This window comes from Acidovorax sp. sic0104, assembly GCF_019219095.1.
GTDB lineage: Bacteria > Pseudomonadota > Gammaproteobacteria > Burkholderiales > Burkholderiaceae_C > Acidovorax.
Genome location: NZ_JAHUWH010000012.1, coordinates 1 through 112,051 on the forward strand (window position 1 = coordinate 1; position 112,051 = coordinate 112,051).

The following is a 112,051-nucleotide window of genomic DNA, read 5'->3' on the forward strand; positions in this document are numbered from 1 at the left end:
TGCGGTCGCGGTTGTAGACGATGACGCCGAATTTGACGCTGTTGCAGACCTGGGCGACGTGCTCGATGAGGCCCTCCTGGCCGGCTTCGGTCAGGTAGTGGGGCAAGAGCAGGATGCCGTGGGCGCCCAGGCGCTCGGCTTCCTGGGCATGGGCGATGGCGGTGCGGGTGGGGCCGCCGGCGCCGGCGATGATGGGCACCTTGCCACGGCAGGTGTCCACGGCGGTCTTGACGACCTGGCTGTACTCGGGGCCGCAGAGGGAGAAGTACTCGCCGGTGCCGCCGGCGGCGAACAGGGCGCTGGCGCCGTAGGGGGCGAGCCATTCGAGGCGCTCGATGTAGGTCTTGGGGCGGAATTCACCCTGCTCGTCGAAGTCCGTGATGGGGAACGACAGCAGGCCGGAGCCCATGATGGATTTGAGTTCTTGCGGGTTCATGTGAGTCCGATGGGGAAAAAATCTTGAAAGTGCACAAAACGCAGTGAAGGCGGCGGCTCGCGCTGCAGATGTCATACAACATAGTGCTTCAGCCCACCATCGCCTTGGCCACTACCTCTGAACTGCTCCTGCAAGCAGCGTGATGCCAGAATGTTAACGTTAACAATTCTGGACGGCATTGTGGTTAATACCTACTCATAGCATGAGTATCTCGCTGAGTCTGCGGGCTTCAACGACTCCCGCCGTGGCTGGGCATACGCGCCCCTCCTCAAGCTGTCAAAGCCTGATGCGAGCCGCCCCCTGAAGTGACGCCTGTCTCGGCATCAAAAAACTGGTGGCCGCCATGACACTGTCCGCTGCCTTGGCCCGCAGTCGCTTCAGCACGCCAACGCAGATATTGTTCCCTGCATACACCCCATCACTTACCACAGCCCCAATCGCTCATGCCGGGCAGAGCCTTCGAATAAAGATTCCTCCACTGCATTCGCAAGAAGGCCACGTGGCAAGCCTATGAAAGAGCGGGCACAACTGCAACACGCTGCAGCCATCGTTCGCAGAGTGCAACCCACTCGCGGACGGCAGGGTTTCCTGGGGCAAGGCCCAATCCATGCTCGCCGTTCGGAAACACGTGCAACTCGACATCAACTGCTTTTCGCGCCAATGCCTCGGTGTATCGCAAGGCATGTGCAGCATGCACGGATGCATCATCAGCAGTCGTCCAGATAAAGGTCGAAGCAGTATGCCCGCTTGCATTGGCGTCCACTGAGACCGCGCGCCGCACGTCCAACGGAGCATCTCTCCCGATGAGGTTATCCAGGCTCTCCATGTGAACATCGGATTCAAACGAAATCAACGGATAGCACAGCACCTGAAATGCAGGACGCAGATTCGCCGTAGCCGCCCCATGGACCGGGTCCACGCTAGAGAGCATTGCAGCCAGATGCCCTCCCGCAGAGGATCCCATGACCCCAATGCATTCAGGGTTCACCGGCAACCCGTGCTCTCCAGCAGCGATCCAATTCAAAACCGCCTGGGCCTCGACAAGCGCAGTGGGGTATTTATGCGGCGCTACCGCATAGGCAAAGACAAAAGCATGGAACCCCAGGGAATTGAGCCACTTGGCGTAATCAACGCCCTCATGAGGAGCGTGACGACCATACGCACCGCCGGGTAACACAAGAACAGCAGGGCGCAATTTCGAAGTGTCATCAGCCGCATGAATCTCCACACGCTCCAGCAGATGACTGAGCTGTGATTCTTTGGATATGGTGTCTTGGTACATCAGGAACCCGATACAAAGCGTGAAATTTCTGTAATGGAGGTCTCAGCGGGCTTCATGCGACTGACGATTTCACCCTGCCTCACGATGACGATCTGATCCGCTATCTCCATCGCATGATTGAAATTGTGGGTGATCATGATGACCGCCTGCCCCCTGTCTCGGGCTACGGCAATGCTGTCCAGCACTTTTCCCGCCTGACGCACCGCCAATGCGGAGGTGGGCTCATCCAGCATCAAACACGACGCACCGAAGTGAACTGCGCGTGCAATGGCGACAGATTGGCGCTCCCCACCCGACAGCCGTGCGGCCAGTTCCGTTTCGTCACGAGATATGTTCACGCCAAGCTGGCTGAGCGCCGCGCGAGCTTGTCTACGCGCTTCTGGCATATCCAAGAAAGTCAGCGGGCCAACACGTCGCTTTGGTTCATTGCCAAGTACGATGTTGCGTGCAATCGAAAGCATCGGACAGATCGCCAGATCCTGGAAAACAGTGGCAATACCAAGTTCGCGAGCAATTCGCGGACTCCGCATCTCAATGCGGCTGCCCTTAAAGAGGTAGTTCCCCTCACTGATCCTCTCTACACCCGACAGTATTTTTACCAATGTCGATTTTCCGGCACCGTTGTCTCCCAGTATCACCAATACTTTTCCGGCATTTGCCTGTAGATTGATACTCTTTAAGACCTGCGTGGGCCCATACCACTTCGACACGTTTTCAAGCTCCACCACTGGCGCGCTGCTGGAGTCACGCGACATAACGGCGCTCATACGCTCACACTCCGCTCTTCTGCAAGAGCCTTGATTCTTTTTGGCGCCGGCGCCTTTGCGGAGGCCAATCGTTTGATTGACCACGTATTGATCAAGACAGCCACAACCAGAACCACCCCTACTACCACGTTGAACCAGAATCCCGGAACACGAGCCAGAATCAACCCGACTTGCGTGGCCGCAAAAACCAGGGACCCGATGACTGTGCCAACTATGCTTCCATATCCACCCGTCAGCAATGCTCCGCCAATTACAGCAATCGCAAGTGCATTGAGTTCATAACCTTGACCACCTGCCGTGTCCACGGCTTGATATTGGACAGCTTGTATGATCCCTCCCAGTCCAGCGAGTACTGAGGTTGAAACGAAGCAGATGATCGTTGTTCTCTTTACCGGCACTCCCATATTTGCTGCACCTTGTGGATTTTGGCCAATCGCATAGAACCAATTTCCGGTTTGCGTTCGCACCAGCAGTAGGGTGGTGAAAAGTGCCACAGCCGCATACCAGACGATTCCAATGTGAAATCCCCCTGGCAACTCGTAGGCAAAAAGGCGGACGAGTTCTTCTGGGAACTCGGCAGTCTGAGCACCGCCCCCTTGGGTCCCAGCCGTCAACAATCCACGAAAAATCAACGCCGTTCCCAGCGTTACGATAAAAGAATGAAGCCCCGTCGAAGTGACGATCACTCCGTTCACCAACCCCGCGACCGCAGATACACACAGCGGCAAGAGCAATGCCAGCCACCATGGATGCCCCATCTTCACGGAATCAACAACCAGAAATCCTGCAATACCGAAAACAGCCCCCACTGACAGATCAAAGTGACCAACGATCAGTAACAAAGTGACCCCGATAGCGACCATCCCCAATTGAGACATCTGGTCGCTGATACTCACCCATGTCAAATTTGACCAAAAGAGATTCGGAGCCAGAAAACTTATCAAGATGAGAATAAAAACCAGTCCGGCAGCAGGCGCCGCCTCAGGACGCAGGGCCATGGCCCGAAAAGCGCCAAATATACTGAGTGTATTCAGTGGGTTGGTCATATATTTTCTCGCAGGATGCGGTGTAAGCCACCAGTCACGGGTACCATGACTGGCAACTCCGAGGTCAAATTTCAACGAATATTTTTTGCGGACAATGCGAGGATTTGGTCCACATTGTCTTTCGTTACCAGACTCGGACCCGTCAGAAAGTAATTGGCTTGGCTGAGGCCATAGCGCTTGTAGTGGACCAGCGCCAGCACCGACATATAACCGCGCCACCAGGGTTGCTGATCCACCACGGCAACCAGTCGGCCTTGCTTGATAGCGGCAAGCGTATCTGGGTCCAGATCAAACCCGGCCGCCATCACCTTGTCCTGGGCCTTCAGTTCGTTGATTGCCTGCGTGGATCCAACATTCAACAATCCGCCAAGCGTCACGACTGCGCCCGTCTCTGGATGAGCGCGCAAATAGTTGGATACAAGTGTTTTGGCCGCAGATGAACTGCCGTCGTTGTTCGGTGTGAATTGCACATCCATCGTGACATTGACGGCCTTGAGAGCGTCTTTGACACCATTGCAGCGCTGCACCAGTGAGTCGTTGCCGTTTTCCTGGATTACGCAAAGCGCTGCGGACTTCAATCCCTTGCTGAGCAGCAACTTTCCAAGTGCTTGACCGCCAGCATATTCAGCCGCACCAATCCGGTTTACGTAGGGATCGTCGGCCGGACGAATCTCCAGTTGCCCCTTGGGTGGCGAAGGGTTTGCAACAACAACGATACCGGATGCCTTCGCCTGTTTAGCAATGGCAACTTGCCCTGCTTCGATATCCATGATCACAATGCCATCTGGTTTGGATGCAATGATTTGCTGTAGTTTCTGGTTGTAGTTGCCTACAGTGAACTTATCTGGATAGGCCCAATCCAGCTGCACATCCAAATCTTTGGCGGCTTGTGCTGCGCCTGAATACATGATTTTCCAGAACGGGGCATCCGGCCCTGCAAAGGCAGCAAACGATATCTTCAGATCGCCTGCGTTCGCAGGAGCACCCACCACGGACCCGACAATTGCCAAAGCAGCGACAAGCGCGCGGACAGCTCGGAAATCTTTCATCTGAACACCTTTAAGTTGGCGAAGAATTGATTCCGATCGGCCTGACGGAAACGTGCCAAGCCTGATCGGAATTTAATTATTACCAACCTAGTATTAATAGAATCCTGGTGCTTTCCCTATCTGTTTGGCTCATTTTTTGTGCTTAAGCCCTAGCCTTTCGGACATCTGCAACGGATGCAACAGGCACTGATCGATGGCACCTGCCAGCGCACCGAGAGCCACAGCTGCCTCGGTGGGCTCGATTGCAATGATCTTGGTTGACCGAAACGAAAGGTAGTGCGTTACGGCTTCCACCCGCCTCGTGAGCTCCGGAAGCAGGTATTCCTGCAATGTGCTGAGATAGCCGTCCAGCAAAATCATGTCCGGATTCAAAATGCTCATTGTCGAATCAACAGCCGATCCGAGAAAATGACCCGCTTCTCTCAACGATTCGAGCACCCTCGGGTCTCCATTGGCGGCGGCTTCTTTGAGACACGACACGACACCTGCCGGGTCCGAAAAAGCTCTTTCTGCTGCAGCATCTGGACTCGTGGCGAGGCCTGAATCCAAGATGAGCGATTCAAGACCGATTCTGGTTTCGAGACATCCCGTGCGACCACAGCGACAGATGCGACCACCACGTTCAACCGGGATATGGCCAAACTCAGCGGCACCACCGTGTGAACCACGGAAAACATTGCGTCCAAAAAGGATGCCCCCCCCCACTCCGCGGACTGCTGCCAGATAGGCTGCGGACGAGTTTCCCATGGACAAGGCGGGGTTTCGCGCAGCCAAAAGCCCCGAAAAATTCATGTTGTTGTCCACGCCGATCACGGGCAGTGGGCGCCCCAAGGCGTGCAATGCGGACGCAACCAATCCACATATCGGCACATCGCGCCAACCGATGGGAAAAGCCCACCCCACCGTGCCTGCGTCCCTCGCAACCGACCCAGGCACGGCAATCTCGATCGCAGCCAGAACCTTGGATGGATCCACCTTGGATGCGGCCTCAGTGATCACCGACAAAACTGTCGCGATCATTTCACTGGTGCGTTGATATCTGAAGTCCGCCGTGTGAACGCTCGTGTAGTAGGGTGCCCCATCGAGGGTACTCATCCGGATGGAGACCTCATCGACGTCGACGCTGACACCCGCGCAAACCATGTGCGACCCATCCAGGCTCACCAGCTTGACGGGGCGCCCTACAACATGCGTGGGATCCGAGACCGTTTCCCGTATGTAGCCCAGCTGAAGAAGCTCCGTGAGCTGGACTGTGAGGGACGATTTCGCCAGGCCACATCCTTGTGCGATATCGGACCGGGGACTGGGGCCGTGTTCACGCAGGTAAGCCAGAATGACCGAGAGATTGTGCTCACGCAAATCAAGCACATCGCCACCACGGCCACTGGTAGTACGAAGGCCACTTCCCAGCCAAGTCAAGCTGTTGCTTTGATATTCCTGGTTCATTCTTCCTCTTGAGGATGTCCTGAATAACTCGGATTCGCGGTTGCCACAAGGCCGATGTTTTCAGGTGACGCGATGCATACCGCTTTGTCGGCGGCTGCGCTCAGCAGTGCGGCGCTGCCGGCATCGATTGTGCCGCCTTCACGCCTTCATGCTTGCTGGACTGCTCACAGACAAACACGCATGCGCGCCCTCGCTGCCAATGGCCAACCATTCCAGGTGATCGTCCAGAAAATGGCGACCCACGCAGGCCCTGCTCGCGCTCCCGAGCAATAGGTGGAGTATCCGCCGCTCCAGTCGCTAGACTCGAAGGCATGGACGCTGAATCCACCTCCCCTGCCCCCACGGCCCGCGACCGCCCTGCCGTCACACTGCGCGAAGTGGCCGAGCGGGCGCGCGTGTCCATGATCACCGTCTCGCGTGCCATCAACGCTCCGCACCAGGTGTCGGAAGCGACGCGGGCGCGCGTACAGGAAGCCGTCTCCAGCATGGGCTACGTGCCCAATCTCGTCGCGGGGGGGCTGCGGTCGGCCCGCAGCCACGTGGTCACCGCTCTGGTGCCTACACTCACCGGCCCGCTGTTCGGCGAGATGGTGCAGGCACTCACCGACGGGCTGGAGCTGCGAGGCTTTCAGGTCATGGTGGGCCAGGTGGGCTACGCGCACTCGCGCGAGGACGAATTGCTGCGCGCCATCGTCGGCCGCCGGCCGGACGGCATCGTGATCACAGGCGTCATGCACTCCCCAGAGGGGCGCCGGATGCTCACGGCGTCGGGCATTCCCATCGTGGAGACCTGGGACTTCACCGACACCCCCATCGACATGCTGGTGGGCCTGCGGCATGAAGAACTGGGAGCAGCCGTGTGCGAGCACCTGGTCGCCCAGGGGCGGCGGCACCTCGCGCTGCTCAGTGGGGGAGACGAACGCGCCGCCCGCCGCGCGCGCGGCTTCCAGGCCGCGGCGGCACGCCTGGGCCTGCGCGAGCCCGCAGTGCGGCTGGGCAAGTCGCCCACCACGCACGCAGACGGCCGCGATGGCCTGGGCGCGCTGCTGGCTGACGCATCGGACATCGACGCAGTGTTCTGCAGTTCCGACATGCTGGCGCTGGGCGTGCTGACCGAGGCGCGCGTGCGCGGCATTGCCGTGCCCGGCCGGTTGGCCGTAGTGGGCTTTGGCGATATCGATTTCGCCCAGACGGTGAGCCCCAGCCTGACCACCGTACGCATCGACGGCACGCGCATGGGACAGACGGCAGCCCAGCTGATTGCCGACCGCGCCAATGGCAAGGCCGTCACCAATCCTGTGGTGGACATCGGCTTTTCCATCGTCGAACGCGAAAGCGCCTGATACCCCTTGCTTTTTTCGAAAGCAGGAACTGTTCACGCTGAGTCTGTCCAAGCGCTGCGCGAGGCTTTGATTGGCTCAGCCCGAACGGTACCGGGTATTGAATATCCGCATGAAAGCACGTGAAGCAACTCGCCGTGCCGCTCCCGGCGCACGGTAGAGTGCGGCGCCTCAGGCCTTGTAGATCAACGCTGCGGCCCGCGCCTCCATCGCCAGCCCCTGGCCCACGGGCCCCAGGCGCTCTGCGGTCTTGGCCTTGACATTGACCTGGCCGGGCTCCACTTCAAGCGCGCTGGCAATGCATTCGCGCATGCCCGGTATGTGCGCAGCCAGGCGCGGGGCCTGGGCCACTACGGTGCTGTCCACATTGCCAATCGTGTAGCCCGCAGCGCGCACACGGCGCGCGGCTTCCGCCAGAAGCACCGCCGAGTCGGCGCCGCGGAACTGTGCGTCGGTGTCCGGGAAATGGGTGCCGATGTCGCCCAGCCCCGCCGCCCCCAGAATGGCGTCGGTGATCGCGTGCAGCAGCACATCAGCGTCCGAATGGCCCAGCAGCCCCATGGTGTGCGGGATGGTCACACCGCCGATCACCAGGGGGCGGCCCGGCACCAGCGCGTGCACGTCCCACCCTTCTCCAATCCTGAAATTCATCTTTACCCTTTGTCCGAGCAGTTCACGGTTCATGGACCCATCTGCGGCCCACGCCGCTGAATGAACGGGCTCTCGCTTCAAAAAATCGTCTTGCGCCCCGTCTCAATCACTCCGTGGCCGCGCTCCCCGCCAAAGCGCGCCAGCGTGGTGCCGTGGCCGCGCTGGGCCAGCACGGCCTCGGCCAGCGCAAAGTCGTCGGGGTAGGTCACCTTGAAGTTCTGCGCACCTCCGGGGACCAGGCGCGGATGCAGGCCCATGGCCTCCATGGCGCTGGCCTCATCGGTCACGTTGGTGCCCACCTTGGCCAGGGCATCGAGCAGCGGGCCGATGCGAAACATCTGCGGAGTCTGCGCCAGCCATTTGTTGCTGCGGTCCACCGTGGAAGCCACGCGCACGCCGCCAGGGCCGTCGATGGAGGTCTTGAGCGTGTCCGCCAGCTGGTGCGCCAGCAGTCCGCCCACGCTGTCGTGTGCGCAGACATCGATGAGCCGGTCGATCTGCTCGGCCGTGACCAGGCAGCGCGCGGCATCGTGCACCAGCACCCAGTCATCCTTCTGCGCACCGCGCTCCTGCAGCGCCTTGAGCCCGCCCTGCACCGTGGCCGCACGCGTGGGGCCGCCGCAGCCGACCACAAAAAACGACGGATGCACATGGGCGTCCAGAAAGTGGTCGCCAGGCGCCACGGCCACCAGCGTGCCGGCCAGGCGGCCGACGCCCGCAAACGCAGCCAGGGTGTGCATCACCATGGGGTGGCCCGCCACCAGGTGGTACTGCTTGGGCAGGGGCGGTGGTGGGGGCTCGCCCGCAGCCCCTGCCAGCGCACCAAAGGCAGAGACCGTGGAGCCCCCGGATGCTGTAGATGGTGCGATGGCTGGTGCGGAAGGTGGTGCGGCCACCGCACGCGAGCCCGTGCCCGCGCAGGGCACCAGCGCCCACAAGCGCCCCGGCACCGCGGCAGGTGCGTGTGGCGTGGCGAGCGAGGGTTGCAGCAGCGGGTCTATGGTCATGAGGGTGCCATTTTAGGAGGGCTGGGCCGGCGCGGCGCCAGACACCGGCACGGTGGCGCGACACGCCCTAGAATGCCCCGTTGCCCCCGAACCAGCCCACGTGCGCGCCGCACGGGCGGGATGCGGCGGGCCCACCGACGCCCCCTACCGTCCCGCATGGAACTGCCCAAACTCTCCCCCGGAAAACGCTTCACCCTGCCCCGCCCCGTGGGCAGCGCCGATTCGCTGCTGCTGGCACGCCTGGCCGAACGTGACAAAGCCGCCGGCCGCACCACCGCCATCGTCACGGCCGACGCCACCGACGCGCAGCGCCTCATCGAGGAAATGGCCTTTTTTGCGCCCACGCTGCGTTGCGCGCTGTTCCCCGACTGGGAGACGCTGCCGTATGACACCTTCTCGCCGCACCAGGACCTGATCAGCGAGCGCCTGGCCACGCTGTGGCGCATCAGCCAGAAGGACAAGGACACCGGCGCCGATGTGGTGCTGGTGCCCGCCACCACGGCGTTGTACCGCCTGGCGCCGCCATCCTTCCTGGCGGGCTACACCTTCCACTTCAAGGTCAAGCAAAAGCTCGACGAGGCGAAGTTCAAGGCCCAGCTCACGCTGGCCGGCTACAGCCATGTATCCCAGGTGGTGAGCCCGGGCGAGTACGCGGTGCGCGGCGGGCTGATCGACCTGTTCCCCATGGGTTCGCTGGTGCCCTTCCGGGTGGATCTGTTCGACGACGAGATCGACAGCATCCGCACCTTCGACCCCGACAGCCAGCGCAGCCTGTACCCCGTGCCCGAGGTGCGCCTCTTGCCCGGCCGCGAGTTCCCCATGGACGACGAGGCGCGGGCCAAATTCCGCAGCCGCTGGCGCGAGATGCTGGAGGGCGACCCGACCAAGAGCCGCATCTACAAGGACATGGGCGCGGGCGTGGCCACGGCGGGCATCGAGTACTACCTGCCGCTGTTCTTCGACGACACGGCCACGGTGTTCGACTACCTGGGCGGCGAGGCCACGGTGGTGCTGCACGGCGACCTGGAGCCCGCCTTCCAGCGCTTCTGGCAGGACACGAAAGACCGCTTCCGCCTGGTGCAGGGCGACCCCGAACGCCCCGCGCTGCCACCAGAAGCGCTGTTCCTGTCGGCCGACCAGTTCTACACCCGCTCCAAGGAGCATGCCCAGCTGTCCATCCGCCCCGGCGTGGAGGATGTGGATGACAACCCCCACTTCCAGAAGCTGGGCGACCTGTCGGTGGTGCGCGGCGCCGAAGATCCGCTGGCGCGCCTGCACGCCCACATCCGCAACACCCAGCACCGCGTGCTGCTGCTGGCCGAAAGCGATGGCCGGCGCGAGAGCCTGCTCGACTTTCTGCGCGCCAGCGGCGTGAACCCGCCCGCCTTCGACTCGCTGGCCGAGTTCCAGGGCACGGCCGACGAAAAGGTGGGCATCGCCACCGCCGGCCTCACCGTGGGCTTCAGCTGGATCGAGGACGGCATCGACTTCGTCACCGAGACCGAGCTGTTTGCCGCCGGCCCCACCACGCGCCGGCGCAAGAAGCAGGAGCAGGTGAGCGATGTCGAGGCGCTGATCAAGGACCTTGCCGAGCTCAACGTGGGCGACCCCGTGGTGCACAGCGCCCACGGCATCGGCCGCTACCGTGGCCTCATCAACATGGACGTGGGCAACAAGAACCCCGACGGCACGCCCGCCATGCAGGAGTTCCTGCACCTGGAATACGCCGACAAGGCCGTGCTGTATGTGCCCGTGAGCCAGTTGCAGCTGATTAGCCGCTACACCGGTGTGAGCGCCGACGAGGCGCCGCTGCACAAGCTCGGCAGCGGCCAGTGGGAAAAGGCCAAGCGCAAGGCCGCCGAGCAGGTGCGCGACAGCGCGGCGGAGCTGCTCAACATCTACGCCCGGCGCGCCGCGCGCGAAGGCCATGCCTTCCGCTACAGCCCGCAGGACTACGAGACCTTTGCCAACGACTTCGGCTTTGACGAAACAGCCGACCAGAACGCCGCCATCCACGCCGTCATCCAGGACATGATCAGCCCCCGCCCCATGGACCGCCTGGTCTGTGGTGACGTGGGCTTCGGCAAGACCGAGGTCGCCTTGCGCGCGGCCTTCGTGGCCGTCACGGGCGGCAAGCAGGTGGCCTTCCTCGCGCCCACCACGCTGCTGGCCGAGCAGCACTACCAGACGCTGGTGGACCGTTTCAGCAAGTGGCCTGTGAAGGTGGCCGAGGTCTCGCGCTTTCGCTCGGGCAAGGAGATCACCTCGGCCATCAAGGGCATCGGCGACGGCACGGTGGACATCGTGGTGGGCACGCACAAGCTGCTCTCCGAATCCACCAAGTTCCACAACCTGGGCCTCTTGATCATCGACGAGGAGCACCGCTTCGGCGTGCGCCACAAGGAGCAGATGAAGGCCCTGCGCGCCGAGGTGGACGTGCTCACCCTCACCGCAACCCCCATCCCGCGCACGCTGGGCATGGCGCTCGAAGGGCTGCGCGACCTCAGCGTCATTGCCACCGCACCGCAGCGGCGCCTGGCAATCAAGACCTTCGTGCGCAACGAAGGCACGGGCGTGATCCGCGAGGCGGTGCTGCGCGAATTGAAGCGCGGCGGGCAGATCTACTTCCTGCACAACGAGGTGGAGACCATCGAGAACCGCCGCCAGAAGCTCGAAGAGATACTGCCCGAGGCCCGCATCGCCGTGGCGCACGGCCAGATGCCCGAGCGCGAACTGGAGCGCGTGATGCGGGACTTCGTGGCCCAGCGCTACAACATCCTCCTGTGCTCGACCATCATCGAGACCGGCATCGACGTGCCCACGGCCAACACCATCATCATGAGCCGCGCCGACAAGTTCGGCCTGGCGCAGCTGCACCAGCTGCGCGGGCGCGTGGGCCGCAGCCACCACCAGGCGTATGCCTACCTCATGGTGCCCGACACCGAGGGCCTGACCAAACAGGCCGCGCAGCGCCTGGACGCCATCCAGCAGATGGAGGAACTGGGCAGCGGCTTCTACCTGGCCATGCACGACCTGGAGATCCGCGGTGCCGGCGAGGTGCTGGGCGAGAACCAGAGCGGCAACATGCTGGAGGTGGGCTTTCAGCTGTACAACGAGATGCTGAACGAGGCCGTCAAATCGCTCAAGGCCGGCAAGGAGCCGGACCTGCTGAGCCCGCTGAGCGTCACCACCGACATCAACCTGCACGCCCCCGCCCTGCTGCCCGACGACTACTGCGGCGACGTGCACCTGCGCCTGTCGTTCTACAAGAAGCTGGCCACGGCCAAAACCCCCGACCAGATCGACGGCCTGCTTGAAGAGATCGTGGACCGCTTCGGCAAACTGCCGCCGCAGGCCCAGACCCTCATCGACGTGCACCGCCTGCGCGTGCTGAGCCAGCCCTACGGCGTGGTGAAGGTCGATGCCGCCCCCGGCGTCATCCACATCACCTTCAAGCCCCAGCCGCCCATCGACCCGATGCGCATCATCGAGCTGATCCAGAAGAACAAACACATCAAGCTCGCGGGCAACGAGAAGCTGCGCATCGAGCGCGAGCTCAAGGACCCCAAGGACCGCGCGCAGATGGTGCGCGATGTGCTGCGCTCGCTGGGGCAGCCGGTGGTGGCGTAGCGGCTCCGGGCGTTCCGGCATGCATCAAATCAGCTTGCAACGCTTATCCAACATGCGCCGTAAGCTATTAAAAATATAGCAATCTCCATGGAAGCCGTCCTGGCCCTGATCGCTCTTGCCGCCGCGCTGGCCGCACGCCCCTGGCGGCTGCTGGCCAGCCGCAAGCCGCTGGCACAGGAGCGGCACGGAGCCGCCGCCGCACTGTGGACGCCCCTGCTGGCCACCCTCGTCCTGCTGCCGTGGGCCTGGGCCCTGCCCACCCTGCACCGCATGCCGCTGCAACTGCAGTGGTCGGGCGCGTGCCTGGTGCTGCTCATGCTGGGCTGGCCGCTGGCAGTGCCCACGTTGCTGGCGGTGGGCGCCATTGCGGCGCTGGTCTCGCCTGGGCTGGGCTGGCAGGAGGCGCTGGGCATTGCCGTGTGGCAGGGCGTGGTGCCGTCCACGCTCGCGCTGCTGCTGGGCGTGGTGCTGCGCCGCCTGGCCAGCTTTCAGGCGCTGGCCGGCGTGCGCGCATTCGTGTACGTGCTGGGCCGGGGTTTTCTGGGCACTGCGCTGTGCCTGTTCCTGGCGGGCACGCTGTCGCAGTGCAGCGGCCACACGCTGCCGGGCGTAGGCGAGCAGCTTTCGCTGGTGGCTCGATGGCTGATGGCCTGGGGTGACGCGGTGGTCACCGGCATGCTGTGCGCGGTGTTCGTGGCGTTCAAGCCCGAATGGCTTGCCACTTGGTCGGATGAACTCTACCTGCACCAGGAAACGAGCTGAAGCGTCTTGCCAACGGACGCAAGCGCTATGAAAAGAGAAGCACTCAAGGGCTGAAAGACGCCGCATCCCGGCCCGCGAAGCGCGTGTGGTGCAGGAATTGCTTGAGCCCCGGGGCACGCGGCATACCGCTACCCGGCCACGCGTGCTGCCTGCCGCTACTGGCCCGTCCGTCCACCTTTGGGAGCTGTTCCATGCAATTTTGGCGTCTCATACCGGCCCTTGCCGGCACCTTTCTTGCGCTGTGTTCTGCCGCCTCTGCCTGGGCGCAGGGCAGCTACCCCGACCGTCCCGTCAAGGTCATCGTGGCCCTGCCCGCCGGGGGCAGCGCCGACATGATCGCCCGCGTGGTCACGCAAAAGATGGCGGCCGAGCTGGGGCAGCCGTTCGTGGTGGACAACAAGGCCGGCGCATCGGGCCAGATCGGCACGCCGCTGGTCTCGCGCGCTGCGCCGGATGGCTACACGCTCATGGTCTCGCCGGCATCGTTCCTGACCACGAACAAGAGCATCTTCAAGACCCTGCCCTACGACCCCGAGGCCGACTTCGTGCCCGTCACCAAGTTCGTGAACCAGCCCATGGTGCTGGTGGTCAAGGACAAGCAGAAGTTTCCCACCGTGGCCTCCGTGATCGCGGCCGCCAAGGCCGCACCGGGCAAGCTCACCTACGCCTCGTCGGGCGATGGCAGCCCCCAGCACCTGGCCGGCCTGATGTTCACCACCCGCACCCGGACCGACCTGCTGCACGTGCCCTACAAGGGCGGGGCCCCGGCCATCAACGACGCCCTGGCTGGCACGGTGGACATGCTGTTTGCCGTGCTGCCCGAGGCGCTGCCGCACATCCAGTCGGGCAAGCTGCACGCCTTGGGGCTGATGGCCGCACAGCGCACGGGCACACTGCCCCAGACACCCACGATGGTCGAAGCCGGCGCTCCCGAAATGAACCTCTCGGCCTGGGTGGGCCTGCTGGCACCCGCCAAGACGCCCCAACCCGTCATCGACAAGTTGCAGCGCGCCGCACACGCCGCCCTGGCCGATGCCGACATCCGGAGCAAGCTGGCTGCCAGCGGCATGGAGGTGGCGCCCGGCAGCAGCCAGCAGCTCAAGGATGCGATCACACAGGAGATCAGGATCCATGCAGACCTGGTGAAAGCTGCGGGGCTGGTGCCGCAGTAGGGCAAGCGGGGCGCACTCCCCGCACCGCGCGCGCATTCACTTTTTCCTCTTCGCCTTGTCGCTCGAGGTGGAGCGCTGCGCTCGAAGTTTCGGAATCGTTTCCTGGGCTTCCTTCCTCACTATGGCCCAGGCCGCCGAGTGAGGGCTGCCGCCCCGTCAACCCAGCGCCAGGCTGCCCGCATCCAGGGCCGGAGGGCGCAACAGGTCTTCGTCGATACCCATCACCCGGCTGGCACGCTCCACGGCCTGCCACAGAGGCGCGGGCATTTGAAGGATCTCCTCGGGGGAGGCCGAGCGAGCGATCCAAGCGCTGATCTCTCCATGCTGCTCGGGGGTCAGCAGATCCAGGTTCAGCATTTCGTCAATGGTCTTCATCGGGTTCCGTCTGTGGGTAGTGGCCAGCCCGCAAGGGCCGCAGCCAAGGCTACCCGACAAACATGCCGCCTGGAGCGACTATTTCAACAGCCCCGCCGAAGCAGTGAGCTCCACACCAGGGCACCGAACACACGGTGTCCATGCGCTCGCCCAGCGTTGCGCAAGCACCGCGTGCCCCGTCTCCTGGGGGCTTGGGCGTGGGCGATACCATTGCGGGTTTGCGGCCACGCCCAGAACCTCCTTTTTTGCAAGCCATGACCCATCCCACCGAATTCGCCCCCGGCCTCGTCGTTCAGGGCATCGAGCCGCCGCTGTCCCTGTCGGCGTACAAGCTCATCGCCTTCGACATGGACTCCACCCTCATCAACATCGAGTGTGTGGACGAGATCGCAGACGCCGCAGGCCGCAAGGCCGAAGTGGCCGCCATCACCGAGGCGGCGATGCAGGGCGTCATCACCGACTACAAGGAAAGCCTGCGCCAACGCGTGGCCCTGCTCAAGGGCGTGACGGTGCAGCACATGGAGCAGGTGTTCACCGAACGCCTGCGCTTCAACCCCGGCGCCAAGGAACTCATCACCGCCGCCAAGGCTGCGGGCCTGACCACGCTGCTGGTCTCCGGCGGCTTCACCTTCTTTGCCGACCGCGTGAAGGCGGGCCTTGGCATCGACTTCGCCCGCTCCAACATGCTGGAGGTGGACGGCGGCCTGCTCACCGGCCGCATGGTGGACCAGCCCTGGGGCGACATCTGCGACGGCGCCGAGAAGCGCCGCACCCTGCTGGAGGTGGCCTCGCTCATGGGCATTGCGCCTTCGCAGGCCATTGCGGTGGGCGACGGCGCCAACGACCTGCCCATGATGGGCGTGGCCGGGCTGTCGGTGGCCTACCACGCCAAGCCCGCCGTGCGCGCGCAGGCCAAGGTGGCCATCAACCAGGGCGGGCTCGACCGCCTGCTGGAAGTGCTGAAGTAACGCAGCCTCCCCGGGGTATCCATACCCCGGATTGCTACATTAAACATAGCAAATGACGCTTGCCACATAAGCGCTGCAGGCATTTTCATCTAAGAAAACGCGCCACCAACCTGGCGCGGATCTTCAAGACCGTCTCCCGCCGCATCCGGACACTGTGCGCACCACATGCCACAGGAGCGCCGGATGCATATCACCATCAATCAACAGCCCCACGCCGTCCCCCCCGGCTGGGAAGACGAGCCGCTTCTGTGGCTGCTGCGCGAGCCCCTGGGCCTGGTGGGCACCCGCTTTGGCTGCGGCGTGGGCCAGTGCGGCGCCTGCACCGTGCTCGTGGACGGCACCGCTCAGCGCGCCTGCCTGCTCACCGCCCGGGCGCTGCCGGCCGGCGCGGCCGTCACCACGGTGGAGGGGCTGGCTGCTGCCGATGGCACCCTGCATCCGGTGCAGCAAGCCTGGCTGGATAGGCGCGTTCCGCAGTGCGGCTACTGCCAGAGTGGCCAGATGATGGGCACGGTGGCCCTGCTGCGCGCCACGCCCCGCCCCACCGACGCGCAGATCGATGCCGCCATGGCGGGCCACCTGTGCCGCTGCGGCACGCAGCACCGCGTGCGCGCCGCCATCCATCAGGCGGCGGGCAAGGTGGCGCCATGATGCGGCGGCGCCGGTTTCTTGCCGCCGCGGGCGCAGGGGTGCTCACGGTCACGCTCGCCGGGTGCTCGCTGGTGCCGGTGATCCCCAAGCGCCCCACCTCTACCGCCGACGATGCGCTGGGCTGGATAAGGCACGAGGACGGCCGCTACACCCTGTGGCTGCCCAGCACCGAGATGGGCCAGCAGGTCAGTGCAGCACTGCAGGGCCTGGCCGCCGCCGAGCTGGGCGTGCCGCCCGCCGACGTGCACCTGCGCCTGCCCGCCACCAGCGACATCGCCCGCGTGCGTGCCACGGTCGGCAGCGCCAGCGTGCAGGACTTTGCCCTGCCCCTGGCACGCGCATGCGCGACGCTGCGCGAAGCCCTGGCCCATGGGCAGGCCAGCGGCACGCTCGCCGCGCGCGACATTCCGGCCAGCGCACTGCGCAGCCTGCAGCCGCGCACCGGCCCACCGCAGCCACCCGCCCCCGGCCAACTGCAGGCCATCGTCACGGGCCAGCCCCTGTTCGCGAGCGACACCCGCCTGCCAGGGCCGCCGGGCATGCTCTATGGCCGCGTGCTGCGCGCCCCGGTATCGGCCGAGCTGCCATCGCGCCCTGCCGCCTTCGACGAGGCCGCAGCGCGTGCGGACCCAGCCTGCGTGATGGTGGTGCAGAGCGCGCTGCTGCAGCAGATGAACAGCCTGGGCCTGGGTATCGTCGCGCGAACGCCCGCAGCGCTTGACCGCATCGAGGCGGCGCTGGCCGTGCAGTGGCAGGTGGACGGAGCCTTCGAGCAAGCCCACGTCGACGAGCGCATCGACATCGACCGGCATCTGCAGCGTGGGGGCTTGCAGCACACCTTGCGCAAGGACAGCATCGCGGATGATGGAACCGCAGGCGCACCCTGGACACTGGACCTGCGCATGGACATCCCGCTGGCCGCCCACGCCCCCATCGAGCCGCGCAGTGCCACCGCCCGTTGGACCGCCACGGACAGCGCCGGCCCCACCCTGCAGGTGTGGGCGGGCACGCAGGACATGTTCTACATCCGCGACGTGCTCGCCCGCCAGTTCGGCCTGGATGCGGAACGCATCACCGTACAGGCCTGCCGCGTGGGCGGGGGGTTCGGCGGGCGCACGCTGTGCACCGTGGAGCTGGAGGCCGCCGTGCTCGCGCAGGCGGCAGGCGCCCCGGTCAAGGTGCAGTGGAGCCGCGCGCAGGAATTTGCCCAGGGCTTCCAGCGCCCGCCCTCCAGCCACCGCATCCGCGCCCGTGTGCAGGACGGCCGCGTGACCCACTGGTGGCACGCCTTTGCGAGCAGCCACATCCTGTTCACGCCTGCGGCCATGCCGGTGTGGATGCAGAACCTGGCCGACCTGGTGGGCGACAGCGGCGTGGCGCGCGGCGCGCAATTGCCCTACGACGTGCCCCGCCAGCGCATCGAGTTCACCGCCAGCCGGCTGCCCGTGCACACCGGCCCCTGGCGCGGCCTGGGCGCGGGCCCCAACACCCTGGCGGTGGAAAGCGCCATGGACGAATGCGCGCGCCTGGCGGGCGCCGACCCGCTGGCCTGGCGCCTGCGCCACTGCACCGACACGCGGCTGGCCAGTGTGCTCACCCAGGTCGCCCACCAGTCGCGCTGGAGCGACCGGCCCCGCAGCGACGACACCACCCTGCGCGGGCGCGGCATCGCAGGCGGCATCTACAAAGGCGTGAGCTATGCCGCCGCGGTGGCCGACGTTGAGGTCCACCGCGCCACTGGCCGGGTGCGCGTGACGGCCCTGTGGTGCGCCCACGACTGCGGGCTGGTATTGCAGCCCGACGGCGTGCGCGCGCAGACCGAAGGCAACCTCGTGTGGTGCCTTGGCATGGTGCTGCACGAGCAGGTGCCGGTGGCACGCTCGGGCGTGGCCGCCGCCACATTCGCCGACTACCCACTGCCGCGCATGGGGGACGTGCCGCCGCTGCACGTGCACCTGGTGGAAAGCCGCGAGGCCCCGACCGGCGCGGGCGAAACCGCCATGGTCGCCGGTGCCGGAGCGCTGGCCAACGCGCTGCGCGATGCCACCGGCACGCGCTTCACCCGCCTGCCTGTGCGCAGTGCGGACATACAGGCCGCGCTGTCCGCTCCACCCGTGACGCGCTGACCACAAGGACTGGGACACAATCCGCCCGATGCAAGACTTTGCCAGCGCCGCCATGGTCCGCCTGCTGGTGCGCGCCCTGCACCCGCACGGCCTGGCGCCGCCTCCCGGGCTTGACGCCTGGCGCGACGGCCCGCAGGGCAGCCACGTGCCCCTGGCCTGCAAACGCGCCGTGGTGCAGGCCATCCTGCAGCACGGGGGGCCGGCCATGCTGTTGCGGCTGGCCGGGCGGGTGGACCTGCTGCAGGGCGACCCTGTTCACCGGGCATTGATCGGCGCGGCGGACATGCCCGCGCTGCTGGCCCGCTGGCAACGGTTGGAGCGGTATGTGCATTCTCGCCACCAGGTCAGCGTGCTGGACCTGGGGCCGCGCCACATGGCGCTGCGCCACCACGCACGTGCCGGTATTCCCGAGCCGCCCCAGCCCACCGAAAGCCTGGCCGTTCTGGGCGTGTTGCTGGGCACCGGGCGCATATTGGGGGTGCAAGGCCTGAGCGTCGAGTGGACCGGCGCCGGCACCCTGCGATGGCAGGCCGACACACCCGCAGGGTTCGACGCGGATTCCGCGCTGACCGCATCGCTGGCGCAGCCCATGGCCAATGGCAGCGCCGGGAATTGGACGCTGCGCTGGCACGCCACCCGCCAAAGCCCGAGCCTTGCCATGCCGCACCGCCCTGGGTTCCAACAAGCCACCTCCGGCCTGTGCGACGCCCTGCCCTGGCCCGCCCTGGCGCACCAGCTTGCCCGCCATGTGCTGCATGACCCGGCGGCCCCGCACACCGTGGACGCGCTGGCACGGCACGCGGGGCTGGCGCGCCGCAGCCTGCAGCGGGCCTTGTCAGGCAGTGGCCTGAGCTGCCGCAGCATCGTGACCGAAGCCCGCGCCCGCGCGGCCGCGCAGTGGCTGCTGCAGGGCCACCACGGCCTGGCCGAGATCGGGTTTGCCTGCGGCTTTGCGGACCAGCCGCACTTCACGCGGGAGTTCGCGCGCCATGTGGGGCTGACCCCGGCGCGCTACCGGCAGGCCTTCACCGGCGCAGCGTGATCGACCGCCAACGCTTCAATTTTCATAGCAACAGATCAATACAGGCAAGCGACCGCAAGGATTTTCATTCGAGGTACGGCAGCGGCAGCCCTGCCACCAGCTGCGCCGCACGCCGCGCCGTGCCGGCGCGCGGCGCGGCCACGGTGGACACCGACCCCGCGCCCGTGGCGGGCGCCTGGCCCACCATCAGGTCCGCCAGGGTCACCCGGTCCAGCTCTGCCAGATAGGCCTGCATGGCGCGCCCGAGCACGCCTTTCAAGCGGCAGTGGCTGCTCAGGCGGCAGCGGTTGGTCTCGGGGTCGAAGCACTCCACCAGGTTGAAATCCGTCTCGGTGGCGCGCACCACGGCGCCGATGTTGATCTCGGACGCCGGGCGCATCAGCCGCATGCCGCCGCCGCGCCCGCGCGTGGTCTCCAGCAGGCCCTGGGCGCTGAGCTGCTGCACGATCTTCATCAAGTGGCTGCGTGATATGCCATAGCCCTCGGCCACCTCGACGATGGTCACCGGCTGCTCGCGCCCCTCGGTGGCAGCGCAGTACATCAGCACGCGCAGCGTGTAGTCGGTCCATTGGGTCAGGCGCATGGAATTTGCCCCAGGTCAATCAAAAGATACATAGCGGCTGAATTTTATTGGATAAAATATTCACAACAAATGAATCTTTAAAAAGGACCACCATGAACGCCCGTGCAGACCATCTGGACATCGCCCCCACCGCCACGTTCGTGCCAAGCGCAGACCAGCAGATCGGCCAGATCGCCGTGCAGTTGCCGGGCGCCACGGCCGTATTCCGTCGGCTCAAGCTTGATTTCTGCTGCGGCGGCCAGGTGCCGCTGGCACAGGCTGCAGCCGACAGGGGCCTCGATGTGTCGGCCGTGCTGGCCGAGCTGGCAGCCCTGCAGCGCAGCGACGCCGCACCCGAAGCCACCTCGCCCAGCGCGCTGATCGACCACATCCTGGCGCGCTACCACGAGGTGCACCGCGCCCAGCTGCCCGAGCTGATCCGCATGGCCCGCCGCGTGGAGGCCGTACACCGCGACAGCCCCGACGTGCCCGCCGGCCTGGCCGACCTGCTGGAAGACATGCATGAGGAGCTGCTCTCGCACATGCGCAAGGAAGAGCAGGTCCTGTTCCCCCTGATGAAGGCCGGCGGCAACCCCTTCGTGGCGCAGCCCATCAGCATGATGCGCGCCGAGCACGTGGACCACGGCGCAGCGCTCGACAAGCTCAATGCGATCACCCATGACGCCACCCCGCCGCTGGGCGCCTGCAACACCTGGCGCGCGCTCTACGCCGGCATCGCACAGCTGAACGACGACCTGATCAGCCACATCCATCTGGAGAACAATGTGCTGTTCCCGGCCTTCGAAGGCGGAGCTGCCGCGTCGCAGGGTTGCGGCTCATCAGGCTGTGCGTGCAGCTGACAGGGCACACTGCCGCCATGCCGCGCACACCATCTACCCCTGCTGCGCCCACCGCCGTGCCCAGCCCCGACAGCATCACGCGGCTGGTGCACGGCTTCTATGCCGACGTGCGCGCCGACCCGCTGCTCGGGCCGGTGTTCGAGAAGGCCCTGCACGGCCACTGGGACGCCCACCTGCAGCGGCTGGTGGACTTCTGGAGCACGGTGGCACTGGGCACGCGCAGCTTCAAGGGAGACGTGTTCGGCAAGCACATGGTGCTGGAAGGCGTCACCCCGGCGCACTTCGCGGCCTGGGTGCGCCTGTGGCAACAGCACACCAGCGCGCTTTTCACGCCCGAAGCCGCCCTGCAGCTGCAGTTGGCGGCACACGGGATTGCGCGCAACCTGTTCAGAGGCTACTTCGGCGAAGCGCCGCCTTTCGAGACCGCCCCGGACGACGGCGGCCACGGACACCTTCGCGGCTGAGAGCGCCTACTTGTCCTTCTTCGAGCCCGGCGTGAAGAACAGCGCCACGCCCACGGCAATCAGCGCCACGGGCCACCACACGCGCAGCAATTCGCGCAGGCTGATGCTGATGAGCCCCAGGTTGGTCAGCAGAAAAAACACGCCCAGCACGACCAGAACGATCGCAGCGATATTGCCCTTCATGTGCATTCCCTCGGAGTTGTTGGTGTGGTCCGAGCGATTATGGCGGCGGCCCGGGCGTTGCGGCTACCGACCGGGGCGCACTGTTGCTGCGGCGCGCAACGGCGTGAGCAGGTCGGACAGGCCGTTGTGGTCGATCTCATGCATCAGCGCCAGCAACTGACCCAGCTCGCCCTTGGGAAAGCCCTCGCGTGCAAACCAGTTCAGGTAGTTGCCCGGCAGGTCGGCCAGGAGCGTGCCCTTGTGTTTGCCATAGGGCATCGGCATGCTGACCAGGCGCTGCAGCCTGTCGGGGTCGATGGCGTGCTGCATCAGCCGCCCGCCCGCTTGACCTTGTGGCCCAGCTTCTGCAGCGCGGCCATCACGCGCTCCACGTGATCGCCCTGCACTTCGATGACGCCATCCTTCACCGTGCCGCCGCTGCCGCAGGCAGCCTTGAGCTGTTTGCCTAGCTGATCGAGCGCGGCCGCGTCCACCAGCACACCCTTGACCAGCGTCACGGCCTTGCCGCCGCGGCCCTTGGTCTCGCGCGAAACGCGCACGATACCGTCGCCAGCGGGCAGCGGCTTGTTCTGCTGGCAGGTGCACTGCGCCACGGGCTGGCGGCAGCCGGGGCACATGCGGCCCGCGTCGGTGGAATAGACCAGCCCGCCCAGGTCGGCAAAGGACTTCATCGCTTGTGCTCCACTTCGTTTTGCAGCATGTGGAAGTCCAGCAGGCGCGTGGCCAGCAGCGTTTCGGTGAGAAAGCACACCAGTGCCAGCAAGAACGACGCCACCCCCGCCAGGAACCCCGCCACCGCCAGCCGGTTGGACTGGAAGTTGGTCGTCTCGCCCAGGAACAGCAGGATGATGGTGATACCGATGAGGAAGGCGCAGAAGGTCAGCAGCCCGATGCAGCCGTTGGCCAGCCGCCCGCGCAGCCGCAGGTCGGCCAGCTCCTTGTAGGCGCGGGCCAGGAACTCGGGCTCCGTGTTGGCGCGTGCGCGGTCTTCCACCACGCGGGCGCGGTCGATGATGCGCGCCAGGCGGCCGGCCACGGCGCCGATCATGCCGGACACGGCCGTGAGCAGGAACACGGGGGCTACCGCGAGCTGGATGCCGTGGGTGATGTTGGACGGATCGAGGGTCAGGGCCATGGAAGCAATCGGGAAGAACGCGAGGAAGCAGGCGCCCGATTATCGGTGCGCGGCGCACCCCTGGCCACCCGTGAGGCGGCGCGGCAACGCGACTGCGGCGACAATGGGGCCTTCCCGTCACCCACGCAGCGCCAGCGGCCCCGCCGCCCGTGCGTCTGCCCTGCGCGTTCCCGCCCATGCCCTTTGCTTCCCTCGGCCTGTCCCCGGCCCTCGTCCACGCAGCCCACCAGCTCGGGTTCTCCGTGCCCACGCCCATCCAGGCCGCCGCCATCCCGGCCGTCCTGCAGGGCTCAGACGTGCTGGGCGCCGCACAGACGGGCTCGGGCAAGACGGCCGCATTTGCGCTGCCGCTGCTGCAGCAACTCCAGCTGAGCGCCACGGGCGGCCCCCGCCGCGTGCGCGCCCTGGTGCTGGTGCCCACGCGCGAGCTGGCCGCACAGGTGGGCGAGGTGCTGCGCAGCCTGGCCCAGCACCTGCAGCAGCCGCTGAAGGTGGCCATCGTGTTTGGTGGCGTGTCCATCAACCCCCAGATGATCGGCCTGCGCGGCGGCGCCGACATCGTGGTGGCCACGCCCGGGCGCCTGCTGGACCTGGTGGAGCACAACGCGCTGCGACTGTCCGCCGTGGCGCACCTGGTGCTGGACGAAGCCGACCGCCTGCTGGACCTGGGATTTGCCGACGAGCTGCAGCGCGTGCTGGCGCTGCTGCCCGCGCAGCGCCAGAACCTGTTCTTTTCCGCGACCTTCCCGGACGCCGTCCAGGCGCTGGCCGACGGGTTGTTGAAGTCGCCCGTGCGGGTGGAGGTGCCCCACACCCCGGGCAGTGAGCCCGCCATCGAGCAGCGCGCCATCGCGGTGGATGCCAGCCGGCGCACGCAACTGCTGCGCCACCTGGTCAAGCAGCACGAATGGTCCCGGGTGTTGGTATTCGTGGCCACGCAGTACGCCGCTGAACATGTGGCCGAAAAGCTCTACAAGGCCGGCATCTACGCCTCGCCCTTCCACGGCGGGCTGAGCCAGGGCGCCCGCAACCAGGTGCTGCAGGAGTTCAAGGACGAGCGGTGGCAAGTGGTCGTGACCACCGATCTGGCCGCACGCGGCATCGACATCGCGCAGCTGCCCGCCGTGGTCAACTATGACCTGCCGCGCTCAGCGGTGGACTACGTGCACCGCATCGGCCGCACGGGCCGCGCGGGGGAAAGCGGTGTTGCGGTGAGCTTCGTGACGGCGGATGCCGAGGCGCACTTCCGCCTGATCGAGAAGCGCCAGCACCTGAGCCTGCCGCGCGAGCATATCGCAGGCTTCGAGCCCAGCGAGGCCGCCCAGGGCCCCGTACCGGACGTGCAATCACCGGCTGGCACCGGCGGCATCAAGGGCAAGCGCCCGAGCAAGAAAGACAAACTGCGTGCAGCTGCCGCTGCATCCACGGGCTCGCCGGGCGCAGGCCCCGATACCGGCAAAGCTTGAAAAAGTGCCCCGGGCAGACAGGGGCACCCGGGTAGGGGTTCAGGCCTCGTCGCCCACGTCGCCGTCGTCGCCATCCTCGGGTCCGGCACCCGCAGGCCGCGCCTTGCGCTGGGCGGGCCTGGCCAGGATTTCCACATAGAACTGCGGGCCACCCTCGGCAGCGACTTCGTTGATGCGCTCGGTCAGCGCTGAAAGGTGCACCACTTCGGCGGTTTCCTGGGTGCGGCCGAAGCGGCAGTCGAAGTCCCAGTAGTCGGCGCCTTGGGGCAGATCACGGCGGCGTTCGCGCTTGATGTACTTGCGGATTTCGTGCTTGACGGCGTCCAGGATGCGGTCGGGGTTCTTGCCTTCGGCGTGGAGGGGGAAAGTTTTTCTCATGGGTGATGGTAGCGCCCCTGACACAAATCCATTTCCAGGCAAAAACCCCGGTGCCACAATGGCGCATTACGTTTGGTGACTGCCACATCCATGCCCCACGACATCGACCTGCTGCAAGCACTGCCGGCGGCGGTACTGGTCACCCAGAACGGCGTCGTCCGCTTCGCGAATGCAGCAGGGGCGCAACTGCTGGGGTTTACGGAGCCGGACAGCCTGCGGGGGCAGATGCTGGCCCACTTCGTGCACCCGCTGGACCAGCGGCGCTCTCACCGCCGCGTACAAGAGGTTGCCGGTGCGGAACAGGCCGGGCGGCCCAACAAGGCGTCGGAGTTCAGGGTGCGCACGCTGCAGGGTCACCTGCGCATGGTGCTGGTCAGCAGTGTCGCTATCGACTGGCACGGCGGGCCCGCAGTGCTGATGACTGGCATGGACATGACGCACCAGAGCGAGATAGAGGCCGAGCTGCGCGAGAGCGAGCAGAACTTCCGTCGACTGTTCGAGACCATGCAGGACGTTTACTACCGCACCAACGCCCAGGGCGTGGTGCAGCAGGTAGGCCCTGGTGTGCGGCGCGTGCTGGGCTACGAGCCGCACGAGATCGAAGGCCGCACTGCCGAGTCCTACTATCCGCACAGCTCCGACCGCGACGCGTTCAAGGCCGCAATCCTCGCGCATGGCGAAGTGTCGGACTTCCCCGGGCAGATGGTGCGCCGCGACGGGCAGGTGATCGACATCTCCATCAGCAGCCACGCGCTGTACGACCCTGCGGGCAACTTCGCGGGCGTGGAGGGGATCTACCGCGACGTCACACAGCGCAAGAACCTGGAGCGCGAACTGCAGCGCCTGGCCACCACCGACATGCTCACCGGCATGGCCAACCGCCGCGCATTCCTTGAATGCGCCGAGTCGGTGTACGCGCACTCCCTGGGCAACGGAGAGCCGCTCACCCTGCTGATGCTGGACCTGGACCACTTCAAGTCCATCAACGACCGCTTCGGCCACCTGGAGGGCGACCGCGCGCTGGTGGAGTTCGCCCAGGCCGTCAAGAGCCAGCTGCGCGCGAGCGACGTCGTCGGACGCCTGGGTGGAGAGGAATTCGGCGTGCTGCTGCCGCTCACGGCCATCGAAGAAGGGCTGGAGGTGGCGGCGCGCATCCTCGCCAGCATCTGTGCGCTGCGGCTGACCGACGATACCGGCCAGGCCTACGGCATCACCGCCAGCATGGGTCTCGGAGCCTTCCGGCACACCGACCGCAGCCTGCGCGATGCACTGGACCGTGCGGACCAGGCGCTGTACCTGGCCAAGCACCGGGGCCGCAATCAGGTCGCCTCACTGGAGCCCACCGGGCCGCAGCCGCAAACGCCCACTGGTTGACCGCCCCCCGCCTGCGGCAGACCCCGATGCAGGCGACCAAGCCGACGACCCACATCAGACCCGCAGGCGCTCCTGCTGCAGGTTCCACAGGCAGGCCGCGATGCGCAGCAGCATCTCCATCACGTGCTCGGCGCCGCCGTGCGACAGCTCCAGGTCGTCGATGATCATGGCCAGTTGCGCGATGGCGTCTTCGGGCGTGGCGGCGCCGCCCGTGTGTGCGATCTCTGCAATGGCGATGAGTACGTCCGTCCGGTTCATGGGGATGGGCGCGGGGGGGTCGGCGCGGGTGTTCACCGGGGCGCCATGGACAGCCGGGGCTGCGCTACGGCGTCCGTGCTGGCCAGGCGCAGCGGCTCGTCGCCGGCCGCGCCGGCCTGCGGGCCCAGCTGAAACTGGCGGATCACGTCCAGCAGGCGCCGCGCCTGGTTTTTCATTCCGGCGGAAGCCGACGAGCTATCGTCCACCAGTGCCGCATTCTGCTGCGTGGCCACATCGAGCTGGCGCACGGCCTCGCCGATCTGCGCGATGCCCCGCGCCTGCTCCTGGCCCGCGCCCTGGATCTCGCTGATCAGCTCCACCACCTGGTCCACATGGCGCACGGTGTTGGCTACGCGCTCGCCCGCCTGGCCGACCAGCGCGGAGCCGCGCTCCACACCCCGCACGCTGGCGGTGATGAGGCCGCGGATTTCACGCGCCGCAGTGCTGCTGCGCTGCGACAGGCCCCGCACCTCGCCGGCCACCACCGCAAAGCCGCGCCCCTGCTCGCCCGCGCGGGCCGCCTCCACAGCGGCGTTGAGCGCCAGCAGATTGGTCTGGAAGGCGATGTCGTCGATGACCTTGATGATGTCGGTGATCTTGCGCGACTGGGCGTTGATCTCCTGCATGGTGGCGATGACGTCCTGCATCACGCTGCCGCCTTCGTTGGCGACCTTGCTGGCCTCCTGGGCCAGCCGCGTGGCGCGGCCGGCGTTGTCGGTGTTGTGCTGCACGGTGGCGGTCAATTGCTCCATCGATGCGGCCGTCTCCTGCAGGCTCGATGCCTGCACCTCGGTTCGGCGGGCCAGGTCCTCGGCACCGCCTGCGATCTGCACCGCATCCCGGGCCACGGTCTCGGTGCTGTCGCGCACCTCGCTGATCACGCGCACCAGCTGGCCGTTCATCTCGCGCAGGGCGCCCAGCAGCTCGGCCGTCTCGTCGGTGCCCTGCACTTCGATGCGCGCGCTCAGATCCCCGCCGGCCACCGTGCGCGCCACGGCCACGGCCTGCTGCAGCGGCCGCGAGATGGACCGGGTGATAACCACCGCCATCGCGGCGCCCGCCAGCAACGCCAGCGCGGTGGCGGCCAGCATCCACACATGGATGGTCTCGCTCATGGCGCGTGCGGCGCCGAATTCCTCGGCCGCCACGCGCACCTGCAGTTCCACCAGCCGCTGCACGGCGTCCTGAACCTTGGCTGCGTGGGGTCGGATCTGGTTGATGTAAAGCTCGGAGCCATCGTCGTATTTGCCGCCCACCAGCGCGGCGGCGGCGGGGATCAGCCCCTGGTCGAGATAGGTGGCATTGGCCTGGGCGAACACACGGGCCAGCGCGTCTTCTTCTGCGCCGAGCGGCTGTGCGGTGTAGGTCTTCCACAGGGTACGGATGCGCTCCAGGTTGGCCGTGAGCGCCGCGTGGGTGGCCTGGTTGGCGGTGCCAGGGTCCATGAGCATGTCCATCACCAGCATGCGGTTGCGCTGCGTGAGGTGGCTGATCTCCGCCAGCACGCCCAGCGGCACCGTGCGGTCGCCATACAGCGCCGCGCTGCGCTCGGTCAAGCGCTTGGCGCCGCTGATGCCGCCTGCGGCCAATGCCGATAGCAAGAGCAAAAGCACCGCGAACGCCAAGGCCAGGCGGGTGCCGATTTTCATGGTCTGCAGCATGTGAACTTTCTGATCGACCCGGCGGGCCGGCAGCCTTGGGATGCGGCTACCCGTGCGACATATCCGCCGGTGCGCAGATACTATTTGTTTCAAATGACAAAATCATGACTTGGCATATATTCACACGCCATTTAATCCATTGAAAATAATTTCAATATCTTTATTTTGATTATCTGCAACCCGCAAAAGCCACCGCACCCGCGCATCCAGGTCGCTTCGGATCCGGCACAGGCCGCAGCTCAACGGCCAACGCCTGGCCAGCACCGCACGCCCCGATAATTCGAACACAGCGAAAATACCGGGCACCATGGAAATCGAATTCAAGTTCTGCATTCCCCCAGCACAACTGGCCGCAGTCACCGCCGCCGTTCGCCGCGGCCGGCACACGCCCATTCGCATGGAGGCGCGCTATTTCGACACGCCCGATGCCGCCCTGTCGTCGCGCGGCATCGCGCTGCGCCTGCGGCGTGAGGGCGACCGCTGGGTTCAGACCGTGAAGGCGCTGGGCGACGGCCCGCTGGACCGCCACGAGCACAACGTGGAGCGCGGCCCGGCCAGCCCGGCTGGCGCACCCGCACTGCAGCCCGGACTGCATGCGGGATCGCCGGCCGGAGACATCCTGGTGCGCGCGCTGCAGGGCGCGGCCGGCCCCCTGGCAGAAACCTACGGCACCGAGATGGACCGCATCACCCGCGACATCCGCTTTGCCGGGGGCATGGCCGAGCTGGCGCTCGACACCGGCCGCGTGGTGGCCCGCCGGGGCACCCCGCAGCAGCAGGAGGCCCGCATCTGCGAACTGGAGTTGGAACTCAAAAGCGGCCCCGTGGCCGGCCTGGCCCGGCTCGCCGACACCTGGGCGCAGCAGCACGGCCTGGTGCTGAGCACCATATCCAAGGCCGAGCGCGGAGAACGGCTGCTGGCCCCCCAGTGGGTGCGCCCGGCGGTGTCGGCACGCCCGCTGCGCGCGGGCAGCGCAGCGCCGTTGTTGCTGGATGCGGCCCACCTGCAGCGCGCCGTGCTGTCCCACTGCCTGGTGCAGATCCTGGGCAATGCCAGCGAAATCGTCGAAACCACGCTGCCCACCACCGACCTGGCCGAGCACGTCCACCAGCTGCGCATCGGCATCCGCCGCCTGCGCACCGCGCTGCGCGAGTTGGACGCCCTGGCCCCCGGGCGCTTTGCCCCGCACTGGGAGCCCGCGCTGCGGGACGTTTTTCAGCGCCTGGGCAGCCTGCGCGACCGCGAGCAGATCCTGCGCGCCATCAACGCCGAACTGCGCGATGCGGGCGCACCGGCATCGCTGCTGATGCCGCTGGGTGATACGCCAGAGCATGCCGCGGCCGACATCGTGCGCACACCGGCGTTCCAGTCCGCGCTGGTCGATCTCATGGGCTTCACGGCCGACAAGGCGGAGCCCACCGACGGCGCACAGGCCCTGCCCCCGAAGGACGTGCGCCGCACGCTCCAGAAGAAGCTGCAGTCGCTGCGCACCCAGGTGCTCGACGACGGGCGCCGCATCGACACGCTGGCCGCACCCGCGCAGCACCGCCTGCGCAAACGCCTCAAGCGCCTGCGCTACCTGGCGGAGTTTCTGGTGCCCGCCTTCGATGGCGACGAGGGCGATGCCTTTTTGCAGAGTCTGCGCCCCGCTCTGGCCGCGCTGGGCCGGCTGCACGACGAACGCGTGGCCAGCGACCTGTACACCGAGATCGCCACCCGGGACGCCCGCGCCTGGTTCGGCGTGGGCTGGCTGGCGGCCCGGCGCCAGCGCACCACCACGGTCAGCCGCAAGGCCCTGGCGCGCATTGGCGAGGTCCCGCGCCTGCGCAAGGCCAAGGTACCGAAGGCCTCCAAGGCAGCGAACGCAGCAAAGGCGGCAAAAGCGCACAGAGCCTGACCGGACCACCGGGCACCGGGCACAATGCCCCGCATGACGGCCTCCACCCCACCCCGGCGCGCAGGCGCGCGCGGGCAGACCCAGACCCCTGCCCCCTCTCCAGCCGCCACCGCCCCCCACGGCCGCTCACACCACCGTGCCATCCCCGGCAAGGAGCAGATCGCGCTGCTCGACGTCTTCGAGCGGCTGGGCACGGACCGCATCACGCTGGTGCGCACGACCGAGCAGGCCGACCGGGCGCGCGAGGCGCTGTGCGCCGCCACGGCCTGGGGCTTCGACACCGAATCCAAGCCCACCTTCGTGCAGGGGGAAGCGTCGGACGGCCCGCACATCGTGCAACTGGCCACGCTGGACCACGCCTGGGTCTTTCAGCTGCAGGACGCAGGTTGCCGCGCGCGTGTGGCCGATCTGCTGGCGCTGCACGGCGTGACCAAGGCAGGTTTTGGCCTGGGCGACGACACCAAGCGCATCAAGGCCAAGCTGGGCGTGGAGCCCGCCGATGTGCTGGAGCTCAACACCATGTTTCGCCAGCGCGGCTACCGCAAGGACATGGGGGTGAAAGCCGCCGTGGCAGTGCTGTTCCACCGGCGCTTCCTCAAGTCCAAGAAAGCCGCGACCTCCAATTGGGCCAATGAGCGCCTGACGGAGGCGCAGGTGCTCTACGCGGCCAACGACGCCTGGGCCGCGCTGCGCGTGTTCCACGCACTCCAGGGGTCTGAAGCCCCCATAGCAGACGGAGAGGACAAGCGTTCGCTATAAAAATGAGAGCCACTCGCGCTTAACCAGCAAGAGACCGAGCCACTTTTAACCTTAAAACTGCGGCCTGACGCTTGCCGGATGCACCCGCGGGCCGCAACCCAGGCCCGCTTACAGCCGCGCAGCCAGCCGCGCCGCCTGGTCGATGGCGCGCTTGGCATCCAGCTCCCCTGCCTCCAGCGCGCCGCCGATCAGGTGTGGCTTGCGGCCCTGGGCCTGCAGCGCCTGCGCCAGGCCGGCCAGGGGCACCTGGCCCGCGCACAGCACCACGGTGTCGCAGGCGATCCAGGTGGGGTCCTCGCGCTTCTCGCCGTACGACACCAGCAGGCCCTCGTCGGCAATGCGCTCGTAGTTCACGCCACCCACCATCTGCACGTCCTTCATCTTGAGCACCGTGCGGTGGATCCATCCCGTGGTCTTGCCCAGGCCGCCACCGAGCTTGCCCTTCTTGCGCTGCAGCAGCGTCACTTGGCGCGCCGGCGGCATGGCGTGCGGCCCGGCGGGTGCCAGGCCGCCGCGCGCCTGGGCGGGGTCCGTGATGCCCCATTCGGCCTGCCACGCGCTCACGTCAAGCGTGGTGGACGGGTGCTCGCCGTGGGTCAGGAACTCGGCCACGTCAAAGCCGATGCCGCCCGCGCCGATGATGGCCACGCGCTCGCCCACGGGCTTGCGGTGGCGCAGCACGTCGATGTAGCTCAGCACCTTGGGGTGGTCCTGCCCGGGGATCTGCGGGTCGCGCGGCAGCACGCCCGTGGCCACCACCACTTCGTCGAAGCCCGCCAGGTCCGCCGCCTCCACCGCGCGGTTCAGGTGCAGTTGCACGCCGGTGTCCTCCACCCGCGTGGCCAGGTAGCGCAGCATCTCGTGGAACTCCTCCTTGCCAGGAATCACCTTGGCCATGTTGAGCTGGCCGCCGATGGCCGGCGCCGCGTCGAACAGGTGCACCTCGTGCCCGCGCTCGGCCGCCACCGTGGCCGCCGTCAGGCCAGCAGGCCCCGCGCCCACCACGGCAATGCGCTTGCGGGCCGACGGTGTGGCGATGGGGCGGTAGACGAGTTCGGTCTCGTGGCAGGCGCGCGGGTTGACCAGGCAGCTGCTGGTCTTGTTCTGGAACACATGGTCCAGGCAGGCCTGGTTGCAGGCGATGCAGGTGTTGATACGGTCGGCCCGGCCCTCGGCAGCCTTGTTCACGAAGGCGGCGTCGGCCAGCAGGGGCCGTGCCATCGACACCATGTCGGCGCAGCCATCGGCCAGCACGGCTTCGGCCACCTCGGGCGTGTTGATGCGGTTGGAGGTGACCAGTGGCGTGGCAATGCCTGCCGCCGCGAACTCGGCCTTCATCTTCTGCGTGACCCAGGCAAACGCCGCGCGCGGCACGCTGGTGGCGATGGTGGGCACCCGCGCCTCGTGCCAGCCGATGCCGGTGTTGACGATGTTCGCACCGCCCGTGGCGACGGCCTTGCCCAGCGTGACGATCTCGTCCCAGCTGCTGCCGCCCGGGACCAGGTCGATCATCGACAGGCGGTAGATGATGATGAAGTCCGGCCCCACCGCCTCACGCATGCGGGCCAAAATTTCCACCGGCAGGCGCATGCGGTGGCTGTAGTCACCGCCCCAGGCGTCCTGCCGCTGGTTCGTGGTCTGCGACAGGAACTGGTTGATGAAGTAGCCCTCCGAGCCCATCACCTCCACGCCGTCGTACCCCGCCTCGCGCGCCTTGACGGCGCAGTTGACGAACGCGCGGATCTGGCGCTCCACCCCGCGTGCCGACAGCGCAAACGGCGTGAACGGCGATATGGGCGACTGCAGGCGCGAGGGCGCCACGGCCAGCGGGTGGTAGGCGTAGCGGCCCGTGTGCAGGATCTGCAGCGCGATCTTGCCGCCCGCTGCATGTACCGCATCCGTCACGACCCGGTGACGCCGGGCCGCGCCCGAGGTGGCCAGCGTGCCAGCGAACGGCTTGGCCCAGCCGGCGATGTTGGGTGCAAAACCGCCGGTCACGATCAGGCCCACACCGCCCTCGGCCCGCTCGCGGAAGTACGCCGCCATGCGCGACAGGTCGCGCCCGTCTTCGAGCCCCGTGTGCATGGAGCCCATCAGCACGCGGTTCTTGAGCATGGTGAAGCCAAGATCAAGCGGCGCGAGCAGGTGCGGGTACAAGGCCGCGCCGGGCATGGCTGCAGAAGAGGCTGTGGGTGCTGTGAAAGAGGAATGCATGGAGGCCATCGTGGACTAGAAATGTTTTCTAGAACTTTATTCTAGAATCGAGTGCCATGGCAAGCCGCACTTCCCCCACCCCGCCCACCGAAGCCACTGCAGACCGCCGCCAGGACATCCTGAGCGCCGCCCTCGCCTGCGCGGCCGAAGGCGGTGTGGACGCCGTCACCATCGACGGCGTGCGGGCCCGGTGCGGCGCCAGCGTGGGCAGCATTTATCACCACTTCGGCAACCGCGACGGCATCGTGGCGGCGCTGTTCTTCGACATCTTTCACGATCAGTCACGCAGCGTGCAGGCGCAGCTCGATGCCTCGAGCGGCGTGGAAGCCGGTGTGCGCGCCCTGGTCACCGGCTATCTCGACTGGGTCGTGGCGCAGCCCGAGCGGGCGCGCTTCTTGTTCCAGGCCCGGGGCGCCGTGGCGGCCGGCCCACGCTCGCCCGACCTGGCCGAGGTGGCCCGCCGCCGCAACCAGGCCCTGGTGGCCTGGTTCGAGCCGCAGCGCCGTGCGGGCGCGGTGATGGACCTGCCTTGCGAGCTGATGCCCTCGCTGGTGATGGGGCCGGTGCAAAGCTACTGCCGCGCCTGGCTGTCCGACCGCGCCGGCACGGGCACGCTGCCATCGCCCGAGACGTACCGCAGCGAGCTGGCAGCGGCAGCGTGGCGCGCGGTCAGGGTGTAAGGCGCAACGCCTCCGATTTCGCCATCCGATACCCAAAGACCGTTCACGCTGAGCTTGTCGAAGCGCCGCGCAAGGCTTCGACAGGCTCAGCCCGAACGGTGGTGGGTGGTGTCACGCGCCCTGTAAGCGTCGTCGATCAAATCGGTCATTGGCTGACAACTCGTGCTGCCACAGAGCCCAGCGACCGGTCAGTAATGCGGCGGCAGTTCGTCGCGCAGGTTGCGCGGCGCCGCCGTGCCGCCGCCTTCGGGCACCTGCCGGCGCAGCTGGATGACTTCCTGCGCCAGCCGGTCGATCAGCTCCTGCTGGCGGTAGATGGTCATGTTGAGCTGGTCCAGCAGGTCCTCGGTGAAGCTGGCCTTGATCTCCAGACTCTCCAGCCGCTCGATGATGCGCCGCTGCTCAGGACTGGGCTCAGAGGTAGATTCCATAGGTTTCCAATACAACCGTGAACTCATTGGTGGGCACCGCCCTGCCAGCAACCGCCGCGCAAGGGCCGCCCCGCCGCGCTGGCGGTGTCCCCCTTCCCGGATTGCAAAGCAATTCGAGAGAAGGGGGAAGGCGCGAAGCGACTCAGGGGGTTGTCACCGCTTGCCCCAGGCGCGCCACGCCTTCGCGGATCTTTGCCACGTCGGCCGTCGCGAACGACAGGCGCAGTGTGGCGTGGTCGGGGTTGGCGCAGAAGAACGGCGTGCCGGGCACGAAGGCCACGCCCTTTTCGATGGCGCGCTTGGCCAGCACATTGCCGTCGGCCACCTTGCCGCCCGCGCCGGTCAGGCGCGCCCACACGAACAGGCCGCCCTGGGGCTGCACGAACTCGATGGCGTCGCCCAGGTCCTTGCGCAGCGCATCGCCCATGGCCTGGGCACGCTCGGCGTACACCTTGCGCACGTTGGCCAGGGTGGCGGGCATGCGGCCGGCCTTGAGGTACTGCGCGGCCGTGGCCTGTGCGAAGGTGCTGGTGTGCGCATCGCTGAACTGCTTGCACATGGTGGCCTTGGCCAGCAGCTCGGCCGGAGCGATCATCCAGCCCACGCGCAGGCCGGGCGAGAGCACCTTGCTCAGGCTGCCGCAATGCACCAGCAGCTCGCGACTGCCGGGCACGCTGGCCGACAGGTTGAGCAAGCTGGGGGGTGGCGCATCGCCAAAATACAGGTCTCCGTAGGGGTCGTCCTCGACGATCAGGGTGTTGTGCTTCACCGCCATTTCCAGCACGGCCTTGCGGCGCTCGGCGCTCAGCATGGCGCCGCTGGGGTTGCCGAAGGTGGGGATCAGGTACACGAACTTGGGCTTGTGCTCGGCGATCAGCTTTTCCAGCTCGTCGGTCTTCACGCCGTTGGCGTCGATGGGTGCGCTGATGAGTTCGGCGCCGTACAGGCGAAAGCACTGGATGGTGGCCAGGAAGGTCGGGCCTTCCACGATGACCTTGTCGCCGGGGCTGATGAGCGTCTTGCCCAGCAGGTCCAGCGCCTGCTGGCTGCCGGTGGTGACGATGAGGTTGTCGGCGGCGACCGCCGTGGCGCCCTTGGATGCCATGAAGGCGGCCAGCTGCTCGCGCAGCGGGTTGTAGCCCTCGGTCGCGCCGTATTGCAGTGCGGCGCCGGGTTCTTCGGCCAGCGCGGCGTTGCTGGCAGCACGGATGCCATCCACATCGAACATCGCGCTGTCCGGGAAGCCGCCCGCAAAGCTGATGATGCCGGGCTTGCCCAGCAGCTTGAAAAGCTCGCGGATGGCGGAGGTTTCTACATTGTTCAGGCGGTCGGCGAATTGCATGGCGTCAACAAGGTGGGTGGCGAAGAATCTGCCATTGTCGCCAATTGCCGAGCAGGTTTCCTGCGACGGGCAAGGTGTTTACGATGCAAGGCGCCGCGTTGTCGGCCACCACCCGCCTGAAAGACCTGCCCCATGCCCCTCGAAATCCGCCAATTGCCCCGCATGCGCCTGGCCTACATGCGCCAGACCGGCCCCTACGGCCCGTCGCTCACGCACCTGTGGGACCGCTTTGGCCGGTGGTGCCAGGCCCATGGCCTGGCCGAGCCGCGCCCCAAGTACTACGGGATCAGCCTGGACAACCCCGCCTGCACCCCGCCCGAGCAGTGCCGCTACGACGCCTGCGTGCAGGTCGGCGTGGGCTTGCGCACGGGCACCGAGGCGATGGTGCAGGACTTTGCGGGCGGCGACTACGCCTGCCTGCAGTTCGTGGGCACCGGGCCGGAGATCGGCGCGGCCTGGGCGGGCATGATGGCCCCGGGGCAGATCCCCGCGGGCTGGGAAGTGGCCGCGCGGCCGGCGGTCGAGGTGTATGACGAGCACTTCGCCGTCAACCCCGCCACGGGCGCGTTTGCCTGCTGGCTGTGCCTGGCGGTGCAGCGCAAGGCCTGAGCAAGCCCCCCCCGCGCCCCAGCGCGCCGCCTTCTTGTTCAATCGACGCGGATATCCGCCCGCGCCGCCACGGCGCGCATCAGCGGCAGCTCGCGCTCGATGCGGGCGCGCAGCGCGTCGCCGTTGCCCCAGGCGGGGGTCATGCCGATGTCCACCAGCTTCTTCTTGAACTCGGCGGACGCCATGGTGTCGGCCAGGGCCTTCTCCAGCTTCTTGTGCACCGGTGCAGGCAGCCCGGAGGGGGCGACGAACGCGAACCACGAGCCCATGTCGAAGCCCGGGTAGCCGCTCTCGGCCACCGTGGGCACGTTGGGCAGCAACGCCAGGCGCTGCGGGCTCAGCACGGCGATGGGCTTGATCTTGCCGGCCTTGATGAGCGGGGTGGATGCCACCACCGTGTCCACCGCCAGCTGCACCTGCCCGCCCATCAGCGCAGTCAGGTTGGGCGAGCTGCCGTTGAAGGGCACGTGCAGCATCGGAAAGCCTGCGGTGGCCTTGAGCATCTCGGCGCCGAAGTGCACCGACGAGCCCGTGCCGTAGGACCCGTACGAGAACTTGTCCGGCGCGGCCTTGGCCTGCGCCACGATGTCCTTGAGCGTGCTGCCCTGCACATCGTTATGGGCCACCAGCAGCAGCCCCATGTCGGCCACCATGCCAATGGGCGTGAAGCTGCGCACCGGGTCGTACGGCAGGTTGGTGCGGATGGCGGGGTTCATGGTGAGCGTGGTGTTGGCGCCCAGCAGCAGGGTGTAGCCGTCGGCCGGTGCCTTGGCCACCAGCGACGCGGCCACCACCGTGCCCGCGCCCGGCCTGTTTTCGACCACCATCGGCTGGCCCAGCCGCTCGCCCATCGCCGTGGCCAGCAGGCGCCCCAGGATGTCCGTGGCACCGCCGGGGGCGAACGGGACGACCAGCTTCACGGGCCGGTCGGGATAGGTCTGCTGCGCCCACGACACGGCGGGCGCTGCCAGCACGAATGCGCTGGCCAGGAGACACGATACGAAGCGGGAGCGCGGCAGGGACATGGGGGGTTCTCCGGTCAAAAAATGCGTGAAGGGCGGGATGGCGAAACGATGGGGAAAAACAGCGCGCATCAACCCAGCAACGGGCTCGGCACCCGGGCATGGTCGCTGGCCTGGTCGTATGCATGGCCGATCTGCAGCACGGCCGCATCGGCCTGCGCCGGGCCGATGATCTGCAGCCCCGCCGGCAAGCCGCCGGGCCCGAAGCCCGCAGGCGCAGCCAGTGCGGGCAGGCCGGCCATGGTGGCGGGCACGACGGTTTCCATCCAGCGGTGGTAGGTGTCCATGGTGCGGCCACCCACCGCATGCGGCCAGTCCAGGTCGGCATCGAACGGAAAAACCTGCGCAGCCGGCAGCACCAGAAAGTCGAACTGCTCGAACAGGCCGCGCAGCACCTGGTACCAGGCACTGCGAACGCGGGCCGCGTCGTACACCTGCAGGGCCGACAGGCGCACGCCGCGCTCGATCTCCCACACCGCCTCGGCCTTGAGCAGTGCGTGCGTGTCCGGGTTGCGGTACAGGGCCGCATTGGCCCCCGCCACGCTGAAGCTGCGCAGGTCGATCCAGGCGCTCCACAGCTGTGCCATGTCGAACGCAGGCACCACGGATTCCACCGCGCAGCCCACCGTGCGAAAGTGCGCGAGCGCCTGCTCGCAGGTGGCCAGCACGCCGGGCTCGGTGGGCAGGTGCCCGCCCAGGTCGCCCAGCCAGCCGATGCGCGCACCGCGAAAGTCGCGCTCCAGCGGCTGCCCCAGCAAGGCAATGTCCTCGTGCCGGCGCGTGAGCGGCAGCCGCGCATCGAAGCCCGCCTGCACCGACAGCAGCAGCGCCAGGTCCGGGATGTTGCGCGCCATGGGGCCGGCCACGCTGAACTGCTGGAAGAACACCTCTTCGGTCGGGCCGTGCGGCACCAGGCCGAACGAGGTGCGCAGCCCGTACACGTTGTTGAACGCCGCCGGCGTGCGCAGCGACCCCATCATGTCCGAGCCGTCGGCCACCGGCAGCATGTGCAGGGCCACGGCCACCGCCGCCCCGCCGCTGCTGCCGCCCGCCGACACGGCCGGGTCGAACGCATTGCGCGTGGTGCCGTACACGGGGTTGTAGGTGTGCCCGCCCAGCCCGAACTCGGGCGAGTTGCTGCGGCCGATGAACAGCGCGCCGCCCGCGCGCATGCGCTCGAACACCACGGCGTCGGTGGTGGACACCTGCCCCGCGAAGATGGGTGAACCGCGCGTGGTGACCATGCCGGCGGCGGGCATGATGTCCTTGGGCGCCTGCGGAAAGCCGTGCAACGGCCCCAGGCTCTGGCCACGCGCCAGTTGCGCATCGCGCTCCGAGGCCTGGGCGCGCAGCACGTCCCGGTCTGCCAGGGACACGAGCGCATTGACCACGGGGTTCAGGCGGTCGACCTGTGCCAGGTAGGCGTCGAGCACCTCGGCGCACGACACGTCGCGGGCGTGGATGGCGCGCGACAGGCTGGTGGCCGTGTGACCGACGATGCCGCCCGGTGCGCTGCAGCTCTGGGCAGGCTGCGCGGGTGTGGTCGATGTGGCGGAGCTGGAGGATTGTGTCATTTGCAAGTCAGCATAAGCAGCCCCTTGCGTTTCGACAATCGACGATTTCTGAGGTTATCGTTGCGTTTTACGCAACCCACACCCCAAGGCGGCCCCATGCTTTCGACCCGGCTTCAGGACACGGCACTGCGCTACTTTCTGGAGGTCGTGCGCAGCGGCTCGGTCAGCGAGGCCGCCACGCGCCTGAACGTGTCGCCCTCGGCCGTGAGCCGGCAGGTGGCCGCGCTCGAAGACCTGCTCTCCGTGCCGCTGTTCGAGCGGCGCCCGCGCGGCATGGCGCCCAGCGCCGCTGGCGAGCTGCTGGCGGCCTACGCCCGGCGCGGCGCGCTGGAGGCGGACCGCGTGGTCTCGGACATAGCTGCGCTGCAGGGTCTGCACACCGGGCTGGTGCGCGTGTGCAGTTCCGCCGGTTTTGCCATCGAATTCCTGCCCCGGGTGATGGCGCAGTTCCGCACGCAGTACCCCGGCATCCAGTTCCACCTGCGGGTGGTCAGCCCCGCGGCCGTGACCACCGCCGTGCTCAACGGCGATGCCGACATCGGGCTGACCTACAGCCGCTCGGCCGAGCGCGATATCACCGTGCAGCACCGGCAGGCATCACCCGTCATCGCCATCATGCGCAAGGATCACACGCTCGCGCGTTTCGCGTCGGTCACGCTCGCGCAGATGCATGGCTACCCCATCGCCCTGCCCGAGCGCGACAACACGGTGCGCCAGCTGTTCGACATCGGCTGCAGCCAGCGCGGCCTGGTGTTCGAGCCCGCGCTGGTGTGCAACCACTTCGAGACCCTGATGCACTTCGTGCTGCACGGCGGCGGACTGTCGATCTCGGGCGAGGTCACGGTGCGCGACCGCGTGCTGCGCGGTGAACTGCACGCCGCGCAGATCCGCGAGCCCGGCATGGGAGCGCGCCATACCGAGCTGCAGACCCTGCACGGCCGTACCCTGCCGGCCGCCGTGCGCATGTTCCTGGAATTCCTGCGCGGCCAGCTGCGGGACAATGCGGCGGCACCACCCGTGCCGTCCAGAAAAAAGACATCCCCACCCAAATACAGATGAAGACCTCCGACATCGAGCCCTTCTTCGCCACCCTCAAGGCGGCCAACCCCATGCCCAACACGGAGCTGGAATACACCACCCCGTTCGAGCTGCTGGCCGCCGTGCTGCTGTCTGCCCAGGCCACCGACGTGGGCGTGAACAAGGCCACGCGCAAGCTGTTCCCGGTGGCGGGCACGCCCCAGGCCATACGGGACCTGGGCCTGGAAGGCCTGGAGAGTTACATCAAGACCATCGGCCTGTACAAGAGCAAGGCCCGCCACCTGCTGCAGACCTGCCAGATCCTGGTGGAGCAGCACGGCGGCCAGGTCCCCCGCACCCGCGAAGCCCTGGAGGCCCTGCCCGGCGTGGGCCGCAAGACGGCCAACGTGGTGCTCAACGTGGCGTTCGGCCAGCCCACCATGGCGGTGGACACCCACATCTTCCGCGTGAGCAACCGCACCGGCCTGGCCCCGGGCAAGAACCCGCTGGCCGTGGAGCTGCAGCTGATGAAGCGCGTGCCCGATGCATACGCCGTGGATTCGCACCACTGGCTCATCCTGCACGGCCGCTACGTGTGCCAGGCGCGCAAGCCGCACTGCTGGGAATGCGTGGTGGCACGGTATTGCGATTTCGAGCCGAAGGTGATGGCGCCTTGATCCATCCGGCCTGCCGCTACAGATTCGATAGCTGCTGACGCATACCAGTCAAGCGGTAGAGACCCAAAATGCTTGAAACCCCGGTGCGGAAGCACCGAACATCGTCAAGCCGCTGCAGCCAACGCCCCCATGTCCGCCGAGACCCCGCTCCACACGACATCAAACCCCGCCACCCGACGCTCCGGCGGCACCGGGTGCACCCGCAGCGCCCAGGTCGCCCCCGCTACCACGCTGTCGATCACCGGCACGCCCACCTGCGGCTGCACGGCGGCGGCCATGCCGGCCAGGCCTGCACCGCCCAGGATCACGGCCTGCACACCCATCTGGCGCACCACGTCGCGGCAGGCCTGGGCCAGCAGGGCGCGGGCGGCGTCCGGGTCGGCGGCCAGTTGGGCACCTGTGGGCGCCACGGTGTGGATGCCAGCCAGCCCGTGCGCATGCCCCAGGGCCTGCGCCAGGCGCTGCAGCATGGGGCCCCAGCGCTCGCCACCGGTGACGATGGCAAAGCGGCCGTGGCGTGCGGATTCGATGAAGGACGCTTCGGCCAGGCCGGTCACGGGCACGGGGCTGCTTTCCCGCAGCGCCATCAGGCCCGGGTCGCCAAAGCAGCCGATCAGCACGGCGTCGGGCGGCTGCTGCCTGCCCTGCGGCTGGGCCAGGTCGTGGGCCCAGGCGTCGAGCGCGGCGTGCGCGGCCACCGCGTAGCTGGCCTCGCAAGCGATGTACGGCGCACCGAAACGCGCCGTGGCGGTGCGCACCGCCACGTGCGAGCCCGCAGCGGCCTGCACGTGGTGCTGCAGCAGCGCGCTCACGCTGGCAGAGGTGTTGGGGTTGATGACCAGCAGTTGGCGCACGGTGTAAAAAATGATGTCCGACAAACAGCAGCGCTCAGGCCGCGCGTCCCAGCAGCAGGCCGATGAGGTCGGGCGCATCGCTGGCGGGCGGCGTGAACTCCAGCTGGGACTCGATGCGTTTCAGATGGTCCAGCATCAGCCGCGCCGCCTCGCGCGCGTCGCGCAGGCGGATGGCGTCGATCAGCGCACGGTGCTCGCGGCAGCCGCAGGCCGTGGCCTCCTCGCGCTCGCGGGCGTGGCTCGGGCTGTAGGTCATGAGGATGAGCGAGGTGCGCGAGACCAGTTCGCGCAGGATGCGCCCGAGCGTCTGGTGGCCTGCGGCCTGGGCGATGTGCAGGTGAAAGTCGCCCGACAGGCGGATGGCCCGGCGCATGTCGCCACCGGCGCGCGCAGCCTCCTCGTCGTCGATGCAGGTGCGCAGCGCGGCGATGTCGGCGTCGGTGGCGTTGGCGATGAAAAGCTCCACCAGGCGCGGCTCCAGCAGGCGGCGGACCTCGAACACCTCGAGCGCCTCTTGCGGTGTCGGCTGGGCGATGGACGCGCCCCGGTTGGGTGTGAGCGTGACCACCTGCTCATTGGCCAGCCGCACCAGCAGCGGCCGCACGCGCGTGCGCGACACGCCAAAGGCCGCTGCCAGCTTGTCCTCGACCAGCTTGGTGCCGGGCGGCAGGCGGTGGTCCAGGATGGCCGACACCATGCGGTCGTACATGTCGTTGTCGCTCAACTGGCCCGGGACGTCGGCCATGGGCGACTGAACGGGCGACTGAACGGGCGATTCAGCGGGCGCGGAGGCGGGGGCAGAAGCGGCAGCTTGGGCTGCGCGCCGGGGTTTCTTGGCAGTCGTGGTCATAGATGTGCCGTTTTTACCCCGAACGGCCCTTGCGCCCGCGGCCCAATGCCCACACCAGGGCGAGCGTGATGCCCATGACCACGAACGACACCACCGTGGTCAGGGTGCCGAGCGCGTAGATCGACGGCGTGGTGACGGTGCTGGTCAGGCCCTGCAGCTCCAGCGGCAGCGTGTTCACGTCGCCGATGGCCTGCGAGGTGCGGGCGATCTCGTCCCAGCTGAGCGTGAAGCCGAACATGCCGATGCCCACGACCGAGGGCGCGATCAGCGGCAGCACCACATGGGCAAAGCCCTGCCAGGGCGTGGCGCCCAGGTCGCGCGCGGCCTCTTCGTACGCCGGGTTGAAGCGGTTGAACACCGCGAACATGATCAGCAGGCCGAACGGCAGCGTCCAGGTCAGGTGCGCGCCCAGGGCCGAGGTGAACAGGCCGAGCGACGTTCCGTAGCCCTCCAGAGCACCCTCCATGCCCAGCCATTCGAGCGCGGCCTTGATGCCGTTGTCGATGAGCCGGAACTCCAGCCCGATGCCCAGCGACACGATGATGGACGGCATGATCAGGCTGGCCACCACGATGAAGAACAGCGTATTGCCGCCCGCCAGCCGCTTGCGAAAGGCCAGGCCCGCCAGCACCGACAGCACCACCGTGCACAGCATCACCGCCACACCCAGGCCCAGCGAGCGCCACAGCGCCGCGCCGATGTCCACCACGCCCAGGCCTTCGGCCAGCTTGTGGAACCAGTGCAGCGACACACCGCGCATGGGAAAGGTCAGCCCGCCCTCGGGGCCCTGGAAGCTCAGGATGAAGATGACGAACATGGGCCCGTACATGAACAGCACGAACAGGCTGAACACGATGGCCAGCAGCCAGAAGCTGGCGGGGCGGGATTCGCGGATGCGGTTTGCCATCACAGCTCCTTTCGGATGTCCACGAGGCGCGTGAGGCCCCAGATGATCATGAGCACCACCGCGAGCAGGATCACGGCATTGGCCGCGGCCAGCGGGAACTGCAGGTAGGACGTCTGCACCTGGATGATCTTGCCGATAGAGGCGATCTGCTGGCCGCCCATCACGCCGATGGTCACGAAATCACCCATGACGATGGTGATCACGAAGATGGAACCGATGATGATGCCGGTGCGCGACAGCGGCACGATCACGTTCCACAGCGTCTGCCAGCCGCTGGCCCCGCTGTCGCTGGCGGCCTCGATGAGGCTGCGGTCGATGCGCATCATGCTGTTGAAGATGGGCACGATCATGAACATGGTGTACAGGTGCACGAAGGCCAGCACCACCGAGAAGTCCGAGAACAGCAGCCATTCGACGGGCTGATCGACGAGCCCCGCCCCCACCAGGGTCTGGTTGACCAACCCGTTGCGCCCCAGCAGCGGCACCCACGAGATCATGCGGATCACGTTCGACGTCCAGAACGGAATGGTGCACAGCACGAACAGCAGCGTCTGCATGCCCGACGACCGCACATGAAAGGCCAGGAAATAGGCCACGGTGAAGCCGATCACCAGCGTGATCAGCCACACGAGAAAACTGAACTTGAGCGTGGACCAGTACGTCTTGAGCGTGACGCACAACCCATCGGAAACATCGCTGCAGCCATCGAAGATCGACACGTAATTCTTGAACGTAAAGCCCGGCAGCAATTCGTACTCGTTGAAGTCCCAGAAGCTGACCATCACGATCAGCGCGAGCGGCACCAGGAAGAACAGCACGAACACCAGCGTGAACGGCGCGGCCTGCCACCAGGCGGCAATGCCGCGCCCGGGAGTGGCCGCTGCAGGCATGGTCGGAGTGTGGGTAGTGCTCATGGTGTTTTCAAATCAAATATCCATCGCATCGGGCAACGGTCGTCGAAACTGACGCTGCCAGAGGCCAGTGCCCCCGTGCAAGGGCCGCCCCGCCGCACCGGGGGCGTCCCCCTCCCGAACCGCGCAGCGGTTCGAGAGAGGGGTGAAGGCGCGCAGCGCCTCAGGGGGTGAAACCTCTACGCCGCGACGAATTCATTCCACTTCTGGACCATGTAGTTGTTCTCGTCCATCAGCGCGTTCCAGCAAGCGATGCCGCCCATGCGCGACTCATAGCTGCCGCCGTCGCGCACCGCGCCGGACTTGGCCAGCACGTCGCCGTTGGGGCTCTTGATGTCCTGCGTGGCGGGCTTGCCTTCCATCCAGTAGGCCCACTCGTAGGCTTCCATCTTGGACTTGGCGGTTTCCAGCACGGCGCTGTAGTAGCCCTGGCGGTTCAGGTACGCACCGGCCCAGCCGTCCAGGAACCAGTTGATGAACTCGTACGCGCCATCGAGCTTGCGGCCGCTCAATGTGGCCGGCAGGCCGAAGCCGGCGGCCCAGGCGCGGTAGCCTTCCTTGAGGGGCTGGAAGTTGCAGGCGATGCCCTTGGTGCGCACGGCGGTGACGGCCGGGCTCCACATCGACTGGATCACCACCTCGCCCGATGCCATCAGGTTGACCGACTCGTTGAAGTCCTTCCACAGCGCGCGGAACTGGCCCTGCTTCTTGGCTTCGATCAGGGTCTTGATCGTGAGGTCGATCTCCTTCTTGGTCATGTTGCCCTTGTCGGGGTACTTGTAGATGCCCATGGCCTCGACCACCATGGCGGCGTCCATGATGCCGATCGAAGGAATGTTCAGGATCGCGGTCTTGCCCTTGAACTCGGCGTTGAGCAGCTCGGCCCAGGAGTTGATGGGGCGCTTGATCAGGTCGGGGCGGATGCCCAGCGTGTCGGCGTTGTACACGGTGGGGATGAGCGACATGTACTGCGTGGGCGCGGTTGCAAACTTCTTGGATTTTTCGCCCTCCAGGTAGATCACCTTCTTGGGCGCCGTGCCCTGGTCGCCCACGGCCTTGCCGGCCACCATGCCGGTGGTGAACAGCGTGGTGATCTTGTCGGCGTTCTTGATGCGCTTGGTGTCGATGCCCTTCAAGTTGCCCGTGGGCACGATCTTTTTCAGCGAGAAGTACTCGGTGTCGATCAGGTCGAAGCTGTTGGGCGCGGTCACCGCGCGCTTGGTCACGTCGTCCGTGGTCACGGCCACGTACTGGATCTCGATGCCGGTGTCGGCCTTGAACTTCTCGGCAATGGCCTTGTCCTGGTTCACCGCCGTGCCCAGGTAGCGCAGCACGATCTTTTCCTGCGAGTGGACAGCCGGGAACACGCCGGCGGCCAGGATGCCTGCCGTGCCCTTGAGCAGTGAGCGGCGCTGCATGCCGCCGGTGGTGTCGGAGGACGCAACAGCAGCGGGGGAATCAGCACGAGAATCGTCGGACATGGGAAAGCTCCTTGGTTGGCAAAGTGGAGGGGTTGGAACAGCGGACAACGAAATAAAAAACAACCATCAAGCCGGCACGGCCTGCGCAGTGGCCGCAGCAGCCACATGGGCGGACAACGGAGCAGCACGTGGGGACAGGGGATGGGCCTGCTCAGGCGTCCAATGCAGCTGCACGCCCTGGCCCACCGCATAGGGTTGCGCAGCAAAGGCGGCCTCGGACACCATCACCGAATACGCCGCCGTGGCGTTGGCCGACAGGGCCACGCCCTGCTTCTGCAGGCCCAGCAGCACATAGGTGCCCTGATACTCCACGTCGGTCACAACGGCCTGCATGCGCTGGGCGCCCCAGGGCAGCTCGGCACTGGCGGGGGCGATCTGCAGGTGGTCGGTGCGCACGCCGACCTTGCCACCCTCGGTATCGATCACGTTGTGGCCGCCCATGAAGCGCGCCACGAACTCGCTGGCCGGCCGGTTGTAGACCTCGTGCGGGCTGCCCACCTGCTCGATCACACCGTGATTCATCACCACCATGGTGTCTGCCAGCGCCATGGCCTCTTCCTGCGAGTGGGTCACGTGGATGAAGGTCAGGCCCAGCTCCTTTTGCCAGCGGCGCAACTCGGCGCGCATCTGGATGCGCAGGAAAGGGTCCAGCGCGGAAAGGGGTTCGTCCAGCAGCAGCACGCGCGGCTGGGTGATCAGCGCGCGCGCCAGCGCCACACGCTGCTGCTGCCCACCCGACAGCTCGGCCGGCTTGCGCTCGGCCAGATGGCCCATGGCCACGCGCTCGAGCAGGTCGCGCGCCTTGGCTTGGCGCTCGGCCCGGGCCACGCCCTTCATCTTGAGGCTGAAGGCCACGTTGTCCAGCGCCGAGAGATGGGGAAACAGCGCGAAGCTCTGGAACATCATGGCCGTGCCGCGTGCAGCGGCGGGCAGGTCGGTGATGTTGCGGTTCTCCAGCAGGATGTCCCCGCTGGTCACCGACTCGTGGCCGGCAATCATGCGCAAGGTGGTGCTTTTGCCGCAGCCCGAGGGCCCGAGCAGGCAGCAGTAGCTGCCACTGGCGATGCGCAGGTTGATCGCGTCCACGGCAGGCTTGCCGCTGGCATATCGCTTGGTGAGCGCGACGATTTCAATAGCGGCTGGAGCGTTGGTGGAGGCAGTGACTTGCATGGACTTGCCAATGCAAGCGCCATGCCAGTTTTGTACACAATCTTTATTTCACTTTGAGTACAAAACGCACCAGCATCGTGCGCATACCGCACCAAGTGAATGACGCTACAGCATATGTACCGCGCTTGGTAGGCGATTTAAGCCTTTTATTGGTGCGAAAGCGCTTGCTACGGTGCAACCTGACCAGGGTTCGCCATCACATGGCTATACTGAATCTCAGATACAAATTATTACTTTCACCGCGCAGCACCTTTCCCAGACGGATGACGCAACTCGACCCGCGCTCCATGATCGCCATGGCGGGCTTCATGTCCGCCGTGATGGCCATCGTGCTGCTGTTCATGCGGCGGCATTACCCGCCGTCCATCCGTGGCGTCGGCGCGTGGGCTGCTGCCCCGCTGCTGTGGCTGGCATCCACCGTGCTTTTCAGCGTGCGCGGCTTTGTCCCCGACTGGCTGAGCCTGGTGCTTGCCAACGAACTGCTGGTACTGGGCTCTGTGACCTACTACATGGGCACGCGCAGCTTCATGGGGGCCGCGCCCACCTGGCGGCGCTGGGCCTGGGTCATGGCAGCCAGCACGGGTGTCTTCATCTTGCTCACCTACGGGTTTGCGCACTACGCGTTGCGGGTGGCCTTCTTCTCGGTCCTCATGGGCGTGGTGTATGCCGTCCAGCTGCGCTTCATGATGCGGCACGGCGAGCAGACCTTTCCAGTGCGGCTGGTGCAGGTAGTGCTCGGCCTTCACATGGGCGTGCTGGCCATGCGCCTTGTCTCCATCGCCACCGGGTATGCGGGGGCCGACCTGATGGAGCCGTCGGTGTTCCAGACGTTCTACATCGGAGCCTATGTGCTGACGGTACTCATGCTGTCCATCGGCGCGGTGCTCATGGCCACCGACCGCCTACGCACGGAGCTGGAACACCTGGCCACTCATGACTCGCTGACCGGCACGCTCAACCGCCGCGCCCTGCTGCAACGCTGCGAGGACGAACTGGAGCGCGCCCGCCGCTACGGAGAGGGGCCGTCCATGATGATGCTGGACCTGGACAACTTCAAGGCAGTGAACGACTCGCGAGGACACCAGCACGGCGACGCGGTGCTGGTGCACTTCGCGCAGTGCACGAAGCAGGTGCTGCGCCGCGCCGATCGCCTGGGCCGCTACGGAGGTGAAGAATTCATGGTGTTGCTGCCGGGCGCCGATGCCGCGGCGGCAGCAGCAGTGGCAGGGCGCGTCCACGCGGCCCTGACCGCCGGCCACCCCCTGGACTGCCAGGTCAGCATTGGCGTGACCAGCTGGCACGGCCCCAGCGAGACGCTGGACGCCATGCTCTCGCGCGCTGACGCAGCGCTGTACCGGGCCAAGGAACAGGGCCGCAACCGCACCGTGGCGTCCTGACCCGGCCGGCCGGTCCTGCTCGCGCAGCGTTCAGGCCGTCTGCGTGGCCACCCCGGCCGACTCGAAGCTCGCCATCTCGCCCAGCACCACACAGGCCGACTGCAGCAGCGGCCAGGCCAGCGCTGCGCCCGAGCCTTCGCCCAGGCGCAGGCCCAGGTCCAGCAGCGGCTCGGCCTGCATCTGCGCCAGCATGAGGCTGTGGCCCCGTTCGCCCGAGCGGTGGGCGAACACGCAGCGCTGCAGCACATGCGGCTGCAGGCGGCTGGCCACCAGCACAGCGGCACTGGTGATGAAACCGTCCACCACGATCACGCGGCGCTCGGCAGCAGCCTGCAGCACCGCGCCGACCAGCGTGGCCACCTCGAAGCCCCCCAGGGCCGCCAGTGCATCGAGCGGGCTGGTGGCATCCGCGTTCGCATCCAGCGCCTGCTGCAGCACGGCGCGCTTGCGCCCGATGCCGGCGGCGTCGAGCCCCGTGCCCGCACCCGTCACCTCGGCCAGCGGCAGGCCGGCCAGGCGAGCGAGCAGCAGCGACGCCACCGATGTGTTGCCGATGCCCATCTCGCCCAGCAGCAGCGCATTGCCGGGCAGACCGCGCACAACCTCCGCGCCGTGGGCCAGGGCCTCGCCGCACTGCGCTGCGGTCATCGCAGGCCCGACCGACGCATCCTGCGTGCCCAGAGCCACCTTGCGCAGCAGCAACTGCGGCTGGCCCGGCGCGGCATCACGCGCCGCGATGGGCTTGGCCACGCCGCAGTCCACCACCGTGAGGCCCAGGCCGTGCTGGCGCGCCAGCACGCTCACGGCGGCGCCACCGACCAGGAAGTTCTCGACCATCTGCCAGGTCACATCGCTCGGAAACGCCGACACGCCCCTTGCGGCCAGCCCGTGGTCGCCCGCGCACACCAGCATCTGCGGCGCATGCAGTGCAGGCGTCTCGGTGCCCTGGATGACGCCCAGGCGCAGCGCCAGGCGCTCCAGCGCGCCCAATGAACCGAGCGGCTTGGTCTTGTAATCGATCACGTGCTGCAGGCGGGCGGCCAACGCGGCATCATGCAAATCATCAACGGACGGTAGAACGAAAGGTGCAGTCATGGTGGTAGTGAACACAAAGAATGACGCTGTGCACGCTGCGGCACAGCAGGGTTACGCGAAAGAGGCCCAGGCCTACGCGCGCGGCCGGCCGGACTACCCGGCGGCGCTGTCGGACTGGCTGGCGCACACCCTGGGCCTGGGCCCGGGGCGGCAGGTGGCCGATGTGGGTGCGGGCACGGGCAAGTTCACCGCGCTGCTGGCGACCACCGGGGCCGATGTGGTGGGCGTGGAGCCGGTGGACGCGATGCGCGCCAAGATCGACGCACTGCAGTTGCCCACGGTGCGCACGCTGGCAGGCACGGCGCAGGCCATCCCCCTGCCCGATGCCACGCTCGACGCGGTGGTCTGCGCGCAGTCGTTCCACTGGTTCGCGGGCACCGACGCGCTGGACGAGTTCCACCGCGTGCTGCGTCCCGGCGGCAAGCTCGGCCTGGTGTGGAATGTGCGCGATGAATCCGTGGACTGGGTGGCCGAGCTGACCACCATCATCACGCCCTTCGAAGGCGATGCCCCGCGGTTCTACAAGGGCGACTGGAAGCAACCGTTCCCTCACCCCGGCTTCAGCGCCCTGGCCGAGACGCGACTGCAGCACGAACACGTGGGCCCGCCAGAGCAGGTCATCATCGACCGCTTCATGTGGGTGAGCTTCATCGCCGCGCTGCCCGATGCCGAGCGCCAGCAGGTGCGTGCGCAGATCGAAGAACTCATCGCCCGCCGTCCCGCGCTGCGCGGGCAAGACACCGTGCGCTTCCCGTACACCACGCTCGCGTACCACTGCGAGCGGCTCTGAGGTGGCGCGCACCGTCATGCCGCAGCAGGCGTAGTGCCGGGCGCCGGGTGCGCGATCAACGCCGCCAGCACACCGGGCGCAAAGCAGGCCTCGGCGGACTGTGCCAGGCCGTCGAACACACTGTCGAGGGTGGGGGCGCGCGTGCCGAACAGCGCGTGCAGCACCGCCGTGTCTTCGAACATCCCGTGCAGGTACACCCCCAGCACATTGCCCGCCGCATTGGTCCAGGCCAGGCCCGGCATCACCTCGCGCGCCACATCGCCCCTGGCGGCCATGGCCGGGTGCTGCGCGGTCTGCCCGTGGTGGATCTCGTAGCCTGACACATCCACCCCTGACAAGGCGCTCCATGGCCCCGCCAGCGTGCCCCAGCGCGTTCGCGTGAGCCGCACCGTCTTGTCGCGCGCAAACGCGGTCACCAGCGGCAGCAGGCCCAGGCCCGGCGCGTTGCCGTCGATGCCGTCGGTGTCGATCAGCGCTTCCCCCAGCATCTGCAGGCCGCCGCACACGCCCAGCACCCGCCCGCCGCGCGCGGCATGCGTGGCGATGGCCCCGTCGAGCCCCTGTGCACGCAGCCAGGCCAGGTCCGACGCGGTGGCCTTGGAGCCGGGCAGCACCACCCAGTCCGCAGCGCCCAGCGCCGCCAGGTCGGCCGGGCTGCGCACCCACTGCAGGCGCACGCCGGGCACGTTCTTCAAAGGCTGGAACTCATCCAGGTTGCTGATGCGCGGGTAGGCGATGACGGCCACCGTGGTGTACACCGCGCCGGCAGCGGTGCTGCGGCCGGCGAGCGGCGACGGGCCGCCCCTAGCCGCGAGGGCCCCCTCGGGGGGCAGCGAGGACACGCCAGTGCCGAGCGTGGGGGTCATATCAAATACACCATCCTCTTCGGGCAAGCCGTGGTGCCATTGCAACGGGATGGTGGCCACCGTGGGCACGCCGGTCAGCTCCTGCAGCATCTGCGGCGCAGGGGCCAGCAAGGCAGCGTCGCCCCGGAACTTGTTGAGCACAAAGCCGTGGATGAGCGCCCGCTCGTCTTCGGGCAACAGCGCCCAGGTGCCGTACAGGTGCGCAAACGCGCCGCCCCGGTCGATGTCGGTCACCAGCAGGCAGCGCGCATCGCTGTGACGGGCCACGCGCATGTTCACGATGTCGCTGGCGTGCAGGTTGATCTCCGCGGGCGAGCCCGCGCCTTCGATCACCACCACGTCGTTCTCGGCGCGCAGGGCGTCCAGCGCGGCGGCAATCTGCGGCCACACCCGCTCGCTGCGGCCGCGCCAGGGCAGCGCGGTCAGCTCGGCGCTCACCTGCCCCATCAGCACCACCTGGCTCTTGGTGTCGGCCTCGGGCTTGAGCAGCAGCGGGTTCATGCGCACCTCGGGCACGGCGCGGGCAGCCAGCGCCTGGAAGTACTGCGCGCTGCCGATCTCGCCCCAGGCGCCGAAGCCGCCCGCGTCAGCGCCCATGCCGCCAGGGCCGGGCACCACGCGCGCGTTGTTGCTCATGTTCTGCGCCTTGAATGGCGCCACCTTCAGGCCCTGGTTGCTGTACCAGCGGCACAGGGCGGTGGTGAGCCAGCTTTTGCCGGCGCCGCTGGTGGTGCCCAGCACCATCACGCAGCGGGCCAGTGGAGGATGTGTCGAAGACTCGGTCATGAAAGATGGGGACGGCAGGCCGCGGTCAGCGCAGGGTCAGCGCGGTGGCAAAGGCCGCACCATGCGGTCCATGATGTGGTCGAGCGCCGCTGCCGCATCGGTGCAGCGGCCGGTGTGCACCGGTGAGGTCTGGATGATCGCGCTGCGCCGCGCCGTCAGCCAGTGAAAGCGCGAGCGGAAGGGCAGCTGCGCAATCGGCCCGCAACCTGCCTCGCCCGCGCAGATGGAGACGATGGCCGACAGGTGGCGGCGCACGGTGTCGATGTCCACCTGCGGATCCATGGCCAGCAGGCGCGCCTCATCGAGCGCGATCGCCGCCTGCAGGAAGCCGCTGCGATGGCACGACAGGATCACGCCGGCGTTGATGAATTCTTCGCGCTCCACACGCGGCACCACGCGCACGACGGCGTAGTCGTACACATCCATCTCAGCGCTGCGCATCGAAGGCTCCCTTCAACGCGTCCACCCAGGCGGCACGGCCTTCCAGGCGCGCGCAGAAATGGTCCACATAGGCCTGGCGGTGGCTCGCCGGTGCCGACAGCGGACCCTCGGTGTGCTCGGCCCCGGCGATGGCCAGGAACTCATCGGGCACATCGGCCAGGATATGGGTGAGCACATCGCGCGTGAGCAGCGCAGCCAGTTCGCCATCGACCTGCGCTATGGCGGTGGCGCGGTGCAGCAGCACGTGGTCGGCGATGGGTGCGAACGGTTTGGCAGGCTGGGCCACCGCGCCGTTCCAGGCATGGTGGAATGTGAGCGACGCGCCATGGTCTATGAGCCAGGGCTTGCGGTGCCACATCAGCAGGTTGGTGTTGCGCGCGGTACGGTCCACATTGCCCACAAGCGCGTCGAACCACACCAGGCGCGAGGCGAAGTCGTCGGTCACCTCGTCCACGGCCGGGTCGAAGTTGAGCGCGCCCGATAGGTAGTCCAGCCCCACGTTCAGCCCCCCGCTGGCGCGCACCAGGTCCTGGATCTCCGGGTCGGGCTCGGTCTGCGCGAGCGCCGGGTCCAGGTCGGCCAGCACGATCTCGGGCACAGGCAGTTGCAGCGCGCGCGCGATGCCGCCCGCGATGATCTCGGCCAGCAGGGCGCGCACGCCCTGCCCTGCCCCGCGGAACTTGAGCACGTACAGGCCCAGGTCGTCGCCTTCGACGACGGCGGGCATGGAGCCGCCTTCACGCAGCGGCGTGACATAGCGGGTGACGGTGATGGTTCGCACGAAGTGGCGCTCCTCAGGGGTTGGATGGATCGGGCATGGTAGCGGCGGCGCGCTGCACATCGTGGACGGCGCGGGCCAGCGCCTGCTGCGCAGCGGGCGCGAGCACCCCCAGCCGCACGTGGCCGGGCAGGCCGAAAGAGTTGCAGTCGCGCAGCTTGATGCCCTGAGCGCGCAATTCATGCAGGACACGCTCCGACTGCTCCGCGTGGGCGAAAGGCCACTGGGCCACGACATAGTTGGCCAGGCTGCCGGGCACCACGCGCCATCCGAGGGCTGTGCACAGCGCCTGCTGGGCAGACTTCCACTCACGCAGCGTGTCCAGGCTGTGCTGCAGCCACTGCTGCACGGCGGGCTGCGCCCAGGCGGTGAGCATGGCCACGCCATGCGCGCCCACGGGCCACGACGGCGCCATGCCCTGCAGCGCGGCGATGCGCCTGGGGGTCTCGTGCGCCGGGGCTATCGCGTAAGCGGCGCGCACGCCGGTCAGGCCCAGCGCCTTGTTGGGCGTCCACAGCTGCCAGGCCGACGGGGGCGCGTGGGTGGGGTGGCCGTCCAGGCGCAGCGGCGCGTAGGCGCAGTCCAGCACCTGCAGGGCGCCGGCCCCGCAGCCCTGTGCGTGCCACAGGGCCAGCGCCGGGTCCACCTGGCCCAGCGGGCTCGACGGTTCGCACGCCCAGTGCAGGCCTGCAGCGGGCCGCAAGCCGCCAGGTGCGGCACGCAGCACCTGCAGGCCCCAGGCCTGCGCTGCGTGTGCGTAGTCGCCGTAGCTGTGCGCCGGCACGGCCACGCAGGTGGCGCCGTGGCGCGCTGCCCAGGCCGTGGCACGGTGAATGAATTCGCTCGCGCTGCCGGCCAGCACGATGCGGCCCGGGTCCACGGCATGCAGGCCGGCCAGTTGGGCCCGCAGCGCCGTGTAAGCAGGGTCGGGATAGCGGCTGGCATCGGCCGCCTGCACGCTGCGCAGCGCCTGCGGGCACGGGCCGCAAGCATTGCTGTTGGTCGAAAAATCGTGCAGCGGGACGCCCCCAGCGTCCGGCCCGCCGTGCAGCGGCAAGGCAGAGACACCAGTGTCGATCTCCATGGGCGTGACCGCGTTCATGGCTTGGCTCCGCCCATCAACGCCATGGCTGCCAACGCCACCAGCACCTGCAGGGCCACCACCACCGGCAGCAGCATCAGCACGACCCTGTCACCCTGGCGTGCGGCGCGGCGCGTGTCCAGCGGGCCAGGCGAGCGCGCCGCACCGTTGAGCGCATAGACGCCCGGCTTGGCCAGACGCACGTTCAGCGACAGCGCCATCGCGGCCATGGGCCAGCCGCTGTTGGGCGACGGCGTCTTGCGCGCCTGCCGCGCCAGCGTGCGCAGCGGCAGACCGCCCGCGCCCACCGCCAGCAGCAGCGCGGCGATGCGCGCAGGCAGCCACGACAGCACATCGTCCGCCCGCGCCGCCCATTTGCCCGCCCACTGCCAGTAACGCCCGCCGCGCATGCCCGGGTAGCCCCACATGGCGTCCGCCGTGTTCGCCAACCGGTACAGCGCGGCGCCCGGCAGGCCCAGCAGCGCGAACCAGAACAGCGGCGCCACCACCGAATCGTTGAGGTTTTCGGCCAGCGACTCGATGGCCGACTCGCGCACCTCCTCGGACGTCAACGCGCTCACATCGCGGCTCACCAGCCTCGACAGGCGCTCGCGCCCTGCGGGCAGCGACTGGCCCAGCGCGACCTCCACCGCCAGCACTTCGTCGCGCAGCATGCGCCAGGCCAGCAGAGGCTTGAGCAGCAACGCCAGCAGCGCCGCAGCCACGAGCGGGTACACCGTCAACGCAACCTGCTGCAAGACGCCCGACACTACAAAAACAATAGCTGCCAGCGCGCACCAGACAATCGCTGCAAGCCAAAAAGATCTCCAATCCCGGGCCACCGGCGCCAACGGAGCCACCCGCTCGCCGCCCCGCTGCAGCGCCCGGCCCATCCAGACCACGGGGTGCCACGCGGCAGGCGGCTCACCCAGCCGCCAGTCCACCGCCAGCGCGAGCGCAGGCACGCCAAGGAACACGGGCAGCAGCTCCCAGTGAGCGGCGGGAAGAAGAATGGTGGTCAGGGCGTCCATCGATGCGTCGAAAGGGGTGCCTCAGGATACCGAGGGCGGCAGGCGCACCACGATGCCGCTGCGCAGGCGCTCGGGGCGTTCGTTGCGGTTGAGCATGCCGTCGCTGGCGCAAGCGTGCATCGCGCCGCAGGCGAGCACATGGCGCGCCGTTTCATCGTCGGGCGTGAGGTCGCCAAACACGAAGGTGTACTTTCCCTGCGCCTGGAAGGCCACCGAGCAGGCACGCGAACAACTGCTCAGGCACGCCACGCCGCGCACACGCACCCGGGCCCAGGCTCCCGCATCGTCTTGGAGCTGCGCCGTCTGCACGGCCTCAAACAGCAGCGCGCCGTCGGCGGGAAGGTCGCGGGATGCACCGGCCGGACGGCAGGTGGTGCACACGATCACGTCGGTGGGGTGGGAAGGCGGCGGGAAGGCAATAGCGTCGGACATCGCGATGTGTGAAGAAGGCTCTAGAAAGACAGGGATTCGGGCGTGCGGTGCTCGGCCTGCCACCGGGCGGCCCAGGCAGCGCAGCGGCCCACGGGTCGCAGCGGGTCGTCGAAATCCACGACCACCACGTGCGTGGCCGCGGCGGGTGCGGTGGGCTGCTCCAACGTGCGACCGTCGGTCAGCAGCCACAGACAAGAAGGTGCAGCCGTGCCGCGCCGTTGGCGCGCGGTGCGCAGAAGGCGATCGGCCTCGGCCAGGCCGGCTGCAAGCGGCGTGCCCCCACCGCCGCCCAGCGGACGCACACGCGCCGCGCCGGCCGTGCGCGCGGGACCCGGGGGCAGCAGCAGTTGCACGCCCTGGCCGCCGAAGCCCAGCAGCGCCACCAGGTCTCCCGCGCGCGCGGCTTGTTCGATGACGCGCGCGGCGTAGCCCTTGGCCCTTGCCAGGCGCCCGCCCTGGCGCATCGACCCCGAGGTATCTAGCGCGATGACGTGCAGGCAAGGCTGCACAGCGCTGGCCGGCTGGCGGCGCAGGTGCTCGGGCTGCAGGCGTGCCGGGCCCTTGGCCAGCAGCGTGGGCAGCCAGACGATGCCGGCACCCTGCGCGCCGGCGGGCCGGGCCACGGCTTGCGGCGTGCGCAGCCAGGCATTGCGGGGAGCTTGCCACCGCCAGCCTGCGCTTGCCTTGGGAGTCTTCAGCGAGCGCGGGCCGGGGTGGCTCAGGCTTTTTTTGGTGGCCATGCTCCGGTGCTGCGCACGCGCGCCATGGGCTGGGGTTCGGGCGGCAAGGCGCCCCAGTCGCCCTCCGGGGCATCCTGGGGCGCTGCGCCTGCGCTCTGCCGGTCGGCGGACGATGGCGATGAAGGTGGCGAGAAAGACGGCGGTGGCGGCGCAGGCCTTGAAGGCGGCGCCGCGCTGGCCGGGTGGTCGCTGCGCCGGTGCGCCAGCGCCAGCTCGGCCACTGCATCCACATGCGACACCTGCACGCTGCCATGCTGCTGCAGCGCGGCCAGCGCGCGCGCGGCGCGCAGCATCACCAGGTCGGCGCGGATACCGTCCACCCCGGCGGCCAGGGCCAGTTGAGCGGCATGGTGCACCACGGAATCCGGCCACTCCAGCCCCGCCAGCGCTGCACGCGCACGGACCACCGACGCTGCGACCTCGGCCTGCGCAGCGGCATGGCGCGCAGCTACGGCGGCCGGGTCGACCTCGAAGGCCAGGCGGGCCCGCACGATGGCCTGCCGCACAGCGGCATCCGCCGGGTTGTGCAGCGCCACCGACAGGCCGAAGCGGTCCAGCAGCTGCGGGCGCAACTCGCCCTCCTCCGGGTTCATGGTGCCCACCAGCACGAAGCGCGCGGCATGCTGGTGCGACACGCCGTCGCGCTCCACCGTGTTCACGCCGCTGGCAGCCACGTCGAGCAGCGAATCCACCAGCGCATCGGGCAGCAGGTTGACCTCGTCCACATACAGCACGCCGCCGTGCGCACGCGCCACCAGGCCGGGCGCCAGGCGCACTTGTCCGTCGCGCAGCACGTCTTCGATGTTCAGCGTGCCCACCAGTTGCTCCAGGCTGGCAGCCAGAGGCAGGGTGACGAAGGGCGAGTCGGGCAGCAGCGCAGCCAGCGCACGTGCGGACGTTGACTTGGCCGTTCCGCGTGGGCCGCTGATGAGCACGCCGCCCATGCCAGGGTCGATGGCGGCCAGCAACAGCGCGCGCTGCAGGGCTTCGTGGCCGATCAGTGCGGTGAAAGGGAATGTGGTGCCAGGCACGGGGGCCAAGGAAATCGTGGTCATTGCAAGGGACCCTCTCCGTAGGTTTCGAGCCGGTGTTCAAGGGCCAGCAGGTGCTGCTCGATGCGCTCGCGGTGCTCGCCGGGCTCGGTCCACAGGCCGCGCTGCATGGCCTCGAGCAGGCGCTCACCCACGCTGCGCAGAGCCAGCGGGTTGTGCTGTTGCAGAAAATCGCGTGTGTCGTCGTCGTGCAGGTAGGCATCGGCGAGCAGCGCGTACTGGTGGTCGGCCACCACGCCGGCGGTCGCGTCGAAGGCAAACAGGTAGTCCACCGTGGCCGCGATCTCGAAGGCGCCCTTGTAGCCATGGCGCTTCACGCCGGCTATCCACTTGGGGTTGACGGCACGGGCGCGCACCACGCGGGCGACTTCTTCGCTCAGCGTACGGATGCGCGGCGCGCCGGGCGTGCTGAAGTCGCCGTGGTACAGCGCGGCCGGCGCGCCGGCCAGGTGCTGCACGGCCGCAGCCATGCCGCCCTGGAACTGGTAGTAGTCGTCCGAGTCGAGGATGTCGTGCTCGCGGTTGTCCTGGTTGTGCAGGACGGCGTCGACCGCCGCCAGGCGCTGCTCGAAGGCGGCGCGCGCGGCCTCGCCGTGGCCGCCCTGCCCGTAGGCGAAGGCGCCCGCGCGCAGGTAGGCCTGGGCCAGGTCGTCCGACGTGCTCCAGCGGCCGGAGGCCATCACCTCCTGCAGGCCCGCACCGTAGCCGCCGGGGCGGGGGCCGAACACACGCCATGTGGCGCGGCGCTCAGCGTCCTCGGCGGCCATGCCGCTGGCTTCACTCTCGGCCGCCTCGCGCCGCACGCGCACGCGGATCGGGTTCACGTCGTCGGGCTCATCGTCTGGCGAAATGGCGGCCACGGCACGCACGGCCGTGTCGAACAGGTCGATCACGCCGGGGAAGGCATCGCGAAAGAACCCCGACACGCGCAGCGTCACGTCGATGCGCGGGCGGTTGCGCATCGCCATGGGCAGCACTTCGATGTCCACCACGCGGCTGCTGCCGGGCGCCCATCGGGGGCGCACACCCAGGAGCGCAAAGGCCTGCCCGATGTCCTCGCCGCCCGTGCGCATGGTGCTGGTGCCCCAGACCGACAGGCCCACTGCGGTGGGAAAGCTGCCATGGTCCTGCAGATGCCGCTCCACCACGCGGTCGGCCGCCAGCGCGCCCATGCCATAGGCCGTGGGCGTGGGCACGGCGCGCGTGTCCACCGAGTAGAAGTTGCGCCCCGTGGGCAGCACGTCGGGCCGGCCGCGCGAAGGCGCGCCGCTGGGGCCGGGCGGCACGAACCTGCCCGCCAGGCCGCGCAGCAATTGGCCCATCTCGTTGGGGCCGCAGGCATCGAGCCGAGGGGCCAGCACCGTGCGCATGCGCGCCAGCACCTGGGCGCTGTGCGGCCGCTGCGTGGCGTCCATGGGCAGGCCCACGATGTGCCCGGCCTCGTCCACCGCCAGGTGTTTCTGCACGCACTGCGCCGCCAGCTTCTCCAGGCGCTCCCGCGTGTGGCCCACGTGGCGCCAGGGCTCGTCGCCCAGGGCCTGCAGCGCGGCAGGGCGCGGGCCTGTCCACGGTGCGGCCCACTCGGGGTTCAGCGGGTCGAAATCACCCAGTTCCAGATCACGGGCCAACGACACCAGCAGGCTGCCCAGCCCTGGGGCCGCGCCGCCCGGAAAGCGCGCCAGCGCCACCAGCGTGTCGGTCCGCTGGCGGTCCCGCGGCGAGCGGCCCAGGATGTGCAGGCCGTCGCGGATCTGCGACTCCTTGATTTCGCACAGGTAGGCGTCGAGCCGGCCGAGCAGCGCCTCGCGCTGTACATCGTCGGCCGGCGGGGCAAAGCCCAGTTCCTGGTGCAGGCCGTTCTTCAGCACCTGGTCGAGGATGCTCTGGCGCAGCAGCTTGGCGCGGCGCGGGTCGAGCGGCAGCGCCTCGTAGTACTCGTCCATGGACCGCTCGAGCTGCTGCAGCGGGCCGTAGGTCTCGGCGCGCGTGAGCGCGGGCATCAGGTGGTCGATGATGACGGCCTGCGTGCGGCGCTTGGCCTGGCTGCCCTCGCCCGGGTCGTTGACGATGAACGGGTACAGGTGCGGCAGCGGGCCCAGGATGGCATCGGGCCAGCACGCGGCGCCCAGCGCCACGCTCTTGCCCGGCAGCCATTCGAGGTTGCCGTGCTTGCCCACGTGGACCACCGCGTCCACCGCGAACGCGCGGCGCAGCCAGAAGTAGAAGGCCAGGTAGCCGTGCGTGGGCACCAGATCGGCATCGTGGTACGTGGCCACCAGGTCCAGGTCGCGCCCCCGCGCGGGCTGGATGCCCACGAAGACGTTGCCCAGGCGCACGCCCGGCACCATGAAGCGGCCGCTGCGCACGATGGGATCGGCGCCGGGCGGGCCCCACAGGGCATTGACCGCGTCCTGGCTGGCCTGCGGCAGCGCGCCGAAGTCGGACAGGTAGTCGGCCATGGCCAGGCTCTGGCCCGCGGGGCGGTCTGCGTTGGCGTCGAGGTTGTTGGTCACGCCCGCCACCAGCTGCGCGATCAGCGCATCGCCGCCCTCGGGCAGATCGCCCGTGGTGTAGCCCGCGTCGCGCAGCGCCTGCAAAATCAGCACGGTGGAGGCCGGTGTATCCAGGCCCACGCCGTTGGCCAGGCGTGCATCGTCGTTGGGGTAGTTGGCCAGGATGAGCGCCACGCGCTTGTCCACCTGCGGCTTGCTGCGCAGCACGCACCAGCGGCGCGCCAGTTCGGCCACGAAGGCGATGCGTTCGGGCTCGGGCTGGTAGCGCACCACATCGACCTCGGTGCGCTCGCAGCGCCACGCCAGGCCCTTGAAGCTGATCGCGCGCGCGCCGATGCGCCCGTCCACCTCGGGCAGCACCACCTGCATGGCCAGGTCGCGCGGCGCCAGGCCATGCGGGTCGTCCTGCCACTGCTCCAGCGAGCAGCCGGCGGTGATGACTTGCAGCACCGGCGCATCGCCGGCCAGGGCGACCGCCTGCGCACCGTCGTCGTCACTGCCGTCGATGGAGGCCACGGCAAAGCTCGTGGCGTTGAGCACGATGCCCACGCCCTGCGCGGCGGCCATGGCCTGCAGCGCGGCCAGGCTCTCCGGGTTCTTGAGCGAGTCCACGCCCACGGCCAGGGTGTTGAGACCCGCGTCTGCCAGTGCCGCGTGCACGGCATCGAACACCGCCGTGTTGCCCGACTGAATGTGCGCGCGGTAGAACACCAGCATCGCCACCGGCGCGTCGGGAATCCACGGCGCCGCGGCGGCCGGGGTGTAGGCCATCACCGGCGGCAGCGGCCGGGGTGGCGGCGGGCGCGGGCCGATGCCGAAGGCCGCATGGCCGATGAGCGCAAAGAACGCCAGCGCGTTGTCGCGCCCACCCTCGCGCAGGCAGCGCCAAAGCTGGTGGCAGTCCTCGGGGCTTGCGGTGCTGCGCATCAGAAGCTGCGGGTCTTCGATGTTGTCGCCCGAGAACAGGGCCAGCCACTGGCGGTGCTTGCCGGCCAGCGACATCGCTTGCTCCACCACATAGGCCCAGTCGCTGGGGCTGCCCAGGTGGTCGATGACGATCACGCGCGCATGGCGCAGCACGTCGTCGACATACATGTCGGTGGACGCGGGCTGGCGCAGCCACATCAGGTTGGCCAGGCGCACGCTGGGAAAGCCCGCGCACAGGCTGGCCGCTGCGTCGGACAGCAACGACAGCGTGGTGTCGGCCGCGCTCAGGATGACGATGTCGCCGGGCGTCTGCTCCACGCGCACCAGGCCCTGGCCCCCGTCCTCGACGTAGCCACCCGGGCGTGTGGAAAGCAGATGCATGGGTGTCGCCTCAGACGGTGGTGGCAGCAGGTTCGGCCAGTGCCGATTGCAGTTCGGCCTGCAGGGCCGCAGCGTCCAGGTGGTCGCCGATCACGACCAGTCGCGTAGCGCGCGCATCGCCTGCGCGCCAGGCGCGGTCGAAGTGGCTGTCGAAGCGCTGGCCCACGCCCTGCACCACCAGGCGCATGGCCGCACCCGGCAGGGCCACGAAGCCCTTGATGCGGTAGATCTCGTGGCGCTGCACCAGGGCGACGAGGGCCTCCACCAGACGGGCGCGGTCGGTCACGTCGAGCGTGACGTGCACCGATTCAAACTCGTCGTGGTCGTGGTCTTCTTCCTCATCGTGGTGGGTCTTGCGGTCATCGATCACGTCTTCCACCGCATGGCCCAGGCCCAGCAGCACGCTGGGGTCGATGCGGCCGTGCTGGGCGTGCACGAACTTCACGCCCGGCAAGGTCTCGCCGCGCACGATGGCTTCCACACGGGCCAGGGCGTCGGCGTCCAGCCCGTCGGTCTTGTGCAGCACCACCAGGTCGGCGGTGGCAAGCTGGTCTTCGAACAGCTCGTGCAGGGGCGATTCGTGGTCCAGGTTCTCGTCGGCGCGGCGCTGGGCATCCACGGCCACAGGGTCGTCAGCGAATTGGCCGGCGGCCACGGCGGGCGCATCCACCACGGTGATCACCGAGTCCACGGTGAACACGTTGCGCAGCGCGGGCCACTGGAAGGCCTGCACCAGCGGCTTGGGCAACGCCAGGCCCGAGGTCTCGATCACCAGGTGGTCGATCTGGTCGCGGCGTGCGGCCAGTTGCTCCATCACGGGAGCGAATTCTTCCTGCACGGTGCAGCACAGGCAGCCGTTGGCCAGCTCGAACAGCTGGCCATTTTCTTCGCCGTTCTCATCGCAGCCGATGCCGCAGCTGCGCAACAGCTCGCCATCGATGCCCAGCTCGCCGAACTCGTTGACGATGACGGCGATGCGCTTGCCCTGCGCGTGGGTCAGCAGATGCCGCAGCAGCGTGGTCTTGCCGCTGCCCAGGAAGCCGGTGACGATGGTGGCGGGAATCTTGTTCAATTGCATGGAAGGGTTCTCCAGTCAGAAAAATCGATAGGGAAGGAACTGCGGTTCAGCGCAGTACCTGGGGCAGGCCCATGAGGCAATCGACCAGCATGTGCGCCGCCTCGCCCAGGCGCGGGCCGGGGCGCGACAGCAGGTCCATGCGGTCGGCGTCGAGCTGGCAGACCTGGTGCTGGCGCAGCGCCTTCATGCCGGACCAGCCGGGCCGCTCGGCCAGGTTGATGAGCGAAGCGGCCGGACCGATGACGAGATCGGGCGCCCCGCGCACCACCATCTCGGCATTGACGCGCGGGAACAGCCCCATGTCACCCGGCACGATGTTCACCAGGCCCAGGCGCGCGACGGTCTCGCCAATGAAGCTTGACGCGCTGGCGGCTGTGGGGCCCACGCCCACTTCGACATACACGCTGCGCCCGCGCAGGTGAGCGGGCATGCGGCGCGCTGCGGCCTCGAGCTCGCGCTCGATGCGTGCCACCAGCTCGGCCGCGCGCGCGGATTCGCCCAGCGACTGCCCCACGCTCTGCAGCATGCGCTTGAGGTCGGCATGCGTGCGCGCATCGAACACCTGCACCGGCACGCCCAGCGCCGCAAGGCGCTCGCCCGCACGGCTGCGCGGGCCCAGCAGCACCATGTCGGGCCGAAGGGCCACGATGCGCTCGATCTGAGCGTCCTGCAGGCCGCCCACCTTGGGCAGCCTGGCCACGGTGCCGGGCCAGCTCGAATAGCGGTCGGTGCCCACCAGCTCGGCGCAATGGCCCAAAGCGCAGACGGCCTCGGTCAGCGAGGGGGACAGGGTGACGATGCGGTGCTGCTGTGCCTGCGCGACGGGCGCCGCCAGGCCGCCCAGCAGTCCGAGCATGGCCAGCGCCGGCAGCGTGGGGCGCAGGCGGGTGCGTGCTGCCAGGGGCATTGCCACGGAGGGATTCACCGTCAGTCCTCGATGCCGCGCTGCGCAGGCACGCCGGCCTTGAAGTGGTGCTTGATGAGGGTCATCTCGGTGACGGTGTCGGCCAGCTCGATGAGCTCGGCCGGCGCGTTGCGGCCGGTGAGCACCACATGCACGTGCGGCGGGCGTTCACGCAGGCAGGTGAGGATGGATTCGAGCGGGATCCAGCCGTAGCGCAAGGGGTACATGATCTCGTCGAGCACGACCATGAAGTGCGCGCCCGCGCGAATGGTCGCCTCGGCTTTGGCCCAGCCGTCCAGCGCGAGTTGCGCCGAGTGGTCGAGGTCGCGGCTCTTCCAGCTGAAACCGTCGCCCAGGCCTTCGATGGGGATGCCGAGTTGCTCGAACAGGCGGTGCTCGCCGAAGCGGGCGGTGGGGACCTTCATGAACTGGTAGACCTTGATGGTCTTGCCACGGCCGTGGGCGCGCAGGGCGAGGCCGAAGGCGGCTGTGCTTTTGCCTTTGCCGGTGCCGGTGTGGACCAGGATCAGGCCTCGGCGTTCGCCTTGGGGTTTGGGGGTGTCGCGGAGGATGGGAGGGGATTCGATTTGCATGGGGTCTCGTTATTGACCTGGGGCCATGGTTACTTCGGTTGCGGCTTTAAGGGCGGAGGCCGGGGTGTGCGCCCGGCGGCGCAGTAACTTTCTCTTGCTTCGCCAAGAGAAAGTCACCAAAGAGAAGGCGACCCCCAGTCTGCGTCCCCCGTTCGCCCTGTCGGGCGAACGGGGGCAACCTGCGATGCTCGGGCCGGGGGTGGCGTCGCAGAACTCGCTGCGCGGGGCCGTTGGCCCCGCTCCGCTCAAACATCTGCGACGAGCTAGATCACGAAGCGTGTGTGTCCTGCGGCACACACGCCCACCCCCGGCCCTGCGCTTCTCGGCGCAGCCAGCAGGGGGTGAATACCACCCGGCTGCTGCCTGGGCAGCTGCGCCGGGGGTCGGGGACGCGCTGCGCGCTGCCCACAGGGTGGGTGCGGTCGCACTGCCCGAGCCGAAGGGCTGCGGGTTGACCAATGCTCCGTAGATCCATGCTTGGTCTCGAAATGACTCCCCGCCGCCACTCCCCACCAGGCCGAAGCGCAGCGAGGCAACCCGGGCCGAGCGGAGCCATGGCCCGTGTGGAGCCCGCTCCCCACCCCTGCTGGCTGCGCCGAGAAGCGCAGGGCGTGGGGTGGGTGCGTGTGCCGCAGGACACACGCACTTCGTGATCTGACTCGTCGCAGTTGTTTGAGCGTAGTTTGGCCTGCGGCCAAACGCAGCGAGTTCTGCGACGCCACCCCACGACCGAGCATCGCAGGTTGCCCCCTTCGCCCAACGGGCGATGGGGGTCGCAGACTGGGGGTCGCTTTTTCTTTGCCTTCTTTCTTTTGGCGACGCAAAAGAAAGAAGGTGCGCCGCCGGGCGCACATCCCGGCCTCCGCACTTGAAACAACAACCGAAGCAACAACGAGTCACGATCACAAATCAAACAGCCTGATGCAACCGACGCTCAACGAACGCAGAGCCCTCGAAACGACGCAAAGCCTTGGCCCCCGCCAACACACCCAGATCCACCAGCGGCTCCAACAACACCACCATCATGTAAGCAGCACCAAACGTCGCAATGCTCTCCAGATTCGCCGACCCAACCCCCGCACCATAAATAGCCCAAAAAGCCACCCAGGCCACGATCCCGCCCTGGTAAGCCACCGACAACTTGAACGTCTGCGCATACGTCATGTCCACATACGCCATGCTCTCCGGCACGATGCGCTTGGCGATTGCAGCCGTGGCAAACAACGGCACCAGCAACGTCGTCACATTCATCCCGAACTGCGGCAAATCCTGCTGCGCAAAAAACACGCTCTGGATCAACAACCCCGCAGCCAGCCCGATACACGCAGGCGCAGCCCCAAACAGCAACAACAAGGTCGTGCCCAGAATCAAATGCACCTCCGACACCCCCACCGGGTGGTGCGGCAGCAGCTCGAAGAACGCAAACACCAGCGCCGTGGTAAACACCGAGCGCAACAGCAAAGCCACCACCCCCTCCTGCTTCACCATGTCGACCGCCAGCTTGGCCGCATACAGCAGCGCCGTGGCACCCGTCGCGTAGCTCAGGAAGATCTTGGTGGTGTCCACCAGCCCAGGTTCGATGTGCATGTCAAGACTCCTTGGTTGAAACAAAAACAAAACAAAAGCCAAACAGAAAAAATCATCAGCGCGGCAACGCCACCCACTGCCCCAGCAGCGCGTGCACCGCGATGCGGTCGTCAAACACGGCCTCCAGCGCGCGGTGCGTGGCGGCCTCATCACAGCCGCCCTGGTGCGTGACGCGGCCCTTGGCCATCACCACCATCTCATCGGCCTGCAGCGCCAGCGACACCTCGTGCAGCACGCTGACCACTGTGGCGCCGTCGGCCACCAGGGCGCGCACCGTGTGCAGCCAGTCCGTCTGGTGCGGCGGGTCCAGGTTGGCCAGGGGTTCGTCCATCAGCAGCACCTGCGCCCGCACCGCCAGCGCACGCGCCAGCAGCACGCGCTGGCGCTCGCCGCCCGACAGCTGCGACAGCGGGCGGTCACGCCAGTCCCAGGCCTGCGTGGTGCGCAGCGCTTGCTCCACGGCGGCGTGGTCGGCGGGCGACGGCGGGGCCAGCCAGGGCTGGTGCGGCAGGCGGCCCAGCATGGCCACGTCGTAGCTGGTGAGGTCATCGGCCGAGCCTTCGTTCTGGCCCAGCCAGGACAGCGTTCGCGCCCGCTCGCGCGCCGGCACCTGGGTGAGCGGGCGGCCGAGCAAAGCCACTTTGCCATCGACCTGGTGGCGTGGCAGCAGCCCGGCAAGCACCTTGAGCAGCGTGGACTTGCCCGCTCCGTTGGGGCCGACGATGCTGGTCCAGCGACCCTGGGGCAGATGCAGGTCGATGCCGTGCAGTACGTCCACCCCGCCGACACGCGCGATGACGTGGTGGGCACTCAGTGCAATGGCCTTCACAGCGCCCCCCCACGCGCGGTGCGCCGGTGCATCAGCCACAGCAGGTAGGTACCGCCCAGTGCGGCGGTGAGCACGCCCACGGGGAGCTCCTGCGGTGCCAGCATCCAGCGCGCGAGGATGTCGGCGGCCAACAGCAGCACCGCGCCCATGAGGCTGGACAACAGGATGTGCCGCTCATGCGTCACACGCACGATGGAGCGCACCAGGTGCGGCGCGGCCAGGCCGACGAACGCGATCAGCCCGGTCTGCGCCACGGCAGTGCCGGTGGCCAGCGCCATCGCGGCCACCAGGCCGGCGCGCATGGGGCCGAGCGGCAGGCCCAGGCTGGCGGCGGTGGACTCGCCCAAGGTCAGGCCGTCGAGCGCGCGTGCCAGTACCCAGGCCAGCAGTGCGCACAGGGCCCAAGCGGCCAGCATCAAGGCGCAGGCCATCCAGCCGACGAAGGCCGTGCTGCCCAGGATGAAGGCCTGCATGGCCTGCAGGATGTCGGGCGAGGCCAGCTCCACCAGGTCGCGCACGGCGCCCAGCACCACGCCCACGATCACGCCGGCCAGCAGCAGCCGCAGCGTGTGCTGCACGCCCTGGGCCAGCACCAGCGTCAGCACCACGGCCCCGGCCGCGCCCAGGAAGGCCATGCCGGTGATGCCGATGCGCGCGATCCACTGCGCCGCCACCGGCGACACGCCGAACATCGCCATGGCCACCGCACCGCCCAGCGCCGCGCCCGAGGCGCTGCCCAGCAGGTACGGGTCGGCCAGCGGGTTGCGGAACAGGCCCTGCGCCACCGCGCCGGCCAGGCCCAGCAGCGCGCCGGCCAGCCAGGCGCCCAGGGTGCGCGGCAGGCGGATGTCCCACACGATCTGGCGCGCCACGGGGTCGTCGCCCATGTGCACCAGGCTCTCGAGCCCCGTGCTGCCGACGGCGGTGCCCAGCACCAGCAGCAGCGCGCTGGCCAGGCCCAACCACAGCGCGCACCACACGGCGCGGCGGGCGCCTGCGGCAGTGGGCATGGCCGGGTGGGGGGAAGGCGTCATCGGGCCTTCTCCACAAGGCACCGGGCCATGATGCGGGCGGCCTCGGCCATGCGCGGGCCGGGGCGCACGACGACCTCGGCGTCGCCAGGGCCGAACACGCACACGCGGTTTTCGCGCACGGCGCGCATCGTGGACCAGCCGGGGTACGGCACCATGGTCTGCATGCTGCTGTTGCCGATCATCAGCACGTCGGGGTTGGCGCGCACCACGTACTCGGGGTTCAGGCGCGGAAAGGGACCGAGCGATGCGGGCACCACGTTGCGCACGCCCAGGCGCGTGAGCGATTCGCCGATGAAGGACGACTCGCTGGCCGCATACGGTCCGCGGCTCACCTCGAAGTACACCCGCAGGTTGCGCGCCTTGGGCGGCAGCGATTGCGCGGCGGCCTGTACGGCCGCGTCGATGGTGCGCCACTGCCGGTCGGAGCCTTGCGCCCGGGGCACGCCCAGCAGGTCGCTGATGGTGCCCAGCACGCGGCGCACGTCGGCATGTGTCTTGGGTTCGAGCTGCACGACGGTGATGCCCAGCGCCAGCAGCCGGTCGCTGGCGCGGGAGCTGACGGACATGAGCACGACGTCGGGCTTGAGGGCCACGATGGCTTCGATGCTGGGGTCCAGGCCGCCGCCGACCTTGGGCAGCTTGCCGATCACCGCCTCGGGCCAGTTGGAATAGCGGTCCGTGCCCACGATGCGGTGGCACTGGTCCAGCTCGCACACACTTTCGGTCAGCGACGGCAGCAGGCTCACGATGCGCTGGGGCGGCTGCGCCAGCGCGATATCGCGGCCCCGGTCATCCTGGATGCGCACGGGCTGCGCACGCGCCAGGCCCGCCATCAGCAGGCACAGCGCGATGAGGATCGCCACCACCCACAGGATGCGGCGCACGGGGGTCGGCTTCATGCGGCGGGCTCCTTCAAGGTGAGGGGCAGCCCCGCGGCCATCAGCGTGACGCGGGGGCACACCTGCGCCACCTGCTGGTTGAGTGCGCCCAGCGCATCGACAAAAGCTCGCACCTCGCGGCCCAGGGGGATGACGCCCAGGCCGATCTCGTTGCCCACCAGGATGATGGGACCGGGGGAGGCGGCGATTGCTCCTAAAAACATAGCTACTTGCGCTTGCCAGTTGAGCGACAGGGCCTGTTTTTGCTCCAAATTCATGCTCTCGGCGCCCAGGGGCATCGTCCACTGGGTGAGCCACAGCGTGAGGCAGTCCACCACCAGCAGGGTGCGCGCGGTGCTGCGCTGCGCGATGGCGGACGCCACATCGAGCGGCTCTTCCACGGTCACGAGGCCCGGCACGCGCTCGGCGCGGTCGCGCTGGTGGCGCTCGATGCGCTCGCGCATCTCGTCGTCCCAGGCCTGGCCGGTGGCGATCAGCACCGCGCGGTGGTCGGCGGACTGCGCCAGCCAGTCGCGCGCCAGCAGTTCGGCGCGGCGGGACTTGCCGCTTTTTTGGCCCCCCAGGATGAGCTCGGTGGTGATGGCTTTCGAAGGGTGCTGTGCGGACATGGCCGTCATGATGCCTGCGTCCCCAGCAGATGGGCCACGGCCTCGGGACTGGAAGGGAACCAGGCGTGGAAGTAGCTCGCGTGGATGCTGCCGTGGTGGTACAGCGCCTCGCCGGCATCCGCCGCCACGGCCTCGCCGGAGCGGGCCGTGCGCGCCACCACCGGCGCAGTGCTGGCGGCGGTCGAATAGTGAAACGTGTGCCCGCGCAGCGTGTGTTTCCCCGCGACGGTGAGGTGCTGCGGCCCCAGTGCGGCCAGGCGCTTGTGCATGGTGACGTGGCCGGGCAGCAGGCCCCACAGCGGCGCCGTGCTGCCATCGGCCAGCGTGATGGTGTCGAACAGCGCCATCATGCCGCCGCATTCGGCCCACAACGGCTTGCCGGCCGCGACGTGCGCGCGCAGGCTGGCCTGCATGGCGGTGTTGGCGGTGATCTGCGCGGTGTGCAGCTCGGGGTAGCCGCCGGGCAGCCAGACCGCGTCGCAGTCGGGCACTGCGGTATCGTGCAGCGGCGAGAAATGCACCACGCGCGCACCCAGTTGCGCCAGCGCGTGAAGGTTGGCCTCGTAGATGAAGCAGAACGCCGCATCGCGCGCCACGGCCACCGTGCGGCCTTGCAGCAGCGGCGGCGGCACCGCAGGCGGCTGCACGGGAGGCGCAAAGTCCTTCACCCACCGCTGCAGGTCGGATGCCGTCATCTGGCCCAGCGGTGTCTCGGCCAGGGCATCGGCCGCGGCGTCCAGCCGCGCCAGGCTGTCGGGCAGTTCATGCGCCGCGATCAGGCCCAGGTGGCGCTCTGGCAGCAGCGCGCCGGGCTTGCCGGTGCCCGCGGTCGCTGCTGTTGCGCCGGGCTGCACGCGCATCACGGCGCCCAGCCAGTCGGCGTCATCGCGCAGCCCCCTCTGCAGCATGTCCGCATGGCGGGCGCTGCCCACGCGGTTGGCCAGCACGCCCGCCCATCGCAGGCCCGGCCGGTAGTGCTGCAGGCCGAACGCCAGCGCGCCGAAGGTGCCCGCCATGGCCGATGCGTCGATGACGGCCAGCACCGGCAGGCCGAATCGCTGGGCCAGGTCGGCAGCGCTCGGGTCGCCGTCGAACAGGCCCATCACGCCTTCGATCAGGATCAGGTCGGCCTCTTGCGCCGCAGCATGCAGGCGCTGCGCGCAGTCGTCCGCGCCGTTCATCCACAGGTCCAGCTGGTGCACCGGCGCGCCACTGGCCAGGCGGTGCCAGTGGGGGTCCAGAAAGTCGGGCCCGCACTTGAAGACCCGCACCCGCCGGCCCTGGCGCGCATGCAGGCGCGCCAAGGCCGCGGTGACGGTGGTCTTGCCCTGGCCTGATGCAGGGGCGGCGATCAATATCGCCGGACAGCGTGCCGGGGTGACCATTCTTCGGGCTTCTCTCTCTGCTCTCTCTCGTTGATTTTTGGGCTTACTGCGGCGCCCACTTCACCCCGATGTAGCCTGTGCGGCCTGCGGTGGCGTAGGTGCGAGCCAGCTCGTAGTGCTTGTCGCCCAGGTTGTCCACGCGCGCCACCAGCGTGAAGTCGCGGGCGATGCGGGTGCTGGCGTACAGGTTGACCAGCGTATAGCCGCCCAGAACGTAGTTGTTGGCCACGGTGTCGAAGCGGCGGCCCGAGACCTGCACCTCGGCGCCCACGGTCCAGCCCGCGAGCTGCGTGTCGGCACCCAGCGTGCCGTGGCGCTTGGCGCGGCGTGCCAGTTGCTTGCCGGTATCCAGGTCGCGCGGGTTCTGCAGGTCCAGCGAGCCGCGCAGCTGCACACCACCCAGCACGCCTGCCAGACGGTAAGAGCCCGCGAAGGTCACGCCCTTGTACTCGGCACGCGCGGTGTTCGCGTAGCAACCGAAACTCGACAGGCAGGGGCCCGCGCCGCTGAACGAGATCAGGTCCTGCACCCGGTTGCGGTACACGGTGGCAGAGAAGCTGTTGCTGCCCTGCGCCCAGCGCAGGCCCAGCTCGGCGTTGCGGCTGCTCTCGGGCTTGAGCGAGCCCACGCCGTATTCGCTGAAGCGCTGGTAGAGCGTGGGCGCGCGGAATGCCGTGCCCACCGATGTCGTGGCACGCCACTGCGGCGCAAACGCATAGCCATAGGCCAGGCTGCCGGTGCCCTTGCCGCCGAACTCGCTGTCGGAGTCATGCCGCACATTGGCTTGCAGCGTGTGTCCGCCGGCGGTGTAGCCATAGCCGAGCGCAATGGCATCCTGCGAGCGCGACCTGTCGATGGGGGCGTTTTCGAGGTGGTCTTCGCGCCGCTCCAGTGCAGCCGTGACCAGGTGCGGTCCCTGGCGCCACTCGTTCTGGAAAAGGTAGCCGCGCAGGCGCGTCTCGCTCAGGTAGGGGGACGGTCGGGTCTCGTAGCGGTCGCGCGAGTCGGTGACCTGCAGGCGCGTCTTGTATGCAGTGGTCCACTGCGCCTGCCAGGTCAGGCCCAGCGCGTGCAACTGGTGCTGGTTGCGGTCGTCCTTGCCCAGGCCGTTGTCGTAGCCGCTGTCCAGGTCGTTGGCGAGCAGCGTGGCGTCCAGCCGGTGCGCGGCATTGATCTGCAGGCCCAGGCGCGCGTTGGCTGACGTGCTCTCGTAGCCGTCGCGGTCGGGGTTCTGCGTAGGCACCGTGCGGGCGTTGAAGCCCTTGCTTTCCTCGCGGGCGATGCCCAGCGCGTAGTCGATGGTGCCGGTGGCACCACTCACGCCGGCTTCGAGTTTGGTGGTGCTGTGGCTGCCCACGCCGATGCCCACGTACGGCGCCACACCGTTTTCACCGCGCTTGGTGAAGATCTGGATTACGCCGCCCATGGCGTCCGAGCCGTACACGGCGCCCGCCGGGCCGCGCAGCACTTCGATGCGGTCGATCTGCGCCAGGGGAATGGCCTCCCACGCAGCGCCGCCGGTGGACTGCGAGTCGATGCGCACGCCGTCGATGTACACCGCGGTGAAGCGGGATTCCGCACCGCGCAGGAACACCCCCGTGGTCGTGCCCGGCCCGCCGTTGCGCGAGAACTCGATGCCCGGCACGCGCGCCAGGACGTCGGCCAGGCCTGTGGCGCCGCTGGCCTCGATGGTCTCGCGGTCAAGCACCGTCACGTCGGCCACCAGGTCGGACAGCGGCTGGGGCGTGCGGGTGGCGGCCACGACGGTTTCGGTGAGCGAAGGTGCGCGCAGGTTCTGCGCAACCTGCACCGGTTCACCGGCATCGCTGCTCGACACCGGCTGCGCCTGTGCCTGCGCAGCGCAGGCGGCCACGACGGCCATCGCGGCCACGGCCGGCTGCAGGCGCAGCGGCGCCGCAATGCGCGCACGAGGGGTACGGATTTTCATGGGGATCATCGTCAACAAACAAAACCCGAGCCGGCCTCCCCGCCAGCAGATGGGTGATACGGCTGCGCTTTGCCAAAAGGCGTGGGCGCAGCCACCGTGTTGGCCGGTATCCGGGCTGGCGGAACGCCCTCCAACGCCTTCCCACGCGCTTGTTCAAGGCGCACAGTGGCTTGTGATGGAGAGAGAATCTTGGGGATTCGTCCGCTGACCGTTGCGGGGGCAGCGCAGGCTCGGCGTGCCATGCGTGGCACGCCTCCCTGCTTCCCGTTGAACTGCGGCATGTGAACCACACCGCGAGCACCAACCACGGGATTTTACGGCCGATTACAAACCGCCACCCTACAATCGGGGGCTGTATGGCAACACCATCGACCACCGACCAGATCGCCGAGCGTGTAGAGCGGCTGCTGCTGCGCCACGCTGAACTACAGCGCACCAACGCCCTGCTCGCCGATCAGGTGGCAGCCCTCACGCAGGAGCGTGACTCGCTCAAGTCCCGTCTCTCCGCCGCACGGGCCCGCGTCGACGCCCTGCTGGAACGCCTGCCTGCCGCAGCCCCCGCCACGAAAGAATCCGAATGAAGCAAATCGAGGTGCAGATCCTGCAGCAAAGCTACCTGCTGACCTGCCCCGAGGGCCACGAAAGCCGCCTGCTGGACGCCGTGGAGCGCGTGGACACGGCCATGACCCGCATTCGTGACGCCGGCAAGGTGCGCGCCCGCGAGCGCATTGCCGTGCTGGCCGCTCTGAACCTTGCATTTGAAATCGCGGACCGCGAAGCGGCCGACCTTGCAGCGTCCACCACAGCCGTGCGTACCGCGACAGAGCCCCCCCCGAACCGGCCTGCACCGGCCGCGTCGGAATCCTCCCCCCTGCCCGCCGATGACCACCAGCGCCTGCAGTCGCTGGTGCAGCAGCTGGACCACGTGCTGGGCGAGGACGGCAGACTGCTCTGAGCCGCGCGCCAGCCGGGCCGGCTTGGCGGTTCAATGGACGGCCTCGCACATCGCCCTTGCGGCCTTTGCATGGTTCTTTTGGATCCTGCACACGTTCCTGGAACGTGTTCCCGACGCAGCGGCCCGACAGCGCCTACAATGGAAGTGTCTGCGATGCCGCCGGGCTTTATATTTCCTTGAACCAATGCTCAATGAGCTCGGGCTTGGTACATCGTCCGGTGAGCGTGATCATCTCGCGTCAGATGAACCCAACACTTGGCTGCCCTCGCCCACCTGAACCCCCGGTTCAGGATGAGGGTTCGGTGGCAATCGCAGACACCTTCTTCCCCATGCACCTACCTGCGCGCCGCCTCGTTGCAGCGACGCGAGCGTAAGGGCGCAGGCCTTCTTGCGGCGGTTTCGGCCCCCTTTCTCTTTCTGTTTGCCCATGCTCGACCCTCTGCTGATCGTTGAACTCGGTGTCCTGGGCCTGGCAACCGGCTTTCTCGCGGGCCTTCTGGGCATCGGCGGCGGCATGCTGCTGGTGCCTTTCCTCACCTACATCCTGGGCGCCCGGCAGGTATCTCCCGACCTGGCCGTGAAGATGGCCATCGCCACGTCCATGGCGACGATCATGTTCACCTCGATCTCCAGCGTTCGTGCGCACCACAAGCGCGGCGCGGTGCGCTGGGACATCGCGCGCCGGCTGGCGCCCGGCATCGTGCTCGGCGGCTTCATCGCAAGCCTGGGGGTGTTCGCCCTGCTCAAGGGTTCTTTCCTCGCGATCTTCTTCGCGCTGTTCGTGAGCTTCTCGGCCACGCAGATGTTTCTGGACAAGAAGCCCGCCCCCTCGCGCCAGATGCCGGGAGGCGCAGGCCAGGTGGCGGCCGGCGGCGTGATCGGTTTCCTGTCGGGCCTGGTCGGGGCGGGCGGCGGCTTCGTGAGCGTGCCGTTCATGACCTGGTGCAATGTGCCCATCCACAACGCGGTGGCCACCAGCGCGGCGCTGGGCTTCCCGATCGCTCTGGCCAATGTGGTGGGCTATGTGATCGGCGGGCAGAACGTGGCGGGCCTTCCTCCTGCATCGCTGGGCTACATCTGGCTGCCGGCGCTTGCCGTGATCGCCACCTGCAGCGTGCTGACCGCCCCGCTGGGTGCCAAGGCCGCGCACAACCTGCCCGTCAAGCAGCTCAAGCGCGTGTTCGCCACACTGCTGTTCGGGCTGGCCGCGTACATGCTCTGGAAGGGCCTGGCGGCCGCCTGAAGGTCTGCAGGCGCGCCCCCAAGCCACGCTGACCCTCGGGGCCGCCCCCCCTCAGATCTCGATGCCGTTGCGCCGGCCCTGCGCCCTCAGGGGCAGCGGCTTGGCGAGCATGGCGCGAAACTGTTCGGCGGGCAGGCCGGGGGCGCACAAGAACCCCTGGTAGTGATCGCACTGCATCTGCAGCAGCACGGCCTGCTGGGTTTCGGTTTCGACTCCTTCGGCCACCACTTCGATGTGCATGGCACGGCCCATGCTGATGATGGCACTCACGATGGCGCGGTCGCCGTCGTCATCCGGCAGTCCCCGCACGAACGACTGGTCGATCTTGAGCTTGTGGATCGGTAGTTTCTTGAGATAGGCGAGGCTTGAGTATCCCGTGCCGAAATCGTCGATGGCCAAGCCAATGCCCAGTCCCGCGAGCACGCGCAGCCGCTGCTCCATCTCCTGCGCGTCCTGCAGCAGGATGGTTTCGGTGAGCTCCAGCTCCAACAAGGTGGGGGGCAACTGGTGGACGGCCAGCAGCCGCGTGATCCGGTCCACGAAGTCCGGCTGGCGAAACTCCAGCGCCGACACGTTCACCGAGATCATGATGGGTGTCCCGCCATGCATCCACTGGGCAGCCTCGCGCACAGCCTGTTCCATGACCCATGCGCCCAGCGTCACGATATAGCCCGACTCCTCGGCCAGCGGAATGAACTGCCCGGGCGATACCGCGCCAAATTCTGGGTCGGTCCAGCGGATGAGCGCCTCGGCCCCGGTGATGCGCCCAGTGGCCATGTTGACCTGCGGCTGGTAGTGCACTGCCATGCGGTCCTGGCCCAGCGCCTGACGCATCGCGTGTTCCAGCTTCATGCGCGACAGCAGGTTGGCATTCATCTGCGGCTGGTAGAAGCCATAGCTGCCACGACCGCGTTCCTTGACCCGGTACATGGCCGTGTCGGCCTGCTTGATAAGCTCATCAAGCGTGGTGCCGTCCTGCGGGTACAGCGCCATGCCGATGCTGCACTGGATGGAGAAGCCCATGCCGTCGAGCATGAACGGCTTGAGCATGTCGTCCAGGATGCGACGGGCCACGCTCTCGGCCACCACTGCGTCGCCGCCATGCAGGTAAATCACGAACTCGTCGCCACCCAACCGGCACAGCATGTCCGTCTGGCGCAGGCACGCCTGCAGCCGCTCGGCCACCAGCTGCAGCACACGGTCGCCGAAGGGGTGGCCCAGAGAGTCGTTGATGATCTTGAAGCGGTCCAGGTCCAAAAACAGGATGGCAAAGCCCGTGTCGCTCTGCCGCGCGCCCTGGATGGCCGTGTCCACGCGCTGGGACAGCAGCAGGCGGTTGGGCAGGCCCGTGAGGACGTCACTGTAGGCCAGCTCTTCGATACGCCGCTGTGCGGCATGCTGCAGCGTGAGGTCGCGCATGAAGCCGATGCTCTGCAACAGCCGGCCTTCGTCGTCGCGCAGCGCCACCCACGACAGCTGCACCGCGCAGTAGGCTCCGTTGTCCCGTGGCAACCACAGCTCGCCCTCCCAGAAGCCCTCACGTGACCATCCTTCGATCACCTGCTCCATGAAGCCCGCATCGGTTCCGCCGCCGAACAGCGACGCGGCCATGCAGCCCTCGAACGACTTGGCCGATGGCCCCACCAGGCGTTCGCAGCCGGGGTTCATGCGCAGTACGCGGTGCTGGCTGTCGGCAATGAAGATCGCATCCAGGCTGGACTCGAACACGCGCGCAGCAAGGCGCAGGCTGGCCTGAATCTCGCTCTGACGGGTGATGTCGCGGTACGAATACACGCGCCCCACCGGCCGGCCCTGGCTGAATTGCGGCACGGAGCGCAGCTCCAGCACCACGCCACCGTGCAGCGCCAGGATGTCAGTGCTCTCCTGCATCGGCTCGCGTGCAATGGCGGCCAGGCGGTCCCTGTACAGGGCGGGGTCCAGCACCTGCGCTGCCATGTGGGCGTACACCGCATCGTCGTTGCGCTCGAGCAGCAGGTCGCGCGGAATGCCCCACAGCTGGGCCAGGCGCTGGTTGAATGCCCTCACCCGGCCGTCCAGGCCGCACACCAGCATGCCGTCGGCCGCGGAATCCAGCGTGGCGCGCAACTCCGACAGCAGGGTCTCCAGTTCGCGCTCGGTAGCAGCCTGCCGGCTGCGGTCCAGCATCGTGACCATGAAGATGGTGCCTCCGTGCGCGCCGTTGGGCACGCGGGCCACTTGCCGATCGACCGGCACCAGGATGCCATCGGCGCGCAGCACGCTCGTGTGCGAATGGATACCGTCAGCGATCACATGGGCGGGCTCGCCCCAGAAGGCGATGTCCTGCGGAGTACAGGCGAGCGTCAGCACCGAAGCACCCACCATGGACGCTGCCTGCGATCCGGTCAGTCGCTCTGCGGCGGCATTGGCCCGCAGGATCAGCAAAGTGGACTCATCGACCAGCCAGACAGCTTCCTGCAGCCCGTCGAGCCAGCCGTGGGATTGCACGACGGTCACTGGCTCGCCTCTTCGGGGCCAGGGCTCACCGCACGTTCAAAGAAGTAGCAGATGCGCTGCCGAGGCGACAGGTAGTCCAGCGCATCGCGGGGCAGCTGCGCCGGCTTGAGGCTACGGCGGATACCCAGCTCGGGCACGGTCTCCAGGTCAAGGATGGGCGCCTCTTCCTTGGGAATGCGCGAGTCGTACACGATGACCTTGGGCCGCAGTGGCCGCGAGGAATTGACCGACGCCACGATCGCATACCGGTCGTTGACCAGTTGCACGATGGAGCCTGGCGGATAGACCCCCATCATGCGGATGAAGGCGCCCAGCACCACGGAATCGAACTTGGACTTGAGCTGCGCGAAGATGACCGAAAGCGCCTCGTGGGGCGTGAGCGCGTCCACACCATTGGCGGGATTGCACATCCGGTCATATCTGTTGACCAAGGCCAGCACCTGGCTGGTCCGCCCCAGGTCCGGCCCCGACAGGCGCAGCGGGAAACCGCTGCCATCCGCCATTTCATGGTGCCGCGCGACCGCCGTGAGCACGGTGTCCGGCAGGCCCATGCGCATGGCGAATGCCACCGATTCACCCACATGGGTCTCGTAGCGCGAGCGCTCCATCGGGATCATTGAAGGCGTCACCTGCCGCAGGTTGGGCGGCAGCTTGAGCTTGCCCATGTCATGGATCAGCGCGGCGATGCCCAGGTCGTGCAGCTCGACGCTCTTCATCCCCAGAGCGCGGCCCAGCAGCAGGGAGATGACCATCACATTGATGGGATGCAGGGCATTGCGCTCGCCCACCCCTTCGGACAGCAGCCGGATCACCGAATCGCCGTTCTCCAGCAGTTCGGACACGCATCCCGAGACCAGCGCTTCGCCCTTGGTGCGGGCCTGGTCCGGATGTTCGCCCACCACGCGCTCCATGGCCTGGTACTGCCGCGTGGCCTCGCCGAAACGCTGGTCGCATGCCGCCAGCGCGCGGTTTTGCGCCTCCAGCAGTGCGCGCCTGCGCAACGCCTCGGGGTCTGCCCCAGGCGCCTTGCTGCCGGAATCCAGCGCCTTGCCGTCGGGCTTGGCCATCTCGGGCACGCTCCAGGCGGCGGGCACCAGTTCGCGCTGGTCCGGGTCGCTCTTCTTCGGGACGTAGCGCACCTCGGTCAGGCCCAGTTCGCGCAAGGTGGCGATCTGCTCCGTCGACGCGACCCGGAAGCTGCTGACCGGGAAGGGATGGTGCATCCAGCCCACATCGAGCTGGATGTACATGCCGACCCGCAGTTGGCTGATGTCGATGAGGATGGAGGAATTCACTTCGGGTGCGCGAAGAAACATGGGGACTTGAATGCCACCAATGGTTACACAGATTATCGCCCCTGCACCTGGTGATCAACGTGAACCTGCCATACAGAGGCGACAGGGCAACACTTCGTGGGACGCGCCAGCTACCGGGTGTTTACCCTGATGCCAGGGTCCATAGTGCTCCCAAACGCACACGCCGGCCAGACGCGCCCACCGCCAGCCGCCTGCGCCAAGCGCAGGGCCCCGCCGCGCGCGGTGCCGCTAACGACACCAGAGAGAGGGCTTGTAGACAAGGTCCATCCACAGCGCCCAACTGGCTACGGCGCACAGCAGTGCCCCGGCCACGCGCGTGCCCCAATCCGGCCGCAGCCCGTTGAGCCGCGCCTTAACCCGGCCCCAAGCCCAAGGGCCCGCTGCCAGCCAGAGGCCGCTGCCCAGGCCGAACAGCGCCATGGTCAGCGCTCCTTGCAGCGGCCCGCCACTCAGCGCTGCGACCAGCAGGGCCGAGTACAGCAGCCCGCATGGCATCAGTGCCCAGAAGAAACCGGCCCACAGCACGCCAGCGGGCGCGTTGACCAGCGGGCGCACCCGCGCCCAGACGGCACGTCCCGCGCGCTCGACCCACTGCGGCTGGCGCGCCTGAACCATGAGCATCAGGCCCCAGGCCATCACGGCCACGTGCGCGAGTGTCCATGCCGGGCGCAAGGCCATGGTTTGCTGGGTGAACCATGCCAGGCCGTCCATGGCGAATGCCGCCAGGGCACCCGCCAGCGCATAGCCCGCGAGTCGCCCGGCATGAAAAGCCGCAGTGCGCTCGATCACTCCGCCGCGCGCTATCCACCGCACCGGCACGACGGCAGGATCGCCTGTGCGTCCCCCATCCCCCCCCTCGGGGCCTGGCCCCTGCCCCACCAGTGCCCCGCACGGTGCGGAGCACATGGCCAGGCAGTGGGACCCGCCGACGAGTCCCATGAGCAATGCGGTCGAAGCTACCGTGAAAAGCATGATCGGTGAATGCCCGTGAACGCCAGGGTTGCCGGCATGAGCTGCGTACCCGGCTCAGATGATGCGCGAAAACCGCGCTCGGTTGCGATCCGCCTGCAGATAGCGGTCGAACACCATGGCGATGCCGCGCACGAAGAACCAGCCCATCGCGGTGACTTCGATGCCGTCCGCCCGCACCTGTACCAGCCCCTGTCCTGCCATGTCTTCCAGTTGCTCCATTTCCGCAGCGAAGTAGCGGCGAAAGTCGATGAGCCACGCCTGCTCCAGCGGTTCGAACAAAAGTTCGCCCTGGCACATCAGCGCCATGATGACGGCGCGGCGCACCAGGTCGTCACGGGTCAGCGCCAGCCCGCGCACCACCGGCAGGCGGCCCTGGTTCAGGAAGTCGTAGTACTCGTCCAGGGTCTTGGCATTTTGGCTGTAGGTGGCGCCCACGCGCCCGATGGCAGAAACGCCCAGGCCGATCAGATCGCAGTCGGGCTGGGTGCTGTAGCCCTGGAAATTGCGGTGCAGCCGCCCCTGCCGCTTGGCCACGGCCAGCGCGTCGTCAGGCAGCGCGAAGTGGTCCATGCCCACGTACACGTAGCCTGCAGCCATGAAGGCTTCGAGTGAGCGCGACAGCATCGAGACCTTGGCCCCGCCCATGGGCAGCTCCGCCGGCACGATGCGCCGCTGCGGCTTGAAGCGCTCGGGCAGGTGGGCATAGGCATACAGGGCAATACGGTCGGGCCTGAGCTGCACCACCTGGGCCAGCGTGCGGTCGAACGACTCGGGGGTCTGGCGCGGCAGGCCGTAGATGAGATCGACGTTGATCGACTCGAAGCCCAGGGCCCGGGCTGACTCCACCAGCGAGAACACCTGCTCGGCGGGCTGGATGCGGTGCACCGCCTTCTGCACCTCGGGGTCGAAGTCCTGCACCCCGAAACTCAGCCGGTTGAATCCCAGCTCGGCCAGCACGGCCAGGCGCTGGGCATCCACCGTGCGCGGGTCCACCTCGATCGAGTACTCGCCGCCGGGCGCCAGTGTGAAGCTGCGCTTGAGCATGGCCATGAGCTCGCGCAAGCCGTCGTCCGTGAGGAACGTGGGCGAGCCGCCGCCCAGGTGCAGTTGGCTCACCACCTGGCCCGTGCCGCAGTGTGCGGTGTGCAGGTCGATCTCGCGACTCAGGTAACGCAAGTAGACGTCGGCACGGTCATGGTGCTTGGTGATGATTTTGTTGCACGCGCAGTAGTAGCACAGCGACTCGCAGAACGGAATGTGCACATACAGCGACAGCGGCAGCGCCTTGGCGGCCGTGCCCATGCGGCGCTGCTCCAGCGCCAGGATGTAATCCTCGTGGCCGAAGGCTTCCACGAAACGGTCGGCCGTGGGGTAGGAGGTATAGCGGGGCCCTGGCACATCGAAGCGGCGCAGCAGCTCGGGCGAAACAGCGGTCATGGGGAGTATCCTTGCTTAGAACCTGTTCGAAGCCTTTTCCGGGTCGTGCTGCGGCGCAATCAGGATGAGTTGATGCTTCGGGTGCGCCGCATGGGCTCATGCCCTTGCAAGCAACCGAGGCATTCAATCGCCCGATTTCGCCCCAACCCTTCGCGCAAGTGCCTTGCCGGGCGGTCTGCGGCGTTGCGGCGCCTGTGGATAGCCTTGCTATCCATGGCGCACCTCGCCTAACATCCCATCCCGGCAAGGCACTTGCGCGACCCCGAAAAGGCTTTGAACAGGTTCTTACCGTTGACTGTGCCGTAAGCCGCCCCCCACGTCCTTGATCCACGTCAAGTGATTGATCAGGCCGACCAGCGACAATTTGATGCATGTCAGTCGCCGATCCCCGCTCCGAAGGTGATCCCTCGCCATCCATCGGGCAGCACGCCCGGTACCTAACCTGCAAGTGCCTATGAACCCGCTCACCATGAAAGTCGCCTGCTCCAATTGCAATCTGCGGGAGCTGTGCATGCCTGTCGGCCTGAGTGATGACCAACTGCAACGCATCGATGATGTCGTGGCCACGCGCCGCAAGGTCAAGCGCGGCGCCACGCTGTTCCGCAATGGCGAGACCTTCACCTCCCTCTACGCCATCCGCACGGGCTTCTTCAAGACCTGCGTGGCCACCGAGGACGGGCGCGACCAGGTCACGGGGTTCCAGATGGCCGGGGAGATCATCGGCCTGGACGGCATCGTGAACGACCACCACACCTGCGATGCCGTCGCGCTGGAAGATGCCGAAGTCTGCGTGATGCCGTTTGACCGCATCGAGGAGCTCTCGCGCGAGGTCACGGCCTTGCAGCACCACGTGCACAAGATCATGAGCCGCGAGATCGTGCGCGAGCACGGCGTGATGCTGCTTCTGGGCAGCATGCGCGCCGAGGAGCGTTTGGCGGCCTTCCTCTTGAACCTGGTACAGCGCCTGCATGCACGGGGCTTCTCGCAGTCCGAGCTGGTGCTGCGCATGACACGCGAGGAGATCGGCAGCTACCTGGGCCTCAAGCTTGAGACGGTGAGCCGCACATTCTCCAAGTTCGTGGAAGAAGGCATCGTCGAAGTCAAGCAGCGCCATGTGCGCATCCTCGATACCGACGCGCTCAAGCGGATCGTGAACAGCCAGCAAGCCTGCCACTGAGACGTCCCCATCTGCACTTTTGCGCCGGCTTCGAGCCGGCGCTTGCCTTTGGGCCCTTGCATTTCTCCGGGCAAGATCCGCTGCCCATCAGGAGCAGGACGTCTTGCGGCAGTCGTCCGGGCGCTCCCCCTGTGGCACGGGGCAGCGGTTCAGTTCGAACGGCGACATGGCCAGCAGCGTGGTCAGGGCGCTCGAGGCCATGGTGACGGCCCAGAACGCGAAAAACGCCAGCGTGTAGACGCCCTCCCGCGACAGCGCCAAGGGCTGGCCGAACCAGTGCAGGTCGTGCGGATCGACCATCGCGAACACCAGCATCTCCAGCAGACCGGCCATCAGAAAGGCGGGCCAGGCAATCCACATCAGGCGTTGCGTCCACATCGTTGTATCTCCTCGTCGGTGCAGGAGCGCCCAGCTGGACACATCCAGCATGCGCGCCGCGCGGGGTCGGTCTTATCGTGGTTGATCCTGGACAGGAGTGGCTGCATGGTTGCGGCCCTTGACCGCCGGCGCCAGACTCTTCTCGGGGTTGGCCAGTGTCTTGTTGATTTCGATGCCCTGCCGGTAGTAGTCCTCCGCCACCACCGGGTCAGGCCGCGAGATGGCCAGCCACAGCGTGACGAAGCCGGCCACGATCACGATGGCCGGGCCGGCAATGATGAGCCAGACGTGGCCGAACCTCCACCACGGAGCGGCAGCGGGCGCGGCACCGGGGCCTGTGGAAGCGGCGGGGCCCATGGCGGGATTCGATGGCATGTCAACACTCCTTGAAAATCTTGTCGGTCGTCGCACAGGCTCAGCGCGGCACCAGAAAAACGGACTTCTCCGTCACGTGGGCTGCCGCGCCCAGGGCCTGCACATCGAACTGCACCGCATGCGAGCCAGGCGGCGCCGACCCATACGGTATCTGCAGCCGCACCGCCACCCAGCGGGATTCGGCGGGCCCTATGTCCACCTCGGCATCCGAGGCCACTTCGAGCGCGGTCAGCCCGCGGGCGGTGATGCGGTAGCGCTGCAGCCCCTCGGTCGCATTCATGATCTGCAGGCGGTAGATGTTCTCGAGCTTGCCCCCCGCCACGATGCGCGAGAGGGCTGCACGGTCGCGCACCACATCCACTTTCAGTGGCGTGCGCGTGACCAGGCTGGCCAACATGACAAGGCACAGCGCAGCCAGGACGGCGGTGTAGACCAGCACCCTCGGGCGCAGCACCCGGCGCAGCATCTGCGACTGGCTCCAGCGCCCGGCCACGCCGTTCTGCGTGGAATAGCGAATGAGCCCGCGCGGGTATTGCATCTTGTCCATCACGGTGTTGCAGGCGTCCACGCAAAGACCGCAGCCGATGCACTCGTACTGCAGCCCGTTGCGGATGTCGATGCCCACCGGACACACCTGCACGCACAACGAGCAGTCGATGCAGTCGCCCAGCCCCTGGGCCCTGTAGTCGATACCTTTCCTGCGCGGGCCGCGCGGCTCGCCCCGCTCGGGGTCGTAGCTCACGATCAGCGTGTCCTTGTCGAACATCGCGCTTTGAAAGCGCGCATACGGACACATGTACTTGCAGACCTGCTCGCGCATGTAGCCAGCATTGCCATAGGTGGCAAAGCCATAGAACAGCACCCAGAAGATCTGCCAGCTGCCCGTGAACGCCAACAGTTCGCGACCCAGTTCGCGGATGGGCACGAAGTAGCCCACGAAGGTGAAGCCGGTCCACAGCGCCACGGCAATCCACACCAGTTGCTTGAGGGCCTTTTTGCCAACCTTCTCGGCCGTCCAGGGGCCTTTGTCGAGCCGCAGCCGCGCACTGCGGTCGCCTTCGATCTTGTGCTCGATCCACATGAACATCTCGGTGTACACGGTCTGCGGGCATGCGAACCCGCACCACAGCCGCCCTGCCACCGCGGTGAACAGGAACAGCGAAAGCGCCGAGATGATGAGCAGGCCCGTGAGGTAGATGAAGTCCTGCGGATACAGCACAAGCCCGAAGATGTAGAACCTCCGCGCGCCCAGGTCGAACAGCACCATCTGGCGCTGCCCCCATTCGAACCACGGCAGCCCGTAGAAAACGATCTGAGTGAGGAACACCATCGCCCAGCGCCAGCGCGCGAACACGCCGCTGATGGAGCGGGGGTAGATCTTCTTTTGCGCTTCGTACAGCGAGACGATCTCGCCCTGCGACGAGGCATCGGCGGCTATCGGTGCGATGGGGATGACCTTGCGAGCGGGCTCGCTGGGTGGCTTCATGGTGGGGCTCGTAGTGCTGGCTGCTGGGACTGGAGGGTTCTGGCTGGCTGGAGGAAGCTTTCAAGTACCGGGCAGAGCCAACGCTCCGCCCGGTGCCCGGATGGACAACGCTACTTGGCCGCAGCTGCCACCTGCTTGCCCGACAAACTCCAGACGTACGCCGAGAGCACGCCGATCTGCGCTTCGGTCAGCTTGTCCGCCTGGGCGGGCATCTGGTTGGCCTTGCCGTTGTTGATCATGGCGGTGATGGCGGCTTCCCCCCAGCCATGCAGCCAGATGTCATCGGTCAGGTTGGGCGCGCCCAGGGCCTGGTTGCCCTTGCCATCCATGCCGTGGCAGGCCGCGCAGGCGCCGAACTTGGACTTGCCCAGCGATGCACGCAGCGAGTCGTGCGGGCTGCCCGACAGACTCAGCACGTAGTGCGACAAATTGCGCACATCCTCCGGCGTGCCCACTGCAGCTGCCATCGGGGGCATGGTGCCGATGCGGCCCTGCGCGATGGTCTCGCGGATCTTCTCGGGCGTGCCGCCGTGCAGCCAGTCGCCGTCGGCAAGATTGGGAAATCCCTTGCTGCCCCGTGCGTCCGAGCCATGGCACTGCGCGCAGTTGTTCATGAACAAGCGCTCTCCGATGGCCTGGGCCTGCGGGTCCTTGGCAACGTCCTCCGGCTTCATCGAGGCGAAGCGGGCGTACAGCGGCTCCAGCTCGGCCTTGGCCTTGGCCATCTCGGCCTCGTACTCGCCCTTTTGCGTCCAGTTGAGCTTGCCATTGAAGCTGCCCAGACCCGGATAGGCCGCAAGGTATGCCAGGCCGAACACGATGGTTATCACGAACAGCCACACCCACCACCTCGGCAGGGGGTTGTTCATCTCGACCAGGTCCTCGTCCCAGACGTGGCCGGTGGTGTTGTCGGCGGTGGCCACGACCTTCTTGCGGCCCGCCATCCACAGCAGGATGCCGCAGGCGACGATGCCGACAAGGGTCAGCGTGGTCACAAAGACCGACCAGAAATTGCTGGTGAAGTCACTCATGGGTTGTTCTCGTTCTGGTGAAGGTCAATCTTGGTCGAACGGCAGCCGCGCTGCCTCGTCGAACCGGGCCTTGTTGCGGCCCATGTACGCCCAGACCCAGATACCGATGAAGCAAACCATCGATGCCAGGGTGGCGACGATGCGCATGGTGGTGATGTCCATGGCGAATCTCCTTGGGTTCTGAGTTGCTTACTTGAGCGCGCGGCCCATGACTTGCAGGTAGGCGACCAAAGCATCGAGCTCGGTCTTGCCCTTCACATCGGCGGCGGCGGCAGATATCTGCTCGTCGGTGTAGGGAACACCGACTGTGCGCAGCGCCTTCATGCGGGGTGCCACGCTGGCGGGCTCGACTGCAGTCTTCTCCAGCCAAGGATAGGCGGGCATGTTGGACTCGGGCACCACGTCGCGCGGGTTGTTCAGGTGGATGCGATGCCACTCGTCGCTGTACTTGCCGCCCACGCGGTGCAGGTCGGGGCCGGTGCGCTTGCTGCCCCACTGAAAGGGGTGGTCATACACGAACTCGCCGGCTACCGAGTAGTGGCCGTAGCGCAGCGTCTCGGCACGGAAGGGGCGGATCATCTGCGAGTGGCAGTTGTAGCAACCTTCACGGATGTAGATGTCGCGCCCCACCAGCTGCGTGGCGGTGTAGGGCTCCACGCCCTTGACGGCCTCGGTCGTGGACTTCTGGAAGAACAGTGGGACGATCTCCACCAGGCCGCCAATGGCGATCACCAGCAGGATCAGCACGATCATCAGGAAGTTGTTGGTCTCCACCTTCTCGTGGGAGAAGCCGGTGGAAGAAGAAGAGTTGTTGTTGTTGGACATGAATAGACTCCTTCGGCTCAGGCGTGGGCGGCATTCACGGCAGGAATGGCCACCTTGACCGAACGGCCCGAGATGGCGGTGAGCCACACGTTCCAGGCCATCACGACCATGCCGCCCAGGTACAGAAGGCCGCCAGCGACACGGATCACATAGAAGGGATAGGTCGCCTTCACGCTCTCGACGAAGGTGTAGGTGAGCGTGCCGTCAGGGTTGATGGCGCGCCACATCAGGCCCTGCATCACACCGGCGATCCACATCGCGGCGATGTACAGCACGATGCCGATCGTGGCCATCCAGAAGTGCAGCTCGATCGCCTTGATGGAGTGCATCTTTTCGCGGCCGAACAGGCGGGGCACCAGGTAGTACAGCGAGCCCATCGAGATCAGGCCCACCCAGCCCAGCGCGCCGGAGTGCACGTGGCCCACCGTCCAGTCGGTGTAGTGGCTCAGGGCATTGACGGTCTTGATGGACATCATCGGGCCTTCGAACGTGGACATTCCGTAGAACGACAGCGACACGATCAGGAAGCGCAGGATGGGGTCATCGCGCAGCTTGTGCCATGCGCCGGACAGCGTCATCACGCCGTTGATCATCCCGCCCCAGCTGGGGGCCAGCAGGATCAGCGAGAAAACCATGCCCACCGATTGCGTCCAGTCCGGCAGCGCGGTGTAGTGCAGATGGTGGGGGCCGGCCCACATGTAGGTGAAGATCAGCGCCCAGAAGTGCACGATGGACAGGCGGTAGCTGTACACCGGGCGGCCGGCCTGCTTGGGGATGAAGTAGTACATCATCCCGAGAAAGCCTGCCGTGAGGAAGAAGCCCACCGCGTTGTGTCCGTACCACCACTGCACCATGGCGTCCTGCACGCCGGCATAGGCCGAATAGCTCTTCATGAACCCCGCCGGGATGGCCGCGCTGTTGACCACGTGCAGCAGCGCCACCGCCAGGATGAACGCGCCGAAGAACCAGTTGGCCACGTAGATGTGCTTGACCTTGCGCACACCGATGGTGCCGAAGAACACGATGGCATAGGACACCCACACCAGCGTGATCAGGATGTCGATGGGCCATTCGAGTTCAGCGTATTCCTTGCCGGACGTGTAGCCCATCGGCAGGCTGATGGCCGCCGCCACGATGACCAGTTGCCAGCCCCAGAACGTGAAGGCCGCCAGCGGCCCCGCGAACAGACGCACCTGGCTCGTGCGCTGCACGACGTAGTAGCTGGTGGCGAACAGCGCGCAACCGCCGAATGCGAAGATCACCGCGTTGGTGTGCAGCGGGCGCAAGCGTCCGTAGCTGAGCCAGGGAATGCCGAAATTGAGCTCGGGCCAGGCCAGCTGGGCGGCGATCACTACGCCCACCAGCATGCCAATCACCCCCCAGACCACGGCCATGATCGAGAACTGCCGCACCACGGTGTCGTTGTAGTGCGCAGCCACTGTTTTTGGAGAATCCATCGGGCACCTCTTATTAATGCAGTCAGAGTTTGTTGCAGCCGGCCTTCGGGGGCATTGACACAAGTCAATCGTCCCGGAGAATCCGCTCGCCTTCCTGTTCGACGCTCTCGAATTGGCCGTGGTGGACGGCCCACCACAGGCCCGCCAGCACCATCAGCACAAGCACCACTGACAAGGGGATCAACAGGTAAAGGATGTCCATCAGGCGGGCTCCAGGGTGTGGGAGGCCCGGGGCACGGCCGATTGCCCCACGGCCCCAGGTGCATCAATGCCAAGTTCGGCCAATGGCGGCAGGCCCCGCGCCAGCCGCGCGGCGTTGAGCACCACCAGCAGCGAGCTCAGAGCCATGCCCAGCCCGGCCAGCCATGCAGGCATCCAGCCCGCCACTGCCAGCGGCACACACAGCGCGTTGTAGCCCGCCGCCCACCACAGGTTCTGGCGCACCACGCGCAGGGTGCGGCGCGCCAGCAGCACGGTCTGCGGCACCAATGCCAGGCTGTCGCCCAGCACCACGAAATCGGCCCGCGACTGCGCAAGGGGCACCGCCCGCCCGAAGGCGAACGACACGTGGGCGCCGGCCAGTACCGGGCCATCGTTCAATCCGTCGCCCACCATGGCAACGTGGCGGCCCAGGGACTGCAGCGCCTGCAGCGCTCCGAGCTTGCCCTGCGGCGTGCATTCGCCCAGCGCCTGCGCAATGCCCGCCTGCTCGGCCACGTGCCGCACGGAGGCAGCGCGGTCGCCCGACAGCAGCTCGACCGCTACGCCTTGCCGCGCCAGGGCACGCACCACACCGGCCGCCTCGGGGCGAAGGTCTTCCACCAGATCGAAGCGCGCCAGCACCTGCGGCGCGGCGTTGTCGCACTGCGCGGACAGGACGACCTGGAGCCCCTCACCCGCCAGGTGCGGCAGCGCCACGCCCGCATGCACGGCCGAGCCCAGGCGCAGCATGCGCGGTGGCTGGCCTTTGGCGTGCAAGGTGGCCGTCAGCCCCCGGCCAGCCTCTTCCTCGATGGCCTGCACGGCCCACGGGCCAGGCTCGGCCTTGGCGGCGGATGCCGCCGCCACCAGCGCCCGCGATGCCGGGTGCATGGACTGGGCGGCCATGGTGGCCGCCAGGCCCAGCACCTGCTCCACCGTCCAGCCCGGGGCAGTGTGCACCGCAGAGAGCGCCATGCCGTCACGGGTGAGCGTGCCGGTCTTGTCGAACACCAGCGTGTCCACCGCCGCCAAGGCCTCCAGGCCCTGCAGATTGCGCACCAGCACGCCATGGCGCGCCAGGGTGCCCGCCGCCGTCAGCATGGCCACGGGCGTGGCCAGCGACAGCGCGCAGGGGCAGGTCACGATGAGCACGGCCACACCGACCATGAGTGCGTGGCCCGGGTCCGACGGCCACCACCACGCCACAGCCAGGCCTGCGGCCAGCAACACCGCCACCAGAAAAGGACGTGCGATGCGGTCAGCCAGTTGCGCCAGGCGCGGCTTCTGCAGCGAAGCGCTTTCCATCAGTGCCACGATCTGCGCGAAGCGGGTCTGCGCCCCCGTTCCCTCCACCAGCACCTGCACGGGCGACTGCAGGTTGTAGCTGCCCGCGGTCACCGTGCTGCCCCGTGGGCGTGCCACTGGGGTGGACTCGCCGGTGATCAGCGCCTCGTCGGCGTGGGTGCTGCCTTGCAGGATGCGTCCGTCGGCCGGAAACGCCTCGCCCGGCAGCACGCGCACCACGTCGCCGGGCACGAGGCGGCGCGTCGCCACACGGGTGAACGTGCCGTCCGCACCGCGCCGCTCCACGCTGTCGGGCAGGCGGTTCATCACCGCCTCCAGCGCACCGGCCGTGCGGTCGCGCAGGCGCAGTTCCAGCCAGCGCCCAGTGAGCAGGAAAAACACGAACATCGTGAGCGAGTCGTAGTACACCTCGCGCCCGAAGATGCCTGCGGGGTCGAACGTGCCCGCCGTGCTGACCAGGAAGGTGATGGCCATGCCCAACGCCACCGGCAGGTCCATGCTCACGCGGCGCCGGCGCACGTCGTGCAGGGCGCTGGCAAAGAACGGCCCGCAGGAGAACACCACCATGGGCAGGGTGATGACCCAGGACGCCCAGCGCAGGAGCTGCTCCATCTCGCCAGTCAGGTCGCCTGGCTCGGCCACGTAGGCCGGCCACGCATACATCATCACCTGCATCATGCAAAAGCCAGCCACAAGCCAGCGCCACAGCGCGCGCCGGCTTTCGCGCTGGCGCTGCTCGCGTGCGAATGCGTCCATGGCAGGCATGGCACGGTAGCCCGCCCTGTCCACCGCTGCCATCCACTGTGAAGGCCGCGCATGGGCGGGGTGCCATACCACGCGCGCCCTGCGCGTGGCGGCGCTCACGTCGGCCTGCTTCACGCCCGGCACGGCGCGCAATGCGTCCTCGATGGTCAACGCGCAAGCCGCGCAGTGCATGCCCTCGAGCACCACATGCGACTCCCACGCACAGGTGGCGGGGTCTTGCGCAGCGCCGCCGCCCTCGGTGCACGGCCGGCCGAAGGCCGACCACTCCTGTGGATCGTCCAGCAACAGCGTCGGCGTTGCAGACACCGCGCTCGTGGCGTTGGGCGGATGCGCCGGGGATGAAGCCTGCGCATCGGGTCGAAACATTGACATGGTTCAAGCCTATCGCCCGGGTCCGACAGGCACATTGACCTGGATCAAGCCCCGGAACATGATTCATCCTAAGCTCATTGCATCACTTCGAGGAGCCTTTTATGTACAAACGCATCCTGATCGCCACCGATGGGTCGCCACTGTCGAACAAGGCGGTGGACCATGGCCTGGCCCTGGCTGCACTGTCGGGCGCTACCGTAATCGCCCTCAAGGTGGTGCCCCGCTACCCGCGCAGCTATTTCGAGGGCGGCGTGCCGGTGGACCTGAACGACGCCAAGCGGATCGAAGCGCAATGGGCATCTGCCGCCCAGGTGATGGTGGATCGTGTGAAGGCCGAGGGCGGCGCCCAGGGCGTCACCGTCAAGCCGGTGGTTGCCAAATCCGACCTGGTGGCAGAAGCCGTGATTTCCGCCGCCAAGAAGCACAAGTGCGAGCTGATCGTGATGGCCTCGCACGGCCGCAAGGGAATCAAGCGCCTGCTGCTGGGCAGCGAGACCCAGCACGTGCTGACGCATTCGCACATCCCTGTGCTGGTGCTGCGCTGAAGGCAGCTGGCAGCCCGGCTCACGGGCCGGGCTTTGCGGACAAGGAACCGAGGGTCAGGCGAACAAGCCCTTGTGCTGGTCGCGCAGCAGGTTTTTCTGAACCTTGCCCATGGTGTTGCGCGGCAGCTCGGTGGCGACGAAGCAGCGCTTGGGGATCTTGAAGTTGGCCAGCTGTGTCTTGAGCTTGGCCACGATGGCGTCTCCGTCGAGCTGCGCACCGGGTTTGGCAATCACCACCGCCACGCCGACTTCACCGAAGTCCGGGTGGGGCACGCCCACCAGGGCGCTCTCGGCCACGCCGGGCATGTCGTTGATGTAGCCCTCGATCTCCGCGGGGTAGACGTTGTAGCCGCCGCTGATGATCAGGTCCTTGCTGCGGCCCACGATGCTGATGTAGTCGCGCTCATCGACCTTGCCCACGTCGCCGGTCTTGAACCAGCCGTCGGCAGTGAACTCTTCGGCCGTCTTCTCTGGCATGCGCCAGTAGCCTTTGAACACGTTGGGGCCTTTCACTTGAATGGCGCCGATCTCGCCCACGGGCAGCGGCTTGTTGGCGTCATCCACCACGCGCAGGCCCACGCCGGGCAGCGCAAAGCCCACGGTGGCGCCGCGCCGCTCGGTCTGCCCGCCATGGCGTGCATCGGCCGCATAGGGGTTGGACGTGAGCATGATGGTCTCGCTCATGCCGTAGCGCTCCAGGATGGTGTGGCCGGTGCGCTGCTGCCATTCGTTGAAGGTCTCGATGAGCAGCGGCGCGGAGCCCGCGACGAACAGGCGCATGTTCTTGGCAGCGTCCCGGGTCAGGCCCGGCTCGGCCAGCAAGCGCACGTACAGCGTGGGCACGCCCATGAAGACGGTGGCGCGGCGCATGGCGGCCAGCACCGCCCTGGGGTCGAACTTGGCGAACCAGATCATCTTGCTGCCGTTGATGAGCGCACCGTGGATGGCCACGAACAGGCCGTGCACGTGGAAGATCGGCAGTGCGTGGATGAGCACGTCCCCGCTCTTCCAGCCCCAGTAGTCCTTGAGCACCTGCGCATTGGACAACAGGTTGCCGTGGGTGAGCATCGCGCCCTTGCTACGGCCCGTGGTGCCGCTGGTGTACAGGATGGCGGCCAGATCGTCGGCCGACTTGTTCACCGGCGTGTGCGCATCGCTGTGCTGCGCGGCGCGCTCCAGCAGACTGCCCGTGCGGTCGTCGCCGAGTGTGAACACATGGCCTGTGCCCTGGGTGAACGCGATCTTGCTGACCCAGCCGAAGTTGCCGGGTGTGCAGACCACCACGGCAGGCTCGGCATTGCCGATGAAGTATTCGATCTCAGCGCTCTGGTAGGCAGTGTTGAGCGGCAGGAACACGTAGCCCGCGCGCAGCGTGGCGAGGTACAGCAGCATGGCCTCGACCGATTTTTCGACCTGCACGGCCACGCGGCTGCCCTCGGGCAGCTTCAGCGATGCGAGCAGGTTGGCAATGCGGGCGCTCGCGCGCTCCAGGTCGTCCCAGCTGTAGACCAGCTCGGTGCCGTCCGGCGCCGTGGTTTCCACGGCGGCGCTGGCAAGGTCGGAGGGAAAGGCGGCGCGCAGCGCGCAGAAAAGGTTGTTTTGGCTCATGGCAGTCTGTCAGGCTGGTTGATCGTTTTGGGTTCGGTCAGAAATCAGGGGAAAGCGCATGCCATCCGGTGGCATTCAGAACGCTGGCGGACGCTTTTCCAGAAAGGCGGTGATCCCCTCCCGGTGTTCGGAACTGTCGGCATAGGCATACGGGCCGGGCAAGCCATTCACTATTTTTTCGATAGCTGATGGCGCTTGTCCATCATGCGGTAGCGGTACTTTCAATGCCCGAAACGTCTGTTTGTTCATGCGCGCGGCGAGGGGTGCCAGGGCGGCAACGCGCACCGCACTGGCCAGGGCCTCGGCGGCTACCGTGTCATCGGCCACCACGCGGCTCAGAAAGCCGCGCGCGAGCATGTCGGCAGCACCGAAGGTGGCGGCCTCCAGGAGCATCTGGCGCGCCGTCACATCGCCCACCGCCCCGGCGACCAACTGCGCCTCGCGCGGGGCCATCGGAAAGCCCAGCTTGGCAATCGGCGCCCCGAAGCGCGCGGCCTGGCCGGCGAAGCGGATGTCGCAGCAGGCGGCGATCTCCACCCCCGCCCCCATGCACGCCCCGTCGATGCGCGCCACGATGGGCACGTCGCATGCCAGCATGGCGGCCAGCCCGCCCCAGACATCGTTCTCATGGAAGTCGCGCAAGGCAGCGGTATCGAAGCGGAACGCCGGGTACTCGGAGATATCGCCCCCCGCGCAAAACGCCCCGCCCTCCCCTGCGATGAGCACGCAGCGCACGCCGGTGTCGCCTGCTTCGGTCCGTTGCTGGATGCCCTCAAACACGTCGCGCAACTGCCGCCACATGGCGCGCGACATCGCATTGAGGCGACCGGTGTGCCGCAGCGTGACCTGCACCACACCCTGCGCATCCGCATCGGCCAAAACTACTTCACCCGCCATACATCGCATCCATTTACTTCATACCGCCAGCAAACACCCCTCGTGACGCGGCGCCATCGCGAGCGCCACCGTGGAACCGGCTTCGCCGGACCACGGGTGGCGTCCCCCTTCAGGGGGAAGGCGCGCAGCGCCACAGGGGGCTAGTCAAGCTTCGCGCCAGAGGCCTTCACCACCGCAGCCCAGCGCTTGACCTCGCTGCTGACCATCGCAGCAAACTGCTGCTGCGACAGGCCACCGTAGTCTGCACCGTTGTTCGCCCAGATGGTTTTCAACTCGTCGGCCGTGCCCAGCTTGCGCACCTCGTCCACGATGCGCGCCTGCAGGTCGACAGGCGTGCCCTTGGGCGCCCACAGGCCGTACCAGGTGGTCACGGTGTAGTCGGGCAGGCCCACCTCGGCCGCGCAGGGCACGTCGGGGAAGGCGGGGTTGCGCTTGCCGCCCGAGACCATGAGCGCCTTCACGCGGCCGCCCTTGATGTGGTTGGCCGAGGAGCCCAGGCCGTCGAACATCATGTCCACCTGTCCGCCGATCAGGTCCTGCAGCGCGGGGCCTGCGCCACGGTACGGGATGTGCGTGATGAAGGTATTGGTCTGCTGCTTGAACAGCTCGCCCGCCAGGTGGTGCGAGGTGCCCGCGCCCGCGGAGCCATAGTTGAGCTTGGCGGGGTTGCGCTTGACATAGTCCATGAACTGCTGGAAGTTGCTCACCGGCACGTTCTTGGGGTTGACGACCAGCACCTGCGGCACGTTGGCCAGCAGGAACAGCGGGACGAAGTCTTTCTCGATGTCGTAGTCGAGCTTGGGGTACATCGACGGCGCGATGGCATGGTGCACGGCGCCCATGAAGAGCGTATAGCCATCCGGCGCGCCCTTGGCGGCAAAGCTGGCCCCCACGGTGCCGCCCGCGCCGCCGCGGTTGTCGATCACCAGCGTCTTGCCCGTGGCCTTGGCGAACTGGGCCGCCAGAGGCCGCGCGAACGCGTCGGTGCCACCGCCGGCCGGGAACGGCACCACCAGGTTCACGGGCTTGGTGGGCCAGGCGGAGGCCTGCGCAAAGCTCCTGCCGGCACCGGTCAGGCCCAGGCCCGCAGCGGCGGCGCCTGCCAGCAGGCTGCGGCGCTGCACGTTCACCGCTCGGGCCTCGATTCGCTTGTTGTGGTCTGTCATTTCCTTGTCTCCTGTCGTCGTTGTAAAAATGGAAAAACGAAAAAACCGTCACCAGGCGCGCCGTGGGTGCTGCGGCCACAGACCTGGCTGGCCTGCACTTCTACCAGAAAGTAACCGTGCCGCGCGGCACGGCGAATTCAGGCAAGTGCTCAGTCCATCCAGGCGGGCGCGCAAGCCCCGCGTTGTCGACGCCTGGGGTCAGCTGCGGCACAGCGTGTCGATGTCCCCCGACACCGGCACCTTGCCCTGCGCGAGCAAGCTGCGATGCTTGTCGATGCGCTTCAAGTCGTACAGGTAATTGACCATCAACCCGTACGATTGTTTGACCCCCTTGGTGGACGGATCACCAGCCCAGTTGAGCCGCTCCACCCGCGCACCGTTGCCCAGGTGGAAACGTGCCACCGGGTCCACGGGCTTGCCTTCCAGCAACTCGCGTCCCAGGTAGTGCGCGGCGCATTCAAGCAGCATCTGGCGCACGGGCGACTTGGCGTCCAGCTCCAGCGCCTTGTCGATGGCCGCCAGCAAGTGCGTGGGCTGCGGCGGCTCGAAGCCCACCGCACGGCCCAGTTCGCTGCGGCGCTTGTCGTCCAGGCGCTCCAGCATTGCGCCTGCATGCTTGCCCAGCCAGGCGCGAAAGCCGGGGATGGGCGACAGCGTGGCAAAGGTGCGCAGGCGCGGGAACTCGGCGTTCAGCGTCTCCACCACGTGCTTGATGAGCGAGTCGCCGAAGCTCACACCCCGCAGGCCCGTCTGCGTGTTGCTGATCGAATAGAAGATGGCCGTGGTGGCGCGCGTGATGTCCGCAGGCGCGGCTGCCTCGTCCAGCAGCGGCGTGATGCTGGACGACATCTTGTCCAAGAGCGCCACCTCCACGAAGATGAGTGGCTCGTCCGGCAGGCGGGGGTGGAAGAAGCCGTAGCAGCGACGGTCGCTGTCCAGCCGGTTCTTCAGGTCCGCCCAGCTGCGGATGTCGTGCACGGCTTCGTACTTGATGAGCTTTTCGAGCAGCGACGCGGGCGAGTCCCACGACAGGCGGCGCAGTTGCAGGAAGGCCACGTCGAACCAGGTGGAGAACAGATGCTCCAGTTCGGCGTCGAGCGCGAGCAGTCGCTTGTCGGCCTTGAGCAGCGGCAGAAGTTCGGCCCGCATGTCCACCAGGAAGCGCATGCCTTCAGGAAACACCGCAAAGCGCTGCAGCAGACGCGTGCGGGGCGACACCAGCGCGCGGCGCAGGCTGATCTCTGCCTGGCCCTCCTCGGCCGTGCCGGCCGCTGCCTCGTAGCGCTGACGGGCCGACTTGAAGCGCGTGGCGTCGGGCGCGAACTGCTCGCACATCAGCAGCCACATGTCGCGGCGCTCTTCCAGCTCGGCCTTGGCATACCACTCGGCCACGGCCTGGGCGCGGCGCCCGCCTTCGATCTCGCTCACCTGCGGGGCGATGACTTCCTGCAGGTCGGCCAGCAGGCGGCGCAGCGCGCGTGGCGACAGGGACTCCTGCCCGCGCCGCAGCGTGGCCTGCAGCCGCTCGTGCGTGGAGCGCGGCGGCACGACCTTGGCGACCACGTCGGTCACGGTCTTGTCGATCGCGGACTTGGCCGTGGTCTTGTCGGCAGCCTTCTCAGCGGCCTTGCCAGCCGCAGGGGCCGTCGTGCGCAGGCGCGAGACGCTGCGCGCAATCCATTCAGGGGTGGTATTCATCATGGTGTGAGCCTCGATTGCTGGTTACGGGCTACGTCGCGCAGCGCATCGCGCTGGCGCAACAGGTGGGTGCGCATGGCCTCTTCGGCGGCGTCGCTGTCGCGGGCCTTGAGCGCGGCGAACACGGCCAGGTGCTCGGCCAGGCTTTGCTGCAGGCGGCCGGGGGCATGCAGCGTCTGCAGCCGGGCCAGGCGCAGGATCTTGCGCAGGTCGCCGATCACCTGGGCCAGCCAGCGGTTGTCCGCCAGGGTGATGAAGGCCTCGTGGATGGCGTAGTTGGCCTCGTAGTAGTCGGTGATCAGCCCGTCGGCGGCGCACTGCTGCAGCCGCTGGTGCAGCACGTCGAGCGCCGCCACATCTGCGGCCCCGGCCTTGCGCGTGGCCTCGTGCGCGGCACGCCCTTCCAGCAGTGCGATGACCGGAAACAGGTCGTCCAGGTCGCGCTCGGTGATCTCGGCGACGAAGCAGCCGCGGCGCGGCTCGTGGCGCAGCAAACCTTCGGCCACAAGCACCTTGAGCGCTTCGCGCAGCGGGGTGCGGGAGATCTCGAGCCGCTCGCACAGCGCGGCCTCATCCAGAAAGCTGCCGGGCGGCAACGCACCCGCAAAGATCTGCTCGCGCAGCCGCGCAGCGGCTTCGTCGTGCAGGGAATTGGGAGTGGGGCGCATGGTGTGCGGTGCGTGAAGTGCGGAGCTGCGGCCATCAACCGGCCTGGGCCCGGCACAGCCTCGATATCTGGGAGCTATCGTCCTTTAACAATCTGCCAACCTGTGGTTTCATGCGTCAATTCGCATAATTTTTCATAATTATGGGAACTGGCCATACAAAAAGCCAGCAAAAAATGCATGAGGGAACAAAAAAGCGTGTCGGGGGTGAAAAAGAGACATCGGCGCCCGCGCGGCGCGTTCAGTTTCTTTGTTTGTGCGGGCCGAGGCAGGCACCAAGCCCCTCCCCCGGGCGCGCAGCGCCGCTGTCCGGCCCTTCACGCTACCTGCGCGAACCCCTGCACCAGGTGGTCGATCCAAACCCGCAGCTTGGCCGGCAGGAACCGGTTGGGTGGGTAGAGCAGCCACGCCATGCCCGCATAGGCTGTCTTGTGCTCCCAGTCGGGCAGCACCCGCACCAGCGCACCGCCTTGCAAGGCTGCACGCGCCGCAAAACCCGGCAGGCTCGCAATGCCCAGGTGCTGCAGTGCGGCCTCCAGCCGCACCTCGCTGTGGTTGGCCACATAGCGGCCGCGCACGGCCACGGTGGCTGCCTCGCCGCCACACTCAAAGCGCCAGTGGCGGTCGCGCTCGTCTTCGCCCAGGTAGATGCAGGCGTGCCGCTCCAGGTCGCGAGGGTGCGCAGGATGGCCGTGCGTCGCCAGGTATTCGGGACTGGCGCACACCAGGTGCCGCAAGGGAGCCAGAGGGCGGCCCGCCAAACCGGGGGGCGGGGTATCGGTCACGCGCAGGGCCAGGTCGATAGGACCTTCGAACAGGTCCACCACGCGGTCCGTGATGAGCAGCTGCACGTCTACCTGGGGATACTTCCTGAGGAAAGGCAGCACCAGCGGGTGCACCAGTTGCCGGCCCACGGCCTTGGGCATGCTCATGCGCACCATGCCGGTAGGCTCGCCGGTGTGGGTATCGCTCAGCGCCCAGACCTCGCGCGCCGCAGCCACCAGCGACTGGCAGCGGCTGTAAGCCGCAGCGCCTGCATCGGTGAGTTTGAGCTTGCGGGTGGTGCGCTCGAGCAGCCGCACCCGCAGGGCGCCCTCCAGCCGCGCCACCTGGCGGCTGACGGCAGATGGGGTGATGCCCAGTTGCCGGGCTGCGGCGGAGAAGCTGCCGGCCTCGACCACCCGCGCAAACACGGCCATGTCGGAGAGGCTGTCGAGGGATTGATTGATGCTCACGGCGCACAAGTGATGTTCTGCTACAGCGATTATCAATGCACAGGCGCAAATGAATAATCGCCCGAGCGTCTTGTTTATCTGCCCGCCTGCGTAGCCTCCCTGCCCCATGACCACTCTGACCGCCCCCACCCCGTCCCCCCTTGCACCCCGGCTGGCCGATGCCGCGCTGTTGCTGGTCGCAGTCGTCTGGGGCACCAGCTACGGTGTGGCCAAAGGGGCCCTGGTGTTCTACCCGGTGCTGGGCTTTCTGGCGGTGCGGTTCGGGCTGACCTTTGTGCTGCTGCTGCCGGCGCTGCTGCGCGCCAACCGTGCGCAGCAGCTGGACGCGCTGGCGGCCGGGCTGCCGTTGGGCGGGCTGCTGCTGGGCATCTTCCTGTGCGAGACGTTTGGGTTGGCCCTCACCCAGGCCAGTAACGCGGCCTTCCTCATCAGCCTGTGCGTGGTGTTCACGCCGTTTGCCGAATGGGCCCTGCTGGGCCAGCGGCCGGCGCGGGCGATGTTCGTGTTTGCCGGGGTGTCGCTGGTGGGCGCTGCGCTGCTCAGCGGCGGCCTCAGCGGCTACTGGGGCTGGGGCGACGCCCTGATGCTGTCCGCCGCCGTGCTGCGCGCCATCACCGTGTGCCAGACCAGCCGCCTGACCCGTCGCCGCAACGCACCGGTACTGGCCTTGACTGCCGTGCAAGCCGGCGTGATAGCGCTGGGCAGCGTGGCTCTGGCCTTGGCACTGCCCGGCGGCCTGCCCTCCCTGCCTGGCGACGCAGGCTTCTGGCTGGCCTGCATCTACCTGGTGCTGGGCTGCACGGTGTTCGCCTTCGTGGTGCAGAACTGGGCCCTGCGCCACAGCTCTCCGTCGCGCGTCGGACTGCTGATGGGCAGCGAGCCAGCGTTTGGCGCGCTGTTTGCCGTACTGTGGCTCGGCGAGAGCCTCAGCATCGCGGGCTGGGCCGGGGGGATGCTGATCGTGACGGCGGCGTTTTGGACCATGGTGCGGCGGGGGGCTTCGACCCCGAACTGATCACGTACCGACCGCTGTACCTGGCCCCCACGTATTGGCCGCAGGCCTGCAAAAGGACTCCGCGGCTTTGGGGGAAATGCTATCCATTTAATAGCTTCTGGCGCTTTCCCATCAAGCGGCAGAGAGCATTTTTACCTCGAACCAAGCGCCACTGCGGGCTGTCGCTGCGCCCACAGCCACATCCCGATGCCGCCCACGATCATGGGCACGCACAGCCACTGGCCCATGCTCATGCCCAACGACAGTACACCCAGGAAGGCGTCGGGCTCGCGGAAGTACTCCGCGATGAAGCGGAACACGCCGTAGCCGAACAGGAAGGCGGCCGCCACCTGACCTGGGCGTCGCTCCTTGCGGGCGTAGAGCCACAGCAGCACGAACAACAGCAGGCCTTCGAGGAGGAACTGGTAGACCTGCGACGGGTGGCGCGGCTGCATCGATCCGCTGTGCGCAAAGACCATGCCCCAGGGAAGGTCCGGGCTCGCGAAGCGGCCCCAGAGTTCGCCGTTGATGAAGTTGCCCACCCGCCCTGCGGCCAGGCCCGTGGGCACGCAGGGCGCCACGAAGTCGGCCACCTGCACCCAGGAGCGCTGGCGCGAATGCGCAAACCAGATCATCGAGGCGATCACGCCCAGCAGCCCGCCATGGAAGGCCATGCCACCTTGCCACACGGCAAGTATCTCGAGCGGATGACTGAGGTAGTAGCCCGGCTTGTAAAAAAGGCAGTAGCCCAGCCGCCCGCCAATCACCACCCCCGCCACGCCCAGAAAGAGGATGTCCTCGACATCCTTGCGCGTCCAGGCGCCGGGGCCGGTGATGGACGCAAATGGCTCGTGGCGCAGGCGCCGGATGCCCAGGAACATGAACAGGCCGAAGGCCGCGAGGTAGGTCAGGCCATACCAGTGAATGGCCAGGGGGCCGAGCTGCAGGGCGACGGGGTCGATGTGGGGGTAGGTCAGCATGGTGGCCGGTATTGTGCCCGCCCTCGGCATCACCCCGAGGTCTCGAAGACAAAGTCCTGGGCTCAGGTCCTTGTGGCCTATGCCGCCCGCGCCTCACGCACGCGGGCCGGTCGGCGCAGCCCGGGGGCTGCGTGCCACCTTCGCCTCACAGATCACCACACCCAACAAAATGCCTGTGGTCAGCCAGCCCATGGCCAGCAGGTTCACCGCATACCCCACAGGCACCAGCGCCAGCATGGCCGCGGCCCCCGCAACATGGGAGAGCGGAAAACTCCCGTACACCACCCGCTTGTAGACCGTGCTACCCAACAGGTAGGCCACAGGCCCCAGGACCAGCGTGAGCACTTGCGCCGTCTGCAGCCGGTCATGCGGATGGGCTAGCACGAGGTCGTTGGCCACAGCACAGCCAATCACGCCCGCCACCAGAATGGCATGCACGTAGTGCAGGTGTGCGCCTACCCGTCCGGGGTCGGCAGAAGCGGTGATGACGGCGCTTGCATCCTTGCTGGAGGTGCCGAAGTACAGCCACCACATGGCCAGCGTGCCGACAAAGGTGGCCAGCAGCGCCAGAACGCTGGACATGTCCCACAACCGGGCGTCCGCAAATGTTGCCCCGCTGACCAGCAAGGTCTCGCCCAACGCCACGATCATGAACAGCTGACAGCGCTCTGCCAGGTGCCCGCCTTCAATGGTCCAGTCACGCGTGCTGGAGCGGCCCATGCCCGGCAATGCGAAGCCGAACATGGGAGAAAGGTACTCGCAGGCAGCGGCAACAATCCACAGCGCAATGCGCCACTCATGCTGGGCCAGCCCACCGGCGATCCAGAAGACAGCAGCAATCATCAGCCAACCCAGCATGCGCCGGTAGTTGGGCGCCAGTGGATGGCCAGGCCCCAGCTCCCACACCAGGAAGGCCGTCCGCCCCACCTGCAAGGCCGCGTAGCACATGGCGAAAATCAGCCCGCGGTCGCCAAAGGCTTGCGGAATACTGGATGCCATGACCAAGCCCAGCAGCATGGCGGCAAACAGCAGACAGCGGATCCGCGGGTTCTCGGGGTTGAACCAATTGGTCACCCAGCAGGTGTATTGCCACCCCAGCCACACGGCGAACCAGATGACCAGCGCTTCCACGAGCCCCAGCAGGCTCAGGTGGTGCAAAAGCTGATGGCTGACCTGGGTGACGGCAAAAACATAGACGAGGTCAAAGAACAGCTCCTCGTAAGTCACGCGGGCATGGTGCCCATCACGGTGGCGCAGTACAACTCGGTGGCCGGAAGCGGGCGAAGTCATGGGCACAGGTCCCCATCAGCGCGAGAGTTGCCAGGCCGCAACGGCCGCCACAACCGATGGAACCGCGAACACCAGCAGCAGGATCGGCAGCTCCTGGCGCACCGTGTAGCCCGCGTGGGTCACCCCCACCCACATGTTGGCGACTGCAACCAGCAGCCACACCGGCACAAAAACCTTGGCGGCGAGGGCCACGCCTGCGCCGCTGGCCCCCCACAACCATCCAAACAGGGCGAACACCGCCAGAAGCAGGACCCCGGCCACCATCACCATTGCCATGTGCATACACCCTCCTTGCTGTGGATCTGAGACAAGCGCGTTGCGTCTGCTTATGAGCACGCTCGGCCATTGTGTCAGGGCTGGCACGCCGGACAAAATCGTCCGGCCCCGGCGGACACCTACGCGCGCGCCGCCTGCCGCAGGCGACCACGCCTGGAAATGCGAACGCGTCTGATGCCAGTGCGTATGCAGACCGGCGGCTCGGGGGCAATGGGCCGCACCGGGCTCTATTGCGGCACACTCTGCCCCCCAAAACAACAAGAGGAACCTCATGCAGGGCAATACACAAGTCATCGACTATTTCAGGCATCTGCTGCGCGGCGAGCTGGCCGCGCGCGACCAGTACTTTGCCCATTCGCGCATCTACGAAGACCAGGGTTTCACCAAGCTCTTCACCCGCCTGGACCACGAGATGCAAGAGGAAACCCAGCACGCCGACGCCCTGCTGCGCCGCATCCTGATGCTGGGCGGCCGCCCCGACATGCGCCCCAACGAGTTCACCCCCGGCGAGACCGTGCCGGAGATGCTGAAGAAGGACCTGGCCACCGAGTACGAGGTGCGCGCCGCCCTGCAGCAGGGCATTGCGCTGTGCGAGAGCGTGGGCGACTACGTGAGCCGCGACCTGCTGCTGGTGCAACTGCGCGACACCGAGGAAGATCACGCCTACTGGCTGGAAAAACAGCTCGGCCTGATCGACAAGGTCGGTTTGCAGAACTACCTGCAATCGCAAACGGCCTGAACCCCCGGGCGCCCCGCCCGATGATTGCCCCAGGCACCTTGCGAGGTGCCAATTTCAAATGGGGCACCCATGGGATGATTTGGCCAGATGTGTGGGATGGTTGTCATTGCAGCCAACCGGGCAAACGCCGACACTGCCCCCATGGCCTCACCCCTTCGCACCGTGGCGTGCCTTATCTACCCGGACGTCATGAGCCTGGACGCGGTCGGGCCGCTGCAGGTCTTCGGCTCGGCCAATGCCGAGCGCGCCGGTCACGGCCTGCCGCCCGCGTATGCGCTGCATCTGGTGGCCGAGGCCGCAGGGCCCGTCACCACATCGGCAGGATTCGCGTTGCTGGCCGATACTGGCTGGCCCACGCTAGACCCCGCGCAGTTGGACACAGTGCTGGTAGCAGGCGGCGATGGCGTCATTGCGCAACTGGATAACACAGCCTTGCGACAGTGGCTGCGCCGCGCAGAGCCGCAGGTGCGCCGCATGGGCTCGGTGTGCTCGGGGGCGCTGCTGCTGGCGCACGCCGGGCTGCTCGACGGGCTGCACGCCACCACCCACTGGTGCCGCACCGACCTGATGCGCCGCAACTACCCCGCGGTGCAGGTGGACGATGACTGCCTGCACACCTACGATGCAGCCAGCGCGGTGTACAGCCACCTATTCACCTCGGCCGGCGTCACCGCCGGCATCGACCTGGCGCTGGCGCTGGTGGAGGCCGACCTGGGCCGCCCCATGGCCTTGGCCGTGGCGCGCCGGCTGGTGATGTTCATGCGCCGCCCGGGCGGACAGGCGCAGTTCAGTGCCCTGCTCGCGCCCGAGACACGCCACGCGCCGCGGCTGGCGGCGCTGCTGGAATGGATTCCCACGCAACTGGGGGGCGACCTGTCGCTGGATGCGCTGGCCGAGCAGGCCTGCATGCCGACACGCACATTGACCCGCGTGTTCCAGCGCGAGCTGGGCACCACGCCCGGCCGTTATGTGGAGCGGGTGCGGGTCGAGGCGGCGTCCACCCTGCTCGCACAGGCCCAGGCGTCTGTCTCGACCGTGGCGCGGCTGTGCGGCTTCGAGCATACCGAGAACCTGCGCCGCAGCTTTCACAAGCACCGCGCGGTGAGCCCGCAGGCCTATGCGCAGCGCTTCGGCGCGGGCGCGTTGCTGGACTGACCTTCCCTTCCGTTCCTTTCGCGCCGCCCGGCGCACCACCGAAAGCCACCACCATGCTGCTCGTGCGCAATGCTTCCGTTCGCCTGCTGTTCGCCGGCCAGGCCCTGTATTGGGGCTGCTCCATCATCGGCATCACGCTGACTTCCATCGTGGGCGCGCGGCTGGCGCCATGGCCGTCGCTTGCCACGCTGCCGCTGGCGCTGCTGGTACTGGGCAACCTGGTTTCAGTGCAGCCGCTGTCGCTCTTCATGCAGCGCCGGGGCCGGCGCGCGGGTCTGCAGGCCGGCGCGCTCTTCGGGGTGGCTGGCGGACTGGTCAGCATGCTGGGCGTGCAGTGGGGCAGCTTCGCGGTGTTCTGCGCGGGCACGCTGGCCATCGGCGCCTACCAGGCATCGTCGGGCTACTACACCTATGCCGCGCTGGAGGCGGTGGACCCCACGCAGAAGGGCCGCGCCGCCGCGTGCGTGGTGGCCGGCGGGTTGTGCGCCGCGGTCTTCGCGCCGCCGCTGGCGCTGTGGTCCCGCAACCTTCTGCCCACGCCGCTGGCGGGTGCCTACCTGGCGATCGCGGTGCTGGCGGCGCTCGGCTGGGCGGTGATGGCTCTGCTGCGCGAAGGGGTGGCGCCCAAGCCAGCGGCGGGTGGCATGGCGGCGATGGCCGCCTTGCTGGCCCGGCCCGGCCTGCGGGCTGCCGTGGTCATGACCGCCATCGGCCACGGCCTGATGATCCTGGTGATGAACGCCACCCCGCTGGCCATGGAGGTCTGCGGCTTTTCGGCCGCATCGGCTGCGCAGGTGATCCAGTGGCACGTGATCGGCATGTTCGCGCCCGCGTTGTTTTCTGGCGCATTGGTCGACCGCTTCGGCAGCCGCCCCGTGGCGGCCGTGGGCGCAGCGTGCCTGGCCGTGAGCGCAGTGGTCGCGCTGTCGGGCCTGTCGTTCACGGAGTTCCTGGCGAGCTCTTTCCTGCTCGGCACGGGCTGGAATCTGATGGTGATCTCGGGCACCACGCTGCTGGCCGAACACCACGCGCCCGAGGAGCGCGGACAGGCCCAGGCGCTGATGCAGCTGGCCAATGGCATCGTCGCCGCCCTGATGTCGTTCGCCTCGGGCGCGCTGCTGACCGGCGTGGGCTGGACGGCCATCAATGGGGTGGCGCTGCCGCTGCTGGCGATTGCAGCCGGGTTGTTGTTCGTGCGCAGGCGCAGCGCCGCTGCGGCAGCAGGGTGACTACCGGGCAGCCGCCGAACGCTCGCGCACGAAGTCGATGAACCGCGCCAGCGCGGGGTTGTTCAGCGCGGCAGGCCACACCAGGCTGGTCTCGCACACGGGCAACAACGGCCCGGGGTTGGCTTTGGGCACCTTGGCCCCTGCCCGGCCCGCAAATGCAGGGCCGAACGCATCCGCTGCGCGGTAGACCACGCCATCGCGGCGGAACTGGGTCACGCTCTCGGGCACCCAGGCCACGCCCAGGCCGCCCCACACCAGATTGACGATGGTCTGCATCTGGATGGCCTCCTGCGCCACCACAGGCACACGGCCTGCCGCGTGGTACAGCGCAAAGACCGCGTCGTGCAGCGACGGCACGATGCGGCGCGGAAAGATCACCAGCGGCTCGGCCAGCACTTCGGGCAGATGCAGGCGCGGCGCCAGCGCCAAAGGGTGGCTGGCCGGAAGCGCCAGCACCAGGGGCTCCTCCGCCACGGCCAGGCGCGCGAGCTCGGGCGGGGCGAAGCCGGGTGAATGCAGCATCAGCCCTGCATCGAGTTCACCGCGCGAGAACAACTCGCGCTGCACATCGCCCGTGGCCTCCACCAGCTCCAGCGCCACCTGGGGACACAGAACCCGAAAGTCGCGCACCCATTCGGGCAATCGCTCGAAACCGATGGTGGAGACAAAAGCCAGCCGCACCCGCCCCACCTCGCCCGCCGCTGCCGCACGCGCGCGCACCGGCAGCGCCTGCGCCCGTTCCAGGAAATCGCGCACATCGGGCAGCAGCGCCTCGCCGGCCGGGGTCAGCGCCACACGGCGGCGCGTGCGGTCGAACAGCACCACGCCCAGCGAGCGCTCCATCTGCGCAATCGCCTGGGTGAGCGGCGGCTGCGTCATGTGCAGGCGGATGGCAGCGCGGCCAAAGTGCAGTTCCTCGGCCACGGCAATGAACTGGCGCCAGGCGCGCACGTCGATGAATGCTTCTTTCATGGCAGAGGTGATCGATTGATATGTTTTATATATTACTGAAGCAGACGAAAGGGATTGGAAACGCCAGTCCAAACCTCGCATACTTGCACCCCGACAGCCGAAGACCCGTGTTCCCCCTGCGGCGTCTTCCCACTACAACGACTCCCCACCAGGAAACCCGCCATGGCAGACAGCAAAACCATCCCGATCCAGCCCATCAACCGCCGCAGCGCCAACATCACGCAGGGCAAGTCGCGCGCCCCCAACCGCTCCATGTACTACGCCATGGGCTACGAGGAAGGCGACTTCGTCAAGCCCATGGTCGGCGTGGCCAACGGCCACAGCACCATCACCCCCTGCAACAGCGGCCTGCAGAAGCTGGCCGACGCGGCGATTGCCGGCATCGAGGAAGCCGGCGGCAACGCCCAGGTTTTCGGCACGCCCACCATCTCGGACGGCATGGCCATGGGCACCGAAGGCATGAAGTACAGCCTGGTGAGCCGCGAAGTCATCAGCGACTGCATCGAGACCTGCGTGGGCGGCCAGTGGATGGACGGCGTGCTGGTGGTCGGCGGCTGCGACAAGAACATGCCCGGCGGCCTGATGGGCATGCTGCGCGCCAACGTGCCTGCCATCTATGTGTACGGCGGCACCATCCTGCCGGGCAGCTACCAGGGCAAGGACCTGAACATCGTGAGCGTGTTCGAAGCCGTGGGCGAGAACGCCGCCGGCAAGCTGAGCGACTTCGACCTGAAGGAAATCGAAAAGCGCGCCATCCCCGGCACCGGCTCGTGCGGCGGCATGTACACCGCCAACACCATGTCCAGCGCCTTCGAAGCCCTGGGCATCAGCCTGCCGTACTCGTCCACCATGGCCAACCCGCACGACGAGAAGATGAACTCGGCCAAGGAATCGGCCAAGGTGCTGATCGAGGCCATCAAGAACGACCTGAAGCCCCGCGATATCGTGACCAAGAAGGCCATCGAGAACGCCGTGGCCGTGATCATGGCCACCGGCGGCTCCACCAACGCCGTGCTGCACTTCCTGGCCATCGCGCACGCCGCAGGCGTGGAATGGGACATCGACGACTTCGAGCGCATCCGCAAGAAGACGCCCGTGCTGTGCGACCTGAAGCCCAGCGGCAAGTACCTGGCCGTGGACCTGCACCGCGCAGGCGGCATCCCTCAAGTGATGAAGGTGCTGCTCAAGGCCGGCCTGCTGCACGGCGACTGCATCACCATTCAAGGAAAGACCATTGCCGAAGTGCTCAAGGACGTGCCCGATGTGCCGCGTGCCGACCAGGACGTGATCCGCAACATCGACAACCCCATGTACGCGCAGGGCCACCTGGCCATCCTGAAGGGCAACCTCAGCCCCGAAGGCGCGGTGGCCAAGATCACCGGTCTGAAAAACCCTGTCATCACCGGCCCGGCCCGCGTGTTCGACGACGAACAATCGGCCCTGGAAGCCATCCTGGCCGGCAAGATCAAGGCCGGCGACGTGATGGTGCTGCGCTACCTGGGCCCCAAGGGCGGCCCCGGCATGCCCGAGATGCTGGCCCCCACCGGCGCGCTCATCGGCGCCGGCCTGGGCGAGAGCGTGGGCCTGATCACCGACGGCCGCTTCTCCGGCGGGACGTGGGGCATGGTGGTGGGCCACGTGGCGCCCGAGGCCGCTGCCGGCGGCACCATCGCCTTCGTCAACGAAGGCGACAGCATCACCATCGACGCGCGCCAGCTTTTGCTGGAGCTGAACGTGCCCGAGGAAGAAATCGCCAAGCGCCGCGCCGGCTGGACGGCGCCCGCACCGCGCTATACCCGCGGCGTGCAGGCCAAGTTTGCATTCAATGCATCGAGCGCGAGCAAGGGTGCCGTGCTGGACGCGTATTGACCCGTGTCCCACGAAAAGGCGCGCCCCCGCCCGCCTTTTCGCACAATGCAAAACGCCCGCAGCGACATGCTGCGGGCGTTTTTTCTTGGGGCCAGTGGCAGTTTCAGCGGGCGGGCAGCGCCGCGCCTTCACGGCAGCAAGGCCTGCTTTCGGGCTGTACTCAGCGCGGCTTGCGCGGGCGGATACCCAGGGCTTCCTTGTGCTTGTTGATGCGGTCCTGCTTGCGCTGCTCCATCTTTTCCATGGCTTTACGTTTGGTATACCCGGTGGAATCAGCCCAGGCCCACCATAGAGCCGTAGCGGCAAAAGCGCCCAGCACCCACCACCAGGACATGTTGGCAAAGGGCCCGGTTTCGAGGTACTTCAGCGCCGCCAAGAGGAGTGAAAGGCCCAGCAGATACATCGCAGTCTCCAGAAATTACCGTCCAAGGGCTCGGGGGCCGGGAACACCGGCATGTCAACCCGAGTCACTACAATCACATTAAAAGAACTGTAACCCAACCCACAGGAAAACCCACCATGAAGCGTACCCTGATCACCCTTGCCATGACACTGTCGGTTGCGGCCCCCGCGATGGCCGATCAGGCGCTGGCCACCGCCAAGAATTGCATGGCCTGCCATGCGGTGGACAAGAAGCTGGTGGGGCCATCCTATAAGGACGTGGCGGCCAAGTATGCGGGCCAGAAGGACGCCGTGGACAAGCTGGCCGCCAAGATCATCAAGGGCGGCGCTGGCGTCTGGGGCCCTGTGCCCATGCCCGCCAATGCCCAGGTCAATGACGCCGATGCCAAGAAGCTGGCAGCCTGGGTGCTGACGCAAAAGTAACGACGGCGGAACTGGCCGTATCACGGCCACCGCACAGCACCGGCACCCAGTCGCCGGCCTTCATGAGAAACAGCCGCATCACCCCGCGTGATGCGGCTGTTGCTTTTTTGGTTTGTCGATTCTTTCTACGGCCTGGCGACGGGCGTCGCCAGCCTGTGACGCGGCTACACGAGGGGCGTGACGACCTGGCGGGCCTGTTCCCGGGTGCGCAGTTGGTGCTCCAGTTGGCCCACGTACGCGGCCGTGGCGTTGTCCGACTCCTCCACCCGCTTGGCCAGGCGCTGCTCCAGGGCATCGATGCGCGCCAGCAGCGCGGTGTGGGTCTGGCCTTGCTGGATCTCCAGGAAGTGGCGCAATTCAGTGAAGCGCGACGCCTCCGCCTTGTCGGCCAGTTCGCGTTGCACCTGCATCTCCTTGGTGTGGCGGCGGGTCTCCAGCAGCACGGAGCCCTGCAGGGACAGCACGTAGGCCACGAAGAAGATGGTGAGCAAGGTGGTCAGGCCCAGCATCAGCAGGCCCAGTGGCGCCTCCACTGTGGTCAAACCCAGCGATACGGTAGTGGGCGTGGCCAGCGTGGGCCAGTTCAGGAACGCCAGTGCTGCGATGGCGAGCACGACCAGAAACAGGACGGCGGAACGAAAGTGCATGTTGAAATCTCCGTTGGCAGCGCGTGGGCCTTGCCAGGATGGGCAGGCCGGCCGCGCAATGCCGCCGTTGTAACGCATGCCAACAGGGTTGGCATGGCCGGGCCGGCGATTTCAGATGGTGTCCTACAGGGGCAGCGGGATGTGCCGGTTGTGAAGCTCCGACATCGCACTTTTCGATCCATGGGCTGCGGCTTCGATCACCGTTGGTGGGTGATCGAGCCGGGTTTTGTGGCCACGTCACATCGCTACGCGATATGAGTGACCACGAACCCTGCAAGCGCTTCGCGCGGGCGCCTTCGGCGCCCTTCTCGATCAGTTGGCTTTGGCCAACTGGTCGAGAATTGCAGGATTCTCCAATGTACTCGTGTCCTGCGTGATGGCCTCGCCCTTGGCAATACTGCGGAGCAGCCGGCGCATGATCTTGCCGCTGCGGGTCTTGGGCAGGTTGTCGCCGAAGCGGATGTCCTTGGGCTTGGCAATCGGGCCGATTTCCTTGGCCACCCAGTTGCGCAGCTCATTCGCGATCTGCTTGGCTTCCTCGCCGGTGGGGCGGGCACGCTTGAGCACGACGAAAGCGCAGATGGCCTCGCCGGTCACGTCGTCGGGGCGACCCACGACGGCGGCCTCTGCCACCAGGTCGGTCTTGGCGACCAGGGCCGATTCGATCTCCATGGTGCCCATGCGGTGCCCCGAGACGTTGAGCACATCGTCGATGCGGCCGGTGATGCGGAAATAGCCGCGGTCTGCGCTGCGCACAGCGCCATCGCCGGCCAGGTAGTAGCCCTTGAGCTCTTCGGGGAAATAGGCCTTCTTGAAGCGCTCCGGGTCGTTCCAGATGGTGCGGATCATGCTGGGCCAGGGCTTCTTGATGACCAGGATGCCACCCGCGCCGTTGGCGACGTCGTTGCCGGTTTCATCCACGATGGCAGCGGCGATGCCGGGAAGCGGCAACGTGCAGCTGCCGGGCACCAGCGGGGTGGCGCCGGGCAGCGGGGTGATGACGTGACCGCCGGTCTCGGTCTGCCAGAAGGTGTCCACGATAGGGCAGCGCTCGCCGCCCACATTCTTGTGATACCACATCCAGGCTTCGGGGTTGATGGGCTCACCCACGCTGCCCAGGATGCGCAGGCTCGACAGGTCCGAGCGCGCAGGGTGCACCGCGGCGTCGCCTTCGGCGGCCTTGATGAGCGAACGGATGGCGGTGGGCGCGGTGTAGAAGATCGTGCACTTGTGCTTTTCGATCATCTGCCAGAAGCGGCCGGCGTTGGGGAAGGTGGGGATGCCCTCGAAGATGATCTGCGTGGCGCCCGCCGCCAGCGGGCCGTAGGCTACGTACGTGTGGCCGGTGATCCAGCCGATGTCGGCGGTGCACCAGAACACGTCGTCGGCCCGCAGGTCGAAGGTCCAGTCCATGGTGAGCTTGGCCCACAGCAGGTAGCCGCCGGTAGCGTGCTGCACACCCTTGGGCTTGCCGGTGGAGCCGCTGGTGTACAGGATGAACAGCGGGTGCTCGGCACCCACGGGCACGGGGGCGCACTCGGTGCTCTGGCCGGCCAGGATCTCGCCAAAGGTCTTGTCACGGCCTTCCACCATGCTGCAGGCCGTGGCGGTGCGCTGGTAGACGAAGACGTTGCGGATGGTGTCGCACCCGCCCATGGCAAGGGCTTCGTCGATGATGGCCTTGAGCGGCAGTTCCTTGCCGCCTCGCATCTGGTAGTTGGCGGTGATCACGGCCACGGCGCCCGCGTCGATGATGCGCTCCTGCACCGCCTTGGCGCTGAAGCCGCCGAACACCACGCTGTGCGTGGCGCCGATGCGCGCGCACGCCTGCATGGCGATCACGCCCTCGATGGTCATGGGCATGTAGATCAGCACGCGGTCGCCCTTGGCCACGCCGTGGGCCTTGAGCGCGTTGGCGAACTGGCTCACGCGGGCCAGCAGTTCCTTGTAGGTGATCCGGGTGACCGTGCCATCGTCGGCTTCGAACACGATGGCGGTCTTGTTCTCGGTGGGGGTGCCGATGTGGCGGTCCAGGCAGTTGGCGCTGGCGTTGAGCTCGCCGTCGTCAAACCACTTGAAGAACGGCGCGTTGGACGTGTCCAGTGTGCGGGTGAAGGGCCGGGTCCACTGCACGTTCTCGCGTGCCAGGCGGGCCCAGAAGCCTTCGAAGTCCTTGTCGGCCTCGGCACACAACGCGTCGTAGCCCGCCATGCCCGACACGCGGGCGGCTTTGACGATGGCCTCCGACGGCGGGAACACGCGGTTCTCAACCAAAACGGACTCGATCGCGGATGTGGGCGCACTCATGGTTTGTCTCCTGGTTTTTGATGGAATCGGGGCCTGAAGAACAGGCCACGCCGGACCGCTCGGCCTGCGGCCCCCAGAGGCCGCGCTTTGCGCAGTGTCGTTGCCCGTCCTGTCGAATTTGTGCGGTACTGTCGGCGGCAGCACTTACAAGCCACTGACTGGCGCGAAGCTTACAAGGTGCGCGTTTCTCAAGGCCTGACGTCCTTCTGCACAGTATGCGCTGGGGCGCAGCGCACCCGGCCCAGGAGGGTGTCATGCGCTTCTTCTAGAATCGTGCGACCTGATCTCTCCCCACCCTGCCCATGTCGCTTCCCCCCAAATCCGGCACGCCTGCCGCGCTGCGCCCGCTTCCATCCCTGATCTTCGCCAGCCGCTGGCTGCAGTTGCCGCTGTACCTGGGGCTGATTCTTGCGCAGGCCGTCTATGTCTTTCACTTCTGGGTGGAACTCGTCCACCTGATCGAGGCGGCGTTCGGCAACACGGCAGCGCTCAAGTCGCTGGTCTCCAGCATCGGCTACAAGAGCGACTTCGAGGTCACCGCCCTCAATGAAACCATCATCATGCTGGTGGTGCTGGCGCTCATCGACGTGGTGATGATCTCCAACCTGCTGATCATGGTGATCGTGGGCGGGTACGAAACCTTCGTCTCGCGCCTGCACCTGGAAGACCACCCCGACCAGCCCGAGTGGCTGAGCCACGTGAACGCCTCGGTGCTCAAGGTCAAGCTGGCCACCGCCATCATCGGCATCAGTTCCATCCACCTGCTCAAGACCTTCATCAACGCGGCCAACTATGACATCAAGGTGCTGATGTGGCAGACCATCATCCACGTGGTGTTCCTGCTGAGCGCGCTGGCCATTGCGGCGACGGACCGGCTCATGTCGCACTCCGCCCCCCCTGCGCGCCACTGAACACCAAGGCAGGCAACGTCGCCCCATCGCTCCCCCAATGCAAAAAGGCCGCCCCGTGCGGCCTTTTTGCATGGTGGGGCGGATCGCCAAGCGCGTCGAGGCTCTCTTTTATGGAGTGAAAATAGCCTCTTCCGCTTGATGGGAAAGCGACAGCAGCTATTAAATCTATAGCGTCCCGAGGCAACGCGGGCACTCCCCAATTTCTCCTCAATCGGCCGGCACAGTGCAGTCCATACCCACCTGAAGGAGAACCCATGGACCGCACCACCGACATCGCCGCCACCGTGCAGGCGCCCGCCAACCGCCGCTTTGCGCTGAACGCGCTGGGCTCACTGGGCGTTGCCACGCTGCTGGGCTGCGGGGGCGGAAGCAGCGACAGCGAGTCCACCGACACCAGCGGCACAACCACCGGGACAACCACCAGTACAGGCACAGGGACAACCACCGGCACGGGAACAGGCACGACCACCACCAACACCTGCGCGGTCGTGCCCGAGGAAACCGCCGGCCCCTACCCCGCCGACGGCTCCAACGCCAGCAACAACAGCTACAACGTGCTGGCGCTCAGCGGCATCGTGCGATCGGACATCC

108 protein-coding genes and 1 riboswitch (1 of these 109 cut by a window edge) are annotated in these 112,051 nt (G+C 67.4%); of the genes, 33 read left to right on the forward strand and 75 right to left on the reverse strand.

Annotated features, from left to right (window positions below; all coding sequences use genetic code 11):
* The 6 genes from KW835_RS18360 to KW835_RS18385 form a co-directional block, all read right to left on the reverse strand.
* Positions 1-436 (reverse strand): dihydrodipicolinate synthase family protein (locus KW835_RS18360; protein ID WP_218385067.1); only part of this gene is annotated, 436 nt, incomplete at its 3' end.
* Between the two features lie 508 nt (positions 437-944).
* Positions 945-1,718: an alpha/beta hydrolase gene (locus tag KW835_RS18365; protein ID WP_218385069.1), complete on the reverse strand. Its 774-nt coding sequence runs from the start codon at positions 1,716-1,718 to the stop codon at positions 945-947.
* Positions 1,718-2,473, reverse strand: a complete 756-nt coding sequence (locus KW835_RS18370; RefSeq protein WP_218385071.1) for an ATP-binding cassette domain-containing protein — start codon at positions 2,471-2,473, stop codon at positions 1,718-1,720. Before KW835_RS18370 ends, KW835_RS18365 begins: the two co-directional genes overlap by 1 nt.
* Before the next feature lie 8 nt (positions 2,474-2,481).
* Positions 2,482-3,531: an ABC transporter permease gene (locus KW835_RS18375; protein WP_218385072.1), complete on the reverse strand. Its 1,050-nt coding sequence runs from the start codon at positions 3,529-3,531 to the stop codon at positions 2,482-2,484.
* A gap of 71 nt (positions 3,532-3,602) precedes the next feature.
* Entirely contained in the window at positions 3,603-4,580 is a 978-nt protein-coding gene (locus tag KW835_RS18380; protein ID WP_218385074.1) for a substrate-binding domain-containing protein, read from the reverse strand.
* Positions 4,581-4,709: 129 nt separating this feature from the next.
* On the reverse strand, positions 4,710-6,026 hold the full coding sequence (locus tag KW835_RS18385; protein WP_218385076.1) for an ROK family transcriptional regulator: 1,317 nt from the start codon (positions 6,024-6,026) through the stop codon (positions 4,710-4,712).
* Between the two features lie 311 nt (positions 6,027-6,337).
* On the opposite strand from KW835_RS18385, the gene KW835_RS18390 reads away from it, so the two are divergent.
* Entirely contained in the window at positions 6,338-7,369 is a 1,032-nt protein-coding gene (locus KW835_RS18390) for a LacI family DNA-binding transcriptional regulator (RefSeq protein WP_218385078.1), read from the forward strand.
* 168 nt (positions 7,370-7,537) lie between these two features.
* Here KW835_RS18390 and ispF read toward each other — a convergent pair whose 3' ends face one another.
* On the reverse strand, positions 7,538-8,017 hold the full coding sequence (gene ispF / locus KW835_RS18395) for a 2-C-methyl-D-erythritol 2,4-cyclodiphosphate synthase (protein ID WP_218385330.1): 480 nt from the start codon (positions 8,015-8,017) through the stop codon (positions 7,538-7,540).
* A 77-nt stretch (positions 8,018-8,094) separates the two neighbouring features.
* Positions 8,095-9,024, reverse strand: coding sequence for a 2-C-methyl-D-erythritol 4-phosphate cytidylyltransferase (locus KW835_RS18400; protein WP_218385085.1), 930 nt, complete (start codon positions 9,022-9,024; stop codon positions 8,095-8,097).
* Between the two features lie 156 nt (positions 9,025-9,180).
* Here KW835_RS18400 and mfd point away from each other — a divergent pair, with 156 nt between their 5' ends.
* The 3 genes from mfd to KW835_RS18415 all read left to right on the forward strand — a co-directional run bounded on the left by mfd (position 9,181) and on the right by KW835_RS18415 (position 14,588).
* The gene (gene mfd, locus KW835_RS18405) at positions 9,181-12,654 is read left to right on the forward strand and encodes a transcription-repair coupling factor (RefSeq protein ID WP_218385087.1); all 3,474 of its coding nucleotides are present in this window, start codon (positions 9,181-9,183) and stop codon (positions 12,652-12,654) included.
* 81 nt (positions 12,655-12,735) lie between these two features.
* The gene (locus KW835_RS18410; RefSeq protein WP_218385332.1) at positions 12,736-13,416 is read left to right on the forward strand and encodes a hypothetical protein; all 681 of its coding nucleotides are present in this window, start codon (positions 12,736-12,738) and stop codon (positions 13,414-13,416) included.
* A gap of 191 nt (positions 13,417-13,607) precedes the next feature.
* The gene (locus KW835_RS18415) at positions 13,608-14,588 is read left to right on the forward strand and encodes a tripartite tricarboxylate transporter substrate binding protein (RefSeq protein ID WP_218385089.1); all 981 of its coding nucleotides are present in this window, start codon (positions 13,608-13,610) and stop codon (positions 14,586-14,588) included.
* 156 nt (positions 14,589-14,744) lie between these two features.
* On the opposite strand, the gene KW835_RS18420 is transcribed toward KW835_RS18415, so the two are convergent.
* Positions 14,745-14,963 carry a hypothetical protein gene (locus KW835_RS18420; RefSeq protein ID WP_218385091.1) on the reverse strand — a complete coding sequence of 73 codons (219 nt, stop codon included), beginning with the start codon at positions 14,961-14,963 and terminating at the stop codon, positions 14,745-14,747.
* A gap of 254 nt (positions 14,964-15,217) precedes the next feature.
* Between KW835_RS18420 and serB the strand changes: the two genes are divergently transcribed.
* The 4 genes from serB (at position 15,218) to KW835_RS18440 (ending at position 19,750) form a co-directional block, all read left to right on the forward strand.
* Positions 15,218-15,931: a phosphoserine phosphatase SerB gene (gene serB, locus KW835_RS18425; RefSeq protein WP_218385093.1), complete on the forward strand. Its 714-nt coding sequence runs from the start codon at positions 15,218-15,220 to the stop codon at positions 15,929-15,931.
* 183 nt (positions 15,932-16,114) lie between these two features.
* Positions 16,115-16,582, forward strand: coding sequence for a (2Fe-2S)-binding protein (locus KW835_RS18430; protein WP_218385095.1), 468 nt, complete (start codon positions 16,115-16,117; stop codon positions 16,580-16,582).
* Positions 16,579-18,708: a xanthine dehydrogenase family protein molybdopterin-binding subunit gene (locus KW835_RS18435; RefSeq protein WP_255593645.1), complete on the forward strand. Its 2,130-nt coding sequence runs from the start codon at positions 16,579-16,581 to the stop codon at positions 18,706-18,708. Before KW835_RS18430 ends, KW835_RS18435 begins: the two co-directional genes overlap by 4 nt.
* Before the next feature lie 28 nt (positions 18,709-18,736).
* Positions 18,737-19,750, forward strand: a complete 1,014-nt coding sequence (locus KW835_RS18440) for a helix-turn-helix transcriptional regulator (RefSeq protein WP_218385097.1) — start codon at positions 18,737-18,739, stop codon at positions 19,748-19,750.
* Positions 19,751-19,814: 64 nt separating this feature from the next.
* Here the strand turns inward: KW835_RS18440 and KW835_RS18445 are convergent, their stop codons facing one another.
* Entirely contained in the window at positions 19,815-20,333 is a 519-nt protein-coding gene (locus KW835_RS18445; RefSeq protein ID WP_218385099.1) for an Rrf2 family transcriptional regulator, read from the reverse strand.
* Positions 20,334-20,425: 92 nt separating this feature from the next.
* Between KW835_RS18445 and ytfE the strand changes: the two genes are divergently transcribed.
* Positions 20,426-21,172 carry an iron-sulfur cluster repair protein YtfE gene (ytfE, locus tag KW835_RS18450; RefSeq protein WP_218385101.1) on the forward strand — a complete coding sequence of 249 codons (747 nt, stop codon included), beginning with the start codon at positions 20,426-20,428 and terminating at the stop codon, positions 21,170-21,172.
* A gap of 17 nt (positions 21,173-21,189) precedes the next feature.
* On the forward strand, positions 21,190-21,636 hold the full coding sequence (locus KW835_RS18455) for a group III truncated hemoglobin (RefSeq protein ID WP_218385102.1): 447 nt from the start codon (positions 21,190-21,192) through the stop codon (positions 21,634-21,636).
* Between the two features lie 6 nt (positions 21,637-21,642).
* Here the strand turns inward: KW835_RS18455 and KW835_RS18460 are convergent, their stop codons facing one another.
* The 4 genes from KW835_RS18460 to KW835_RS18475 form a co-directional block, all read right to left on the reverse strand.
* A complete protein-coding gene (locus KW835_RS18460; protein WP_218385104.1) occupies positions 21,643-21,819 on the reverse strand; it encodes a LiaI-LiaF-like domain-containing protein in 177 nt (58 codons plus the stop codon).
* A 63-nt stretch (positions 21,820-21,882) separates the two neighbouring features.
* Complete coding sequence (locus tag KW835_RS18465; protein ID WP_218385335.1) at positions 21,883-22,116, reverse strand: DUF3820 family protein; 234 nt, start codon at positions 22,114-22,116, stop codon at positions 21,883-21,885.
* An 11-nt stretch (positions 22,117-22,127) separates the two neighbouring features.
* Positions 22,128-22,490: a translation initiation factor Sui1 gene (locus KW835_RS18470; protein ID WP_218385106.1), complete on the reverse strand. Its 363-nt coding sequence runs from the start codon at positions 22,488-22,490 to the stop codon at positions 22,128-22,130.
* Positions 22,487-22,954 (reverse strand): DUF2721 domain-containing protein, encoded by a 468-nt coding sequence (locus tag KW835_RS18475; protein WP_056169461.1) that lies wholly within the window; start codon positions 22,952-22,954, stop codon positions 22,487-22,489. Before KW835_RS18475 ends, KW835_RS18470 begins: the two co-directional genes overlap by 4 nt.
* Positions 22,955-23,130: 176 nt before the next feature.
* Here KW835_RS18475 and KW835_RS18480 point away from each other — a divergent pair, with 176 nt between their 5' ends.
* Positions 23,131-24,420 (forward strand): DEAD/DEAH box helicase, encoded by a 1,290-nt coding sequence (locus KW835_RS18480; protein ID WP_218385107.1) that lies wholly within the window; start codon positions 23,131-23,133, stop codon positions 24,418-24,420.
* A gap of 39 nt (positions 24,421-24,459) precedes the next feature.
* Here KW835_RS18480 and KW835_RS18485 read toward each other — a convergent pair whose 3' ends face one another.
* Positions 24,460-24,798 (reverse strand): DUF6172 family protein, encoded by a 339-nt coding sequence (locus tag KW835_RS18485; protein ID WP_218385109.1) that lies wholly within the window; start codon positions 24,796-24,798, stop codon positions 24,460-24,462.
* A gap of 90 nt (positions 24,799-24,888) precedes the next feature.
* Between KW835_RS18485 and KW835_RS18490 the strand changes: the two genes are divergently transcribed.
* Complete coding sequence (locus tag KW835_RS18490; RefSeq protein WP_218385110.1) at positions 24,889-26,172, forward strand: sensor domain-containing diguanylate cyclase; 1,284 nt, start codon at positions 24,889-24,891, stop codon at positions 26,170-26,172.
* 54 nt (positions 26,173-26,226) lie between these two features.
* On the opposite strand, the gene KW835_RS18495 is transcribed toward KW835_RS18490, so the two are convergent.
* The 3 genes from KW835_RS18495 to KW835_RS18505 all read right to left on the reverse strand — a co-directional run bounded on the left by KW835_RS18495 (position 26,227) and on the right by KW835_RS18505 (position 28,415).
* Positions 26,227-26,430: a hypothetical protein gene (locus KW835_RS18495; protein ID WP_218385111.1), complete on the reverse strand. Its 204-nt coding sequence runs from the start codon at positions 26,428-26,430 to the stop codon at positions 26,227-26,229.
* A gap of 32 nt (positions 26,431-26,462) precedes the next feature.
* Entirely contained in the window at positions 26,463-28,079 is a 1,617-nt protein-coding gene (locus KW835_RS18500) for a methyl-accepting chemotaxis protein (RefSeq protein ID WP_255593647.1), read from the reverse strand.
* Between the two features lie 132 nt (positions 28,080-28,211).
* A complete protein-coding gene (locus tag KW835_RS18505; protein ID WP_218385114.1) occupies positions 28,212-28,415 on the reverse strand; it encodes a hypothetical protein in 204 nt (67 codons plus the stop codon).
* Here KW835_RS18505 and KW835_RS18510 point away from each other — a divergent pair.
* Both KW835_RS18510 and KW835_RS18515 read left to right on the forward strand, forming a co-directional pair.
* Positions 28,399-29,988 (forward strand): CYTH and CHAD domain-containing protein, encoded by a 1,590-nt coding sequence (locus KW835_RS18510; protein WP_218385116.1) that lies wholly within the window; start codon positions 28,399-28,401, stop codon positions 29,986-29,988. The two genes, KW835_RS18505 and KW835_RS18510, sit on opposite strands and share 17 nt — an antisense overlap.
* A gap of 33 nt (positions 29,989-30,021) precedes the next feature.
* On the forward strand, positions 30,022-30,747 hold the full coding sequence (locus KW835_RS18515) for a 3'-5' exonuclease (RefSeq protein ID WP_370633645.1): 726 nt from the start codon (positions 30,022-30,024) through the stop codon (positions 30,745-30,747).
* A 108-nt stretch (positions 30,748-30,855) separates the two neighbouring features.
* Here KW835_RS18515 and KW835_RS18520 read toward each other — a convergent pair whose 3' ends face one another.
* Entirely contained in the window at positions 30,856-32,919 is a 2,064-nt protein-coding gene (locus tag KW835_RS18520) for an NADPH-dependent 2,4-dienoyl-CoA reductase (RefSeq protein WP_218385337.1), read from the reverse strand.
* Between the two features lie 98 nt (positions 32,920-33,017).
* Between KW835_RS18520 and KW835_RS18525 the strand changes: the two genes are divergently transcribed.
* Positions 33,018-33,641 carry a TetR/AcrR family transcriptional regulator gene (locus KW835_RS18525; RefSeq protein WP_218385118.1) on the forward strand — a complete coding sequence of 208 codons (624 nt, stop codon included), beginning with the start codon at positions 33,018-33,020 and terminating at the stop codon, positions 33,639-33,641.
* Between the two features lie 188 nt (positions 33,642-33,829).
* Here KW835_RS18525 and KW835_RS18530 read toward each other — a convergent pair whose 3' ends face one another.
* Both KW835_RS18530 and KW835_RS18535 read right to left on the reverse strand, forming a co-directional pair.
* Positions 33,830-34,072: a SlyX family protein gene (locus KW835_RS18530; RefSeq protein WP_218385120.1), complete on the reverse strand. Its 243-nt coding sequence runs from the start codon at positions 34,070-34,072 to the stop codon at positions 33,830-33,832.
* Positions 34,073-34,214: 142 nt separating this feature from the next.
* A complete protein-coding gene (locus KW835_RS18535) occupies positions 34,215-35,414 on the reverse strand; it encodes a PLP-dependent aminotransferase family protein (protein WP_218385121.1) in 1,200 nt (399 codons plus the stop codon).
* A 132-nt stretch (positions 35,415-35,546) separates the two neighbouring features.
* Between KW835_RS18535 and KW835_RS18540 the strand changes: the two genes are divergently transcribed.
* Complete coding sequence (locus KW835_RS18540; RefSeq protein ID WP_218385122.1) at positions 35,547-36,023, forward strand: GyrI-like domain-containing protein; 477 nt, start codon at positions 35,547-35,549, stop codon at positions 36,021-36,023.
* A 38-nt stretch (positions 36,024-36,061) separates the two neighbouring features.
* On the opposite strand, the gene KW835_RS18545 is transcribed toward KW835_RS18540, so the two are convergent.
* Both KW835_RS18545 and KW835_RS18550 read right to left on the reverse strand, forming a co-directional pair.
* Positions 36,062-37,048 carry a tripartite tricarboxylate transporter substrate binding protein gene (locus tag KW835_RS18545; RefSeq protein ID WP_218385124.1) on the reverse strand — a complete coding sequence of 329 codons (987 nt, stop codon included), beginning with the start codon at positions 37,046-37,048 and terminating at the stop codon, positions 36,062-36,064.
* Positions 37,049-37,116: 68 nt separating this feature from the next.
* Complete coding sequence (locus KW835_RS18550) at positions 37,117-38,619, reverse strand: amidase (protein ID WP_218385125.1); 1,503 nt, start codon at positions 38,617-38,619, stop codon at positions 37,117-37,119.
* A gap of 96 nt (positions 38,620-38,715) precedes the next feature.
* On the opposite strand from KW835_RS18550, the gene KW835_RS18555 reads away from it, so the two are divergent.
* Complete coding sequence (locus KW835_RS18555) at positions 38,716-39,678, forward strand: LysR family transcriptional regulator (RefSeq protein ID WP_218385127.1); 963 nt, start codon at positions 38,716-38,718, stop codon at positions 39,676-39,678.
* On the forward strand, positions 39,675-40,313 hold the full coding sequence (gene nth / locus KW835_RS18560; RefSeq protein WP_218385131.1) for an endonuclease III: 639 nt from the start codon (positions 39,675-39,677) through the stop codon (positions 40,311-40,313). The genes KW835_RS18555 and nth overlap by 4 nt, the downstream gene beginning before the upstream one ends.
* Before the next feature lie 104 nt (positions 40,314-40,417).
* On the opposite strand, the gene KW835_RS18565 is transcribed toward nth, so the two are convergent.
* The 6 genes from KW835_RS18565 to KW835_RS18590 form a co-directional block, all read right to left on the reverse strand.
* The gene (locus tag KW835_RS18565) at positions 40,418-41,167 is read right to left on the reverse strand and encodes an aspartate/glutamate racemase family protein (protein ID WP_218385339.1); all 750 of its coding nucleotides are present in this window, start codon (positions 41,165-41,167) and stop codon (positions 40,418-40,420) included.
* Positions 41,168-41,201: 34 nt separating this feature from the next.
* A complete protein-coding gene (locus KW835_RS18570) occupies positions 41,202-42,017 on the reverse strand; it encodes a GntR family transcriptional regulator (RefSeq protein ID WP_218385133.1) in 816 nt (271 codons plus the stop codon).
* A 13-nt stretch (positions 42,018-42,030) separates the two neighbouring features.
* Complete coding sequence (locus KW835_RS18575; protein ID WP_218385134.1) at positions 42,031-42,924, reverse strand: ABC transporter permease; 894 nt, start codon at positions 42,922-42,924, stop codon at positions 42,031-42,033.
* Complete coding sequence (locus tag KW835_RS18580) at positions 42,924-43,838, reverse strand: ABC transporter permease (RefSeq protein ID WP_218385136.1); 915 nt, start codon at positions 43,836-43,838, stop codon at positions 42,924-42,926. The genes KW835_RS18575 and KW835_RS18580 overlap by 1 nt, the downstream gene beginning before the upstream one ends.
* A 176-nt stretch (positions 43,839-44,014) precedes the next feature.
* Positions 44,015-45,316 carry a PotD/PotF family extracellular solute-binding protein gene (locus tag KW835_RS18585; RefSeq protein WP_218385138.1) on the reverse strand — a complete coding sequence of 434 codons (1,302 nt, stop codon included), beginning with the start codon at positions 45,314-45,316 and terminating at the stop codon, positions 44,015-44,017.
* A 66-nt stretch (positions 45,317-45,382) separates the two neighbouring features.
* A complete protein-coding gene (locus KW835_RS18590; RefSeq protein WP_218385140.1) occupies positions 45,383-46,486 on the reverse strand; it encodes an ABC transporter ATP-binding protein in 1,104 nt (367 codons plus the stop codon).
* A 263-nt stretch (positions 46,487-46,749) separates the two neighbouring features.
* Here KW835_RS18590 and KW835_RS18595 point away from each other — a divergent pair, with 263 nt between their 5' ends.
* Positions 46,750-47,883 carry a GGDEF domain-containing protein gene (locus KW835_RS18595; RefSeq protein WP_255593649.1) on the forward strand — a complete coding sequence of 378 codons (1,134 nt, stop codon included), beginning with the start codon at positions 46,750-46,752 and terminating at the stop codon, positions 47,881-47,883.
* A 30-nt stretch (positions 47,884-47,913) separates the two neighbouring features.
* Here KW835_RS18595 and cobT read toward each other — a convergent pair whose 3' ends face one another.
* Entirely contained in the window at positions 47,914-48,978 is a 1,065-nt protein-coding gene (gene cobT / locus KW835_RS18600) for a nicotinate-nucleotide--dimethylbenzimidazole phosphoribosyltransferase (RefSeq protein WP_218385142.1), read from the reverse strand.
* Between cobT and KW835_RS18605 the strand changes: the two genes are divergently transcribed.
* A complete protein-coding gene (locus KW835_RS18605; RefSeq protein WP_218385144.1) occupies positions 48,977-49,768 on the forward strand; it encodes a class I SAM-dependent methyltransferase in 792 nt (263 codons plus the stop codon). The genes cobT and KW835_RS18605 overlap by 2 nt on opposite strands.
* Before the next feature lie 14 nt (positions 49,769-49,782).
* On the opposite strand, the gene KW835_RS18610 is transcribed toward KW835_RS18605, so the two are convergent.
* The 19 genes from KW835_RS18610 to KW835_RS18700 form a co-directional block, all read right to left on the reverse strand.
* Entirely contained in the window at positions 49,783-51,378 is a 1,596-nt protein-coding gene (locus KW835_RS18610; protein ID WP_218385342.1) for a cobyric acid synthase, read from the reverse strand.
* A gap of 78 nt (positions 51,379-51,456) precedes the next feature.
* Positions 51,457-51,861 (reverse strand): DUF3037 domain-containing protein, encoded by a 405-nt coding sequence (locus KW835_RS18615; protein WP_218385146.1) that lies wholly within the window; start codon positions 51,859-51,861, stop codon positions 51,457-51,459.
* Complete coding sequence (locus KW835_RS18620; protein ID WP_218385147.1) at positions 51,848-52,642, reverse strand: HipA family kinase; 795 nt, start codon at positions 52,640-52,642, stop codon at positions 51,848-51,850. Before KW835_RS18620 ends, KW835_RS18615 begins: the two co-directional genes overlap by 14 nt.
* 13 nt (positions 52,643-52,655) lie before the next feature.
* The gene (locus KW835_RS18625; protein WP_255593651.1) at positions 52,656-53,741 is read right to left on the reverse strand and encodes an aminotransferase class I/II-fold pyridoxal phosphate-dependent enzyme; all 1,086 of its coding nucleotides are present in this window, start codon (positions 53,739-53,741) and stop codon (positions 52,656-52,658) included.
* Positions 53,738-54,751 (reverse strand): adenosylcobinamide-phosphate synthase CbiB, encoded by a 1,014-nt coding sequence (gene cbiB, locus KW835_RS18630; RefSeq protein ID WP_218385149.1) that lies wholly within the window; start codon positions 54,749-54,751, stop codon positions 53,738-53,740. Before cbiB ends, KW835_RS18625 begins: the two co-directional genes overlap by 4 nt.
* A gap of 21 nt (positions 54,752-54,772) precedes the next feature.
* Positions 54,773-55,183 (reverse strand): DUF1636 domain-containing protein, encoded by a 411-nt coding sequence (locus KW835_RS18635; protein WP_218385151.1) that lies wholly within the window; start codon positions 55,181-55,183, stop codon positions 54,773-54,775.
* 20 nt (positions 55,184-55,203) lie between these two features.
* The gene (locus KW835_RS18640) at positions 55,204-55,923 is read right to left on the reverse strand and encodes a VWA domain-containing protein (protein WP_218385153.1); all 720 of its coding nucleotides are present in this window, start codon (positions 55,921-55,923) and stop codon (positions 55,204-55,206) included.
* Complete coding sequence (locus KW835_RS18645; RefSeq protein ID WP_218385155.1) at positions 55,902-56,978, reverse strand: ATP-binding protein; 1,077 nt, start codon at positions 56,976-56,978, stop codon at positions 55,902-55,904. Before KW835_RS18645 ends, KW835_RS18640 begins: the two co-directional genes overlap by 22 nt.
* Positions 56,975-60,796: a cobaltochelatase subunit CobN gene (gene cobN, locus KW835_RS18650; protein WP_218385157.1), complete on the reverse strand. Its 3,822-nt coding sequence runs from the start codon at positions 60,794-60,796 to the stop codon at positions 56,975-56,977. Before cobN ends, KW835_RS18645 begins: the two co-directional genes overlap by 4 nt.
* Positions 60,797-60,806: 10 nt before the next feature.
* A complete protein-coding gene (gene cobW, locus KW835_RS18655) occupies positions 60,807-61,874 on the reverse strand; it encodes a cobalamin biosynthesis protein CobW (protein ID WP_218385159.1) in 1,068 nt (355 codons plus the stop codon).
* 46 nt (positions 61,875-61,920) lie between these two features.
* On the reverse strand, positions 61,921-62,781 hold the full coding sequence (locus tag KW835_RS18660) for an ABC transporter substrate-binding protein (RefSeq protein ID WP_218385350.1): 861 nt from the start codon (positions 62,779-62,781) through the stop codon (positions 61,921-61,923).
* 20 nt (positions 62,782-62,801) lie between these two features.
* Positions 62,802-63,371, reverse strand: a complete 570-nt coding sequence (gene cobO / locus KW835_RS18665; RefSeq protein WP_218385161.1) for a cob(I)yrinic acid a,c-diamide adenosyltransferase — start codon at positions 63,369-63,371, stop codon at positions 62,802-62,804.
* 909 nt (positions 63,372-64,280) lie between these two features.
* The gene (locus KW835_RS18670) at positions 64,281-64,958 is read right to left on the reverse strand and encodes an energy-coupling factor ABC transporter permease (protein WP_218385162.1); all 678 of its coding nucleotides are present in this window, start codon (positions 64,956-64,958) and stop codon (positions 64,281-64,283) included.
* Positions 64,959-65,013: 55 nt separating this feature from the next.
* Positions 65,014-65,787 carry an ABC transporter ATP-binding protein gene (locus KW835_RS18675; RefSeq protein WP_218385164.1) on the reverse strand — a complete coding sequence of 258 codons (774 nt, stop codon included), beginning with the start codon at positions 65,785-65,787 and terminating at the stop codon, positions 65,014-65,016.
* Positions 65,784-66,821, reverse strand: coding sequence for an iron ABC transporter permease (locus KW835_RS18680; protein WP_218385166.1), 1,038 nt, complete (start codon positions 66,819-66,821; stop codon positions 65,784-65,786). Before KW835_RS18680 ends, KW835_RS18675 begins: the two co-directional genes overlap by 4 nt.
* Positions 66,818-67,720: an ABC transporter substrate-binding protein gene (locus KW835_RS18685; RefSeq protein ID WP_218385168.1), complete on the reverse strand. Its 903-nt coding sequence runs from the start codon at positions 67,718-67,720 to the stop codon at positions 66,818-66,820. Before KW835_RS18685 ends, KW835_RS18680 begins: the two co-directional genes overlap by 4 nt.
* Complete coding sequence (locus KW835_RS18690; protein WP_255593652.1) at positions 67,717-68,337, reverse strand: bifunctional adenosylcobinamide kinase/adenosylcobinamide-phosphate guanylyltransferase; 621 nt, start codon at positions 68,335-68,337, stop codon at positions 67,717-67,719. Before KW835_RS18690 ends, KW835_RS18685 begins: the two co-directional genes overlap by 4 nt.
* Positions 68,334-69,713 (reverse strand): cobyrinate a,c-diamide synthase, encoded by a 1,380-nt coding sequence (locus tag KW835_RS18695; RefSeq protein ID WP_218385170.1) that lies wholly within the window; start codon positions 69,711-69,713, stop codon positions 68,334-68,336. The genes KW835_RS18690 and KW835_RS18695 overlap by 4 nt, the downstream gene beginning before the upstream one ends.
* A 43-nt stretch (positions 69,714-69,756) precedes the next feature.
* Positions 69,757-71,661, reverse strand: a complete 1,905-nt coding sequence (locus KW835_RS18700; protein WP_218385172.1) for a TonB-dependent receptor domain-containing protein — start codon at positions 71,659-71,661, stop codon at positions 69,757-69,759.
* A gap of 83 nt (positions 71,662-71,744) precedes the next feature.
* Positions 71,745-71,981: riboswitch (cobalamin riboswitch) on the reverse strand.
* 36 nt (positions 71,982-72,017) lie between these two features.
* Between KW835_RS18700 and KW835_RS18705 the strand changes: the two genes are divergently transcribed.
* The 3 genes from KW835_RS18705 (at position 72,018) to KW835_RS18715 (ending at position 73,859) form a co-directional block, all read left to right on the forward strand.
* A complete protein-coding gene (locus KW835_RS18705; protein ID WP_056169572.1) occupies positions 72,018-72,242 on the forward strand; it encodes a hypothetical protein in 225 nt (74 codons plus the stop codon).
* The gene (locus KW835_RS18710) at positions 72,239-72,616 is read left to right on the forward strand and encodes a cell division protein ZapA (protein WP_218385173.1); all 378 of its coding nucleotides are present in this window, start codon (positions 72,239-72,241) and stop codon (positions 72,614-72,616) included. Before KW835_RS18705 ends, KW835_RS18710 begins: the two co-directional genes overlap by 4 nt.
* A 427-nt stretch (positions 72,617-73,043) precedes the next feature.
* Positions 73,044-73,859, forward strand: coding sequence for a sulfite exporter TauE/SafE family protein (locus KW835_RS18715; protein WP_218385175.1), 816 nt, complete (start codon positions 73,044-73,046; stop codon positions 73,857-73,859).
* Positions 73,860-73,910: 51 nt separating this feature from the next.
* On the opposite strand, the gene KW835_RS18720 is transcribed toward KW835_RS18715, so the two are convergent.
* The 4 genes from KW835_RS18720 to hemN form a co-directional block, all read right to left on the reverse strand.
* Positions 73,911-76,355: a bifunctional diguanylate cyclase/phosphodiesterase gene (locus tag KW835_RS18720; RefSeq protein WP_218385183.1), complete on the reverse strand. Its 2,445-nt coding sequence runs from the start codon at positions 76,353-76,355 to the stop codon at positions 73,911-73,913.
* Positions 76,352-77,671 (reverse strand): HD-GYP domain-containing protein, encoded by a 1,320-nt coding sequence (locus KW835_RS18725; protein WP_218385187.1) that lies wholly within the window; start codon positions 77,669-77,671, stop codon positions 76,352-76,354. Before KW835_RS18725 ends, KW835_RS18720 begins: the two co-directional genes overlap by 4 nt.
* A gap of 228 nt (positions 77,672-77,899) precedes the next feature.
* Complete coding sequence (locus KW835_RS18730) at positions 77,900-78,643, reverse strand: sulfite exporter TauE/SafE family protein (RefSeq protein WP_218385189.1); 744 nt, start codon at positions 78,641-78,643, stop codon at positions 77,900-77,902.
* Positions 78,644-78,697: 54 nt separating this feature from the next.
* Positions 78,698-80,080, reverse strand: a complete 1,383-nt coding sequence (hemN, locus tag KW835_RS18735; protein WP_218385191.1) for an oxygen-independent coproporphyrinogen III oxidase — start codon at positions 80,078-80,080, stop codon at positions 78,698-78,700.
* A 454-nt stretch (positions 80,081-80,534) separates the two neighbouring features.
* On the opposite strand from hemN, the gene fnr reads away from it, so the two are divergent.
* Positions 80,535-81,257, forward strand: a complete 723-nt coding sequence (gene fnr, locus KW835_RS18740) for a fumarate/nitrate reduction transcriptional regulator Fnr (protein ID WP_218385193.1) — start codon at positions 80,535-80,537, stop codon at positions 81,255-81,257.
* Positions 81,258-81,344: 87 nt separating this feature from the next.
* Here fnr and KW835_RS18745 read toward each other — a convergent pair whose 3' ends face one another.
* The 9 genes from KW835_RS18745 to KW835_RS18785 all read right to left on the reverse strand — a co-directional run bounded on the left by KW835_RS18745 (position 81,345) and on the right by KW835_RS18785 (position 89,446).
* Positions 81,345-81,635, reverse strand: coding sequence for a hypothetical protein (locus KW835_RS18745; protein WP_218385195.1), 291 nt, complete (start codon positions 81,633-81,635; stop codon positions 81,345-81,347).
* Between the two features lie 72 nt (positions 81,636-81,707).
* The gene (locus KW835_RS18750) at positions 81,708-82,010 is read right to left on the reverse strand and encodes a FixH family protein (protein WP_370633648.1); all 303 of its coding nucleotides are present in this window, start codon (positions 82,008-82,010) and stop codon (positions 81,708-81,710) included.
* Positions 82,011-82,050: 40 nt separating this feature from the next.
* Complete coding sequence (ccoG, locus tag KW835_RS18755; protein ID WP_218385197.1) at positions 82,051-83,496, reverse strand: cytochrome c oxidase accessory protein CcoG; 1,446 nt, start codon at positions 83,494-83,496, stop codon at positions 82,051-82,053.
* Between the two features lie 110 nt (positions 83,497-83,606).
* The gene (gene ccoP / locus KW835_RS18760; RefSeq protein WP_218385199.1) at positions 83,607-84,527 is read right to left on the reverse strand and encodes a cytochrome-c oxidase, cbb3-type subunit III; all 921 of its coding nucleotides are present in this window, start codon (positions 84,525-84,527) and stop codon (positions 83,607-83,609) included.
* 24 nt (positions 84,528-84,551) lie between these two features.
* Complete coding sequence (locus KW835_RS18765) at positions 84,552-84,689, reverse strand: cbb3-type cytochrome c oxidase subunit 3 (protein ID WP_218385201.1); 138 nt, start codon at positions 84,687-84,689, stop codon at positions 84,552-84,554.
* 27 nt (positions 84,690-84,716) lie between these two features.
* Positions 84,717-85,352: a cytochrome-c oxidase, cbb3-type subunit II gene (gene ccoO / locus KW835_RS18770; protein ID WP_218385203.1), complete on the reverse strand. Its 636-nt coding sequence runs from the start codon at positions 85,350-85,352 to the stop codon at positions 84,717-84,719.
* Between the two features lie 17 nt (positions 85,353-85,369).
* A complete protein-coding gene (gene ccoN, locus KW835_RS18775; protein WP_218385204.1) occupies positions 85,370-86,809 on the reverse strand; it encodes a cytochrome-c oxidase, cbb3-type subunit I in 1,440 nt (479 codons plus the stop codon).
* A 64-nt stretch (positions 86,810-86,873) separates the two neighbouring features.
* Complete coding sequence (gene ccoS, locus KW835_RS18780) at positions 86,874-87,011, reverse strand: cbb3-type cytochrome oxidase assembly protein CcoS (protein WP_056169616.1); 138 nt, start codon at positions 87,009-87,011, stop codon at positions 86,874-86,876.
* Entirely contained in the window at positions 87,011-89,446 is a 2,436-nt protein-coding gene (locus KW835_RS18785) for a cation-translocating P-type ATPase (protein WP_218385356.1), read from the reverse strand. The genes ccoS and KW835_RS18785 overlap by 1 nt, the downstream gene beginning before the upstream one ends.
* Positions 89,447-89,553: 107 nt before the next feature.
* Here KW835_RS18785 and KW835_RS18790 point away from each other — a divergent pair, with 107 nt between their 5' ends.
* Positions 89,554-89,997: a universal stress protein gene (locus KW835_RS18790; RefSeq protein WP_218385209.1), complete on the forward strand. Its 444-nt coding sequence runs from the start codon at positions 89,554-89,556 to the stop codon at positions 89,995-89,997.
* Between the two features lie 54 nt (positions 89,998-90,051).
* Here KW835_RS18790 and KW835_RS18795 read toward each other — a convergent pair whose 3' ends face one another.
* The 6 genes from KW835_RS18795 to KW835_RS18820 form a co-directional block, all read right to left on the reverse strand.
* Positions 90,052-91,605: a malonyl-CoA synthase gene (locus KW835_RS18795; RefSeq protein WP_218385211.1), complete on the reverse strand. Its 1,554-nt coding sequence runs from the start codon at positions 91,603-91,605 to the stop codon at positions 90,052-90,054.
* 75 nt (positions 91,606-91,680) lie between these two features.
* The gene (locus KW835_RS18800) at positions 91,681-92,502 is read right to left on the reverse strand and encodes an enoyl-CoA hydratase/isomerase family protein (RefSeq protein WP_218385212.1); all 822 of its coding nucleotides are present in this window, start codon (positions 92,500-92,502) and stop codon (positions 91,681-91,683) included.
* A 140-nt stretch (positions 92,503-92,642) separates the two neighbouring features.
* Complete coding sequence (locus KW835_RS18805) at positions 92,643-93,668, reverse strand: tripartite tricarboxylate transporter substrate binding protein (RefSeq protein ID WP_218385213.1); 1,026 nt, start codon at positions 93,666-93,668, stop codon at positions 92,643-92,645.
* Between the two features lie 198 nt (positions 93,669-93,866).
* Positions 93,867-95,369, reverse strand: coding sequence for a malonyl-CoA decarboxylase (locus KW835_RS18810; RefSeq protein ID WP_370633649.1), 1,503 nt, complete (start codon positions 95,367-95,369; stop codon positions 93,867-93,869).
* Complete coding sequence (locus KW835_RS18815) at positions 95,366-96,034, reverse strand: GntR family transcriptional regulator (protein WP_218385215.1); 669 nt, start codon at positions 96,032-96,034, stop codon at positions 95,366-95,368. The genes KW835_RS18810 and KW835_RS18815 overlap by 4 nt, the downstream gene beginning before the upstream one ends.
* 314 nt (positions 96,035-96,348) lie before the next feature.
* Complete coding sequence (locus KW835_RS18820) at positions 96,349-97,266, reverse strand: LysR family transcriptional regulator (protein WP_218385216.1); 918 nt, start codon at positions 97,264-97,266, stop codon at positions 96,349-96,351.
* A 106-nt stretch (positions 97,267-97,372) separates the two neighbouring features.
* On the opposite strand from KW835_RS18820, the gene KW835_RS18825 reads away from it, so the two are divergent.
* Complete coding sequence (locus KW835_RS18825; RefSeq protein WP_218385218.1) at positions 97,373-98,281, forward strand: DMT family transporter; 909 nt, start codon at positions 97,373-97,375, stop codon at positions 98,279-98,281.
* Between the two features lie 131 nt (positions 98,282-98,412).
* Here the strand turns inward: KW835_RS18825 and lgt are convergent, their stop codons facing one another.
* The 3 genes from lgt to KW835_RS18840 all read right to left on the reverse strand — a co-directional run bounded on the left by lgt (position 98,413) and on the right by KW835_RS18840 (position 100,812).
* Positions 98,413-99,240 carry a prolipoprotein diacylglyceryl transferase gene (gene lgt, locus KW835_RS18830; protein WP_218385219.1) on the reverse strand — a complete coding sequence of 276 codons (828 nt, stop codon included), beginning with the start codon at positions 99,238-99,240 and terminating at the stop codon, positions 98,413-98,415.
* A 93-nt stretch (positions 99,241-99,333) separates the two neighbouring features.
* Positions 99,334-100,530, reverse strand: a complete 1,197-nt coding sequence (locus tag KW835_RS18835; RefSeq protein ID WP_218385221.1) for a low temperature requirement protein A — start codon at positions 100,528-100,530, stop codon at positions 99,334-99,336.
* 15 nt (positions 100,531-100,545) lie between these two features.
* Positions 100,546-100,812, reverse strand: coding sequence for a hypothetical protein (locus tag KW835_RS18840; RefSeq protein ID WP_218385222.1), 267 nt, complete (start codon positions 100,810-100,812; stop codon positions 100,546-100,548).
* Between the two features lie 265 nt (positions 100,813-101,077).
* Here KW835_RS18840 and bfr point away from each other — a divergent pair, with 265 nt between their 5' ends.
* From bfr to KW835_RS18855, 3 genes are all read left to right on the forward strand, one after another.
* Positions 101,078-101,545, forward strand: coding sequence for a bacterioferritin (gene bfr, locus KW835_RS18845; protein ID WP_218385224.1), 468 nt, complete (start codon positions 101,078-101,080; stop codon positions 101,543-101,545).
* Positions 101,546-101,686: 141 nt separating this feature from the next.
* Positions 101,687-102,700 (forward strand): GlxA family transcriptional regulator, encoded by a 1,014-nt coding sequence (locus KW835_RS18850; RefSeq protein WP_218385225.1) that lies wholly within the window; start codon positions 101,687-101,689, stop codon positions 102,698-102,700.
* A 53-nt stretch (positions 102,701-102,753) separates the two neighbouring features.
* On the forward strand, positions 102,754-103,929 hold the full coding sequence (locus KW835_RS18855; protein WP_218385227.1) for an MFS transporter: 1,176 nt from the start codon (positions 102,754-102,756) through the stop codon (positions 103,927-103,929).
* Here the strand turns inward: KW835_RS18855 and KW835_RS18860 are convergent, their stop codons facing one another.
* Positions 103,930-104,901 carry a LysR family transcriptional regulator gene (locus tag KW835_RS18860; RefSeq protein ID WP_218385229.1) on the reverse strand — a complete coding sequence of 324 codons (972 nt, stop codon included), beginning with the start codon at positions 104,899-104,901 and terminating at the stop codon, positions 103,930-103,932. It lies immediately after the preceding gene.
* Positions 104,902-105,063: 162 nt separating this feature from the next.
* Here KW835_RS18860 and ilvD point away from each other — a divergent pair, with 162 nt between their 5' ends.
* A complete protein-coding gene (ilvD, locus tag KW835_RS18865; RefSeq protein WP_218385230.1) occupies positions 105,064-106,770 on the forward strand; it encodes a dihydroxy-acid dehydratase in 1,707 nt (568 codons plus the stop codon).
* A gap of 160 nt (positions 106,771-106,930) precedes the next feature.
* On the opposite strand, the gene KW835_RS18870 is transcribed toward ilvD, so the two are convergent.
* Positions 106,931-107,173: a TIGR04438 family Trp-rich protein gene (locus tag KW835_RS18870; protein WP_218385232.1), complete on the reverse strand. Its 243-nt coding sequence runs from the start codon at positions 107,171-107,173 to the stop codon at positions 106,931-106,933.
* A 116-nt stretch (positions 107,174-107,289) separates the two neighbouring features.
* Here KW835_RS18870 and KW835_RS18875 point away from each other — a divergent pair, with 116 nt between their 5' ends.
* Complete coding sequence (locus tag KW835_RS18875) at positions 107,290-107,595, forward strand: c-type cytochrome (protein ID WP_056169700.1); 306 nt, start codon at positions 107,290-107,292, stop codon at positions 107,593-107,595.
* 164 nt (positions 107,596-107,759) lie between these two features.
* On the opposite strand, the gene KW835_RS18880 is transcribed toward KW835_RS18875, so the two are convergent.
* Together KW835_RS18880 and acs are read right to left on the reverse strand one after the other, a co-directional pair.
* The gene (locus tag KW835_RS18880; protein ID WP_218385240.1) at positions 107,760-108,242 is read right to left on the reverse strand and encodes a LapA family protein; all 483 of its coding nucleotides are present in this window, start codon (positions 108,240-108,242) and stop codon (positions 107,760-107,762) included.
* A gap of 312 nt (positions 108,243-108,554) precedes the next feature.
* On the reverse strand, positions 108,555-110,549 hold the full coding sequence (gene acs, locus KW835_RS18885) for an acetate--CoA ligase (RefSeq protein WP_218385242.1): 1,995 nt from the start codon (positions 110,547-110,549) through the stop codon (positions 108,555-108,557).
* A 302-nt stretch (positions 110,550-110,851) separates the two neighbouring features.
* Between acs and KW835_RS18890 the strand changes: the two genes are divergently transcribed.
* Together KW835_RS18890 and KW835_RS18895 are read left to right on the forward strand one after the other, a co-directional pair.
* Positions 110,852-111,460, forward strand: coding sequence for a TIGR00645 family protein (locus tag KW835_RS18890; RefSeq protein WP_218385244.1), 609 nt, complete (start codon positions 110,852-110,854; stop codon positions 111,458-111,460).
* Between the two features lie 254 nt (positions 111,461-111,714).
* Positions 111,715-112,051, forward strand: partial view of an intradiol ring-cleavage dioxygenase gene (locus KW835_RS18895; protein WP_218385246.1) — the 5' end (the start) only. The gene runs 530 nt beyond the window's last position; only the first 337 of its 867 coding nucleotides appear in the window; the start codon lies at positions 111,715-111,717; the stop codon falls past the right edge of the window.

Bases quoted from the DNA above. Each gene is read 5' to 3' on its own strand.
- KW835_RS18640 (WP_218385153.1), bottom strand. From the start codon at position 55,923: ATGGCCACCAAAAAAAGCCTGAGCCACCCCGGCCCGCGCTCGCTGAAG.
- KW835_RS18485 (WP_218385109.1), bottom strand. From the start codon at position 24,798: ATGAGAAAAACTTTCCCCCTCCACGCCGAAGGCAAGAACCCCGACCGC.
- KW835_RS18805 (WP_218385213.1), bottom strand. From the start codon at position 93,668: ATGACAGACCACAACAAGCGAATCGAGGCCCGAGCGGTGAACGTGCAG.
- KW835_RS18515 (WP_370633645.1), top strand. From the start codon at position 30,022: ATGACGGCCTCCACCCCACCCCGGCGCGCAGGCGCGCGCGGGCAGACC.
- fnr (WP_218385193.1), top strand. From the start codon at position 80,535: ATGAACCCGCTCACCATGAAAGTCGCCTGCTCCAATTGCAATCTGCGG.
- KW835_RS18445 (WP_218385099.1), bottom strand. From the start codon at position 20,333: ATGCGCCTGACCCAATGGACCGACTACACGCTGCGCGTGCTGATGTAC.
- cbiB (WP_218385149.1), bottom strand. From the start codon at position 54,751: ATGGACGCCCTGACCACCATTCTTCTTCCCGCCGCTCACTGGGAGCTG.
- KW835_RS18585 (WP_218385138.1), bottom strand. From the start codon at position 45,316: ATGTCCGACGATTCTCGTGCTGATTCCCCCGCTGCTGTTGCGTCCTCC.
- ytfE (WP_218385101.1), top strand. From the start codon at position 20,426: ATGAACGCCCGTGCAGACCATCTGGACATCGCCCCCACCGCCACGTTC.
- KW835_RS18855 (WP_218385227.1), top strand. From the start codon at position 102,754: ATGCTGCTCGTGCGCAATGCTTCCGTTCGCCTGCTGTTCGCCGGCCAG.
- cobT (WP_218385142.1), bottom strand. From the start codon at position 48,978: ATGACTGCACCTTTCGTTCTACCGTCCGTTGATGATTTGCATGATGCC.
- KW835_RS18785 (WP_218385356.1), bottom strand. From the start codon at position 89,446: ATGTTTCGACCCGATGCGCAGGCTTCATCCCCGGCGCATCCGCCCAAC.
- hemN (WP_218385191.1), bottom strand. From the start codon at position 80,080: ATGACCGCTGTTTCGCCCGAGCTGCTGCGCCGCTTCGATGTGCCAGGG.
- KW835_RS18370 (WP_218385071.1), bottom strand. From the start codon at position 2,473: ATGTCGCGTGACTCCAGCAGCGCGCCAGTGGTGGAGCTTGAAAACGTG.
- ccoN (WP_218385204.1), bottom strand. From the start codon at position 86,809: ATGGATTCTCCAAAAACAGTGGCTGCGCACTACAACGACACCGTGGTG.
- KW835_RS18645 (WP_218385155.1), bottom strand. From the start codon at position 56,978: ATGACCACGATTTCCTTGGCCCCCGTGCCTGGCACCACATTCCCTTTC.
- KW835_RS18680 (WP_218385166.1), bottom strand. From the start codon at position 66,821: ATGACGCCTTCCCCCCACCCGGCCATGCCCACTGCCGCAGGCGCCCGC.
- KW835_RS18435 (WP_255593645.1), top strand. From the start codon at position 16,579: ATGATGCGGCGGCGCCGGTTTCTTGCCGCCGCGGGCGCAGGGGTGCTC.
- KW835_RS18385 (WP_218385076.1), bottom strand. From the start codon at position 6,026: ATGAACCAGGAATATCAAAGCAACAGCTTGACTTGGCTGGGAAGTGGC.
- KW835_RS18530 (WP_218385120.1), bottom strand. From the start codon at position 34,072: ATGGAATCTACCTCTGAGCCCAGTCCTGAGCAGCGGCGCATCATCGAG.
- KW835_RS18870 (WP_218385232.1), bottom strand. From the start codon at position 107,173: ATGTATCTGCTGGGCCTTTCACTCCTCTTGGCGGCGCTGAAGTACCTC.
- lgt (WP_218385219.1), bottom strand. From the start codon at position 99,240: ATGCTGACCTACCCCCACATCGACCCCGTCGCCCTGCAGCTCGGCCCC.
- mfd (WP_218385087.1), top strand. From the start codon at position 9,181: ATGGAACTGCCCAAACTCTCCCCCGGAAAACGCTTCACCCTGCCCCGC.
- KW835_RS18540 (WP_218385122.1), top strand. From the start codon at position 35,547: ATGCCCCTCGAAATCCGCCAATTGCCCCGCATGCGCCTGGCCTACATG.
- KW835_RS18670 (WP_218385162.1), bottom strand. From the start codon at position 64,958: ATGCACATCGAACCTGGGCTGGTGGACACCACCAAGATCTTCCTGAGC.
- KW835_RS18440 (WP_218385097.1), top strand. From the start codon at position 18,737: ATGCAAGACTTTGCCAGCGCCGCCATGGTCCGCCTGCTGGTGCGCGCC.
- ccoP (WP_218385199.1), bottom strand. From the start codon at position 84,527: ATGAGTGACTTCACCAGCAATTTCTGGTCGGTCTTTGTGACCACGCTG.
- KW835_RS18420 (WP_218385091.1), bottom strand. From the start codon at position 14,963: ATGAAGACCATTGACGAAATGCTGAACCTGGATCTGCTGACCCCCGAG.
- KW835_RS18705 (WP_056169572.1), top strand. From the start codon at position 72,018: ATGGCAACACCATCGACCACCGACCAGATCGCCGAGCGTGTAGAGCGG.
- nth (WP_218385131.1), top strand. From the start codon at position 39,675: ATGAAGACCTCCGACATCGAGCCCTTCTTCGCCACCCTCAAGGCGGCC.
- KW835_RS18890 (WP_218385244.1), top strand. From the start codon at position 110,852: ATGTCGCTTCCCCCCAAATCCGGCACGCCTGCCGCGCTGCGCCCGCTT.
- KW835_RS18550 (WP_218385125.1), bottom strand. From the start codon at position 38,619: ATGACACAATCCTCCAGCTCCGCCACATCGACCACACCCGCGCAGCCT.
- KW835_RS18710 (WP_218385173.1), top strand. From the start codon at position 72,239: ATGAAGCAAATCGAGGTGCAGATCCTGCAGCAAAGCTACCTGCTGACC.
- KW835_RS18615 (WP_218385146.1), bottom strand. From the start codon at position 51,861: ATGCGCAGCGCTGAGATGGATGTGTACGACTACGCCGTCGTGCGCGTG.
- cobW (WP_218385159.1), bottom strand. From the start codon at position 61,874: ATGCAATTGAACAAGATTCCCGCCACCATCGTCACCGGCTTCCTGGGC.
- KW835_RS18380 (WP_218385074.1), bottom strand. From the start codon at position 4,580: ATGAAAGATTTCCGAGCTGTCCGCGCGCTTGTCGCTGCTTTGGCAATT.
- KW835_RS18730 (WP_218385189.1), bottom strand. From the start codon at position 78,643: ATGCTTTTCACGGTAGCTTCGACCGCATTGCTCATGGGACTCGTCGGC.
- KW835_RS18575 (WP_218385134.1), bottom strand. From the start codon at position 42,924: ATGGCAAACCGCATCCGCGAATCCCGCCCCGCCAGCTTCTGGCTGCTG.
- KW835_RS18495 (WP_218385111.1), bottom strand. From the start codon at position 26,430: ATGAACCGGACGGACGTACTCATCGCCATTGCAGAGATCGCACACACG.
- KW835_RS18880 (WP_218385240.1), bottom strand. From the start codon at position 108,242: ATGCACTTTCGTTCCGCCGTCCTGTTTCTGGTCGTGCTCGCCATCGCA.
- KW835_RS18460 (WP_218385104.1), bottom strand. From the start codon at position 21,819: ATGAAGGGCAATATCGCTGCGATCGTTCTGGTCGTGCTGGGCGTGTTT.
- KW835_RS18500 (WP_255593647.1), bottom strand. From the start codon at position 28,079: ATGAAAATCGGCACCCGCCTGGCCTTGGCGTTCGCGGTGCTTTTGCTC.
- KW835_RS18605 (WP_218385144.1), top strand. From the start codon at position 48,977: ATGGTGGTAGTGAACACAAAGAATGACGCTGTGCACGCTGCGGCACAG.
- KW835_RS18520 (WP_218385337.1), bottom strand. From the start codon at position 32,919: ATGCCCGGCGCGGCCTTGTACCCGCACCTGCTCGCGCCGCTTGATCTT.
- KW835_RS18825 (WP_218385218.1), top strand. From the start codon at position 97,373: ATGACCACTCTGACCGCCCCCACCCCGTCCCCCCTTGCACCCCGGCTG.
- cobO (WP_218385161.1), bottom strand. From the start codon at position 63,371: ATGCAAATCGAATCCCCTCCCATCCTCCGCGACACCCCCAAACCCCAA.
- KW835_RS18745 (WP_218385195.1), bottom strand. From the start codon at position 81,635: ATGTGGACGCAACGCCTGATGTGGATTGCCTGGCCCGCCTTTCTGATG.
- KW835_RS18875 (WP_056169700.1), top strand. From the start codon at position 107,290: ATGAAGCGTACCCTGATCACCCTTGCCATGACACTGTCGGTTGCGGCC.
- KW835_RS18810 (WP_370633649.1), bottom strand. From the start codon at position 95,369: ATGATGAATACCACCCCTGAATGGATTGCGCGCAGCGTCTCGCGCCTG.
- KW835_RS18475 (WP_056169461.1), bottom strand. From the start codon at position 22,954: ATGGCCCTGACCCTCGATCCGTCCAACATCACCCACGGCATCCAGCTC.
- KW835_RS18365 (WP_218385069.1), bottom strand. From the start codon at position 1,718: ATGTACCAAGACACCATATCCAAAGAATCACAGCTCAGTCATCTGCTG.
- KW835_RS18660 (WP_218385350.1), bottom strand. From the start codon at position 62,781: ATGCCCCTGGCAGCACGCACCCGCCTGCGCCCCACGCTGCCGGCGCTG.
- KW835_RS18400 (WP_218385085.1), bottom strand. From the start codon at position 9,024: ATGACCATAGACCCGCTGCTGCAACCCTCGCTCGCCACGCCACACGCA.
- KW835_RS18545 (WP_218385124.1), bottom strand. From the start codon at position 37,048: ATGTCCCTGCCGCGCTCCCGCTTCGTATCGTGTCTCCTGGCCAGCGCA.
- KW835_RS18840 (WP_218385222.1), bottom strand. From the start codon at position 100,812: ATGCACATGGCAATGGTGATGGTGGCCGGGGTCCTGCTTCTGGCGGTG.
- KW835_RS18535 (WP_218385121.1), bottom strand. From the start codon at position 35,414: ATGCAATTCGCCGACCGCCTGAACAATGTAGAAACCTCCGCCATCCGC.
- KW835_RS18570 (WP_218385133.1), bottom strand. From the start codon at position 42,017: ATGACCACGACTGCCAAGAAACCCCGGCGCGCAGCCCAAGCTGCCGCT.
- KW835_RS18850 (WP_218385225.1), top strand. From the start codon at position 101,687: ATGGCCTCACCCCTTCGCACCGTGGCGTGCCTTATCTACCCGGACGTC.
- KW835_RS18415 (WP_218385089.1), top strand. From the start codon at position 13,608: ATGCAATTTTGGCGTCTCATACCGGCCCTTGCCGGCACCTTTCTTGCG.
- KW835_RS18595 (WP_255593649.1), top strand. From the start codon at position 46,750: ATGACGCAACTCGACCCGCGCTCCATGATCGCCATGGCGGGCTTCATG.
- KW835_RS18610 (WP_218385342.1), bottom strand. From the start codon at position 51,378: ATGGTGCTGGGCACCACCAGCGGCGCCGGCAAAAGCTGGCTCACCACC.
- KW835_RS18390 (WP_218385078.1), top strand. From the start codon at position 6,338: ATGGACGCTGAATCCACCTCCCCTGCCCCCACGGCCCGCGACCGCCCT.
- KW835_RS18480 (WP_218385107.1), top strand. From the start codon at position 23,131: ATGCCCTTTGCTTCCCTCGGCCTGTCCCCGGCCCTCGTCCACGCAGCC.
- ccoS (WP_056169616.1), bottom strand. From the start codon at position 87,011: ATGGACATCCTTTACCTGTTGATCCCCTTGTCAGTGGTGCTTGTGCTG.
- acs (WP_218385242.1), bottom strand. From the start codon at position 110,549: ATGAGTGCGCCCACATCCGCGATCGAGTCCGTTTTGGTTGAGAACCGC.
- KW835_RS18555 (WP_218385127.1), top strand. From the start codon at position 38,716: ATGCTTTCGACCCGGCTTCAGGACACGGCACTGCGCTACTTTCTGGAG.
- KW835_RS18860 (WP_218385229.1), bottom strand. From the start codon at position 104,901: ATGAAAGAAGCATTCATCGACGTGCGCGCCTGGCGCCAGTTCATTGCC.
- KW835_RS18685 (WP_218385168.1), bottom strand. From the start codon at position 67,720: ATGAAGCCGACCCCCGTGCGCCGCATCCTGTGGGTGGTGGCGATCCTC.
- KW835_RS18635 (WP_218385151.1), bottom strand. From the start codon at position 55,183: ATGTCCGACGCTATTGCCTTCCCGCCGCCTTCCCACCCCACCGACGTG.
- KW835_RS18470 (WP_218385106.1), bottom strand. From the start codon at position 22,490: ATGAAGTCCTTTGCCGACCTGGGCGGGCTGGTCTATTCCACCGACGCG.
- KW835_RS18795 (WP_218385211.1), bottom strand. From the start codon at position 91,605: ATGAGCCAAAACAACCTTTTCTGCGCGCTGCGCGCCGCCTTTCCCTCC.
- cobN (WP_218385157.1), bottom strand. From the start codon at position 60,796: ATGCATCTGCTTTCCACACGCCCGGGTGGCTACGTCGAGGACGGGGGC.
- ispF (WP_218385330.1), bottom strand. From the start codon at position 8,017: ATGAATTTCAGGATTGGAGAAGGGTGGGACGTGCACGCGCTGGTGCCG.
- KW835_RS18835 (WP_218385221.1), bottom strand. From the start codon at position 100,530: ATGACTTCGCCCGCTTCCGGCCACCGAGTTGTACTGCGCCACCGTGAT.
- KW835_RS18580 (WP_218385136.1), bottom strand. From the start codon at position 43,838: ATGAGCACTACCCACACTCCGACCATGCCTGCAGCGGCCACTCCCGGG.
- KW835_RS18510 (WP_218385116.1), top strand. From the start codon at position 28,399: ATGGAAATCGAATTCAAGTTCTGCATTCCCCCAGCACAACTGGCCGCA.
- KW835_RS18765 (WP_218385201.1), bottom strand. From the start codon at position 84,689: ATGGACATCACCACCATGCGCATCGTCGCCACCCTGGCATCGATGGTT.
- KW835_RS18750 (WP_370633648.1), bottom strand. From the start codon at position 82,010: ATGCCATCGAATCCCGCCATGGGCCCCGCCGCTTCCACAGGCCCCGGT.
- KW835_RS18700 (WP_218385172.1), bottom strand. From the start codon at position 71,661: ATGAAAATCCGTACCCCTCGTGCGCGCATTGCGGCGCCGCTGCGCCTG.
- KW835_RS18590 (WP_218385140.1), bottom strand. From the start codon at position 46,486: ATGCAAGTCACTGCCTCCACCAACGCTCCAGCCGCTATTGAAATCGTC.
- ilvD (WP_218385230.1), top strand. From the start codon at position 105,064: ATGGCAGACAGCAAAACCATCCCGATCCAGCCCATCAACCGCCGCAGC.
- KW835_RS18695 (WP_218385170.1), bottom strand. From the start codon at position 69,713: ATGGTCACCCCGGCACGCTGTCCGGCGATATTGATCGCCGCCCCTGCA.
- KW835_RS18815 (WP_218385215.1), bottom strand. From the start codon at position 96,034: ATGCGCCCCACTCCCAATTCCCTGCACGACGAAGCCGCTGCGCGGCTG.
- KW835_RS18455 (WP_218385102.1), top strand. From the start codon at position 21,190: ATGCCGCGCACACCATCTACCCCTGCTGCGCCCACCGCCGTGCCCAGC.
- KW835_RS18790 (WP_218385209.1), top strand. From the start codon at position 89,554: ATGTACAAACGCATCCTGATCGCCACCGATGGGTCGCCACTGTCGAAC.
- KW835_RS18430 (WP_218385095.1), top strand. From the start codon at position 16,115: ATGCATATCACCATCAATCAACAGCCCCACGCCGTCCCCCCCGGCTGG.
- serB (WP_218385093.1), top strand. From the start codon at position 15,218: ATGACCCATCCCACCGAATTCGCCCCCGGCCTCGTCGTTCAGGGCATC.
- ccoO (WP_218385203.1), bottom strand. From the start codon at position 85,352: ATGTCCAACAACAACAACTCTTCTTCTTCCACCGGCTTCTCCCACGAG.
- KW835_RS18625 (WP_255593651.1), bottom strand. From the start codon at position 53,741: ATGAACGCGGTCACGCCCATGGAGATCGACACTGGTGTCTCTGCCTTG.
- bfr (WP_218385224.1), top strand. From the start codon at position 101,078: ATGCAGGGCAATACACAAGTCATCGACTATTTCAGGCATCTGCTGCGC.
- KW835_RS18375 (WP_218385072.1), bottom strand. From the start codon at position 3,531: ATGACCAACCCACTGAATACACTCAGTATATTTGGCGCTTTTCGGGCC.
- KW835_RS18490 (WP_218385110.1), top strand. From the start codon at position 24,889: ATGCCCCACGACATCGACCTGCTGCAAGCACTGCCGGCGGCGGTACTG.
- KW835_RS18725 (WP_218385187.1), bottom strand. From the start codon at position 77,671: ATGTTTCTTCGCGCACCCGAAGTGAATTCCTCCATCCTCATCGACATC.
- KW835_RS18525 (WP_218385118.1), top strand. From the start codon at position 33,018: ATGGCAAGCCGCACTTCCCCCACCCCGCCCACCGAAGCCACTGCAGAC.
- KW835_RS18715 (WP_218385175.1), top strand. From the start codon at position 73,044: ATGCTCGACCCTCTGCTGATCGTTGAACTCGGTGTCCTGGGCCTGGCA.
- KW835_RS18690 (WP_255593652.1), bottom strand. From the start codon at position 68,337: ATGACGGCCATGTCCGCACAGCACCCTTCGAAAGCCATCACCACCGAG.
- KW835_RS18800 (WP_218385212.1), bottom strand. From the start codon at position 92,502: ATGGCGGGTGAAGTAGTTTTGGCCGATGCGGATGCGCAGGGTGTGGTG.
- ccoG (WP_218385197.1), bottom strand. From the start codon at position 83,496: ATGAAGCCACCCAGCGAGCCCGCTCGCAAGGTCATCCCCATCGCACCG.